The organism is Alteromonas sp. a30 (assembly GCF_026788005.1).
Lineage (GTDB): Bacteria > Pseudomonadota > Gammaproteobacteria > Enterobacterales > Alteromonadaceae > Paraneptunicella.
Window position 1 is genome coordinate 1 of record NZ_JABEPE010000017.1, and the last position, 83648, is coordinate 83648.

64 protein-coding genes and 1 pseudogene are annotated in these 83648 nt (G+C 43.9%); 30 read left to right on the forward strand and 35 right to left on the reverse strand.

Annotation, left to right across the window (positions count from 1 at the left end):
• From HJG39_RS15105 to HJG39_RS15140, 8 genes are all read right to left on the reverse strand, one after another.
• On the reverse strand, nt 1–10888 hold a 10888-nt coding region (locus tag HJG39_RS15105), incomplete at its 3' end, for an SDR family NAD(P)-dependent oxidoreductase (RefSeq protein WP_268410255.1).
• A 30-nt stretch (nt 10889–10918) separates the two neighbouring features.
• Nucleotides 10919–12319 carry a type I polyketide synthase gene (locus HJG39_RS15110; protein WP_268410257.1) on the reverse strand — a complete coding sequence of 467 codons (1401 nt, stop codon included), beginning with the start codon at nt 12317–12319 and terminating at the stop codon, nt 10919–10921.
• Nucleotides 12273–14234 (reverse strand): non-ribosomal peptide synthetase, encoded by a 1962-nt coding sequence (locus HJG39_RS15115; protein ID WP_268410259.1) that lies wholly within the window; start codon nt 14232–14234, stop codon nt 12273–12275. The genes HJG39_RS15110 and HJG39_RS15115 overlap by 47 nt, the downstream gene beginning before the upstream one ends.
• Nucleotides 14235–14301: 67 nt before the next feature.
• Nucleotides 14302–15459 carry a histidinol-phosphate transaminase gene (hisC, locus tag HJG39_RS15120; protein ID WP_268410261.1) on the reverse strand — a complete coding sequence of 386 codons (1158 nt, stop codon included), beginning with the start codon at nt 15457–15459 and terminating at the stop codon, nt 14302–14304.
• 371 nt (nt 15460–15830) lie between these two features.
• Entirely contained in the window at nt 15831–16811 is a 981-nt protein-coding gene (locus tag HJG39_RS15125; protein WP_268410263.1) for an acyltransferase domain-containing protein, read from the reverse strand.
• 7 nt (nt 16812–16818) lie between these two features.
• Entirely contained in the window at nt 16819–17664 is an 846-nt protein-coding gene (fabD, locus tag HJG39_RS15130) for an ACP S-malonyltransferase (RefSeq protein WP_268410265.1), read from the reverse strand.
• A 166-nt stretch (nt 17665–17830) separates the two neighbouring features.
• The gene (locus HJG39_RS15135; protein ID WP_268410267.1) at nt 17831–19144 is read right to left on the reverse strand and encodes a beta-ketoacyl synthase N-terminal-like domain-containing protein; all 1314 of its coding nucleotides are present in this window, start codon (nt 19142–19144) and stop codon (nt 17831–17833) included.
• Nucleotides 19145–19155: 11 nt separating this feature from the next.
• Nucleotides 19156–20145: a TauD/TfdA family dioxygenase gene (locus tag HJG39_RS15140; protein ID WP_268410269.1), complete on the reverse strand. Its 990-nt coding sequence runs from the start codon at nt 20143–20145 to the stop codon at nt 19156–19158.
• 467 nt (nt 20146–20612) lie between these two features.
• Between HJG39_RS15140 and HJG39_RS15145 the strand changes: the two genes are divergently transcribed.
• Both HJG39_RS15145 and HJG39_RS15150 read left to right on the forward strand, forming a co-directional pair.
• Nucleotides 20613–22670 carry a S9 family peptidase gene (locus HJG39_RS15145; RefSeq protein ID WP_268410270.1) on the forward strand — a complete coding sequence of 686 codons (2058 nt, stop codon included), beginning with the start codon at nt 20613–20615 and terminating at the stop codon, nt 22668–22670.
• A 21-nt stretch (nt 22671–22691) separates the two neighbouring features.
• Complete coding sequence (locus HJG39_RS15150; RefSeq protein WP_268410272.1) at nt 22692–23444, forward strand: thioesterase II family protein; 753 nt, start codon at nt 22692–22694, stop codon at nt 23442–23444.
• Nucleotides 23445–23888: 444 nt separating this feature from the next.
• Here the strand turns inward: HJG39_RS15150 and HJG39_RS15155 are convergent, their stop codons facing one another.
• Entirely contained in the window at nt 23889–26846 is a 2958-nt protein-coding gene (locus HJG39_RS15155) for a COR domain-containing protein (RefSeq protein WP_268410274.1), read from the reverse strand.
• A 297-nt stretch (nt 26847–27143) separates the two neighbouring features.
• On the reverse strand, nt 27144–27509 hold the full coding sequence (locus tag HJG39_RS15160) for a hypothetical protein (RefSeq protein ID WP_268410276.1): 366 nt from the start codon (nt 27507–27509) through the stop codon (nt 27144–27146).
• A gap of 678 nt (nt 27510–28187) precedes the next feature.
• Here HJG39_RS15160 and HJG39_RS15165 point away from each other — a divergent pair.
• Nucleotides 28188–29201: a type IV toxin-antitoxin system AbiEi family antitoxin gene (locus tag HJG39_RS15165; protein WP_268410278.1), complete on the forward strand. Its 1014-nt coding sequence runs from the start codon at nt 28188–28190 to the stop codon at nt 29199–29201.
• Nucleotides 29158–29979 carry a nucleotidyl transferase AbiEii/AbiGii toxin family protein gene (locus HJG39_RS15170; RefSeq protein ID WP_268410280.1) on the forward strand — a complete coding sequence of 274 codons (822 nt, stop codon included), beginning with the start codon at nt 29158–29160 and terminating at the stop codon, nt 29977–29979. Before HJG39_RS15165 ends, HJG39_RS15170 begins: the two co-directional genes overlap by 44 nt.
• A 226-nt stretch (nt 29980–30205) precedes the next feature.
• Here the strand turns inward: HJG39_RS15170 and HJG39_RS15175 are convergent, their stop codons facing one another.
• Nucleotides 30206–30772, reverse strand: coding sequence for a DUF6151 family protein (locus HJG39_RS15175; RefSeq protein ID WP_268410282.1), 567 nt, complete (start codon nt 30770–30772; stop codon nt 30206–30208).
• A gap of 111 nt (nt 30773–30883) precedes the next feature.
• On the reverse strand, nt 30884–31960 hold the full coding sequence (locus tag HJG39_RS15180; RefSeq protein WP_268410284.1) for a phospholipase A: 1077 nt from the start codon (nt 31958–31960) through the stop codon (nt 30884–30886).
• A gap of 724 nt (nt 31961–32684) precedes the next feature.
• On the opposite strand from HJG39_RS15180, the gene HJG39_RS15185 reads away from it, so the two are divergent.
• The 3 genes from HJG39_RS15185 (at nt 32685) to HJG39_RS15195 (ending at nt 37022) form a co-directional block, all read left to right on the forward strand.
• Entirely contained in the window at nt 32685–34526 is a 1842-nt protein-coding gene (locus HJG39_RS15185; protein WP_442781032.1) for an alkaline phosphatase PhoX, read from the forward strand.
• A 77-nt stretch (nt 34527–34603) separates the two neighbouring features.
• Nucleotides 34604–36283 (forward strand): hypothetical protein, encoded by a 1680-nt coding sequence (locus tag HJG39_RS15190; protein WP_268410288.1) that lies wholly within the window; start codon nt 34604–34606, stop codon nt 36281–36283.
• A gap of 4 nt (nt 36284–36287) precedes the next feature.
• A complete protein-coding gene (locus HJG39_RS15195; protein ID WP_268410290.1) occupies nt 36288–37022 on the forward strand; it encodes a hypothetical protein in 735 nt (244 codons plus the stop codon).
• A 71-nt stretch (nt 37023–37093) separates the two neighbouring features.
• Here HJG39_RS15195 and HJG39_RS15200 read toward each other — a convergent pair whose 3' ends face one another.
• Together HJG39_RS15200 and HJG39_RS15205 are read right to left on the reverse strand one after the other, a co-directional pair.
• A complete protein-coding gene (locus tag HJG39_RS15200; protein ID WP_268410292.1) occupies nt 37094–38116 on the reverse strand; it encodes a hypothetical protein in 1023 nt (340 codons plus the stop codon).
• Between the two features lie 171 nt (nt 38117–38287).
• The gene (locus tag HJG39_RS15205) at nt 38288–38701 is read right to left on the reverse strand and encodes a helix-turn-helix domain-containing protein (RefSeq protein ID WP_268410294.1); all 414 of its coding nucleotides are present in this window, start codon (nt 38699–38701) and stop codon (nt 38288–38290) included.
• Between the two features lie 278 nt (nt 38702–38979).
• On the opposite strand from HJG39_RS15205, the gene HJG39_RS15210 reads away from it, so the two are divergent.
• The gene (locus HJG39_RS15210) at nt 38980–39207 is read left to right on the forward strand and encodes a helix-turn-helix transcriptional regulator (RefSeq protein WP_268410296.1); all 228 of its coding nucleotides are present in this window, start codon (nt 38980–38982) and stop codon (nt 39205–39207) included.
• Between the two features lie 111 nt (nt 39208–39318).
• Here HJG39_RS15210 and HJG39_RS15215 read toward each other — a convergent pair whose 3' ends face one another.
• Nucleotides 39319–39804 (reverse strand): helix-turn-helix domain-containing protein, encoded by a 486-nt coding sequence (locus tag HJG39_RS15215; protein WP_268410298.1) that lies wholly within the window; start codon nt 39802–39804, stop codon nt 39319–39321.
• Nucleotides 39805–40157: 353 nt separating this feature from the next.
• Between HJG39_RS15215 and HJG39_RS15220 the strand changes: the two genes are divergently transcribed.
• Nucleotides 40158–43328: a response regulator gene (locus HJG39_RS15220; protein ID WP_268410372.1), complete on the forward strand. Its 3171-nt coding sequence runs from the start codon at nt 40158–40160 to the stop codon at nt 43326–43328.
• A gap of 15 nt (nt 43329–43343) precedes the next feature.
• Here the strand turns inward: HJG39_RS15220 and panC are convergent, their stop codons facing one another.
• The 7 genes from panC to sfsA form a co-directional block, all read right to left on the reverse strand.
• On the reverse strand, nt 43344–44195 hold the full coding sequence (gene panC / locus HJG39_RS15225; protein ID WP_268410300.1) for a pantoate--beta-alanine ligase: 852 nt from the start codon (nt 44193–44195) through the stop codon (nt 43344–43346).
• A 3-nt stretch (nt 44196–44198) separates the two neighbouring features.
• Entirely contained in the window at nt 44199–44993 is a 795-nt protein-coding gene (gene panB, locus HJG39_RS15230) for a 3-methyl-2-oxobutanoate hydroxymethyltransferase (RefSeq protein WP_268410302.1), read from the reverse strand.
• 39 nt (nt 44994–45032) lie between these two features.
• Nucleotides 45033–45536: a 2-amino-4-hydroxy-6-hydroxymethyldihydropteridine diphosphokinase gene (gene folK / locus HJG39_RS15235; RefSeq protein ID WP_268410304.1), complete on the reverse strand. Its 504-nt coding sequence runs from the start codon at nt 45534–45536 to the stop codon at nt 45033–45035.
• Entirely contained in the window at nt 45536–46837 is a 1302-nt protein-coding gene (gene pcnB, locus HJG39_RS15240; protein ID WP_268410375.1) for a polynucleotide adenylyltransferase PcnB, read from the reverse strand. Before pcnB ends, folK begins: the two co-directional genes overlap by 1 nt.
• A 143-nt stretch (nt 46838–46980) precedes the next feature.
• On the reverse strand, nt 46981–47955 hold the full coding sequence (gluQRS, locus tag HJG39_RS15245; protein WP_268410306.1) for a tRNA glutamyl-Q(34) synthetase GluQRS: 975 nt from the start codon (nt 47953–47955) through the stop codon (nt 46981–46983).
• A gap of 87 nt (nt 47956–48042) precedes the next feature.
• Complete coding sequence (gene dksA, locus HJG39_RS15250) at nt 48043–48492, reverse strand: RNA polymerase-binding protein DksA (RefSeq protein ID WP_268410308.1); 450 nt, start codon at nt 48490–48492, stop codon at nt 48043–48045.
• Between the two features lie 185 nt (nt 48493–48677).
• Nucleotides 48678–49382 (reverse strand): DNA/RNA nuclease SfsA, encoded by a 705-nt coding sequence (gene sfsA, locus HJG39_RS15255; RefSeq protein ID WP_268410310.1) that lies wholly within the window; start codon nt 49380–49382, stop codon nt 48678–48680.
• Between the two features lie 178 nt (nt 49383–49560).
• Between sfsA and pepB the strand changes: the two genes are divergently transcribed.
• Complete coding sequence (gene pepB / locus HJG39_RS15260; protein ID WP_268410312.1) at nt 49561–50844, forward strand: aminopeptidase PepB; 1284 nt, start codon at nt 49561–49563, stop codon at nt 50842–50844.
• Nucleotides 50845–50909: 65 nt separating this feature from the next.
• Here pepB and HJG39_RS15265 read toward each other — a convergent pair whose 3' ends face one another.
• Nucleotides 50910–51092, reverse strand: a complete 183-nt coding sequence (locus HJG39_RS15265; protein ID WP_268410314.1) for a MerR family transcriptional regulator — start codon at nt 51090–51092, stop codon at nt 50910–50912.
• Between the two features lie 232 nt (nt 51093–51324).
• On the opposite strand from HJG39_RS15265, the gene HJG39_RS15270 reads away from it, so the two are divergent.
• Nucleotides 51325–51924, forward strand: a complete 600-nt coding sequence (locus HJG39_RS15270) for a YjaG family protein (RefSeq protein WP_268410316.1) — start codon at nt 51325–51327, stop codon at nt 51922–51924.
• Here HJG39_RS15270 and rsmD read toward each other — a convergent pair.
• Complete coding sequence (gene rsmD, locus HJG39_RS15275) at nt 51921–52541, reverse strand: 16S rRNA (guanine(966)-N(2))-methyltransferase RsmD (RefSeq protein WP_268410317.1); 621 nt, start codon at nt 52539–52541, stop codon at nt 51921–51923. The genes HJG39_RS15270 and rsmD overlap by 4 nt on opposite strands.
• A gap of 178 nt (nt 52542–52719) precedes the next feature.
• Here rsmD and ftsY point away from each other — a divergent pair, with 178 nt between their 5' ends.
• Genes ftsY through ftsX form a run of 3 tightly spaced genes read left to right on the forward strand, consistent with a single transcriptional unit; the run spans nt 52720 to nt 55684 of the window.
• Entirely contained in the window at nt 52720–54009 is a 1290-nt protein-coding gene (gene ftsY / locus HJG39_RS15280) for a signal recognition particle-docking protein FtsY (protein WP_268410319.1), read from the forward strand.
• 9 nt (nt 54010–54018) lie between these two features.
• Nucleotides 54019–54720 (forward strand): cell division ATP-binding protein FtsE, encoded by a 702-nt coding sequence (gene ftsE / locus HJG39_RS15285; protein WP_268410322.1) that lies wholly within the window; start codon nt 54019–54021, stop codon nt 54718–54720.
• Nucleotides 54704–55684 carry a permease-like cell division protein FtsX gene (ftsX, locus tag HJG39_RS15290; RefSeq protein ID WP_268410324.1) on the forward strand — a complete coding sequence of 327 codons (981 nt, stop codon included), beginning with the start codon at nt 54704–54706 and terminating at the stop codon, nt 55682–55684. Before ftsE ends, ftsX begins: the two co-directional genes overlap by 17 nt.
• 25 nt (nt 55685–55709) lie before the next feature.
• Here the strand turns inward: ftsX and HJG39_RS15295 are convergent, their stop codons facing one another.
• A complete protein-coding gene (locus tag HJG39_RS15295) occupies nt 55710–56924 on the reverse strand; it encodes an EAL and HDOD domain-containing protein (protein ID WP_268410326.1) in 1215 nt (404 codons plus the stop codon).
• Nucleotides 56925–57195: 271 nt separating this feature from the next.
• On the opposite strand from HJG39_RS15295, the gene rpoH reads away from it, so the two are divergent.
• A complete protein-coding gene (rpoH, locus tag HJG39_RS15300; RefSeq protein ID WP_268410328.1) occupies nt 57196–58047 on the forward strand; it encodes an RNA polymerase sigma factor RpoH in 852 nt (283 codons plus the stop codon).
• Between the two features lie 77 nt (nt 58048–58124).
• On the opposite strand, the gene HJG39_RS15305 is transcribed toward rpoH, so the two are convergent.
• Nucleotides 58125–59036, reverse strand: coding sequence for a bifunctional GNAT family N-acetyltransferase/hotdog fold thioesterase (locus tag HJG39_RS15305; protein WP_268410330.1), 912 nt, complete (start codon nt 59034–59036; stop codon nt 58125–58127).
• A gap of 171 nt (nt 59037–59207) precedes the next feature.
• On the opposite strand from HJG39_RS15305, the gene HJG39_RS15310 reads away from it, so the two are divergent.
• Complete coding sequence (locus tag HJG39_RS15310; RefSeq protein WP_268410332.1) at nt 59208–59894, forward strand: hypothetical protein; 687 nt, start codon at nt 59208–59210, stop codon at nt 59892–59894.
• 8 nt (nt 59895–59902) lie between these two features.
• Here HJG39_RS15310 and dtd read toward each other — a convergent pair whose 3' ends face one another.
• On the reverse strand, nt 59903–60340 hold the full coding sequence (dtd, locus tag HJG39_RS15315; protein WP_268410334.1) for a D-aminoacyl-tRNA deacylase: 438 nt from the start codon (nt 60338–60340) through the stop codon (nt 59903–59905).
• A 292-nt stretch (nt 60341–60632) separates the two neighbouring features.
• Between dtd and HJG39_RS15320 the strand changes: the two genes are divergently transcribed.
• Together HJG39_RS15320 and HJG39_RS15325 are read left to right on the forward strand one after the other, a co-directional pair.
• Complete coding sequence (locus HJG39_RS15320; protein ID WP_268410336.1) at nt 60633–60869, forward strand: hypothetical protein; 237 nt, start codon at nt 60633–60635, stop codon at nt 60867–60869.
• Between the two features lie 13 nt (nt 60870–60882).
• Complete coding sequence (locus HJG39_RS15325) at nt 60883–61521, forward strand: DUF2959 domain-containing protein (protein ID WP_268410338.1); 639 nt, start codon at nt 60883–60885, stop codon at nt 61519–61521.
• A 2-nt stretch (nt 61522–61523) separates the two neighbouring features.
• Here the strand turns inward: HJG39_RS15325 and HJG39_RS15330 are convergent, their stop codons facing one another.
• Both HJG39_RS15330 and metF read right to left on the reverse strand, forming a co-directional pair.
• Entirely contained in the window at nt 61524–62444 is a 921-nt protein-coding gene (locus HJG39_RS15330; protein WP_268410340.1) for a virulence factor BrkB family protein, read from the reverse strand.
• Nucleotides 62445–62460: 16 nt separating this feature from the next.
• Nucleotides 62461–63348: a methylenetetrahydrofolate reductase gene (gene metF / locus HJG39_RS15335; protein ID WP_268410342.1), complete on the reverse strand. Its 888-nt coding sequence runs from the start codon at nt 63346–63348 to the stop codon at nt 62461–62463.
• Nucleotides 63349–63555: 207 nt separating this feature from the next.
• On the opposite strand from metF, the gene metJ reads away from it, so the two are divergent.
• Nucleotides 63556–63894 carry a met regulon transcriptional regulator MetJ gene (gene metJ / locus HJG39_RS15340; protein ID WP_268410344.1) on the forward strand — a complete coding sequence of 113 codons (339 nt, stop codon included), beginning with the start codon at nt 63556–63558 and terminating at the stop codon, nt 63892–63894.
• Between the two features lie 264 nt (nt 63895–64158).
• On the opposite strand, the gene pepQ is transcribed toward metJ, so the two are convergent.
• Both pepQ and HJG39_RS15350 read right to left on the reverse strand, forming a co-directional pair.
• Nucleotides 64159–65481, reverse strand: a complete 1323-nt coding sequence (gene pepQ, locus HJG39_RS15345) for a Xaa-Pro dipeptidase (protein WP_268410346.1) — start codon at nt 65479–65481, stop codon at nt 64159–64161.
• Between the two features lie 101 nt (nt 65482–65582).
• Nucleotides 65583–67535 carry a lytic transglycosylase domain-containing protein gene (locus HJG39_RS15350; protein WP_268410348.1) on the reverse strand — a complete coding sequence of 651 codons (1953 nt, stop codon included), beginning with the start codon at nt 67533–67535 and terminating at the stop codon, nt 65583–65585.
• Between the two features lie 532 nt (nt 67536–68067).
• Here HJG39_RS15350 and HJG39_RS15355 point away from each other — a divergent pair.
• From HJG39_RS15355 to HJG39_RS15370, 4 genes are all read left to right on the forward strand, one after another.
• Entirely contained in the window at nt 68068–68493 is a 426-nt protein-coding gene (locus HJG39_RS15355; protein WP_268410350.1) for a hypothetical protein, read from the forward strand.
• 772 nt (nt 68494–69265) lie between these two features.
• On the forward strand, nt 69266–71824 hold the full coding sequence (locus tag HJG39_RS15360; RefSeq protein ID WP_268410353.1) for an efflux RND transporter permease subunit: 2559 nt from the start codon (nt 69266–69268) through the stop codon (nt 71822–71824).
• A gap of 12 nt (nt 71825–71836) precedes the next feature.
• Complete coding sequence (locus tag HJG39_RS15365; protein ID WP_268410355.1) at nt 71837–72637, forward strand: outer membrane lipoprotein-sorting protein; 801 nt, start codon at nt 71837–71839, stop codon at nt 72635–72637.
• Nucleotides 72638–72652: 15 nt separating this feature from the next.
• Nucleotides 72653–74014, forward strand: a complete 1362-nt coding sequence (locus HJG39_RS15370; RefSeq protein WP_268410356.1) for a hypothetical protein — start codon at nt 72653–72655, stop codon at nt 74012–74014.
• A 27-nt stretch (nt 74015–74041) separates the two neighbouring features.
• Here HJG39_RS15370 and HJG39_RS15375 read toward each other — a convergent pair whose 3' ends face one another.
• Nucleotides 74042–75349, reverse strand: a complete 1308-nt coding sequence (locus HJG39_RS15375; protein ID WP_268410358.1) for a sigma-54 interaction domain-containing protein — start codon at nt 75347–75349, stop codon at nt 74042–74044.
• 152 nt (nt 75350–75501) lie between these two features.
• Here HJG39_RS15375 and HJG39_RS15380 point away from each other — a divergent pair, with 152 nt between their 5' ends.
• A complete protein-coding gene (locus HJG39_RS15380) occupies nt 75502–76563 on the forward strand; it encodes an energy transducer TonB (protein ID WP_268410359.1) in 1062 nt (353 codons plus the stop codon).
• Nucleotides 76564–76749: 186 nt separating this feature from the next.
• Nucleotides 76750–77343 carry a Tll0287-like domain-containing protein gene (locus HJG39_RS15385; protein ID WP_268410360.1) on the forward strand — a complete coding sequence of 198 codons (594 nt, stop codon included), beginning with the start codon at nt 76750–76752 and terminating at the stop codon, nt 77341–77343.
• Between the two features lies 1 nt (nt 77344).
• Here the strand turns inward: HJG39_RS15385 and HJG39_RS15390 are convergent, their stop codons facing one another.
• Nucleotides 77345–79297, reverse strand: a complete 1953-nt coding sequence (locus HJG39_RS15390; RefSeq protein WP_268410362.1) for a hypothetical protein — start codon at nt 79295–79297, stop codon at nt 77345–77347.
• A gap of 97 nt (nt 79298–79394) precedes the next feature.
• Nucleotides 79395–79727: a DUF3392 family protein gene (locus HJG39_RS15395; RefSeq protein WP_268410364.1), complete on the reverse strand. Its 333-nt coding sequence runs from the start codon at nt 79725–79727 to the stop codon at nt 79395–79397.
• A gap of 166 nt (nt 79728–79893) precedes the next feature.
• On the opposite strand from HJG39_RS15395, the gene ssb reads away from it, so the two are divergent.
• The 5 genes from ssb to HJG39_RS15420 all read left to right on the forward strand — a co-directional run bounded on the left by ssb (nt 79894) and on the right by HJG39_RS15420 (nt 82116).
• Nucleotides 79894–80463, forward strand: coding sequence for a single-stranded DNA-binding protein (gene ssb / locus HJG39_RS15400; protein WP_268410366.1), 570 nt, complete (start codon nt 79894–79896; stop codon nt 80461–80463).
• Nucleotides 80464–80741: 278 nt separating this feature from the next.
• On the forward strand, nt 80742–81125 hold the full coding sequence (locus HJG39_RS15405; RefSeq protein ID WP_268410368.1) for a MerR family transcriptional regulator: 384 nt from the start codon (nt 80742–80744) through the stop codon (nt 81123–81125).
• 76 nt (nt 81126–81201) lie between these two features.
• Nucleotides 81202–81546 (forward strand): mercuric transporter MerT family protein, encoded by a 345-nt coding sequence (locus HJG39_RS15410; protein ID WP_186507931.1) that lies wholly within the window; start codon nt 81202–81204, stop codon nt 81544–81546.
• A 32-nt stretch (nt 81547–81578) separates the two neighbouring features.
• The gene (gene merP, locus HJG39_RS15415) at nt 81579–81854 is read left to right on the forward strand and encodes a mercury resistance system periplasmic binding protein MerP (protein WP_186507901.1); all 276 of its coding nucleotides are present in this window, start codon (nt 81579–81581) and stop codon (nt 81852–81854) included.
• A gap of 49 nt (nt 81855–81903) precedes the next feature.
• Nucleotides 81904–82116 carry a GDCCVxC domain-containing (seleno)protein gene (locus HJG39_RS15420; protein ID WP_268410370.1) on the forward strand — a complete coding sequence of 71 codons (213 nt, stop codon included), beginning with the start codon at nt 81904–81906 and terminating at the stop codon, nt 82114–82116.
• A gap of 30 nt (nt 82117–82146) precedes the next feature.
• On the opposite strand, the pseudogene HJG39_RS15425 reads toward HJG39_RS15420, so the two are convergent.
• A pseudogene (locus HJG39_RS15425) lies at nt 82147–83589 on the reverse strand (ISNCY family transposase); the annotation flags it as partial.
• Nucleotides 83590–83648 lie beyond the last annotated feature (59 nt).

Consider the following 83648-nt stretch of genomic DNA (forward strand, 5'->3'; position numbering starts at 1 on the left):
TCCCTGAGCCAATGTATCCCTTTTGATGACGTTTGCCGTGTACACCAGCGCTGGTTTTTAATGCTTGATGGCGACGTAATTTACGTGTCACTAGCGTTGCTTTAACAGATGTTTCCTTCGCATTTTGCGACCCTGCAACATCATTAGCACCTTGTTTTTCAGAGTCTTTTAAGTGAGCAAGCGCCAACTCCGAATCTTCTGCATTGGACACTGACTCAAGCGCAACAATATCGCCCAATAAACTCTGCAACTTGGGCATATTATGCTGCATGAAGTAGTCGCGTAGCGCGCGAATGGTTTGCACTTCAAAGAACAAGGTTTTGGGCAAGTCTCCGAAGGTTTTTTCCAAAACGCCCGTTAGCGAGATGATTAATAGTGAGTCGATGCCGTATTGTTCCATTGGCGCATCAACGTCTATTTGCCCAACCGACATGCCTAATGAATTGGCAACCTGTTGTTTGAAGTACACCAAAGCCTTATCTGCCAATGCCGAATTGGCGCTGCCTTCAGTGTTGTCATTGGAGGTTGCTTTGGTTGAGGTCGCCGCACTCATTTCAAGCGGCATGTTTGATGGCGTACCTTCATCATGTTGCACATCTTCAAAGTGGGTATTAACAACTCGCGAGGTAAAACCTCTAAGCTGTGCAACAATAAAGCCGCTGCTGTCTCTCGCATCCGTAAGCGTGTGTGCATCAAAAGAAAATATATCGATATCGAGTTTTTCTACGGCGTCTTCTGGGCTGCAACCTTCGCTGTATCGTACCCAGACTTTAACTTGCCTTGGGCAACGCCCAAGAATGCGAATGGACGCTAATGAGAATGGCAAACTGAGTGGCGTGTTTGGGTTTACATTGCCATCAGCATCAAACCAACTTAAGCCTAACGACGCCTGCAACGCACTATCAATTATGCCGCAAGGCAACTGCATATCGCGAGTGTTGCCAAGGCGAATATCATCTATGGTAATATCCGCAATCACCTGAGGTAAGGCATTCTCAAACACCACATTAACTTGCTGTAAGCCTTGGAAGGCACTGCCGTAACCTAAACCGGTTTCGTTAAATCGCGCATACAAGTCGCTAACCGCTATTTCACGTCCTTTGGCTTGCAGTTGGTTGAGGCTATGCCAATCCATGTTGAGCGCTTCGGCTTGTAAATCACCTCGATATAACGCTACCTGACACTCACTGAATTGCTTATCTGTTGAGGCATCCGCAAGGCTATAGGTATTGAATACCGCAATATTTGCCGTGTCACTGGATAAGGCATCCACCACCACATCAATGCTGATGGAAGCCTGATCGTTGCTATCGTCTTCGGTATTAGGTGAAATTGCGATAGGCGCTTGCCACACGAGGTCAGATATTACCGCCTGCGTAGAGGTGCTCTTTGAGCTTTGCCCCGCTTGCGGCGATAACGCTTGCTGCGCGGCAACTAAGGCCATCTCAATGTAAGCTACGCCCGGCAGTACAAGGTTGTTTTTCACTTTGTGGTCGGCAAGAAACGTCTCTTTTCCAGTAAATTCACTGGTAAAACATACTTCGTAGGCATCGGAATGATTGTGTTGCAATAAGGGGTGTATTGCGGCACTCATAAACCCGTTTACGGTCCCTCTGTTTTCGTCAACCCAGAAGCTTTCTTGTGCAAACGGATAAGTTGGCAAGTGGCACAATGGCAGATGCTCATCGCCATAAAACGCGCGCCAATCCACGGCTAATCCACGCACCCAAAAGCGTAATAATTCGTTAAATTGACGCTTTTCAACCCATGTTTCTACGGCGCTGTGAAGCGCTACATCGTTATTAAATAGCGCAATGTCATCTTCAATATTTTGTGTGTGACCTACAAAGCAATTGTTAGGCAACGCCGCTTTTTCATTTCCTGCGTTATCACGTTGAGCCTGCAAAAATTCACTCAGGGTTTGCATGAGCTCATCGGCGTTTTTCACCACAGCACCTAGGCGGTATTCATAGGCTTCACGCCCCAGTTGCAAGGTGTAGGCAACGCGCGCGAAGTGCTGAGGCTGGCTTAAATCACGAACGTGTAACCAATCGAGTAATTGTTGCGCTCGTGCGTGGAGTTGCTGTTGCGTTTTTGCCGATAACACAATGGCAAATGGCGCTTGTAGGCTTGTAACGGATTGATTAGGCGCAAGGTATTCTTCCACCACAATGTGCGCGTTTACGCCACCAAATCCAAAGGAGCTAACACCTGCACGGCGCGGTAGAGGTTGCCCTTTAGCATCGTTAAATGCTGGCCAATCTTGTGCTTGTTGCACGATTCTAAACGGGCTGTTATCCAGCTCAATGTAAGGATTAATAACTTCACTATGCAAGCTTTTAACAAGGCGTTTATGTTTGAGCTGCAACAACACTTTAATAATGCCCGCAATACCGGCAGCTAATTCTAAATGCCCGATATTGGTTTTTACGGAGCCTAAAGCACAGGTTTTGTTCTTGTAAGCTGGGTGCTGATTAACATGTAAACCTGCACCTTCGAATAGTGTGGCAAAAGCATTTTTTAAGCTATTCACTTCAACTGGATCGCCAAGCGGTGTGCCAGTTCCGTGAGCTTCAATATAACCAATAGTGTCGGGTGATACGCCTGCATCTTTGTAGGCTGCAACCAGTAATGCGGTTTGCGCTTTTACATTTGGTGCGGTCAGTGAGTTGGCGCGTCCACCGTGATTTTCAGCACTGCCGAGTAAGGTGGCGTAAATTGCGTTCCCATCGCGTTCAGCATCGGCCAAACGCTTCAATACGATAATACCAACGCCTTCGCCACGCACGTAACCGTTCGCGGCTTTGGAGAAGGTTTTACAACGACCATCTTCGCTGAGCATGCCAGCTTTACTGAAACTAATGTGTTCTGCTGAATTGACGATAACGTTTGCACCACCGGCAATGGCAAGGTCTGACTCACCACTACGCAAGCAACGAATTGCACGATGTGCTGCCACTAATGCACTTGAGCACGCCGTTTCTACTGGTTCACTAGGCCCGTGAAGGTTCAATAAATAGCTGATCCGATTCGGGCCTAAGCTGGGCGACATGCTGGTAGCGGTAAAGCCTTCAATCGCCATTCCTTCACTGGTGGTACGTTGATCGTAACCACTGCTTGCTGTTGCTAGGAATATCGCCGTATTGCTGCCGGAAAGGCTGGAAGGCACAATAGCGGCGTCCTCTAACGCATGCCAAACATGGGTAACAAGCAAACGCTGTTGCGGGTCCATTGCCACCACTTCTCTTGGCGAAATGCCGAAGAATAATGGGTCGAACTTGTCGGCATTATCGATAAACCCGCCCCATTTGGCGTTGGTTTTATTCACTTCTTTTTGCGGATCGCCGTAAATTGCCTGCCAACTCCAACGCGATGCAGGCACTTCACCAATGCAATCCTGACCTTGCGCGAGGACATCCCAAAATGCGTCAGCATCTTTGGCTTGTGGGAATTCACAGCTTAATCCTACTACCGCTATTTTGCTGTTTTCACTCCCATGACTAGGCTCATCAACGTTAAGCACGCCACCTAAGTTCACACTGGGTTTTCTCACACGAGCAACACGCGGCGTACGTTTACTTCGGCTGTTTTTCGCTATTGATAGCGTGTCAGAAATCGCGCTATCAGCAGTGACATTAGTTGAGTTAGCACTTGCAGAAACAGCTTCAGCAAACACACTTTGCATCTCGGCGACATGCTCTTCTAATAAGTAATCCGCAAAGTCGCCTAAGGTTGGGTATTCAAAGAAAATGGTTGGCTGAACACTAATGCCAAATTCATTGCCAATCTCATTACTAAAGGTGGTAAGGGTTATGGAATCGAAGCCGTAATCGCTTAATTCGGTATCAATATCGACATCTTCGGCACGCAGTTTTAGTAAGTCACAAACCACTGCTGTTAGCTTTTTGATCAACGCTTGCAAAAGCGCATTGCTATCGTTACCCACATCAGCCTCGGATGAATCCGATAAACTGGCTTGAGCACTCTTCACTGCACTGGCATTTTGACTTGGGCTTTTTTGCGCTGGAGACTCTGCGTTTTCAGTGTTGACCAATGCCTCACCCAATACCCCTGAAACGGCCTGTGGATGCTGTTCTAGCAGGTACTCGGCAAACTCGCTCAAGGTTTGATATTCGAAGAAAATGGTCGGCTGAATATTAATACCAAACTCGTTGCCAATATCATTGCTAAAGGTGGTGAATGTGATGGAATCGAAACCGTAGTCGCTTAGCTCAGTATCGAGGTCAACATCTTCTACACGAAGTTTTAGTAGCTCACAGACCCGTTGAGTAAGCTGCCTGATAAGCCGCGTTTGCATGCTGTCATGGCTCGCACTCACCTCACTAATCTCGACATGATTTGGTTTGCTTAACGCTGCATTACTATTGGTGTTAGCTGCATCACCCGCTGTTAAAGCCTCAGCGAGGAAGCCTTGAACCATTGCTTTTTGCCCTGTAAACACCCACATTTGCGACAAGGAATGCTGTAAGGCAAGTTCAATGCTTTTCTCAAAGGCCAGTCGCCCAACATCTCCGGTTAATAACCCCCAACCTTCATCTTCAATCTGTTTTAGAACCGCATCATTAACCGTCATACCAGAAACAGATGGATGCCATAATGGCCAGTTAATGGCTAAACTCAAGCCTCGGCGCTTGCCAGAGGCTACCCACTGATTTCGCTGCACAAAAAACGAATCCATAAAGGCGTTAGCAGTGGCATAATCCACTTGGCCCGCATTACCCAGCGCACTTATGGAAGAAAAGGTAATAAAGGCTTTTAAGTCAATATTTTGCGTAGCTAAATCGAGGTGAGTTAAGCCTTCTACTTTGGGCGCTAATACACGACTCACATCGGCTAACTGCTTTCTAACGAGGTAGCTATCGGAGAGAATACCGGCACTGTGCACAACAACATCTAGCTTGCCGTATTGCGCCATGATTTGGGCAACACATCCCACCACTTCACCTTCGTCGCAAACATCCATCGACACGTACTCGGCTTGTACGCCAAGCGCTCGAAGCTGCGTGAGCTTGCTCTGTGCTTTTTCATTTAGTGCTGAGCGCCCCGTTAACACCAGCACGGCCCCTGTGCTGTGTTTTGCAATGTGCTGAGCAAATAGCCAACCTAAACCACCCACACCTCCGGTGATAAGGCAGACATTTCCGGGTTGTTGAACACGAGAAACAAAATCGGTGTTGTTGTTATCAAGCTGTTCGATAAGCGCCCAATCGTGTGCTTGTGCAGCAGGTAACGCGGTATCGCTAAGCGATGCCAAACGCACTTCTCGATACCCCGAATCGGCCACGAGCTTGAGTGTGCTCGCCAGCGCTTGTGCTGAATTTGCTGAATCATGCGAAACCTGTTCAACGCCAATCAGTTGTACTTCTAAGCGTGGATTTTCCTGACAAACCGTACGGCAAATGCCGTTTAATGCCCACAATAATTGCGCGAAAGCATTGGCGTTGCTGGCACTTTGCAGCCCCTGTTGGGTATTCGTCGTAGTGCAAGGGAACAGCACTTGTACTAGGGTTTTACCCTTGGCTAAGTTTTTAAGTTTGTTTTGGAAAAATGCAATTAATTCGTTACTGATAACGGTGAAACGCTTTGCCGCAACGAGTTCAGCACTGCCCCCTTCATATTCAGGCACGCTGTCTTGTGGCAACGCAGCTTTCATCGCGAAAAAAGTAAAATCGGCTTCAAGTGGAGAAAGCGCAGCTTGTAGGGTTTCTCCTAATACGACTAATTCGTGATGCGAGTAAGACACGCCATTGGATGCCTGACGTAAATCAACTTCTCGCCACAAATTTCGATACAACTGAGTGACATTGTTAGCGCTTGAAACTCGTTCAGGAATGGGATCAAACGCATCATCACTCACAGAAACATACTGTGGCTCAGGCTCAACACGGGTAACTTCGGAGGCAAAATGAGCCTCAGAATCCACATTTGTAGGCAAGTTTAAAGCTGAATTTTCGCCAACCGCCCTTGCCGTAAAACCACGGAACTGCACAATGAGCTTACCGTGGTTTTCTCCCCCGGTGTTGTCGACTACATCAATATCCAACCGTTCTACTGCGTCGTTAGGCCCACAACCTTCAGCGTATCTAACCCAAATACGCATAGCGTGTGGGCAGCGCGAGACAATGTTTATTTGTTCCAATGCAAAGGGAAGACTTAAAGGCGTATCTGTTTTTTCATTGCCGGCTTCATCGAACCACGTCAAGCCTAAACCCGATTGCGCTACACTATCGAGCAAGCCCGGCGGCAACATCATATTGGCGGTATCGCCTAACACATCATCGAACAATTCAATATCGGCCAAAAGCACGGGTAAACCATCACGCTGTATTACTTGGATATGCGTTAAACCTTTATGGCTAGGGCCGTAGTCTATGCCGGATGCAAGATAACGTTGGTAGAAGCGTTGAGGGTCGATGACTAACGCTGCATTTGTTGCTTCGCTAACCAATATTGATGCTACGTTGGATTCAGCCAAGGCATTTTCAGATGCGCGGCTTTCCAGTAAATGCAATGAGACGATACATTGGCACAGCAGTGAGTCTTCACCTTCAGGCTGCACTTTGTAGAAATCAACCGCAAAAGCCAGCTTTTCGTTGGCATGAACTTCAACGCCTTCAACATTGACTTTTAAGGTTTTGCCGTGCGCTTCGGAGCAAATGAACGGCTGCATCCAAACTAAATCAGACACCACAAATTGCGTCGATTCACTAATGCTTTCACCCACTAATTGCGCTACCGCAGCGCGAGCCGCCTCAATGTAAGTCATACCGGGCAACACTGGCTGCTCATTCACACGATGATGATTTAAAAACGCTTCTTCCCCGGTGAAAACACTGCTAAAGGTTAATGCATTGAGGTTTGAATCGTTGCGATGTAACAATGGATGCAATGCCGAGCGGCTCGTTGCAACAGACGCGGCTCCCTGAGTTTGCCCCACATAATTTTTCCCCGATAGTTCGTACCAATATCGAGTACGATTAAACGGATAAGTTGGTAAGCTAATACGACGAATAGGCGTGCCGGAATAAAGTGCATTCCAATCGATTTCCAGCCCTTTTACCCAAACCGCCAGAAGCTTGTCGAAGTCACGCTGCGCTATCCAATGCGATAGAGTTTGCTCAAAATTCTCCTCCGACTTCAGCGCGGCTAGGCTTTCATCGTCGAGGTTTACTTTCCCGCTGAAAATCCTGACACTCGGAGCGTTTTGAGGCGCCGAGCCTAATTGTTCTTGCTCCAGTGCAACGTACAGGGTTGCTTTGAGTGACGCTAAATCGGTGACGATTGTGGCTAAGCGCCAATCGAACGCTTCTCTTCCGACTTGTAACGTGTAAGCAATGCGTTCGATGTCCTGCGCCTGATATTTACCTGACTCCAATGCATCTAAAAGTTGTTGAGCTTGCTGTTTAAGCTGCGCCTGATTACGCGCCGAAAGCACGATGGCATAAGGCCCTTTGTGCTGAATTTGCTCAGGTTGCGCAATGTATTGTTCAACAATTAGGTGAGCATTGCTGCCACCTGCACCAAATGAGCTTAAGCCAGCAATAAGCGGCTTATTATTGTCATGTGATGCGGGTTTCCATTCGCTAAGTTCACGGTTAACAACAAATGGTGTGGCTTCAAAATCGATATGCGGGTTTAAGGTTTGGGAATGAATACTCGGCACTAATTGCTTGTGTTTAAACTGCAACAACACCTTAGTTAAACCTGCAATGCCAGCAGCACTTTCGCAATGCCCGATATTGGATTTTACTGATCCGATGCGGCAAAAACCGGTGGCATCGGTTTGTGTTGAATAGGCACGCGTCAACCCCGCAACTTCAATCGGATCGCCTAATGATGTGCCTGTACCGTGAGCTTCTATGTAGCTAATATCTTGCGGCTTAACCCCGGCTTCCGCCATTGCTTTAACAATAACGTCTTCTTGCGCGAGCGGGTTGGGCACGGTGAATCCATTGGTTTTACCTCCATGATTCACCGCAACACTCAGGATAACGCCATAAATATGGTCGCTATCTTGCTCGGCTTCTTCTAAGCGTTTGAGTAATACCGCGCCAATGCCTTCACTGGGTACATAACCATCGCCACCCTCACCAAATGCCATGCAACGGCCATTACTGGCAGTGAAATTATCTTGCGATAACAGCAAGTATTTATTGGGATGCACATTAACGTTCGTACCACCAGCAATCGCCATATCGCAAACGCCACTGCGGATCGACTGACACGCCAACTGTATTGCGGTTAACGAAGACGAACACATGGTATCAAGCGCCACACTAGGGCCAATCCAATTACAGAAATACGACACCCTATTCGCAATAGAACTCGGGTTGCCACTTAACGCAATGCCGTCCCCTTGTTCTTGGGCTTGCGCTCCATAAAGGTGGTATTCCTGATAGGTAACGCCCACGAATACCCCAATATTGCCCGACAAGGTTTTTGCATCGACTGACGATTCACGCGCCGCCAATTGCCCACGGGTATAACCGGCATCTTCAATGGTTTGATAAACGCATTCTAAAAATAAGCGTTCTTGCGGATCTAAAATTTCCGCTTCACGCGGCGAAATACCAAAGAACAAGGGATCGAACTGGTCCACTCCATCAATAAATCCCCCCCATTTGCTGTAGGTTGTTCCCACACTGTTTTTATCAGGATTGAAATAACGGTCATGATCCCACCTATCTGCTGGCACTTCGGTAATGCTGTCTTTGCCTGCTTTGAGGTTATCCCAAAAGGTGTCTAAATCATTGGCTTGAGGGTATTTTCCGGCCAAGCCGATGATGGCTATTTTGCCTGAACCAATGATGCGATTTTGCCCGAAACCAGATTGCATTAGTCCATTTTTCGTTGCGCGTTCTTGCTTATTCGCTTTTGTTGACTGACGACGAGCCATTGCGTTTTCTATTACATCATCGTCGGTCATGACGGCGCTGGATTGCGTAGATTGCTCTAATGCAACAATGTCACCCAATAAAACACGGAGTTGTTCGGCATGATTCTCAACAAAGTACTCATTTAATTCACGAATGGTTTTCGCTTCATAAAACAGTGTTTTGGGCAATGCACCAAAGGTTTTTTCTAGTGTTGCAGTCAACGCCAATACCAATACCGAGTCGATCCCGTATTTTTCCATTTCGGCGTCAACATCAATGCGCTCCGGCGGTAAACTTAACGATTCCGACAATAATTGTTTGAGCAGTAAGAGTGATTTTTCTTTGAACTGGACGGCATCGGAAGTGGCTGTTTCCGGGGCTTTTTCGGCAAAATGAGCCTCAGAATCCACATTTTGATCCAAGCTTAAGCGATCTTGGGCAGGATGAGCCTTCACCGTTAAGCCGCGAAGCTTAGCAACTACGCGTGGCTCGGCGGCATGAGTCTCTGAGACAGTCGAGTCAACATCCGCGATGTCGATATCCACCTTGATAAAGAGGTTTTCAGCGTGTTCATCAATATTGAAATCGTCGCTATAACGCACCCATATCTTGGCTTTTGCTGAGCACTTGCCCAGAATATCTAATGAATCCAAAGTGTACGGCAAGGCCAGCGTATTGTTTAGTTTGCTGGCGTTTTCACTCTCATCACCAAACCAGCACAGCGCCATGACGGCCTGCAACGCGCTATCGATAACACTCGGCGGTAACGTCATGCACTCTGCATTGCTGAATGTTAGCGAGGAACAGGCGATATTTGCGATCACTTGCGTGGCATCCTGCTCGCCAACTAACGCAACATGAGTTAAGCCTTGGTAGCTCGGACCGTACTGTAAGCCCGCGTCTGCAAAGCGCGTATACATATCCTGTGTTGATATGGCGCTGCTATTATTAGTGTTGTTTTGGTTTAATAACGCTTTCCAATTGGCATCCATATCGGCCGAATTGTGAGCGATATTTTTTGCGGTGATACTCGCTAAACACTGGCAAAACAGGACTTCTTGTTGGTTTTCTGCTTCTACAGGCTGATAAATATCGACCTCAAAACGCTGCGTATCAATCAAATTCACTTCAATGCGAATCGTGTTTTCTGCTGTTAAGGCATGCGCTTTAAATGGTTGCAACCACACCATATCGTTTATGGTTATTTGGTTACTTTCTAGGTTTTCTTTGCCGACCAATTGCACAATTGCGGCGTGAACCATTTCGAAATACACCGCAGCGGATAACGTTGGAACACCATTAATTTTGTAGTCTTGCAGCAAACGGGAATCGGCATTTAACGTGCTGCTAAAACACAAGTCGTAAAGCGTTGATTCATTGCGTTGCACTAATGGATGTATTGCCGACGGCAAAGCATCGTGGTCGTTAACTTGCGTCAGCGATTTGGCAAGCAAAGACGCATCGGCTTCAAACCAGTAGGAATCCGGCGCAAAAGCATAAGTCGGCAAGGATATGCGCTTTGGTAATGCGGCGGTTTCGCCGTCATACAACGCTTCCCAATCCACGTCTAAACCCAATAACCAGTGAATGCCTGCGTGAAGTTGCTGTACCGCAATATCTGAAAGGTCGGCCATATTCAGTTGGGATGCGGCACTGGCTTTATCGGTAATTACAGGCACAGTGGCAAAAAGGCTGTCTTCGTCCACCGTTGCCGCGTTACGCATGGCAACACAGCTTGGTTTGGCATTGGCATCGTTTGGCTGTGCGATGAGGGCATTCAGTTGGTTGGCTAAGTCTTGTGTTGAGGTCACTAACAGCGCAAGGCGTGTATCCAAACGAACACGTCCCACTTGCAAGGTATAGGCAATGTTTTCAATTTCTGCCTGAGCACCTTCGTCCGACGCTAGAAATTGCGCCAGTTTTTGTATGGTTGCGAAGAGTCGCTGTGCATTTTGTGCAGAAAGAACAATCAACTTTTCATTTTTAGACATGTTAGTTACCAAATCAAAAACCTATACGTTTCATTTTTTATTGATGAATTCTTCTACGATGACATGGGCGTTCGTGCCGCCTATCCCAAAGGAACTAATCCCTGCTCTGCGCGGAATATCGTTGGACTTCCAAGGAATGAGCTGAGTGTTCACATAAAACGGACTGTTATCGAAATCAATGCGTGGATTGGGCGTTTCAAAATTCAAGCTGGCTGGGATTTTTTGGTGCTTTAACGCCATGCACACTTTAATTAAGCTGGTGACGCCCGCGGCTTCTTCTAAGTGACCAATGTTGGTTTTTACCGAGCCAATCGCACACTTCTCAGCAAATGCGGTGCCGCCAGCAGCACTGGAATACGCGGCCGACAACGCGCCAATTTCAATGGGGTCGCCAAGCAATGTACCTGTGCCGTGGGTTTCCACATAACCAATGCTGGTTGGGTTAACGTTAGCAATGCTAAGCGCTTCTTCAATCACTTGCTGTTGGCCAATTGCACTTGGCGCAACAAACCCTGCTTTTTGTGCGCCATCGTTATTAATAGCGCTACCGCGAATAACAGCGTGAATGTTGTCTCTGTCTTCAATGGCATCTTCCAGCAGCTTTAACACCACAATGGCTGCGCCGTTGCCAAAAACGGTACCCGATGCACGTTCGTCAAAGGCATAGCAATGTCCGTCTTTAGATTGCACAAATTCGTCGCGATACAAATAACCAGTGCGATGCGGCACTTTGATGTGAACTCCGCCAGCAAGGGCAATGTCGGTATCGCCGCTTAATAACGCTTGAATTGCCATATGAACCGCCACTAACGAGGTTGAACAAGCGGTTTGCACGTTTAAACTCGGGCCAGACAAATTCAACTTGTAAGATACCCTTGTGGCTAGATAGTCGTTCTCGTTTGCCAACTCCATGAGCATGGATTTCACTGGATCGTTGGATTGCGCTTGCTGATGATAGGCGTGCAAGTTGTTGCGGAAATATTGGCTATTGCCCGCACCTGCGTAAACGCCAATTAGCCCCGGATAGCTCTGCCAGTTGTAACCTGCATCTTCCAACGCTTCCCACGCACATTGCATAAATACGCGTTGTTGTGGATCCATTAATTCCGCTTCTGTGCCGGAATAGCCAAATAGGCCCGCGTCGAAATGGTCGATGTTATCGAGCACTGCGCCTGCATTCACAAACTGCGGATTGTTCCAGCTTGCGTTGTCGATATCATGTTCTTGTTCGCGCTCAAAAAAACGAATGGATTCGACGCCTTGTTCTAAGTTGCGCCAAAATTCAGACACAGTATTCGCGCCGGGAAACCGGCCCGACATACCAATAACCGCAATGGCATTTTGCATTTCGTTCATCATATAACTCCCCAACGACGCTTCCTCGCTACCCTTGCCTAAACGCTTGACGTCGGCGCTGACGGCGCGAGGCAATCACATCTGCCCTGACACCAAGTGCACTTGGCTGCACACCTTCATTTTCTTGGCTTAAGCCCAAATGTGCGCGCAAGTGTTTTGCCAGCGTGGAAACCGTTGGATATTGATAAATGCTTGTGGTGTCGAGGTTCAACGACCACGCTTGATTAATACTTTCGATTAACTTCGCCGCGCTAATAGAATCACCGCCTAAGTCGTATAAGTTGTCGTTCACGCCAATTTTGAGTAACCCCAGTGCAGCGCTCCACAAGCGCACTAATTGTTGTTGAATATCGTCACTGGCTGCTACAAATTCGGTGTCGATGTCGGGGCGCTCATTGCTCGGTTTTGGCAACGCTTTTCTATCGACCTTCCCGCTGTGTGTGAGCGGAATGTTGTCGAGCTGAAGAAACACGGCAGGAATGGCATGGGCAGGCAACACGGCACTTAAATGCTTGCGTAATTGAGTATCGGATTTTTTCTGGTTGTCGTGCATCACAAGATACCCAATCAGCCTGTCGTGCTCGGAATCATCATCTTTCACTACGATGCTTTCTTTCACGCCATTCACCTGATTCATGGCACTTTCAATTTCGCCCAAACCAATGCGTACACCGTGGATTTTCACCACCCGATCGTTCCTGCCTAGCAGCGTAATGACACCGTGCGCGTCCATTTGCCCAATATCATGAGAGCGTAGCAATTTGCCTTCACCGAAAGGGTGATCAACAAATACCTCTGCGGTTTTTTCCTCGTCGTTTAAATAGCCCACCGCTAAATACTCGCCACCGATATACAATTCACCTACTTCACCTTGTGTAACCGGTTGCATTTTCTCATCAAGAATAAGCAGCTCGGTATCTCTGCTGACAATGCCTGCTGGCGGGCGCTCGGGCCACGTTTCTGGCAAACCAGTTAACTCATAAGTAGTGACCACAGGGTTTTCCGACATGCCATATTCGTTATACAAGCGGCATTGAATTTGGCTAAAAAGTTGGCGTATTTCTGGGGTGATAACTAACTGCTCGCCTGTACACATCACTTCTTGCAGTGATAATGGCAATGCTGCTCCTTTTGCCACTTCTTCGGCTAACCCTTGCAGCACAATACGCGAGGTCAACATGCGCTGTATTTGATGCTCATTGATAAGCGCTAACAATGCGGCGCCATCGGTACGCGCGGCTTCGGGAATAGGCACTAAGCTACCGCCGTTACCAAGCGATGACATGACTTCGGTAAGAAATACATCAAACCCAAGTGAAGCGATTTGCGCCGTGCGTAACGGCTGATAATTGCGCGACTGTTGCACTTGCCAACGAATTTCATAGCTAAAGGCACGGTGCGTCATGGCAACGGGTTTGGGAATGCCGGTTGAACCTGATGTATGGATCACATAAGCGTGTGACAGCGGATGGATGTCTACCGATAAATTACTGGACGCTTGCTGTGCTAACGTGTCGCTTAAGGAGTCAACCACCAGCCATTGTGTTTTGCTGAGCGCTTTCGGTTTTTGCTTGGCATCTAACGCATTGGCGTTTTGCAAATGGGTTTGCGTGGTAAGTATAAACGGGCTGCTAATGCGGCTAAGAATGTCGTCCATCAACGCGAGTGGCAACGTCGGATGCATTGGGCAAACTACCGCGCCGGTTTTCAATACCGCAAGTAAACTCACAATCCGCTCAATGCCCGGTTCAAGCCAAATGGCAACGTGTTGCCCTACTTGAACACCTTTGCTTTGCAAATAATGCGCTAGCTGATTAGCTCGCGAATTCACTTGCTCGTAAGTAAGGGTTTGATGACCAGATAACACAGCCTCGCTATCCGCCAGCAGTTGCGCCCACCGTTCAAAACAGTGATGCATCAGTAGCGGATTATCGCGCATTTCTGTGTCAGACACCGTGCCCAATGCCTTGATATTAGTAAAAGATTTCATATTGCCTGTTTGCCTGTTACAGCATTTTTTAGTTTTTATGAATAGCAATAATGACTAACAGCTAGGGCTACGCCGTTGCCAAATGAGCAGCTTTATTTTTCTGCTTTTCTTGTTGTTTTGGTTCAGCCGCTTTTTGTGCGACAAAACGGGCATCAACCGCACTCAAACATTGTGCAATTTTCTGCATTTGTTCATCTGTTCCAATCGAAATACGGCGGTGCATCGGCGTAATACCGTGACCTAACGCCACTTCTCGAATGTAAATGAGGTTGTCTTCCAGCACGGACAAATCCACGCTTTCGTCTTGAAATTCCACTAATAAAAAGTTGCTATAACCGGAAATAATGCTGCGTACACAGGCTAAGTCTTTGATGGCCTCAATAAAGTTTCGCTTCGCAAGCTCAATGCCTTTCACGTTGCTTTGCATGCGCTCCAGCCCTTCTTCTGATAGGGATTGACGCGAGACTTGGGTAACGGGTTCTGGCACCGGATAAGGCGCCATAACGCGATAAATGATGTCAATGACTTCTTCGCTGGCAAGGATAAAACCGCAACGCACAGCCGCTAGGCCAAAGGCTTTGGAAAGGGTGCGAATAACCACTAAATTTGGATATTGTTCGATAAGGTCAACACAAGTGCTTTCTGGGCAAAATTCAATGTAGGCTTCGTCAACCACAACGAGCGAGGTGTCTTTGGTGTGCTCTAAAAGCGAAATTAACTCTTCGCGGCTAGTGCGATTTCCCGTGGGGTTATTCGGCGAACACAAGAAAATCACTTTAGCAGGGGTTAATTTCGCCAGTTTTTGCAAATCAATGGCATAAGAACTCAAGCGAGGAACTGTCACCACATCCACGCCGTACATTTCAGCAGTCAAACGGTACATGGCATAAGTGGGTGGCATATCCACCACGGCATCTTCGCCGGGAACGCAAAATGCGCGGATCACCATTTCAATTGCTTCATCCGCACCACGCACAATCGCCACTTGATCAGCGTTAATATGGTTATTACAAAAATCGGCGTAAGCTTGGCGTAATCTGAAGTCTTGAAATTCTGGATAGAGATTATATTCGGAACTATCAATGGTTAATCCGTTAAATGAATTTTGCAGTTCATTTGTGTCTAACCAAATTTCTCTTTTATCTTTACTTTCTTCTTTTGGAGAACGGTAAGGAGATTCAATTTCCAATACTCTTGGCAAACATAACTTACTTGCAATACCCATACTTAACCACCTCTAGCTTGAGAAATTGAAGACAACAAGTTGAAGCAAAAACCGAAACACTTTTATATCCACCGACAGCTTCAAATTAAAATTTGCAACGCATTACGGTCAAATTACTGGCCTAGCTTACGAATGAAGTTGATACTATGTCAATAAAAAAAGTATAACTTTTGACATTTTTTGATATCTTTTAAACTCTTAAAGAGTATATTAATACCCACCTTTGACCCCAATTAAATTCTCATTTCTTTCTAAATCATGAATTTATAAAAGATGAGACTCTTTTTTATCTCAACCGATTTATTTTGCATAAAAAGTTTAGGCAAGTTTTGATGAATTAAACGATCAATTAACGGTGGTAAATAAATTAATTATGCATAATCAAAAGTAAAAAGAAGGGTTTCCCAATTTTGTAGATCTTTCCCAAACGGAGAGAGAATTGGAAAAATTTCTGATTTTCCTGAATACGCTTGGTTATATTTAATTAAATTGCTGAACGTGCCGTTTGGGCCAACATCAATGTAACGATAATTCCCTGAATTTTCTAAATGCGAAACCGTTTGATTTAAATTGATTGGCTGCCTGAAAACTTGCCACAAATGCTGCGAATCAAACCGTGTTACCGGCAAACTGGTTGCACAGGAATGCAGTGTTATGTTGGGTGAAGAATAAGTGTATTGGTTCAGCAAGACAGTGCTTTGCTGCTGAAGCGGCTCAATAGCCGAGGAGTGAAAAGGAATGCTCACAGGCAAGCGTAAGAAGGTTTCCCCACTTTGTTTCAACCTCGACTCAACTAGAGGAATATTGGCCTCTGTTACGGCTAGCAAAAAGTTGTTGTGTAAATTGATTGCCGCGACTTCACTGTGCTGTCGCAAAATATCGCAACGCTGTTGCATCTCCGGTTCTGCAAGCACCGCAATAAGGGTTCCCGGTATGCTCGCTTGATACAGAAACTCTCCTTGCTGTATGACTAATTGCAAAGCGCTTTCTAAAGGTAATACGCCTGCAACAGCGGCAGCAGCTACCTCACCTAAACTTGCGCCAACCACAATATCTGGCTCGATGCCGTTTTCACGCAGCGCGGTTGCCAAAGCGTATTCCACCATAAATATGGCGGGGTGACTGTAGCGAATATCGTTAAACGGCTCACGAGCATTAACCGCCGGATCGTAGAGTTTTTCAAGTAACGAAGGTCGACCACTGGCTTGAATGAGCGCATCAATCTGCTGCATGGTTTCCTGAAACTCGGGAATGTCCTGCATCATGTCTTTCGCCATGTGATAGCTCTGGGAGCCCTGCCCAGAGAACATGAACACGATGGGCAAACTGCCGTTACTTGAAGACGCCAACATACGCGCGTTACTTCGCCTTTTTAATATCGCGTAATAACTTGGTTAACACGTTGCCATTACCCAGCTCAACAAAGTCGGTTACGCCTTGCTGCATCATGTAGTCCACGCTGTCGGTCCAGCGCACAGAGTGGGTAATTTGCTGTGAAAGGTTGTCCACTATTTCACCGTTTTTGTAGGGCATTGCCGTAACATTGGAGATAACCGGTGTGTTGAGGTTCGCGAAAATAAAGCCTTGTAAAAAGGTGTTAAACTTCTCGCTCGCATCTTGCATAAAGCGTGAATGAAAGGCTCCGCTGGTTTTCAAGGCGACAAAAATTGTGCGTCCTTGCTGAATAATCGGCTGGAATTTCTCAACTTCTTCTTTCATACCTGAAATAACGATTTGCTTAGGCGAATTGAAGTTGGCAATTTGCACATTGTTCAAACCATTTTCTTTGAGCGCCGCTTCGATTTCTTCTTTGCTTGAATTGACGATGGCTGCCATGCCGCCACCTCGCGCCTGACTCATTAAGTCGCCGCGTTTTTTCACTAGCATTAGGCCCGTTTCAAAACTGAACGCTTCTGCCGCTAATAAGGCGTTATATTCCCCTAAACTGTGACCGGCTACAAAATCAGGTTTAACACCACTGCTTTGAATTTCTTTGAAATAAGATAAGGCGTTTACCACATATAACGCGGGCTGAGTGAATTTGGTGTCGCCAAGTTGTTCCAGTGGATCTTCAACACATAACTCTTTGATGGAGTAGCCTAAAATGCAATCCGCTTTGTTAGTCAGTTCTGGAAATTCATCGAATAAGTTGGCCCCCATGCCTTTTGCTTGCGCGCCTTGCCCCGGAAATACGTATGCTTTCATTGTGTTACTCCTGAAACGTCATCTGCTATGCAGAGGATTAATACGGATATTCTTGTTCTTTTTGCCGTTCTTTTTTGCGTTCTTTTGTGCATTAACTTGGTCGCTGATTCCTCTTGCTAAATCGCAAAGGGAACTTCAACCCTTGGCGCTCCATCAAGCCAAATGACTACGGACCCCAACGCTCGAAGCACATAGCGCTGCTAATGCCGCCAAATCCCATGCTCATACTCAACGCAATATTGCTTTGATGCGGCACCGCTTGAGTGCGCACCCAGTTCATGTCGGCAATGGGGTTGTCTAAATTGCGGCACGGATGCAGTTGTCCTGCTTGCATTTGTAATAATGTTGCGGCTATTTCCACTGCTCCTGCGGCGGTAAGGCCGTGCCCTGTAATGGATTTAGTGGCGTTAACATAAGCATGTTGCAAACCACATTGTTGTAATGCCTGAATTTCTATTTCGTCGCCAATGGTGGAACCTGTGCCGTGGGGGTTAACGTAATCCACTTCGCTTGCGGCAATACCCGCTTGGTTTAAGGATTGTTGGATCACGTACTTTTCGCCTTCTAGGGAAGGATCTGGATTACGGTTTGCGTCCAACCCAAGGCCCATGCCTCTTACTCGTGCATAAGGGGAGATTTGGCGTTGTTGTGCATGTTCGGCGCGTTCAATCACAATGGCGGCGCAACCTTCTCCAAAAATGAAGCCGTTTCGGTCTTTATCGAAGGTTCTGGCAGCTAATTCTGGTGCATCGGCGAATTTGTCTGACCCCATTGCGCCAATGGTGCGAAAACCTTGGCATTCCAAGTACGACAAATCCATCATCGCCCCAATGGCAATGCATGCGTCTACTTGCCCCGACATCACCGCATTCACCGCTTGAATTACCGCGACTTGCCCACTGGCAGAAGCACTACCCAAGGTGTAAGCGAAACCACGAATACCAAAGTGCTCGGTGCATAAACCACACAGGTCACTGTCCATAAAAGTCATGGCATGTGTGGGTTTAATAAATTTGGGTTTAGTGGCGTATTTTTGCTGCATTTCCAGCAAGCTACGCTGTTGGACATTCGAACCGCCAATAATAAGCCCAACTCGGCGCGGATCGACATCGGCTAATTTAGCTTCTTGCCACGCTTCATCTAGCGTAGCGAGCGCCATTTGACCCGTTAACGAGATATTGCGAAGGCTCTTTTTGGGCACACTTTCCGGCATCATTAACTGCGTAACTTCCGCCCCAATAAAGCCTGTTTCACCCTCTGCCATGAGCTCATCAGGTAAGGCTCGGCCTGCTCGCTGCATGTACCCAAAGGCATGTTCAGCCTTTAACAGCGCCGACAAAAACGATGATTTACCCTGACCAATCGCCGAAGTAATCCCCATTGCCGATACACATATATCATTGGCAATGGGCTGAGCGTAAAACGACGTTGGGGAACGGCTCGCGCTCGAGCCCGCATTTGAATGAGAAACCTGACTCATACTTACTTCGCTTAGGCTGATGCAGGCGTTTCGAGGTCCGCTTCTCTCATGGTTTCACCCAAAGCTACGCACACTTCTCGGTCGCCTTTGTACGGCAAACGACAATGCGCCACCAACATGTTGTCGTTGAAAATCACATCGCCGGATTTACCTAAAATGTTTACCGACCCTGCCTCTAACGCTTTGCCAACTAGATCCATGGTTTCGCGTGAGATAGGCGTACCATCACCAAAACACACATAACGCGGAAATTTCTCTTCGGAGCCTAGCATTGCATGCAAGCCGTTATAAACGCGCTCGGCTAACATGCTTGGGTGATGCAATTGCACCTGATTAAACCAAATACGTTCTTTGGTGTCTGGGTGATATACCACCGCAGGGCCATATTGCACCGTTTGCAGTACATCGCCGTCCCAATGAAATTCCACATCATTTTCACGGCAGAAGGCTTCCACTTCGGCTTTGTCTTCGGTTTTATAAAAGTCTTGCCAACGCACATCCATATAAGGAATGAAATTACGCACATATTTCAAGCGTTTAGTCGCAAATTGCTCAATAATGTCTTCCGGTAGATGTTGCAGCACTAAGCGCCCATCGGACACACTTAACTCACCGCCTTCTTCAGCAGGCTTAATGCAATAAAAAAATTGTTTTAACGGCCACTTGGTAGTGTGTGCCGCTTCGTTGTGATAGTGAATGGTAAGTGAAGCGGTATAAGGCGTAGCGTTATAGAGCTTTTTGCTATTCGAACGCTGCGGTAAGTCGCCATATCCGCTGTATAAATCTGGACTGATTGTTGAAGCCAATGCTTCAAACTTAGCCATTGAATCGATACCAAAATTTTTGAACAACACCGACCCATGCTTTAATACCTTGTCCCGAATGTATTCGCGGTTAGTGGCTACCCATTCTTGAAAATCGAAATTGTCCGTTTCTGCTTCGAACACGACAGGAAACTGTTTCTCGGGATACAACACACTTTCTTTTACGTTAGTTTGCATGGGGTTTTCCTACAATCTAAATCAATTTACGCAGCTCTTTTTCGATAAACGATCTAGCTACAACTAAAACCATATTGATGTTCTTAACTATTCAAAATAAAACATCAAAAACACAAAAAATTTAATTTATATTTCATTAAATCATATAGTTAAATCATAATCTGGCAGCTATAAGATAAGAAAAAACAGACTATTTCAGGTCATTGCTATTTCAAATTTCTGGAGCCTATAATACCCTGAGGACAAAAAATGATACCCACACATATCAAACACTGTGTGTCTAAATTTGTCAACCATAGAGAGAACTTTAGTTGCCTTAAAGGTAATTTTTGAGCTTAGCAACTTAGCTGCTTGTAAAACCCGTTCTAGATCAAATAAATTAATGATAATTAACGATATTAATGTTTTTTAGCTACGTATTTTACAACAACGTAAAAATGGCAATTTATTAACAATGGGACATGAAAATGACTAAAGCACCAGCAGTAGAAAAACGCCCCTATGCACTTGAGTTTGGTGGAAAAACAAGAGTGGATAACTATTACTGGATGCGAGATGATGAACGTCAGGACGAGGTCGTTTTAGCTCATTTAGAAAACGAAAATAAATACATGGAAAGTGTGCTTGCTAAAACCGAAAGTTTTCAAGATATTCTCTTCCAAGAATTCATTCAACGCTTTCAAACCGACGAAGCATCTGTTCCGTTTAAACGTGGCCAATATTGGTACATTTCACGGTACGTAACCGGTAAAAACTTTCAGGTTCACTATCGTAAAACCAGTGAAAATGCCGAAAGCGAACAAGTGGTCTTAGATGAAAATGCCGAAGCCGAAAACAAAGATTATTTTCGCTGTGCTCATTGGAAAATCAGCCCAAACGAAGAAATGGTGGCGTTTTCGGAAGATGTGGTTGGGCGTAACACCTTTAACATTCGCGTTAAAAATATTGAAACGGGTGAAGTGGTTGACGACGCCATTACCGGCACAAACGGCGATGTTGAGTGGGCAAACGACAACAAAACCTTGTTTTATATTCAGCGCGATCCACAAACGCTATTAGCCTACAAAGTGATGCGCCATACTCTGGGCACACCACAATCGGAAGATTGCGTGGTATACCAAGAGCAAGACAAATCCTTCACCACGTTTTTAAGCAAAACCCGCGACAATTCCACCCTTGTCATCACCCATCACAGCACCATCACCAAAGGCTGCTCTATTTTATCGGCGGACGAACCAAGCGCAGAGGTAAAGCCCTTTATCGCTTTAGCGCCACATCATGAATACAGTTTTCAGCGTTTAGGCGATGAATTTTACATTCGCACTAATTGGAACGCGCCTAATTTTAGAATGATGAAAGTGGCAGTAAGTGAGCATCACGACCAAACACAATGGCAAGCACTTACTCAACCTTCAGATACGGTATTTATTCAAGATTTTACCGTGCTGAACGGCTATTTAGTGCTTCACGAACGCGACAATGGGCGCACACGCGTTCGGGTGCTATCGTTGGAAAGCCAACAATTCACTGCCATCGAATTTGACGAGCAAGATTACGTGGTGTGGTTGCAGGACAACTACGACGTAAACAATCACTTTGTACGCCTGATGTACACCAGCTTGACCACTCCGTTTACGGTGTACGACATTGATTTAGCCAGCGGCGAAAAAACCTTAAAACAGCAAGAGCAAATTTTTGGGGATTTTCATCCTGACAATTACACCTGCGAGCGCTTGCATATTCGTGTGCGTGATGGCGTAGAAGTGCCGGTTTCCTTGGTTTACAAACAAAGTTTGTTCAATAAAGATGGCTCCAATCCGCTTCTGATTAGCGGCTATGGGGCCTATGGTTCCACCAGCGACCCCATTTTCCGACCCGATCGTTTGTCGTTATTGGATAGAGGCTTTGTTCACGCCATTGCTCACATTCGCGGTGGCAGCATGTTGGGGCAACACTGGTACGAAGATGGCAAGCTGATGAAGAAAATGAACAGCTTCCACGATTTCATTGACGTGACCCAAGCGTTAGTTGAGCAACACTACGTCAATGCCGAAAAACTGTTTGCCGAGGGGGCGAGCGCCGGTGGTTTGTTAGTGGGCGCTTGCGTTAATCTAGCGCCAACACTTTTTAAAGGAGTCATTGCTCACGTGCCTTTTGTGGATGTGGTTACGACCATTACCGACTCCAGCATTCCGTTAACCACTAACGAGTATAATGAATGGGGCGACCCTAACGATCCGAACGCACTGGATTACATGCTGAGTTATTCCCCCTACGATAACGTAAGTGCCAAACCGTACCCCAATATGTTGATAACAACAGGGTTGCACGACTCACAAGTGCAATATTATGAACCCTGTAAATGGGCGGCAAAACTGCGAGAATATTCCACCAGTAACAACCCTATTTTGCTGTCGGTGAATATGCATGCGGGCCATTATGGCGAGGCCGGACGTTTTGGTCCGTACAAAACCCTCGCCCGCTCTTATGCCTTTGTGTTTAATTTGTTAGGCATTACTGAATAGTACGCCAACAGGGAGATTTTGATGTCGAATAATTGGTTTGTTGTTTCGAAACCGCGCCCACAGGCACAATTGCGTCTAATTTGCTTTCCCTATGCTGGCGGCAATGCCAACACCTTTGGGCAATGGAGCGATACCTTGTACAACAATGTTGAGGTGGTCGCGATTCAACCGCCGGGCCGAGCAAACCGTTTATCTGAGCCCGCTTTCGATAATATGCAAGATTTAGTCGATGCATTGATGCAGCATTTTCCAAGCGTGTTGGATAAGCCGTATATGTTATTTGGTCACAGCATGGGCGCGCGCGTGGCGTTTGAAGTGCTATTAGCTTGCGTTGAACGTGATTTACCGTTACCGAAACATTTTATTGCTTCTGGCAGCCGCGCGGTGCAAATCCCTGATTTAGATAAATTAACGACGGGCCTTTCTGATGATGCTTTTATTGAGCGTTTGCGCGATCTAGAAGGCACGCCAGAAGTGTTATTGCAAAACGCGGAGCTAATGGAGTTGTTTTTGCCTTTGTTACGAGCGGAATTTACGTTGTCGGAATCGTATCGTTTTGAAGGGGATGTGCAGTTGGATGTGCCTTTAACGGTGTTTGGTGGCGTTGAGGATTCGGGGGTGGATAAGGATCGTTTGCTCGCGTGGCAGCAGCATTTTGTGCCTGAGATGAATTTGAGCATGTTCCCCGGTGGGCACTTTTTCTTGGAGCATGAGCAGAAGTTGGTGCTTGAGCGTTTGAATCAGATCTTTACCCGTTATTTTGCAGCGAATTAGGCTATGAGTTACCGGTAGAGATTTATCGCAAACTCGCTGTGAATACTTCCTTGTACGCTGCACATGTAGATTCAAGGGCCGCTTCCCTGCGGCTGAGGGTTTGCGCTTAATTCTCTACCGTTAACTTGTTGAATTATTGGTGAATTTCAAGATCAGCCAAACGCCAAAAACGATGGCTGCTTCACTTTCGAAAAATCCTAAGCGCGCTATCTTTGAAAAACACGATGCGCAAGCGCCTTTGAGTAAGTGAAGCAGGCGGCGTTTACACACTGCCCAAACGCCAAAAACGGTGGCTGATTCACTTTCGAAAAATCCTGAGCGCGCTATCTTTGAAAAACACGATGCGCAAGCGCCTTTGAGTAAGTGAAGCAGGCGGCGTTTACACTCCACTTCCTTGCGGCTGAGGGTTTGCGCTTAATTCTCTGCCGGTAACTTGAAAATAATCTAGGGCAACATTAAAAAAGCAGAGCTGGTTAACGCATACAACTCGGCGGCATCTTTAACATCCTTTGCTCGCTCCCAAACAAGTTTGAGCAGTTTAGTCAGTTGACCACTTTCAAGATCATTAACAACCTCACTGGCATTGTAATGTACCGCGTTTTCAATTTTATCGACGTGTGCGGCATGTTGCTGGTGCTCTTTCTTTGCTAATGCCAGCGCTTCCAAAATCAGTTGCTTATAGTCTTCTTCAGAAGTTTGGTTGAAAGAGCCTTTGGCGGTAGCTGAGGCGTTTTTCCCAGTGACTATTTGAGAATTGGTATTATTGTTATATGAATCTTTTGTACTCATATCGTTGTTAACCTCTGTATTAACAGTTATCGCTAGCCCTTTCGGTAGGCCATTTTGCTTTACTTCATCTAGTTGTTTAAAGCCTTGAATATCGCTAAATAACCGCGCGGTTTTTTCAGGCCCTAATCCCGCGTGACCATTGGTTAAAATCGGCACGGCAACCACTTTAAATGCCTCAATAATTCTATGCAGTGCGGTTATTGGCGCAGTGAGTTGTTCTGGATCGTGATAGTTGAAAAAGCGGATGCTGATGTGTTGTTTTGCCAGTTGGTAGTCAATCCAAATATCCACGCTGCTATGTTGGGTTTGTTGGCTTTGTTGGCTTTGTTGGCTTTGTTGGCTTTGTTGGGTAACGTATTTAGCGCGCAAGCCATCGCGCCACACATTATCGGGAAGTTGCAATGCAAACTGCCTTGATTGATGAATCGCCACCACAAATTTTGTGCGAAAACCTAACGGCAAGGTCGCGAATTGATATTCCACGGTTAACGGGTGCAAACTCGCGTTTTTTGCGTCATTGGCGTGCTTCGCATTGTGACTTTCTACTTGGGTTTTGTGAGTTTGAAGAAGTTCGACTAACCCGTCTGGCTCATCGGATTTTGCAGCATCGGGGAAGAAGTAATAAGGATTTTCGGCTTCGGCTAGTTTAATGGTAGCGTGTTGTTCCTCTAGGAAATTCAGAACCAACCCTGCTTCCTTGGAATAATCCGTATCTTCCTTAACAAATTGCTCAGCAATTACGGCTTCGAGAAGATCTAACAAGGCTTCTTTTGCCATCAAACCATTTTCATTTTGAATTTGTTCGTGGTTGATGACAGTGTAGGCGACATCCACAATCCAACCGGGATCGAGGCAAAATTGGTCGTTACCCACGGCAACCAGCCGCCCTAAATCACTAAGGCTAGTTTTAATCGTTTCCCATTCTTTAACATCAAAGCCTTGATTTTGAAGCTTTTTCTGAAACGGTTTGCGACCAACAAATGTCTTATCTTTCAACAATCCTTCAAGGCTTCTAATGGCCTTTGCCGATAATTTGGAAATGCTTTTGGTATCCGATGCCAGCGTTAACAACCGCGCCATAAAGGCATCGAAGTTTTTGTTGTCGGCATCTATACAGGGGAATTCAAAAAAGTTTTGCTCCTGTAACAAGCCTCGATATTCTCGTAGTAATCGGCTTTGGTTTTGTTTGCGATGAATGCCTTCGTAGCTGTTGGTCACAATAAGCACAGGCACTAAATTGGTTTCTGGATACAGGGAACCGCCGCTTTGTTGGTTAACGAATTCGCTGCTAAGTGGTTCGTTATCACGATTCAATGCCGTTTGTGACCGACGAATATGCTCGCCAATGAGCATTTCAATTTGCGCTAACCATTCATCCGGCGCTTGTTCGTGACGGCTATCCACCACCAGCACATACACGCAGTTTTCTTTGCGGAAAAAACCACGATGCAAATTATGAAAAATACTCTGCCCGCCAAAATCCCACAAATACAAATCTAAATTTCGCGCTTTTTTTGCTATTTTATCGTCTATCAAGTTAATCGCGCTGTTGTGCTGCGCTAGTTTCACCGCCTGATGATTGTGATGTTCAACACCGCGTGTAGCCTGTTTAATGGGGTTGGTTTTTCGCTGTAAAATAAGGTCCCTTAACGAAGTTTTACCCGCACCGCCGGGGCCAACTAGCATAACCCTAACCGCATTATTTTCTACTTTTTCACCATCAGTAAAAAAACGCTGTAACGCCTTGGCGTTACCCCAAATATCCTCACCAACGCTGGTATCGGCATAATGCGCTAATCGTTCCTCATCCACTTGCTCTCTGCGCCACAGCGCTTCAATATCCTTGCCTAAAAAGCCAAGACCGATAGCTTTTAGTTCGGCTAAGAACTTGTTTTGAACTGCTTTAATGTGGTCTGCCTCAATTTGAGCGGATGCTTCAACATTGTGCCAAAGCGGCTTGGAAAATACGGAATTAACACTGTCGCCGTTCACTAAACAATTAAAATCAACAATGGCGCTTACATAAATATGTGATCTTGCGGCGCCGTAGGCGGCGGCTCTGGCTCTGGCGGCGCCGGCGGCGTTGGCGTCGTAGGCGGCGGCGTAGGCGTAGGCGGCGGCGTCGTCGTAGGCGGCGGCGTAGGCGGCGGCGTAGGCGGCGGCGTAGGCGGCGTCGTCGTAGGCGGCGGCGTAGGCGGCGGCGGCGGCGGCGGCGTAGGCGGCGGCGGCGGCGGCGTAGGCGGCGGCTCTGGCGTAGGCGGCGTAGGCGGCGTCGGCGTAGGCGGCGGCTCTGGCGGCGGCGGCGGCGGCGGCGGCGGCGGCGGCGCGAAAAACAACATATTCATGCTGTTTTTCGCGCAAAATAAGGCTTAGCAAAACGTTAGCGCGTATTACTGCACCAATATGCTTTGTTGTATCCTTTTTCCAAATACGCTTTAAACCAACGTGCTGGGTGATAAAAGGTAACGCGCGCAAGCTATTGCGCCACGCGTACATGACTAACGCCTCTTTGCCCTTCTCTTCCCACAGCAGCTCAAGTTGCGCTTGGGAAGGCAAATCCTCTTTAGTCAGCAACCTACCTTTTGGAATTTCTATTGGCGTTAATTCAGGCAAAATCCGTTACACTCCGAAAATAAATTGATGCGTAGGCTAGTTTTGTTTTGCATTTTGGTGCTGTTTTGTTGTGTGGTATTCGTTAGCTTCATTGTTGAAAAGCACACAAGCGTTAACACTTGAAGGCCAAAGGCATTTGCACTAATACTAACCGCGAGCTTGCCCTGTAAACAAGACTTTAAAGGAAGGTTTTTTATTTGGGCATTATTAAGAAGGCGCAACCGCTATACCGCATTTAAATAAAGAGAGCCTCGTCATTTTACCCGAGGCTTTTTGTATTAACGCGGTTTACGTTGTTCAGCCGCGCTTGCGCTGAAATAGGTTAATCGACGCCGCTAACGACAATAACGCTGCAATGGCGGGGTTATGATTTTGTCGGGTTTCATCTTGCCGATATTGCAGTTCTTCCGCGCTATGAATGAGTGCTTGTTTTTGCGGGTTGGCGGTAATCATCACCTCGCCATTATGCATCACAATGGTGAGCTGCATAAATGGCTCAACGCCAAATTGTTTTAAGGTTTTCGCATCCAAATGCAAGCCTTCTTCCCCCAGCGCAATATGCTCGATGCGCACGGCATCTAACGACATGGAAATATCCGCTACGTTGTTTGCATTTCCCTGTGTATTTGCCGAATTAGTGTGTGTAACATACTCAACAGTCATATGACCTCCATATTAGGTTATGTGATTAGCCAGTCTCGGGGTGTTGGTGGCACCCCAGATTGGCGCTCATTCGATTGCGTTTGTGTTTGTGTTTACGTTTGTGTTATCCGCTTTTTCTTTTGATTTTCCTGCCTTTTAGAATCACTTCCAACAACAAAACCACGCCTTTTTACAGAACAAGTATATATCTTCTAAAAGCATAAAATTGCGCATGTAAAGCAGCTTAAAGCTCCTAAATAAAGTGCGTATAAACAGAAACAAGATAGCCAAAATAATATCACTTAATTAACAAAGAACAGAGCAAAAATACGGCAACGATCAGACTAAAAAGGAATATCAAAATACTGTTTATTTATACATAATTTGGAGTGATTTACCGATAGAGATTACCGGCAACCAAACGCCAAAAACGATGGCTAATTCACTTTCGAAAAGCAACCTTTTCAGGATGAAAAGTCTGAGCGAGCTATCTTTGAAAAACACGATGCGAAAGCGACTTTGAGAAAGTAAAACAGGCAGCGTTTGCACTCCACTTCATGCGGCTGAGGGTTTGCACCTAATTCTCTACCGGTAATTTATTAAATTCTTTTCAACCAACAAAACCGTTGATTTCCCAATCGTTCACAAATAATATAAATTCATGATTCGTGAACAATTCAAGCATGTGAACACCCTAAGATGAAGCCAGACATAACATCACAACAAACAAGTGACTTTGTCATTAAAGCACTGTCGCAACTTCCTGCTAGCTTTCGTTTTCAAATATTAGAAGAATGCCCTATTACGAACGCCTTTAGAGACCAGAAAATATCCTTAAAATCGCGCAAAAAGACATGGTATTTCGATGTTGCCGTTAAACAAATTCATCGCACATCCTCTTTTAATGTGCTGCTTACTCATGCAGCCGAAAACACCTTGCTAATTTGCAATAAGCTCTCTGATCACTTGGCTGACTTTGCCGAACAACACCAAATCAACTTTATTGATGAAGCTGGTAATGCGCGTGTGTTTCGCCACGATCTCACCTTGTTTATTTCGGGGAATAAACTCAAACCTGCCGCCCCTAATTTGGTAAAACAAAAGCTGACTTTTGGAACCGCAAAGCTAATTTTTGTGCTGCTGGTTGATAACAGCGCCTTACAGTATTCCTATCGGAAGCTTGCCAAATTAGCGAACATTTCCCTTGGCATGGTGAGCAAGGCCATGAGTTTTCTTGAAAGCGGAGGTTATATTTATCGAACCCAATCTCGATATGGGTTTTCAAACGTAAACACGCTAGCGGCTTTGTGGTTAAGTGAATTTTCGACCACGTTACGACCTAAATTAAAAGGGCTGATGTTGTCTATAAATCAGTCACCAAACGAGATCTCGCTTTCGCCACTGGATGTATGGGGCGGCGAAATGGCAGGCGCACAACTTACGCAAAACTTACAGCCAGAACAATTACAATTGTTTACTTTTCAACCCATTCAAGCGGTTATCCACCAGCTAAAGGCAAAGGTTGATGCACAAGGGAACCTTTGGCTTGTTCCGGCCTTTTGGGGACAAGATTTACAGCTAACGCCTTATGCGAAAGCCCTGTTAAGCGCGGCCGAACTTATCGCTTCCAACGATAGTCGCAACTATGAAATAGCGAGCCAAATTAATCATGACTACCTACACATTGACGCATTCCCTCAACATCGGCTTTGAACAGGTTATTCGCGTTATAAAAACCGCCGCCGATGCAACGCAAACACCGTTCTTTATTGCAGGAGCCACGGCTAGAGACATTATTCTTCATCATATTTTTGGTCGAAATGCTGGACGCCGCACGCAGGATATTGATACCGCTATTTATGTTTCCTCGTGGGAAGAATTTAATGAGATGAAATACGCACTGATTCGTGCAGGTTTAAGCGAAACCCGAGAGATTCAACGATTACGCGATAACGAGAGCGGCTTGCCCATCGACATTATTCCGTTTGGGCATATTGCCGATAACAATTTTGATGTTTCGTGGCCGCCTGAGCATTGGGTAACGTTATCCATTGCCGGGTTTCAGGAGGCTTTTGATGCTTCAATAACGGTAGATATTGGCTACGAAACACCTATTCGGGTTGCATCGTTAGCGGGACTAGCATTGTTAAAATTAATAGCTTGGAACGATAGGCATTTGACGACCGACAAAGATGCATCAGATTTCTTCACCTTGCTGGAACAATACCAAGATATTCATTCGGACAGGCTTTATGAGGACTCGATACCCGGCGAAAAGCTCGATTTTGCTCCATTTAGAATGGGCGCATATTTGCTTGGATTTGATACGAAGTTGCTGCTAAACGGCAAGTCTTTTGATCAATTGCAGAATGTGCAAACGACACTGAGTGAGCGTTTTTTGCAGCAATTAGTTAGGCTTAAACCCGCGCTTTTAGCAGATGATATTACGACATACATTCACGACTTTTGGGCCGGATTTCACGCCCAATGACACGCCAACAATCCTCAAAAAACGAAAGCGAAAGCGAAACAGGCAGCGTTTATCCACTCAGGCCGCTGTTCTAATGGGCTAAGAGTCACCGGTAGCGATTTATCGCAAACTCGCTGTGAATACTTCCATGTACGCTCCGCAGCCGCTTCCCTGCGGCTGAGGGTTTACTCCTAATTCTCTACAGGTGACTTGTTGAATTACCTGCAACCGAACTCAAAACGCAACGCTATCCAAGAATTTTAGGCGCTACCACCGGCTTATCATCTTTAAAAAACGGATTCGGCTTGCCTTGACCAGAAAGCTTCCACCACAAAATACGAGACAAAATACGCCACACATAACGACGCTCAGAAAGCGGCAACTTCATTGAATCGGGAATGCGAGCAGTCGCCCCGCGCAGATTCGCTCGCGCTTGTGGCTGACCCAATTTCGCCTCTTTATCTGTATCCGCAATAAACGAATGAATCAAGCCCACGAAAGGCTTATCCGGCGACAATGTATTGGCAATTGGCGTATTGCAGCAACCCGCGTACCAGCGATATAACCCCTGTTCAGTTAGGCGCAAACAAGATACATGCTCTTGTCCTTTCTCAATTTTCACCCGCGCGGGCGAGGCTTGATATATATCCGTGCCACCAAATTCATCCAGCACTGAGTCTTGTTTGTGTAACGCCTGAGCAAAGGCTTGGCAATCCTTGCAATAACAACTAACGCGAGTGCCATCTTTCGGGCTCACGTTCAAAATACGGCCTTCAACCTTTTTACATTGACATTGTAATAGCACTTCACTCATTCGAAACTCTCCATTTTTTGGCAACTTCAATACAAAGCAACAATATAACAGGCCGCCTAAAATTATCGCCTTAATTTTTTAACGACAGCAACGGTCATCAAAAATAGGTGATTAGAAAATATCGTTGAGTGCAATGCCTACACCCACCCGTGTTTGCTTGTGGTTGTAGTCGATAAGGCTCTCCCCGTAACCACTAAATGCGGTGGCATAGCCGCGAACTGTTCCCCAAAGAGGAAAGGTAAAGCCGAGTTCAACTGCGCCATTATGAGTAGCGAAATTTTGCCTGCCCATAAAGCTAAATTTTAAGTCGTCCCACTCGTAAACCATACCCAGTTCAAAGTGCCCAAGATAATCTTCGATGTCGGGGTTATCGTCACCATCGGGGTCAAATTCAAATTCTTTTTCATCTTCATTGATGCGCGCCCACGGTCTTACCGTCATTGCGAAGTTGTCTTTTTCAAACAAGAAATGCCCGTAAACACGGTTCCAACTGCGTGATAGATACTGTGCTCGGCCGTTGGATTCATGCTCTACGCCAACCACAAAACCAGTATTGCCCCCTAAGGGATGCCAGTTTAAAGGCGCCGCATAAAAGATTTCGGGACGATAGTTGGTTTCTCTGAACGGTTTGGAAATGTTGTCTGAATAGATTTGCCACCACGCTTCTAAGGTAAAACCCACATACAAGGCATCGCCTTCAATGAGCAGCGAGTCGCGTAGCAAGGGGAGTTTTAAACTGAGCTGAAATTTGGCTTCGACTTCTGCCAAGTTTTCTTGGTACCCCTCTACCGTTGAATAAGCTTCGCGGTTAATTTCGTTGGTGGTGAGCGCGGGCAGCAAGTAGTTCATTTTGTGAGGCGTAATTACAAAAGGCTCGTATGCGGTGTGTTCTTCTTTAATCAAACGACGAGAAATAGGGCCTAACGTTTTGATGTGATCTGGTGCTTTGCGGGCAATGACTTTTTCATCTTTACCATTAAGTGTGCTGTCTTTTTTGCATAAAAGTCGTATTTCAGCCAGCGTCATAGTGGCTTTTCCCGAGGCAAACTGCGACATCACGCAATCGGTAATGGCATCTTCGGCCCACAGAGTGGTTGAAAAAAACAGACTCGCTATTGCTAATAACAATGCTGACTTCGAGGATAAATAAAGTGAGTGGGCAACCGAAAATACGGGCTTGTTCGACATATTAAAAACCAATTTGTTGAGGACAAGTTCTGCTAAGTATATAGGAAAAAAGGGATTTTGTTGGCGCAAAGTGACAAGCAAGAAAACGTGCTTGATACAATTAGGAGGACTTTCGACATTGAAAATAATAGTTAATTTCTACAATTGAGCTACATATCTGTTTTAAACGATTAATCACCTATTGAAAATTAAGCGCCCCCTTAGCCGCAACCAATATTTTGGTTATCCGCACTATTACAAATCACTAATTTTCTAACCATTTGGTCAGTGCCCTTTCAAATAAATACTGAATTATTATTTCTTATTGTTTGTTTTTCTTTTAATTTTCATGATTCGAAAATAATTTTTTCAAACACTTAAATAATTCAATTCACGCCCTCCCTACCTCGCTCTATCTCATTCTATAAATATAAAACCCCTCTTTAATTAAAACCCATAAGATACTAACCATTTCAACAAGTTACCTTCGTACAAACACTTTTGTAAATCTATTTATTGCATCATAGGAAAAGCCAAATTACGTTTTCACATGTTTGGAATAGTATTTTTCGCAATACATAAAAACTTAATAATCCTTTCTCATTAAATAAACAAAACTGTCACACAAGAATTCCAAAATTGGCCCCGTTTTGACGCTCAACTTTGGGCACATTTAATAAAAAAGCTCCACGAAACAATTGCAACATATTAAAGGGTTAGATTAATGAAATTGTCTATTGGAAATATGAAAGCCGGGTTATTAGCGACATCTATCGCTATGGTGTTAGCTGGCTGTTCTTTGGAAGGTGACGACGGTGCACAAGGTCCCGCTGGCACACAAGGTCCTACTGGTGCACAAGGCCCTACAGGGGAAACGGGTCAAACAGGTACACCGGGTGTCGATGGGCAATCTGTGGGTATATTAACTCGCTTAGCAACCGTTCCAACGGGTGCTGAAGTGACAGGGGCATTTATCACGGGCGAAGGTGACTTGTTCTTCAATGTACAACATCCTGCTAGCTCTAACATTGAGCAAGATGAAGACGGCAAAGTCTTCAATAAAGGCACGGTTGGCGTGCTTGCAGGCATTAACTTCCACAACCTACCAGAAGTGCTCATTAGCTCCCCCGTTCCTTCAAGCGATTTTGAGCGTCAAACGGTGATGTCAGCTTACGGCCAGTATCAGGTGCTCGGTCAACAAGGCGACACTTACGAAGGTAAGCTTGCAGAAGGTTTAGGTAATATTTACAACCTCGCTGGCGACACGCTTATTCTTGAAAACCAAAACCCAGACTTCAACGGCTATGTTCCTGCGGGCGAAGGCAAAGGTTATTTGTTCACTAACTGGGAAATGTACCCGGGTGGCATGAGCCGTCTTAGCATCGAAAAGCAAGCTGACGGTACTTGGAATATTACCGACGCCATGATGGTCGACTTCTCACCCATTAAAGGTACTGCGGCAAACTGTTTTGGCTCTGTTACGCCTTGGGGCACACCACTTTCTTCTGAAGAGTGGATTGTTGAGTCAACCGTTAACTCGACAACTGACGCAAGCTGGAACGATCCTGCTCAAGTGAACGACTCAACCACGCGTTTGAGCAATATGTGGTCATTAACCGCTCCCGATTCACCTAACCCATACGATTACGGTTACATCGTAGAAGTGACTGCACCGGACGCGGCCTCCCCTGTTCCTGTTAAGCATTTCACTTTAGGCCGTTATGAGCACGAAAACGCTACGGTAATGCCTGATGGTCGCACCGTGTACTTATCGCAAGACGACACCGGTGGCGTGTTATTCAAGTTCATTGCCGATGTTGCTAACGACTTATCCGCAGGCACATTGTACGGCGCAAAACTTACGCAAGACGCTGGCGTAGATGACCCGGCTACCACTGGTTTTGATGTTGAGTGGGTTGAGCTGGCACACGGTGACAACGCAACGATTCAAGCATGGATTGCAGACTTCAATGGCATCGGTACTGATGACTATGTTGAAGGCGAAACAAGCTATATGACGGTTGCAGATGTTGAAGCATGGGCAGCAGGCGCAGCAACTTACCCAACCGTTGCAAATGGTGGCGGCAAGGTCACGGCAGGCGAGCCTATGGATAACCGCGCGGTATTCCTTGAGTCTCGTGCCGCAGCAAAAGCTAAAGGCGCTACGGCTGAATGGCGCAAGCTTGAAGGGATCTCGATTAACACCAAACGCGCACAAGAGGCGGTGGAAGGCATCGATACTATTCCGGGCGAGTTGGTGCAAAAAGCATGGGTCTACTTCGGTATTTCTGACATCGACAACACCATGATCGACGATGAAGGCGATATGCAGCTTTCTGATCGCGTTAAAGATTGTGGCGGCGTTTATCGTGCGCAATTGGGCGAAAACTACAACATCAGCCGCATTGAACCGTTGGTTATGGGTGCCACATATCGTAGCTCATTAAGTGGCGCGTCTCGCTGTGATGTAGAGCAACTGTCTCAGCCTGACAACGTTATCGTACTGGAAGATGGACGCATTGTTATCGGTGAAGATGGCTTCCAAGAAAACAACACGCTTTGGATGTATGAGCCTGTTGAAAAATAAGCATTGATGCTTGTTACGGACGAGGAAGCTTCGGCTTCCTTTTCCTGTTAATGATTAGTCGAGATGTAGAGTCCCCTATGAAAGCGCAATTCGTACTTGGTTTCTTTGTAACAGCCGCTTTATTTGGCTGTAATGAGCAATCTGAACAGACCTTAGCGTCTTCTATTACCTCCGTTCCTGAAGCACAAACCGCTCTGTATCCAGAAGGCCACATTCCGGCAACGGCTTATTTGCAACATGACGAAGTATACAACCCTGAATCGGTGATCCCGCCTCAGTGCTACACCAAAACCGATGGTGTGAATAATCCGTGTTTTGCCTGTCACCAAAGTTATCCACGCAGTGCGGGACGCAGCAATATGATGTCGGACGCCGATTTACAAGGCGACTATCAATTCTCCGACGAGGGCATGACCAACAGTTGGAAAAACTTATTCATTGATCGCTCTAAAATGATCCAAAGCATCAGCGACGCAGAAATGCAGGCATATATCCGTGAAGACAATTACACGCCTTTGCTTGCGAAGCTTGAAAAACATAAACAGTGGAAAGGCAATTACGTTGCTTTAAACGGTTTGGCATTTCCACAAACGGCATTCGACGAAAACGGCTTAGCCAAAGATGGCAGCCACTGGGTGAGCTACAACTACAAGCCTTTCCCGAGCACGTTTTGGCCCACGAATGGTTCTACCGACGATTCCATGATCCGTTTACCCAAAGCTTTTCGTGAGCATGCAGGAAAGTATTCTTTCGACGTGTACTTTGCCAACTTAGCCTTAGTGGAAATGGCGATTAAAGATGTTTCCCGAATTTCGGTTCCAGCTATTTCAGAAGTAATCATTGGTCGTGATTTAAACGCCAATGGCGAGCTTGAAACCGCCGTTTCAGAAATCGTGCGCCAAAACACCTATGTTGGTGATGCCAATAACATCGAACTCAAACACATGCTTTACCCACAAGAAACCGAATTTTTGCACACGGTGCGTTATATAGGCGTGGATGAAAATGGTGATATTTACAACGCTCCACGCTTAAAAGAACTGCGTTACATGAAAAAACACCAAGACACCTCATTGGCCACGTTGCGCGTGTCTTACATGCAAGAATACAAAGAAAAAGACGCCGAGACTTTGCCGAAAACGGTTTACCTTGGTGAGCGCGGAATCGACAACGGTTTTGGCTGGACCATTAACGGTTACATCGAAGATGCACAGGGCGAGTTACGCCAACAAGAACATCAAGAATTGGCCTTCTGTAACGGTTGCCATAAAACCGTGGGGAGCACCATCGACCAAATTTTCTCCTTTGCTCGAAAAGTCGAAGGTGAACAGGGTTGGGGTTACATCAACTTAAGAGAAATGCGTGATGTGCCTAACATCGTAGGTGAAAAAGGCGAGTTCTTAACTTATTTTGAACGTGTTGGTGGCGGCGATGAGTTCCGTCAAAACCAAGAAATGCTGGATAAATGGTTCAACCACGATGGCAGTGTAAATGTTGAAAAGGTCGCACAGGCAGAAACCGTGTACGATTTAATTGCGCCTTCTGCACGCAGAGCCTTGGACTTAAACAAAGCCTACTGGACCATCGTTAAAGAGCAGAGCTTTATTTTTGGTCGTGATGCCACGATCAGCAAAGCCAAAAATGTGCTTTCCAAAATTGACGATAGCCAAGCACCGCTAAAAGAAAATCATCGCTATAAATGGGATTTACGCCTCAACTGGCACGATAAACCGCAGCAACGCGCAGGTAGCAGGTAAGCTTATGAACTGGCCGGTTTTTGATTTTATTTCTGGGTGTGTAGTGATGGGCATCGGCATTGGCACAGACGTTGCCATTGCCACGCTTTTGCGCGCTAACCAATTGAACACCACCCGCACCATTTTATATTGGGTGATTGGCGTGTCGTTAACGCACACGTTATTCCCCATGATTGGTTACTTACTCACTTACTTCAGTATTCAGGTGTTACCGATACTCACCCCGGTCGTTGGTGTGATTGCGAGTGCCTTCATCACGCACTTTTTATGGCAGGAGCTACGTGAACTATCGGCAAAAAATGCTCATCCAGTCAATTGCGAGGAGAAAGAGGACAGGCAATTTCTAGTCTCTTTTGGCTTAATTTTGGCGGTGAGCTGGGATGCACTTTGGTCGGGGCCTGCAAAATCAGCGCAGGTTATTGGCTGGCCAGAACTGCTGGTGTGGGTGTCTTTTATTGTGGTTGGTATAATGGTGGCGTTGTTTGCAATTGGTAGTTTGTATTTATCGAAACAGACGCGATTAACGCTGACCAACACTGCATCAAAATGGCATCAGGTAGGCTTATGGATGCAATATTCCATTTTCGCGTATTTCGGATTACTTGCTTTATTGCGCTATACGCTCAATGTGAATATTGTTTGGTGGCAACTGTTAATGATTGCTGCGGGCATAATGTTCATTGGTATTGAGGTGGCGAAACATATCGGTCATTGGCGCCAAGCGTCATCTAAAGCCTAAACTCGTTACCAAGCATCAAACACTCCCCCTCGTTTTGATGCCAATCTGATAGCTTACGTAATCCGCTTACGCTATTTCTTCACAATTTCAGGTTTAAACCCGAGCAAAGGTTCGAACTTATTGATAACACTTTGTAAACGCTGCGAATAATGCGTGTTAGGAAGCTGAGGCCGACGATTGGCATCTACACCATATTGTAGCTCCTGATGCGCCTCTTTTGTGTTTTTACTCACCTTTAATGCTCTTGTGGTTGAGGACAATTTGGCAATACCAAACACTTGTACATCCTCACTGAATCGTGCAAACCCTTTGTAGGCAAAATGCTCTGCCACATAGCGGTTGGAAATCAACAATAACTGTTCCATTAAACGATGCAAAAAGTGATTAATAGCGGTATCTGAAAGCAGCAGATTAACGTCTAGCCCGTTTTCGAGTTCTTCTAACGTGGTTTGTGCTGATGGAGAAAGCCTTAGCTTAACAAGCCACAAGGCATCGTCCACTTGCTCGTGTTTTAGCAATTCAAAGTGTGCGCCGTCATAAGAAAGCTGATTTAGCAACTCATGTAACGAATCGCATTGGCAATCCACCTCTTCTTGTAGCAAACAAGCATTTTGAGCCATGAGCGGAAGATCATGATGATTATTAAAAGGGGTACTTGTTCGCCCTTGAATGTTAAGCACTAATTTCTCACGAACTTCATGCTCGCGAGTTTTAAGAATGGCTAAATAAACCGTTTGAATGATCTCAGAACTGGGTAAATCGGGTTCTACACGCCATTTACGCCCATAAACAATCTTGTTGTCTTTGGCGGCACGGTAGTTATCTGGGCCAATCACACCCACTTGAATATAGAGCTGTTCTTGCTCGGCGCTGTTGGCGCTAATCAATGTTTGCTCGCCAATAAAAACAAGGTAACGTTCGTCGAAGTATATATCTTCAAGAATCGCTTCCACAGTTTTACGACTATGTGCATATCGCAAATAGTGCTGAGGAATACATTCCGACCCATTAGACAGCTTCACTTTCGGCGCGTGATCAACCGCCGATTCACCCGGTAGAATATTGACAACCGTTCCGTTCACTTTTGTGCTCATACAATACAAATCACGTTAAAAACAAAAAAGAGAGTTTAAATTGCAAGTCGGACTAAGACCCGCAACGCCTGTTTTCCATTTCATAATGACCTGACTTTTGCGTTGAAAAGCACACTGAAGTGGGTAATTGTTTTGGCGTTTTGTATTTTACGAAAGCGAGAGGTATTTAGCTTACTTCAACATGCAATTTTTCGTATCTAAATATGCATCCTCTAAATGATAGAGCTGCTTTAACATAAGTAGCCCTAAGCGATTGATTTCACGACGACCTATATCTCGATTCACGCCAAGATATTCAATATGTGCACCCACCTGAATGGCTCGGTAGAAAGCGTTTAGAAAGGCATCCGTATCAAGATTGGTGACGTCAAAAGTTGAAGCATGACCATCAATTAACCACTCCAAATTGCATCCGGTTTTTTGATGTACTTCATAACAGGCTTTTAACGGCAAGTTTTTCGCCGTTTTCCAAGAACAAATATTCGCCGACTGAATATTAAGAAAACGCGCAAGTTGCGCTTCACAGTTCACCTGACAGACTTGATACATCCGTTGAATAATCGCTTCCACCTGTTCAATTCTCACTCTACGCTCCTCACGTTGAAATGGTAAAACCTTTAAATTGCGAACATAAAACCACAATATAAATTAATAATTTAAACTTTTTAAGTTAAATATTTCGATTTTTTTACTTGATTGATAATCTTTAAGGCAGTAAATTGCACCAAAAGAGATGAGCAGAAAAGTGGAAACAAGATGCAAGTACGGACAGGGCAGCATTCTCTTTTCGAAAAGGTATCTCTTTCTCACATAGATTAAGCAGTAATATTTTTTAGTTATAAGTTTTATTTTTCGAGGTCTTTATGAGAAGAATAGTAGGAAATGATTTGAGAGCTATGCGTAACATTGCGGGATTAACCACAATGCAAATGGCCGCTGCCGCCGGAGTCAAAACAAGGAAAACTTACGAAAACTGGGAGAAAAACCTAGGTACACCTAATGTAAACCAGTTTTTTATGATGGGGACAGCGTGCGGTTTCGAAGCCGTTGAGTTAATTGAAAGCTTGAAAATACGATCTAGGCCAGCCTGAAAGCGTTACCTTTGGTTGCGTTGTCGACTTTGGCCTGATCATTCATCTTAGAAAGTGGAGGGAAAGCGAAAGCCTAAAAAGACCATGTTTTATCTTTCGTTTATCCCTTTTCTATTCCTTGGTGTTGTAGTCTAAATCCGACTCAGCAGCATGTAGGTACTGCCCGGGCATTGGTTTTTTATCGGATTGTCTTGCAAGATTAATGTCATTATTCATGCTGTTATAGAAAATCGTTGCTGCATGTTCAATCAGGGCGTAATCAGCGTTTTGATCGATACTGATAGCACCCAAATGGCTGGTATTTTTTAACGCTTCAAAGTAGCCATCAATAAAGTCGTCTAACGGCAAATTAAAAACGTTAACTTTCGGTTTTTCTGGAAACTTCTGAGGATCTTTCCCGTTAATTAACCACTCTACTGTTACACCCGTTTTCTCATACAACTCATAGCAAGCTCTGTAAGGCGGAAATTTCGCATTTTTCCAAGCCACAATGGTACTTGATTGAACGCCGAGGAATTTTGCTAGTTGAGACTCATTTTGAGCACTACACGCTTCTCTCATACGTGTAAATATGCCGTCTACATCATAGTGGCCCATTCAGTATCCTTATTATTTTATACATTGTTCGTTGCATTTTACTCGAAACACGATACTCGAAAAGGTAAATTTACGTAAATTATTAACATAATTTCAATAAAAAAATTAACACTTTTGTTAGTAATTAAAGGAAATTCGAAAAAATTGGACTCGGAATGTGGTGCAATTTAGCTCAGTGACCTTAATACAAACTTGTTCGTTTAAGAGTAAAAATTTGGTATTAAAAAATTTTAATTTTTTTAGTTTTCGAGTTGACCTTGTTCAGCCCTCTCAACTTTCACGATAATCAGGTAAACCCCTGAATTACTGCTATATTGAACAGTTATGGTGGTCTATTTTTTTGAGCGCTTTTGGTGGAGAGAATCTTCCGTTTCCAAATAAGCCGTGTTCTGTTGTTCGTTCTATGTGTGCTTGGCGCATCCATTGCTAACTTATTCCCCATTCCTTTTTTTACAGGAGCGGAACTGGTTTTTGGTAATGTGATTGCTGTCGCGGTTACATTGCTTTTGGGCTGGCGTTATGGCGTTGTGTGTTCTGTTATTTCAGCGGGGATGCTGTACGCAAACTGGAGCCACTTCTTCCCTATTTTACCTTTTTTGGGCGAAGTGCTTTCAATTGCCTATGCAAGAAAAAACAAGAAAAACGCCCTGCTATGGGGGATTGTGTATTGGTGTACGATCGGTATTACCATCGTTGCAATTGAGTATTTTTGGCTAAGCTCTTACATCCACGCAACTAAAGAAGCCATCGTTGTTAAGTATTTTGTTAACGGTGTACTTAACACAACTTTTGGGTATCTTTTAGCGCTAACCTTCAGCCGCAAAGTTATTTCTGATTGGAAAGTTGAACTATCCTTCCAGCACTTTATTTCCATGCTGATACTGATCACCTTAAGTGTTGGGGTTTTTATTAACACCTATTTTTGGTTGGTCAATTACCAAGAAAATCGCCTACACCAAATTAACCAAGATTTATCATTAGAGTCACTCTCTACCGTCGATGAGTTAGAGCATTATGTCGATATACACACCAAACTGGTGGAACTTAATGCCCGAATTTATGCTGAATCTGAGAAAGTGGATTGGGCAGTGCTATTAAATAATACCGCTCATCTCAACCCTAATATTCTTACTATGTTAGTGACGGATTCAGATGGACGTTTAATTGCTACGTCCCCCGAAAAGCTGTTAGCGCAAATTACCCCTAAAACGTCCTCTGTTTCAGACAGGGCCTACTTTAAGGAAGCTAAACGCACACTCAAACCTTATGTTTCTGATGTGTTTCAAGGTCGCGGGTTTGGCACTGATCCCATCATCGCCATTTCAGCGCCCATTATTCAAGATGGCGCGTTTAAAGGAATTGTTGAAGCATCCTTGAACCTTAAACGACTGAAGCTGGTTGATAAAAAGCGTATAGATGCTTCTCAAACCTTAGCTATTTTAGATAACAACAATAGAGTTATTTACAGCTCCGCTATGTTGCCATTTAGCTACATGCAAAACCTTAATGATTCTGATTTGCTGCGCTTTTTAGCTGCACCAACAACCTTTTATATCGATAACGAAAATTCAGCTCACTACTTGTTAAATGCCACAACCAGTGAGATCTTGGGATGGAAGGCGATTTCTTTCATCCCGCGAGAATATTATGAAAAGGAAATTGCTGATTATGTACTAGGCTCGTTACTCTTTTTGGTTTTATCCACATTCTTGTGTTTTTTCATTGCGACCAACATTTCCACAAAGCTCTCCTACCCCTTATCAGAACTCACAAGGAAATTGTTAAGCGTCAGCAAAAATAAAGCTTACGATAAACTGGAATTGGACCTCGCACCGTCCTTCTTAACCGAGATCAATGCAATTCAGCCGGTTATCCAGAACTTCTCGAAAGAACTTCGATTAATGATCGTTTCCCTCAACAACGCGAATAAAGATTTGGAAAGCTTCAATGCTAACCTAGAAAATTTAGTCCATAAGAAAACCCAAGAACTGGAGTTGGCATTAGAAGCCGCAAACGCTGCAAACAAAGCGAAGTCTGAGTTTCTAGCAACAATGAGCCATGAAATTCGAACGCCGATGAATGGTGTCTTGGGAATGTTGGAACTACTCGAGCAAGACAATTTGTCACTTGATGCAAGTCATCGTGTGTCGATTGCAAAATCTAGCGCCCACTCGTTATTGTCCTTAATTAATGACGTTCTAGACTTTTCTAAGGTGGAAGCGGGCAAGATTTCTTTTGAAAATAAAGAGTTTAGCCTAATAGAGCTATTGAGCGAAGTCGTTGAGTTTCATTCGCTCACTGCCCAAAATAAAGGAATCAAGCTATATTTTGACGCATCGGGGATAAAACAAGATTGGGTGTTTGGCGATCCATTTCGTATTCGGCAAGTGCTCACGAATTTGCTGGGTAACGCTATTAAGTTCACCGATACGGGTTTTGTTAAAGTCATTTGCCATTCGCAACCCGTCTCAAGCCATGTTCGTATTGACTTTTTTGTGCAAGATTCAGGCATTGGTATTCCTGACGAGCAGAAGCAAAAGCTGTTTTCACCTTTCACGCAAGCTGATTCATCGACCACACGTAAGTTTGGTGGAACGGGGTTGGGGTTATCGATTGCCAGCCGCTTATGCAAATTAATGCAAGGTGGAATCACGATCAACGACACTGAACAAGGCGGTAGTGAGTTCCATAGCCATATTGAGGTTGGAATGACACAGCACCCAAGTGCGTACGAATTGGATCTGCGTCAGCTCTTCACCCGGGTTATTTGCTGCATTGAACTGGATAATGAACCTGGGTTGATACCTTTGTTACATTCATGGCAGGCTCGTTTGGTGAAAGTCCATGATATTAAGCAACTTCCTCAATTATTCGAACAAGTTCAAGGAATTAAGTCATCGACTCCAAACCTACTATTCATTGATTACGAACATTATTTACAGGCAAAAGATGTTTGTGAACGATTTGTTGAACAAGGCAATTCAGTTGTTGTTTTAACAACCGTTAATCAGCATTCAGAAATTGTATACTGCAATGCCTTTACTTACGCCTGCCCATACACCGTTACTCCAGTGAGTCTTTCAACAAGCCTTTTCCCACGTGATAAACCTGAAAAGAGGGTTATTGCAGATAAGCATCGTGATATAGGCCACATTTTGGTCGTAGAAGATAATTGTATTAATACTGAAGTGATCACTAACATGCTGAAAAATATGGGTTATCAGTGCACCGCAGTGTCAAACGGTATGTTGGCCTTACAGCATTTACAGGCTCACCCGAAACACTACGACTTAGTATTGATGGATTGCCAGATGCCTGAAATGGATGGATTTACCGCTACAGGGAAAATTCGCGAGGGCGAAGCTGGTGACGAGTATACAGATGTTCCGATTATTGCTTTAACAGCTAATGCGATGTCAGGCGATAAAGAAAAATGCCTACAGGCAGGAATGAATGATTATCTATCGAAGCCGATTGAATTTAAATTATTGCAAAAGCACCTAGAATACTATTTAGCATCCTAGGTGCTTGCGTTTTAATTAAGACAAGTCTACTTGGATGTTGTCGATGAGCCTTGTTTTACCAAGGAAAGCGGCCACCAGCACAACAAGTTTTGTTTCTTCGTGACTCGGGTGTAATAGTGTGTCGGCCGAGCGAATTTCAATATAATCCACTTTAAAACCTACCGCGTTTAGCTTGCCTTTGTATTCTGCGATAAGAGCGAGAAAATCACGTCGACCTTTTCTCACTTCTTCCCCCAACCCAACTATATTCGCATATATTTTAGGCGCGATAGCTCGCTCTTCTGGCGTTAAATAGTTATTGCGCGAGCTCATGGCGAGTCCATCTTCTTCACGCTTAGTTGGTACGCCATGCACGGTTAGGTTCATGGATAAATCATGCACCATTCCCTTGATAATTTGTAACTGCTGGAAGTCCTTCTCACCAAAAAACGCATGGTTTGGCTGTACCATATTGAACAATTTACACACAATAGTCGCGACACCACGGAAATGCCCGGGACGGCTTGCTCCGCAAATCATATAAGACAACCCCGGCACTTCTACAAACGTTTGCTGTTCTAAGCCGCGTGCGTAAATATCGTCTACTTTTGGTGTAAACAACGTGGTAACGCCTAATGCCTCTAATGACTTTTTGTCGTTTTCCAAAGTGCGAGGGTAAGCGTCTAAGTCTTCATTTGGGCCAAATTGCATTGGATTTACAAAAATCGACACAACCACAACGTCACAGTGCTTTTTCGCTTCTTGGACTAACCCTAAATGCCCTTCGTGCAAGTTCCCCATAGTAGGAACAAACCCGATGACTTTGCCTTCAATTTGCCATTGACGGCGCTGCTCCCTTAAGGGAAGAATATCTGAAATGACTTGCATAATTTATTCAAAACTGTGTTCTGGGCCGGGGAACGTACCGGCTTTAACTTCTTCAATAAATGCCTTTACTGAAGCACGAATATCATGATGTTCTGCGAGATAATTTTTAGAGAATTTAGGCATGTAGTTGGCACTAATACCAAACATATCGTGCATCACTAATACTTGCCCATCGGTGTTAGCACCTGCGCCAATACCAATAACGGGAACATCAATACTTTTGCTAATTTCTGCGGCTAATGCAGAGGGGACGCATTCCAATACTAGCATTTGGATACCTGCGGCTTCCAAGGCTTTGGCATCGTCTATCATCTTCTGGGCTTGCTCTGGCAAGCGGCCCTGCACTTTAAAGCCACCAAAAACATTCACTGATTGAGGTGTTAAACCTAAGTGACCACAAACGGGAATCCCACGCTCAACGAGGCCAGAAACGGTTTCCAGCAACCAACTTCCACCTTCGATTTTGACCATGTGCGCGCCGGCAGCCATTAGCGTTGCAGCATTAGTGTACGCCACTTCTTTGGTGGCGTAAGACATAAACGGCATGTCAGCTACAATTAACGCTCGTTCAGCGCCTAATTTTACGGCGCGGGTGTGATAAGCAATGTCATCTGTCGTAACAGACAAGGTGCTATCTTCACCCTGTAAAACCATACCTAACGAATCCCCAATGAGGATTGCATCAACACCTTGCTCGTCAAATAGTTTAGCGAAGCTAGCATCGTATGCGGTAAGTACCGTGATCTTGTCGCCATCACGTTTCATTTTCTTTAACGTGGATGTTGTGACTTTTTTCATCTCTAGCCCCATTCAAACAAAAGTCGCACTATACGGATTTTAAATATGATTGCCAATTTTATATGGGAGTCTTTTTATACCATTGTGAGGAATGCACTTAAGCAGTGCTGCCACAGATGTACCACATGGCAGCGTTAAATCGGGTGCCACTTCAAATAATGGATGAATCACGAATTCCCGTTGCTTCATACCGTAATGAGGTACAACTAAATCTGGTTCATTAATGATTTCCATTCCGTACAGGAGAATATCAAGATCGAGTGTTCTTGGTCCCCAGCGTTCCTTCTTACGAACACGTCCTTGTTGAAGCTCAATTTTTTGAAGCGCTTGTAGCAACGCCATGCTTGAAAGCGAGGTTTCCAAGGCTGCAACAGCGTTTACATAATCGGGCTGCTCAGCAGGTCCCATTGGTTTACTGCCATAACACGACGATACTTGCACCACCGACGTTTGGTGAATGTTGTTCATGGCAGTTAATGCATCTTGAAGTTGCAGGGCAGGTTCACTTAAATTACTGCCCATTCCAATATAAACAAGAGGCATTACGATGGTTTTTTTGGTCTACGTTTAGGACGGCGTCTATCCTGAAAACCTTCACTGTTACGAACATCGCTCTGTAGTTTTTTCTGCTTACTCGGTGAAGCAGACTGAAACTCGGTCCACCATTGTGCTAACTCGATTAGCTCGCCACCTTCAATTTCAGCACGAATTAACAAGAAATCATATGCAGCTCTAAAACGAGGATGCTCCAAGGTGATATAAGCCCTGCGGCCCAAGCGTCGATTCAAGCGCTGTTGCAGGTGCCAAATATCACGGATAGGCGTGGTAAACCGTTTAGGGATCATGATGCGCTGCATTTGGATTGCAAGTACATCGGTTATGGCTAAATTAAATGCGTCGAAAGGTGGCAGCCCCCCCTCGGCAATATGCTGCTGTTGACGCTCTTCCACACAAAACCATAAGCACGCGGCGTAAAAGAAAGCAGGAGTAATACGCAATCCGCTATTTATTCTGTTGTCAGTGTTGCTGAGCACTTTTTCCAACATCTTGAACTCTCGCCCTTCGGGATTATCAAGAAACGGTTGCAGTTGCGGGAATAGTTGCCCAAAAAGCTTATATTCATCTAGTAAGTGAAACGTTTTTAAGCCGCTGCCGGATAGCAATAACTTGGAGATTTCTTCGAACAGTCGCGCGGCCGGAATATTCGCTAATAACGGTGCTAATTCTGGAATACGTTTTGCGGTATTTTCCTCAATTTTCATGCCGAGTTTAGCGGCAAATCGAACTGCGCGTAACATGCGAACAGGATCTTCCCGATAACGTGTTTCAGGATCACCAATGATACGAATTTCCCGTTTAGAGAGGGAATCTTGACCGTTAGCAAAGTCAGTTATCGAATAATCCGCAATGTTGTAGTACATGGCGTTAAAGCTAAAGTCGCGACGTTCGGCGTCTTCTTCTATGCTACCAAACACATTGTCTCGAACAAGCTGCCCATGTTGATTAAGGTGGCTCGTTGTTTTCTTGCCTGCTTTATCTTCTGTGGCTTGCGGTTCATGGTGCCCACGGAATGTTGCCACTTCAATAATTTCGCGACCAAACACTATATGCGCTAACCGGAAACGGCGCCCAATTAGGCGACAATTACGGAATAAGCCTTTTATTTGTTCCGGCGTTGCATCGGTGACGACATCAAAGTCTTTGGGGTGCTCACCAAGCAGGAGATCGCGCACACAACCGCCTACCAGATAAGCCTGATAACCACTGTTGTGCAAACGATAAAGCACTTTCAACGCATTAGCGCTAATGTCTTCACGAGAAATACTGTGCTCAGAGCGAGGAATAATTTTTGGTTCTAATATTATCGCCTGAGCAGAAAAATCGCCGGATCGCCCACCGTGATCATCGGTTAGCACTTGTTTTATTTTTTTTATCATCCCGGAAATAATGGTTTCACCCTCCACCAACATACCTTCTATCTCAGAGTTTAGTAGCTAAAGTTACTTACCTGATACTCTGCTAAAAACATTGGCATGGCTCTTTCTGGTTTAGCGTAGAGCCTATTTATAAGCCAATTGTCCTGTCCCCATTGCAAAATGACTTCTGGCGTATCATGCATTAATGTTTTAGGAACAGGAAGCCCTAAAAACGCCAAAGCCAAATACAAGTTTAAAGATGCCTTTTTATTATCTAGCCCTTTTGCATGACCTTGTTTACTTAATTTTCGACCTTCAGAAAACACAGCAACAGGCAAATGCAACATTTTGGGCACTGACGCCCCAAGCGCACGATACAACGCCATCTGACAAGCGCTTGGAAACAGTAAATCCGCTCCGCGCACGACTTCGGTAATGCCTTGCTGAATATCATCCACTACCGATGCCAAATGATAAGCATATAGTCCATCTTTGCGTTTAATAATAAAGTCTTCACTTGATACATCTTCTGGAAAACGGATGTCTCCCATTAATTCATCATGGAATGATAACGAAGACACCTCATTCAAAAAACGCAAGGAATATTGACTATGACCATCTGCCCCAATAACTTCGTTGACTGGTGTCAGATTACGGTCTCGACAATGTCCTAAGTAGGTACCACCTTCTGCCATAATTTGTTTTCGTGTGCACTGGCAATAATAGCTTAAGCCATTTTCATTCAACCAAGCGAGTACCTTATCGTAGACCTCTGTTTGCTGGCTTTGATAAAAAACCTCGCCGTCCCAATCAAGGTGATGTGCTTGCAAACACGTTAATATATCATCAATTGCGCTGGCAGCTTGTCTTGGCGGATCAATATCATCAATTCGCAAAAACCATTTACCCTTATTCACTTTAGCTTGCAAATAGCCCCCCACAGCGGCCACTAGCGATCCAAAATGCAAAGGGCCGGAAGGCGATGGTGCGAATCGACCACGATATTCGTCGGGTTGAATTATATTAAGGGGAGAAGGCTGCGACATTAATGACGTTTTTATAACATTTACGATATGGGTAAAAACAACAAAAGCTGCCCGAAGCAGCTTTTGTATCTCAAATTAAAGAACCGCTTAGCCAAGCAATTGCTTCTCTTTAATTTCGGCTAGCGTTTTGCAGTCAATACATAAGTCCGCAGTGGGTCTAGCTTCTAATCGACGAATACCGATCTCAATGCCACATGCATCGCAGAATCCGAAATCATCTTCTTCAATGCGTTTAAGTGTTTTTTCGATCTTTTTAATGAGCTTACGCTCACGATCTCGGGTACGTAACTCAAGGCTAAATTCTTCTTCCTGAGCAGCGCGATCCACGGGATCGGGGAAATTAGCAGCTTCGTCCTGCATATGGTGTACCGTGCGGTCAACCTCTTCACGCAACTGGTCACGCCAAGCGCCAAGAATCTTTTGAAAGTGCTCAAGTTGAGCCGCATTCATGTACTCTTCGCCGTCCTTTTCTTGGTATGGCTGTAACCCGGCGAGTGCTAGTAACCCTAATGATTTCGTATTGTTGTCTGTTGGCATAGGCCAATTCTCCTACACTGCAATACAGTAGCTTAAAAGCTTAAGGGCGCTATCTATAGCAGAAAGCCTGCTGAGTAGCAAGAATTACACCCTTTAGCGTTTTCAACATAGTGACATACATATGCTGTGCGCGATTTCAAGACGGCTGAATATGGCTGCATTTTCCTAAAAATCAATAAGCGACACTACACATTAACTGAAAGCCGCTGATTTAACTCAATTTTTTCTGGAGTCATTGCACACTGCCAAGCAACAATTTCCACCCCACTTGCCACAGCCTCTTGAATCAAGACCGCATATTTGGGATCAATATGTTCAGCAATATTCACTTCTTGTATTCCTGAATGCTGTACACAGAAGAAAAGGATTGAACGGCTTCCCTCATGTGCAATGCTTGCCAACTCGCGCAAATGCTTTTGTCCGCGCGCCGTGACCGCATCCGGAAAATAACCTAAACCATCCTGTTTTAATGTCACCGACTTTACTTCAATAAAACAGTCTTTTTGATTTGCCCCTTGAAGCAGCAAGTCAATTCGGCTGTTCTCCTGTCCATATCTTACCTCACGACTCACCTGCTCATACTTGGCTAGATCGGGGATTTTTCCCTCGAGAATGGCTTCTTCAACAATCTTATTCGCCTTTCCGGTATTCACACCAATCCATTCACCCTGTGCATTCACCACCAGTTCCCAGGTGAATTTTAATTTCCTTTTAGGGTTGTTGTGTCCCGATAGATATACACGACTCCCGGGAATCGCACAACCCGTCATTGCTCCCGTATTGGGGCAATGCGCTGTTACCACTTCCCCATTATCTAACTCAACATCGGCGAAAAAACGCTTGTAGCGACTAATTAATGTGCCTTGTAATAGTTTCCCTTCAAACTGCATTTGTCTGTTATTACCTCATGAAAAGGCTTTTTACCTAAAAACGGACAGTAAAAAATACAGGAAGCGACGATTAAATCAATGCAAGATCGTACAACAATAATAGACTAGATTTGATGCCACCTTGGGACTCAGATATTCTTTACGCCACTTTTAGACTCTGATTCGATAAGGTTAATCAATGTCAACACTTTCAATTTTTCTTTCTACAGCCCCAGCCGAAGCACAATGGGGTGAAAATGCCTTGCTCTCTTTTAACGCATCTTCTGCAACTATCCACCTAAAAGAATCTAATCAACTCGACAGCATTCAAAAAGCCGCACGAAAATTAGATGGTTTATGCGCACAAGCGGTACTTGAAGGCGATTGGAAAATGGACCAGCAATGGGCTTTTGCTATGGGTTTTGATAATCCGAAAAAGGAAAGCAGTGTTGATTGGTGTAACAATGATGATAAAGCGGCTTTAGAAGTGCAGTTTGGTGCGTACCACTTTGCTAGAAATCTAGTTAATGGTGGTCCCCATGAGATTTACCCAGAAAGCCTATGCGACCGCGTGCAAAGTTGGCTAAGCACATTAGCGGGTGACAACATTTCGTTTCAACGTTGGGTTGGTAGCGAATTAGAAGAAGCGGGTTGGATTGGCGTTTACAACGTCGGGAAAGGCAGCGACCGTCCTCCCGTCATGCTGGAAGTTGATTTCAATCCAACGGGCGATACTAATGCTCCTGTTTCCGCTGCATTGGTGGGTAAAGGCATCACATACGACAGCGGCGGCTACAGCATTAAACCCAGCGAAACCATGTCTTTCATGAAATGTGACATGGGCGGTGCAGCAACGGTAGCAGCAGCACTTGGGCTTGCCATTCAACAAGGCTTGCAAAAACGCATCAAAATGTACTTATGCTGTGCCGAAAACCTCATTAACGGACGAGCATACAAGTTAGGCGATATACTGACTTATAAAAATGGCGTTAGCGTCGAAATTCTCAACACCGACGCAGAAGGTCGTTTAGTGTTGGCAGATGGCCTAATGGCAGCGGGAGAATCCGGCGCCCCATTGATTATTGACGCAGCCACTCTCACTGGCGCGGCTTCTGTCGCAGTAGGTGATGACTACTTTGCTTTGTTATCAATGGATTATGAATTGCAAATGCGCGCCTTAGGTATTTCCCGTCAGCTCAATGAACCAGGCTGGCCATTACCCCTTGAACCATTCCATCAAGGCAAATGCCCATCTCCTTACGCAGATACAGCGAATAGTCGAGCAGTTAAAGGAGGCGGAGCTGGTGGTGCAAGTAATGCCGCAGGATTTTTGTCCCGGTTTGTTCCCAATAACGGAGCAGGTTGGCTACACTTTGATTTAGCAAACGCCTTCTTTAACAGCGCAAATGCAAAGCGCTCAGCAGGAGGAACCGGACTTGGGTTTAGAACGATCGCCAAACTCATTGCAGGTGACAAAACCTAACACTAAAAGTTTAGTTCGTTCATGAGGGGGGACACTTGTATCCCCTTGATTGTGCAGGTGTGGCCTTACAAACCACCAAGACGTTCTGCTAATACTTTATAATTTTCAACATCTTTCCGGTCGAACAGGGGCTTTCCTTCAGAGTCTTGCTCTTTTGACTGCAACAAGCTTTCTCTTTCTAACCTTTCTACGCGCAGATCTTTAACGCCGAGATATTCGGCAACCTCACCTACAGTCATTAAACTCATTCTTATTTTCCTCTCGTAATTCAACTCACCAAATTTTTTTCATGACTTATCTTTTGAATCGCTTATTAATTGATAGCACAATTTGTGCATAAGCAAAATACAAGGATAGATTCCCTCTTTTTTTCAGCTTTATCAACTCATCAATGATTCTTTGCATTGGGGGGCAATTGTCCTAGACTACGCCGCTAACAATCTTACTTTCATGCCATACCACTTTAGAGCAGGATTCCCCTTGAAGAAAAAACTCACTTTATTCCAAGACGTTAGAGAGCTTCACTCATGGCGTGCCGTTGCCTTTAGCTGTGCTTTACTTGAACGTATGTTGCCAAACTATCATTTGTTTTGCAGTGCCACGGGATTTGCCGATAGTGCCGTCATGGATAACTTGCTACAAACACTTTGGAGCTGGGTCATTGACCCGAGAACCAAAATTAATCTCACAGTACAGCTTGAGAAACTGGAGGAAATTACCCCAGATACCAGCGAATTTGAGCATTTTGGTGTTTATCCAGCGTTAGATTGCGCCATGTCGATGACCGCAGTATTTAACCTTCTCAATAAAGAGGATGAACAAGGTGCCGTTGTTGTTAGCAAGTTATCCCAAGGCACCGTTGAAAACTTCATTGAATTTACAGACGAAGATGTTATTCAAGCGGAAGACCGAAGTGCAGCCATTAAGGCTCACCCTTTAATGCAGTGGGAGATTAGTACACAACAAGAAGTGCTGGATTTTGTTAAAACACATGACCGAAATAAAGAGTCAGTGCGCGCATTACGCGCGTTAGTTCGTGAGGAAGGAATGAGTAATATCGGCCTAGATATGGCGCACTAATCCGGGCTTAGCTGCAACAATTGGTAGCAAAAGCCTGCCGTTTCCTTTGTTTTTAGTGGCTGCCAAGGTTCTACAATAGCAAGCGGAGCGGGTTGCTCCATTTCCACATACACTAAACCGGTTGGCGTTAACCAACCTTTTTCCACAATTTTCGTTAGCGTTGGCCCAACTAACCCCTTTCCAAAGGGTGGATCAACAAAAATAAGATCGTATGCCTGTGACGGTGATTGTAGGAAAAAATCGGCAGCCTCACCCAAATGCACTTGCGCCTGTTCATTGTTAACCTTAAGCAAGCTAATGTTGGACTTAAGTTGTTTAACCGCAGCGGCATTCTTCTCAATGAATGTTACACTTTTGGCCCCCCGCGACAAAGCCTCAAACCCCAAACTACCGCTCCCCGCAAAAGCATCAATACAACGTAATCCATGAATATCCTGCATCAACCAATTAAATAGCGTTTCTTTAGTTCTATCTGTTGTAGGGCGTAAGCCGTCTGCACTCAACACTGGTAATTTACGACCTCGCCACTGACCACTAATAATACGAATTGAGCCCATTCTTTGTGCGGATTTTCCTTTTGAATTTGTATGTTGAGCAGGCTTTTTTCTGTGCTGCATTGAAGGTGTGTTCCCCTGTGGTATCATCTGGGCCACAAAATTTTTGATTTGATCAGATTGGCCATTTTCTAGAAGTGTTCGCTAGTGTAGCAAGTTGTTTCTTAACCTTCATCTGCACAGGCACCCCGATGGCTCACTAATAACCTAGCTCACGCGCCTTTAAGGATTAATATTTCGTATGTCCAAGTTTTTTGGTTGGTTCAAGAAAAAGAAAAATGACGACAATATTCAAAATGATGTTGCTCAGCCTTCTGTCGAGACCTCGACGGATGAACACGCAATAGAAGCTACTCCCGAAACTGAGCTGGTTGAGCCTTCGCAGCCGACGCCCACCGAACCCAAACCTTTAGCCGAGTCTAAATCTGAGAGTGAATTGACACAAGCTCCTCAGCCGGAACAAGATCCTGTAAAACCAGAAGAAACAGCGCCGCTCGTTGAACCTGAAGAACCCGTTACAATTGCTGAAATTGCACCAGAGCCAGAGCCAGAGCCAGAGCCAGAGCCAGAGCAGGTTGCGCCTGTTGAACCACAACCGCAAGAAAAACCGTCGTTCTTCAGCCGATTAAAACGCAGTTTATCGAAAACCAAAGAGAATATTGGCAGTGGATTTGCCAATTTATTCAAAGGTAAAAAGATCGATGATGACCTATTCGAAGAATTGGAAACCCAGCTTTTAATGGCCGACTTAGGCGTTGAAACGACCACTCAAATTATCGAAAAGCTTATAGAGTCAGCCAAACGTAGTGATTTGAAAAGCGCAGATACACTATACCCAATGCTAAAACAGCACATGGCCGAATTATTAGATCCGATTTCCGAACCTTTAATGTTAAAAGAAAACGCCTCTCCTAATGTCATATTAATGGTAGGCGTAAACGGTGTGGGTAAAACCACAACCATCGGCAAAATGGCGAAACAGTTCCAAGCGCAAGGCAAAAAAGTCATGCTCGCCGCAGGTGACACTTTCCGCGCAGCCGCAGTAGAGCAATTAAAGGTTTGGGGCGAACGTAATCAAATTCCAGTGGTAGCCCAAGATACCGGTTCCGACAGCGCATCGGTGATCTTCGACGCCTTACAATCCGCAAAGGCCAAAGGTGTAGATGTACTTATTGCCGACACAGCGGGTCGTTTGCAAAATAAAAATCACTTGATGGAAGAGTTAAAGAAAATTGTGCGGGTGATGAAGAAAATCGACCCAGAAGCTCCTCATGAGATCATGCTTACCATCGACGCTGGCACTGGGCAAAATGCTATCAGCCAAACCAATCTGTTTAGCGAAGCGGTTGGCTTAACTGGCATTACCTTAACCAAGCTGGATGGCACCGCAAAAGGCGGCGTGATTTTCGCGCTTGCCGATAAATTTAGTGTGCCAGTGCGTTACATTGGTATCGGCGAAGGCATTGACGATTTACGCCCCTTTAATGGCAAAGATTTCGTCGACGCACTGTTCGACACGCAAGAAGACTAATGCAACTTTATGATTAAATTCGATGATGTAAGCAAAACCTATCCCGGCGGACAGCAAGCATTAAGACGTGTCAGTTTTCACGTTGCTCCCGGCGAGCTCGTTTTTCTCACAGGGCATTCCGGCGCAGGGAAAAGCACTCTGCTAAAGCTCATTAGTATTATGGAGCGCCCAACGGTCGGTAACGTTTATATCAATGGTCATAATTTAAACGAAATCACTCGTAAAGATATTGCTTACATTCGCCGCGATATCGGTATGATTTTCCAAAACCATCAATTGCTAATGGAGAAAAACGTGTTCGATAACGTTGCGTTGCCATTAATTATTGAAGGTTATACACGTAAGCAAATTGAAAAACGTGTCGATGCCGCACTGCACCGTGTTGGCTTATTACGTAAAAAACGCAACCTCCCTATGATGTTATCCGGTGGTGAACAACAACGTGTTGGCATTGCCAGAGCCATTGTAAATAATCCGCCAATTTTGCTGGCTGATGAGCCCACAGGGAATCTCGATCCTGCCCTTTCCATGGAAATCATGAGTATTTTCGAAGACTATAATCAGGCTGGCGGATCCGTCTTTATCGCTACCCATGATTTAGGCTTAATTGCTCGTATGAAATATCGCACGCTCACCTTGAAACAAGGGCAAATGATCACCGATGGGTTAACGCAAAATTGGCAAGAGGACGGTCATGAGCCTGTTATTTAAAGGACGTAATCAAGGCGCGCAGCGCATCAAAGTATCAAAACTGCAAAAGTTATTCATGTTCTTTAGCGATAACCTGCGCCAAGCAGTTAGCAGCTTAGGTGAATTAACTCGTGCACCTTTTGCGTCTTTAATGACCATAGCCGTTCTAGGATTAAGTATCACCCTACCTGCGGCGCTTTATGTCCTTGTCAAAAACTTAGACAGGGTGAGCAGCGATTGGCAGCAAGCTTCGGAAGTCTCCGTTTTCTTAAAAGAAAACATTGCCCAACAAGACATAGAACAACTCATTAAACGCTTAAAAACATGGCCCGAAATTAAACGTTTAGAATACATCCCAGCAGATAAAGCCCTAGACGAATTCACTCAAACATCCGGGTTTGGCGATGCTTTACAATACTTAGAAAGCAACCCTTTACCCAACGTAATTCTGGTGTATCCCACATCGCGACACGCCCAACCCAATAGCGCCAGAGATCTACTAGATAGGCTACTCAGAGAACGAGAGGTGGAACTCGGTAAGCTAGATATTGAGTGGCTAGAACGGCTACATGCAATTGTTGCCATTGCTAAAGAGTTAGTTACGCTAATTGCCGTATTACTGTTTGTATCCGTGATATTAACTGTTGGCAATACCATCCGCTTGAATATATACAATAAACGCGATGAAATTTTAGTTATGAAACTGGTGGGCGCAACCGATGGCTTTATTCAACGTCCGTTTATGTATACCGGTTTTTGGTATGGATTGCTGGGCGGCATAATGGCGTGGATTACCGTTGCCTTAATTTTGTGGTGGATGGGAAGTAGCATCGATAGAGTGATCAATCTTTACAACCAGTCATTTCAATTACGGGGTTTAGACTTTCCTATTTTAATAAGCATGCTAGCCATTTCGGTTGGCTTAGGTTTACTTGGTTCTTATCTTTCGGTTAAACGTTACGTTGCCCAAATAGAACCCAAATAAGCTTAACCTATGCGACATTAGCCTTTTAAATACAGGCGACCATAGAGTTACTCCACACTATGGACTGATTATAAAGCCCGTGCAAAGTGCGTTGATCTACCTTGAGCATTGCTGCCAACTTTTTAGTTTTCCCCCAATTGGCTTGTTCAAATGTCTTCGCTAATTCCAAATAATAATTTAGGTTATTGTGCTGCCCGCATAAAGCGACTTTTAAATCCTCACTAATCGGCAATTTCGCGACCAGATTTTCCATTTTTTGATCAAGCATCGCATCTAACATCGAAAACAAACCGACTAAAAAGCCTTTTGGCGGATTTTCATCGTCACCGCGCGCTTTTGCCAATAATTCACAAAACTTGGCTCTAACAAGCGACAAATTAAGAACTTCAGGTGGCTTTTCTTCACCCAAATTAGCCAACGCTAACAAGGCAACAAACTTCTTCACCTCTGAAGCCCCCATATAATTTAAAGCATGGCGTAATGAAGTTATCTTCTCGCGTTTATTAAAGAGAGGATTGTTAATAAATCGCAAAAGCATGTAAGACAGGGAAACTTCACGTTCTATGATGTTATTGATGACATCATAGTTCATTTCGACTTTGGCGCTCTCGGACACCAACTGAAGTAGAGATAGCTTCGCTGCCGGTAATTCCCGCTTTCTAATGATCTCTGGTTGTTCAAAGAAAAAGCCTTGAAATAAATCGAAGCCCAATTCTTTGCAGATTGAAAATTGTTCGTAAGTTTCAACTTTCTGCGCAACAAGCCGAATACCAAAGCGCAAGTAACGCGATGCTTGTTGCTTAAATTTATCTGGAGAGAAACTGGTGATATCGATTTTTATCAGAGAGGTAAAAGGCAGTAACGGCTCCCACTTTAAATCAAAATCGTGATCGTCCAGTGCAATTTGAAACCCTTTGTTTTTTAATTTCTGACAGGATGCGATCAGTTCATCATTAATGGGGGCTGACTCCACTAACTCGATTACGACTTGTTTTGGGTCAAGTGAAGCGGGGAAATGGTTCAACAACACATCATCATAGAAGTTTAAGTAAGCAATTTTTCCCCCTGTAATTTCCTCCAACCCCAGCGTTAAATGGGCATTGGTAATAATTTTAGAGGTTGCTTCATCCGGTTGGATATTTGGAAAACTATTACGTTTGCCATCTCTGAAAAATAGTTCATAACCGTGAACATTTAAGTCACTGTCTAATATCGCCTGACGCGCTACATAGGCAAACATAACTCACCCTTTATAGGCAGAATAATTTTCGAATTAATCTGCTCAACTTCAGTTTATGTTAATGCTACTGTACGAAAATATAAGAAACGTTAAATCGACAAAGTCAGTAGTAATGTATACGGAAATCCATTGGGCATAATTTTAATACGCCTACTATGAGAAAGAAATAGCCTTTCCTTAAGGTTCTATGATATTTGTATCACGGAATTATCATTGGCGAAGTTTACACTGCTATGCTAACCTTTGAGCGCGTAATTTTAAGAGGTATATAATGAGCACAAACATGCAATCAATGGCTTTAAGCGTTCCTCAAACAGGAAGCTTGGATGCCTATGTGCAGTACGTTAGTAGCATCAAAATGCTTTCCGCTGAGGAAGAAAAGGAATTAGCAACGCGTCTTCGGGAAGAAGAGGACTTAGAGTCAGCACGTAAACTTGTTTTGTCTCACCTTCGCTTCGTAGTGCATATTGCTAAGTCTTACTCAGGATACGGTCTGCCACAGGCTGATTTAATTCAAGAAGGTAATATTGGATTAATGAAGGCGGTAAAGCGCTTTGACCCAACAGTTGGTGTCCGCTTAGTTTCATTTGCAGTTCATTGGATCAAAGCCGAAATTCACGAATTCGTTCTTCGCAACTGGCGCATTGTTAAAGTAGCGACAACAAAAGCGCAACGTAAATTATTTTTTAATTTGCGCAAAGCCAAAAAACGTTTGGGTTGGTTTAGCCAAGAAGAAGTACAAACCGTTGCTAGCGAACTTGGTGTTAGCGAAAAAGAAGTGCTTCAAATGGAAGCCCGAATGAGTAGCCAAGACCAAGCATTTGATTTGTCCGCAGATGACGACGAATCAGGCAGCTTCGCCCCAGTCCAGTTTTTAGAAGATAAATCTGAAAATGTGGAAACGGCTGTAATTAATGCGGATTGGGACAAAGATACACATGGTCGCTTATATGCGGCTATCAAAACGCTTGATGAGCGTAGCCAACATATTATTCAAACACGTTGGTTAGCTGAAGAAAAAACAACATTGCAAGATTTAGCGGATAAATATCAGGTATCGGCTGAACGTGTAAGACAAATTGAAAAAAATGCAATGAAGAAGCTTCAAGAAGCTATTCAGTAATTTTTTAATTTCCATAAATAAAAAAACGGTCCTCTTAGGACCGTTTTTTATTATCTAAACAGGTAGTAAGCCCAAACTTACTCTTCTAAATCCGTCTCCGGCAATATCCAATATACACCTTCAAATTCAGCTACAGCCCGATCAACATCCTGAATTTTCACAGTCACCGTCAAGCGGTTCTTCTTTCCACGCTTTAAGTATTCAAAGTCACCCGACATTGTTTCAATATTACACACAGCTCTAGGTTCAGAAGTCACAGGCTTATGATAGTGAATATCAGCATCACCTAGGACAATTTCACCTGCCAATCCTTTTTGCTTCATTTGCAAAAAGATCATGCCCCATCCAGTTAATGTAGCTAAAGAAAAAATACTTCCCGCAAACATGGTGCCATGTAAATTAATGTTTCGCCCTAATGATGCTCTGACTTCAAGCGCATGACCGGTGTACTGATACAGTTTGATTCCCATATGTTCAGTAATAGGGATGGTTTCGTACCACGTTTTTTGTAATTCCTCACACCAATTTGGATGAAGCCGCACAGCCCCTTGATGAGCTAACTTTTTCAACATTTGCTGACGTCGTTGCATATCAAGCTCTTTAGGACCAAGCTCTTGGACTTCAAAGCCACAACTTCTGAAAAACTCAACCGAAGTATCCATACTATTGGTCACGATACGCTCAACCCCCATTTTCCGAGCGACTTCTTCTAACGCAAAAACAATCATCTGACCGAGGCCTTTACCTCGCATATCATTACTGACTGCAATATGCTTAATTTGCGCTTCTTCGGGAGTGTTTAAGTGCACTCGACCAACAGCAATAACATTACCTTCACCGTCTTTGATCATACGATGTTCAGCGACGGTCTCATACTCATCTTTCTCAGATCCTTCAGGCAAATTAAAGGGCTCTCGAAGAATTTGCCATCGAAAATGGAAATAAGCATTGAGGTCTTGCTCATCACTTGGAATACTTATCTTATACACAAAGGACCTTTCTCGTTGCAAAGGAATGGTTCATATAACCTACCCCGATCAAAATTGTGCCATTATTAAGGCGCTTTATAACAAACAAGGGTGATTCCTATTCTGTTTAATATTGATAAAGAACTCTGTTCCGGCGACATCTTACATTTTTCAAAAAACAACTTAGAAAGCATGTCAGTCCAACAAAACGCACACTATCGATGGTTGGAAATTTCAGGCACGATACAAACGGTTATGGATATGTCTGACCCACACATCCCTGTTCTGCCTCACCTACACGGAATGCTACTCAGCCTTTATTACTTAGACACTAAGCCACAAAAAATGTTCGAGTTAGGATTAGGTGGAGGTGCATTACAACGCTTTTTCCATCATCATTTTCCAACAGCCTCTTTTTGCTCAGCGGAACTAGACGAGCGCGTCATCGACTATTACGTGAAATTCTTTGCTGACACTATTGAGGCACCAGAATCTTATATTGTTCATGCGAACGCTCAAGACATCGTACAACATGAAAGCGATATCGACCTACTTTTTGTCGATTTATTTTCCGGTAGTGCTCCTCCAGACTTTATTAACGACATCTCATTTTACGAAAATTGTTTCAACGCTATAAACGACTCGGGAATTGTCGTTATTAATCTACTACCGTTAGGCGAAATCCAAACTCTAGATGTAGAGTCATTACTACTTAAAGTAAGTGGTTACACACCTGCTATTTTTAGCATCCCTTTTTACAAAAACCGAATTCTCATTGCTGCTAAACGGCGACTGGGTAGAATCCCTTTCACACAAAAATTTCAGCAGTTTTGTGAGAAGCTTGATATTGAGTTGATGAATATTCTACAACTCAAATAAGCTCACTTTTACACGGAAAGTTGAAACGTTACTGGACCATCATTTAACAAACTTACTTGCATGTCTGCCCCAAATTGCCCAGTTTCACAAAGTAGGCCCTGTGCTTTTATTTGCTCTACAAAGTCACAATACAATCGCTCCCCTTGTTCGGGTGTGGCGCCACTCGAAAAACTGGGGCGATTGCCTTTGCGCGTATCTACAACCAATGTGAACTGAGACACAACAAGCACACTTCCTTCAACTTGCTTCACGTTTAAGTTCATTTTTCCTGCCTCATCGGAAAAAATACGATAGCCAGCCACTCGCTCAGCTAAACGCTTGGTTTTAGCCTCATCATCCTCTTTTTCCACACCTAACAGCACTAACAAGCCAGCGCCTATTTCGCCCACAATCTCATTATTTACTTCTACTTTGGCATGTTTAACTCGTTGTATTAACGCGATCATTTTTTCCTTCCACTCAATCTTTTACACCAGTGCGCTTCACTCTCAATCACCTACGACTATAAATGCTAATCCCCCACTAACGTTGACCTGAAACCCAATAGCCATCGTGCTTCAGATAAGACTTTACGTTTACTCATCTACTGAGAAATGATGATTAATCACATGAAGTTAGACAAAGAATCTAACAAAAAAGGCCAATTTTTGCTTGTATAGGAGCCCAGATTACACTAGCGTTTTCAATGTAGTGAAACACTAAATTCTACATTGATGACTTAAGTTCAAAGGAGTTTTTATGGCGAGTCAAGGTTCTGGTGGCAATGTTATTGCCGCAATCTGTAATATCTTTTTCCCGGGATTAGGGCAACTAGTTCAAGGCCGAATATTAAGAGCAATTATGTTCTTCCTCGTCACCGCTATTTGCTACGGTTTAGCGGCAACTGTCATTCTTTTCATCCTTTGGCCTGTGGGGGCGATCTTCCACATTTGGTCTATTATTGACGCTGCCAAATACAATAGTTATGCACCTTAGGTACACTTATACTATGTTGCGAACATTATTCGTCGTTATTGCTCTGCTCTTAGCGGGTTGCCAATCCGCTTACTACTCTGCATGGGAAAAGTTAGGCGTTGAGAAGCGCGATATTTTATCCGACAGAGTGGAATCTGCTAAATCTGCACAGGAAGACGCGCAAAAGCAATTTGCTGATGCGTTAGAACAACTCAGCGCGTTGATTTCATTCGATGGTGGCGAACTTCAAGATACTTATGAAGCATTGAAAGATCAGTATCAAAGCAGTAAAGACAGCGCAGATAGAGTCGGCGACAAAATTGACAGCATCGAAAATGTTGCTGAAGCGTTGTTTGATGAGTGGGAAGAGGAACTGACTCAGTACAGTAATGAAAGTTTAAGACGAAAAAGCGAGCAGCAACTAAAAACAACCCAGCGCCGTTATTCAAAGTTGATACGGGCCATGCGAAAAGCGGAAGCCAGCATGGAACCAGTATTAACAACACTTAATGACAATGTGCTGTTTTTGAAACATAACTTAAACGCGAGTGCGATTGGAGCATTGCAAGGTGAGTTAGAACAAATTCAAAAAGAAATACAGATGCTTATATCTGAGATGAATTTGTCGATTTCACAATCAGAAGAATTCATCAGCTTGCTCAATAGCAACTAAGCTTAGGCGTCATCGAGGTCGGTGACGCTGTTTTCCTCCTTTTCATTTTCCTTCTCCATGTTCTTACCCACCTGAATTGTAACAATGGCGCCGAACAACACAATATTCCACGATACATATACCCAAAGTAACAAAATAGGCACAGCGGCCAACGCACCATAAATCACTTGATATGATGGAAAACCAGTGACATACAGTGCAAAAAGCTTCTTACCAAGTTCAAATAAAACTGCCGCACAAAACGCCCCCACCATAGCATGAGAAGCTTTAACGCTTTTATTGGGTACCACCATGTACAAAACGAAGTGAATAAAAAAAGAAATGATAAAAGGGGTTAAATTTAAAAATAGCGACCCTAAACCCGGTGTATATTCATCCGCAAATGTTTTGAGTCCGACTAAATAGGAGCTGATAGCAAGGCTACTTCCTACCAGTAAAGGGCCTAAGGTCAACACCATCCAATAAATCGAAAAAGTGAAAATAGCGCGCCGTTGATTAACAGTGCGCCACAGATGATTAAGCGCTTTATCGATATTTGAAATTAACAGTAGGGCAACAGCCACCAGAAACAATATGCTGATGACCCCCATTTCAGAGGCGTTTCCAACAAATTCTGTTAGGTACTTCTGCACGACATCACTTGCCGCAGGCACAAAATTACTAAACACAAAGGCTTCGAGTTGCCCTCGGATCCCAGAGAAGGCAGGAAAAGCTGAAAGAATGGCAAAGAAAACCATAACAAAGGGCACGAGAGACAATAAAGTGACGTAGGCCAAATGCCCAGCGGTAACGCCAATTCTATCGTTAACAATCTGCTTTAAGCAGCCTGTTACGATATGTCGAAGAAGGGATTTATTGGTAAAAATAAGGAAAAGAGCGCGCCATTTACTCCCCTTTTCCTGCTGAGTTTTATCTGCTGCCATTGATTCTGCTTAGGAGTTATGGATTGGGACGCACCCCTAAAATATGGCAAATTGCGTAAGTTAACTCACTGCGATTCAGCGTATAGAAGTGGAAATCTCTTACGCCTTCTTTCGCTAATACCTTTACCATATCCATCGCGATGTTCGCACCAAGCAAATTACGCGTGGTCTGATCGTCCTCATCTAATCCTTCATACATTGAGTGTAACCAGTTTGGCACATGCACATTGGTAAAGCCAGCAAAGCGCTTGAGCGTCTGATAGTTAGTAACCGGCAAGATACCCGGAACAATATCAATATCGATGCCTGCGGCAGCCGCACGGTCTCTGAAGCGCAAAAAAACTTCAATGTCGAAGAAGAATTGGGTAATAGCTTGTGTTGCCCCAGCTTCTGCCTTTCGCTTTAAATTTAACAAGTCAAATTGAGCATTAGGCGCATCAGGGTGGGTTTCTGGATAAGCCGCGACGGAAATATCAAAGTCAGCAACATCTTTAAGTAATTTAACAAGGTCTTCAGCGTAAGAAGTTGGCTTTTCCATTCCTTCCGGCAAATCCCCTCGTAACGCTACGATACGACGTATGCCACTATCCCAGTAATCTTGGGCTATTTGGCGAAGCTCATCAGCCGTAGCATCGATACAAGTAAGGTGAGGGGCCGCCGTCACGCCTGTTTGGCTTTGAATTTCTTTTACGATGTCGTGAGTACGATCCCTTTCACCACTGTTTGCGCCGTAGGTTACAGACATAAACGAAGGCTTTAACGGAGCCAAGCGGTTTACTGATTTCCACAAGGTTTGTTCCATTTTTTCTGTTTTCGGGGGGAAAAACTCGAAAGAAACATTGATATCTCTGAGTTCAGATACCGACTGATTCAATGCATCAATACCTTGTGCATAAGACACCATAATCAACTCCGAATGATAAATAAGCTTATTTTGCCTTAGTCGTTTACTTTATTTAAAAGTATAAACGGAAAGACGTTTAGATGGCTAAATGTAAAATGCATTAGAATTTGCGTCAAGCTTTTAAATTGGTAAATTTGACTGTAGGGCGATTACCTATAAAATTCCTGTCTGGAATTTTTAACGATTAAAATAGCAAACGGGCAAACAATGACTGAATGGAACGGTAAGTATATCTATCCGTATGCTGAGCACGGTAAGAAAAGCGAGCAAGTTAAGAAGATCACGGTCTCAATTCCATTGAACGTGCTAAAAGTGCTAACTGATGAGCGCACCCGACGACAAATTAATAATTTACGTCATGCAACCAACTCAGAATTACTTTGCGAGGCGTTTCTGCATGCCTTTACAGGACAACCTCTTCCTGACGATGATGATTTAAGGAAAGATAACCCTCACAAGCTGCCCAAAATTGCTAGAGAATTGTTGGCTAGTGAAGAGGCGGCCTCTAACGGAAATGACGAAATCGACGACGAAAAAGAAAACTAATTCGTCCTGCAAACCCAAATACAAAGAAGCACGCCCAACTGAACGTGCTTCGTCTGTTATAGCGGCAAACCTAATTAACAAACACAGATATCGAATTCGCTAAATACTTGTTCCAAACTATCAGTCATCTGTAGAGAGTTAAGCGTAGCCCCTCAGCCGCAGAAAAGCGGCTGTGGAACCTACATGGAAGCATCCACAGCCAGTTTGCGATAAATCTATACGGGTGGCCGACAATTAAACACAGTTATTTAAATATCTAATTCCCTAAAGACCTAAGTCTCGCGTCATGTTCTCGTTCTTATCACGATGAACAATCACATTATCTTCAATGCGAATACCACCAAATGGGCGGAAAACATCAACTTGATCCCAGTTAATAAACTTAGATTGCGGTGTCGATTTTAAATCTTGTAACAAGCTATCGATAAAATACAAACCCGGCTCAATAGTGAAAACCTGATTTGCTTCAATGGTACGAGTACAACGTAGGAATGGGTGTTCTTCTACAGAAGGCTTCGGTGTTCCATGATCATCCGCAACTAAACCACCTACATCATGTACCTGTAACCCAAGGAAGTGACCAATACCATGCGGGAAGAAGGTTTTAACGATACCTTCTTGCAACATATCCTCCGCAGACAAATTCACAATGCCAAATTCAGATAAAAGTGCGGCAATTTTGCGGTGGGCAGACAAGTGAATCTCGGCATAATCCACACCGGGTTTTAACTCATCAACAAGTTCCAGCGTCACTTTATCCATGGCAGCAATCATATCAGCGAAGCGGTTTTGCTCCTTTGCATAAGTGCGCGTAATGTCGGCGGCATATCCGTTGAAGCTTGCACCGGCATCAATAAGAAATGAACGATGTGCTTCAGGCAGCGCTTTTTCCATAACCGTGTTGTGCAAGATAGCGGCATTTTCATTTAGGGTAATGATATTGGAGTAAGGCAACTCACTGTCGGTATGACGCGTCGCTTGCATGTAAGCAAGATGAATATCGAATTCGCTTTTCCCTTCTCTAAACGCATTTTCAGCAGCTTTATGCCCATCAACTGCTATGCGATTCGCTTCTCGCATACAAGCGAGTTCATATTGAGTTTTGTAAGCACGGTGATAATGCAAATAGTGCAGTACGCGGTCTGGATTCACTAACTCAAATCCTAGCGCACCAGCCACTTCAATGTATTCGCCCATGTAGGCATAGTTCTTTTTGTCATAAGGAAGATACTTCTCAACCGCATCAGCTTTGCTTAAAAACTGAATATCGAAGTGCTCACACCAAAACGCCTCTGGCGCTTTTGGTACTTTGTGCCAAAAATCGACGGGTTGATAGAAAATCAGTGTGGGTTTGCTACTACCATCAACAATCAACCAGCAATTTGGGTTATCGACTACAGGCAACCAAGCCTTAAACAGTGGGTTAGTCGCAAAGCTATAGTTATTATCATCTAGAAAGCGGCGCTTAAGCTGCCCTGAGTGAATGACCAAACCATCAATACCCTCCCTGCTTAACGCTTCTCGGGTAACTTGTTGCAAGTATTCAATATGCGCAGGGTAAGCGCTCGCCAAGGACTGCTCTGTCATGTTTTATCCATTTGTTAAAGTTGGTTAAAAGCAGCCTCTATGATAGAGGCTGATGCCAAGTGAATCAAAGTCAGTCGGGATGAAAAGAGGAAAAGTCTCGTTTAGAAGGAGCCTAACTCGGGAATACGCATATTACTGTACTCTAAGAACAAGTTTTTGTTTCTGCCGAGTCTTGAGGCGTATATTTGTTTGTACGCCATTACCGCTTTCACATAGCTACGCGTTTCTTTGTAGGGAATGGTTTCAATCCAAATGTCCATTGGCATACCAGTACGTTCTGGCAACCAATCTTTTACACGCCGCCAACCGGCATTATACGCCGCAGTCGCTAACACTGGATTATCATTCATTTTATCCATTAAATAGCGCAGATAACGCGTACCCAGTTGAACATTAAACTCAGGATCATATAGTGCCGTTAGTTGAACACGGCTCTTTTCTAAATAGCGAGCCGTTCCCGGCATCAACTGCATCAACCCTCGAGCACCGGCTCCTGAATACGCGTCCGTCATAAATGAACTTTCTCGCCGTGTAATGGCAAATGCCCACTCAGGTGAAATCGCATTAGCTTTGGCACTTTTGGATAGCGCTTCACGATAAGCCAGTGGAAAACGACGCGACACATCATTCATATACCCCGACTGTGCGAAGGTACGAATAGCTTGATGGTGCCATCCCCAACTGTCTGCCAATACACCGGCTATAGCCTGTTGTTCACTATTTAATTCTGATAACAAAAAGCGCCATTCTCTTCTTGCACTTGTCATTCGTTTTATTTTGATAAATTCATAAGCGCGGCGCGCGGCGGGGTGATTAGCAACGACAGAAAGCTCAAGCTCAGTATACTCAATGGGTTGGTCGACCAACGAAGGCGCTTTACCTAACTTACCACTCGCCATGAAGCCATAGTAATTACGCTCTCCCGACAAAGTATCTAACGTCAATTTAGCCTTGTTAGACGCTTTTAATTCGCCGTATGAACGTGCAGCCCAATATCTGAACTGCTCATCTTTACTCACTTCTTCAGGCGCAGTTTCAACAACCCCTACAGCCTTACCCCAATCTTGTTGACGTAAAACATGGGCTAGATGCCAACGGAATATTTCTTTATCTTCAGTATGGGCTGACGCCTTTTCTAGCCAAGGCCCTGCTTGCTCATGGTTTTTTAATGCTAACCCCACCGCAAACTTTTCGGCTATGGCTTGCTTTTGCTCAGCGTTAAACGGGAATCGTGATTTCAATTTTTCCCAACTTTTTAAAGCGAGGTCTCGATCTCGCCAAATTAATCGCTTAAGGCCATAAGTTAGAATATCAGCCTCTTTCGTTGGATTAATTCCGGGGAAACGGGAAACGCGGCTAACATAGCTTGGAGAACGCCTGACTTTTAACCAAAGATCAGCAAGATAGTGCATATCTTGTGGCAATAATTTCTTTAGGTAAGGGATAAGTGTGTGTTTGCCGCCATCTGCCGCTAAGATTAAACGCTGGTAGACCATTTCATGGGTTCTTCTACCGGCCTTCTCCCAGATTGAAAATAACTTATCACAGGCTTTAGGCTGCGATTCGCCTACAAGCCAAAGTTTGTCGACTTCGTCGAGTACCGCTTGCTTTTGTTTTGGATCTTGTATTTTGAACCGCAACAGATGGCACTGTAATTCTTCATTGCCAATGTCACGATAAAAGTGCTTATAAAGCTGACTTTGACCCTGCTTAGCTAAATACTTAAGCCACTTTATTCTGAGCGGATTGTCTAAAGGGGAGCCTTCATGTTCGGTTAAAAACCTTTCAATTCTCTCCTTGTTTGAAAGAAAAGGGTAACGCATCAAGGTCTTAAGCTCCACATAAGGGTAAAGAGGGTAGCCCTCAAGCTTACTCTTTAAAAACCTAAACTCGTTACTATTGGGACTGTGCGCAATAGACTCCGCGCGGCTAAACCACTTTCTTAGCTGTTGAAGGTCCTGCTCAGAAGATTGTTGTTGTTCCGCAGCATAGGAATAAGCACTAAAAGAAAAACAAGCAACAAGTAGGGTTAAACTCCAGTGTCTGATTGCCATAATTGCCTCGTAGAAGATATGTCATCAAACATAAGTATTTCTAAATCAAGATGCAAGGTTCCTACGTCCTTAGCGCCAAATAATCCAACCCACTAAACCCCGCCTCGTTACAAGCATCACTTATAGTTATATTTGAGTATACGCTTTTTCGTAAATCAAAATCTCAATGACTCATTTAATTACCAACCAAATTGTTTTTATTTTGTTAAAGAGGATACTTTTTGGCCTTTTAATTTAACTAAATCGCCTATTTTTTATATAAATAGAGCATTAACCGTTTAATAACCACCTTTTACTAATTTTATTATCTTTATTATTCAAAGCGTTAAATTCTGTCGGATAATTCATAATACTTGTCGGACTTTTCATAACACTTAATTCTAAAAAACGCTAAATTAAAGCCATTATGAAATGCTAATCAGTGATTCTTGTTCAAATAAATCAGCTTTAGACTCAGCGAAAACTCATAATATCCAGCAATAACACTCTGTGTTTTAGGTATTTATTTTCATTCAGAAATAAGAGATAGCGAATGCGAACGCAAATATCTGCTTTAGCAGTATTCACAACGCTAGCAACTATGTCGGCTTCAGTAGATGCCGGACGCTATTTTATTAACTTGTCACAAGTTGCCCCTGGAATTTATAACGGTGGAGGCCAGCGAGACCTTGCCACCAAAAGCTCTGATAACGCCAACAAAACGGCATCTAAGGAAAATTTCCATGCCAGTGCCACCGGTTATCGTGTTAAGGGATACCACACTGTGGAGATTATATGGAAAGGCGCAAAGTCTCGGTTGATAGACATATATAGAGAAGGGCAATTGATTAGCACAACTGCAAACTCAGGCAACTTTATTGATAGCCTCAATTCTAAATCGAAGGGTGTAAGCTACACCTACGAAATATGCGAAGCGAATACTAATCACTGCGCTAACCTTGTTACTTTTTCATTTTAATTTCCCTGAAACTTGTTCCAGTAGTTGCAAAACTACGGCGGGCTTTATGCCCGCTTCTCTCCTTTTTTAGTTTTTCATATTTTTAAAAATTTGAAGCGTTCAGGAAATATATTTCACAACGAAAGTTTAAACCACTGTTTTATATGAACTTTCTTTAAATAAATGTTTTTTTCAACAACTCAGGTTAGTTTTTTCTCCAGACAAGCGTTTTTCCTATCAAAAATACGACATAACAAGAAATATTCGCCATTTTAATTTACCGTAAATTTAATAACCACTGTTCCCTTAAATGTTTTATTTATATTTATCAATATCTTAACAATGACAAAAACATGCTGTCGGAAAAATTCAAAAAGTTGTCGGCTCATTAGTAACACTTTCTCGCTGAGATCCATAAACTAGGTCTCAACTTAGGCAGTCATACAGAATGACGCGATTAAGAAAAACAAAAAACAAATTGCGAGCATTCACCTAAGTTCACAATTCAATTCTATAGCCTGAATATATGGGCAAAATAACAAACGTGTTGAGGAAGTATAGGGATATACAAACTTACTAAGCTTTACTTATCAATGCTATTAAGGCTCCGTCTAGCCAACGGGGCCTTAACTATTTTTACCCCCTGTAAAATCAATATTCGTCAATAAAACGGTAAGTTGGTTCTTTATGTACGACTTTTATCTATAACTCATCTACAGTTAACAAACCTGTGGCCTAACTCTTGCTTTCCTGACTTAACACTAAATCTAATGCCCTACATACCACGATAATAATGAATAGCGCTGCTAAAATACTTGTGCATCTTTGTACTACCAAACCGAAGTTAATTTATTGGACTTTACTGATATTAACCCTTGGAATAGGTAGTCAAATTCCAAATATAAAAATCGACACAGATCCAGAGAATATGCTGGATGCAGCGCATCCTGAACGGGTTTTTCACAACAACGTCAAACGTGACTTCAGTATGCATGATGCCATTGTTGTTGGTGCCATTAGCGCCCCCAGTACAAACGATTCAGGCATCTATAATCAACGATCATTAAAAGCGATACACGATCTTGTTGTGACAATTATGTCAATAGAAGGTGTGATTACATCTGACCTAATGGCACTTTCGACAGTTGATAACATTTCACAAGAGGAAGAAGGCGCTATTCGCTTTGAATGGATGATGCGAAATGCCCCCGTTAGCGAAGAAGAAGCGCTGCAAATTCGTGACAAAATTGCCCGACTCCCTTTGTTGTACGATACGCTTGTGTCACAAAATGATAGAGCTTCTGCCATTTATGTCCCAATTGAGGATAAAAATGAAACATATCGCATAGCAGAAACCATTCGCCAAGCTATCGAAAAGCTTGATTCGGAAGACCAATGGCACATAACGGGTTTACCTGTTGCTGAAGATCAATTCGGTTACGAGATGTTTGTGCAAATGGGCATTTCCGCACCTTTGGCTGGCTTGACCATTTTCATTCTTTTATTTGTGTTCTTTAGAAATTTCCCATTAATTATCTCGCCCATGATCGTAGCAATGTCTACCGTTATCGTAACAATGGGCTTGCTCATTACCTTTGGTTTTACCGTTCACATTATGTCTTCCATGATTGCTATCTTCTTGATGCCAATTGCCGTCGTTGACTCTGTCCATATTCTCTCGGAATTCTCTGACCGTTATAAACCCGGAGAAAACCTGCCAAAAATTGTTGAAGAAGTCATCGGACATTTGTTTAAACCCATGCTTTACACCTCGGTAACATCATCAATTGGTTTCTTCTCATTGATGCTGACTCCTATTCCACCAGTACAGATATTTGGAGCCTTTGTCGGTTTTGGTATTTTGTTTGCGTTTGTGGTGACGATTACGTTCATCCCGGCCTATTTATCTCGCATGAGTGAAACGTCCTTAATTAAACTTCAAAAAGCGATTCACAAGGACGATAAGGGCTCCCGCATCGCGCGGCTTGCTAAACAATTAGGCCACATTGCGAATCATCACCAAGGAAGATTACTAAGTGTATTTGCGTTAATATTCGTTATCTCGGCATGGGGCGTTTCTCAAATAAAAATTAACGACAACCCCGTTCGTTGGTTTAAAGAAGGGCATGAGATCCGCGTTGCAGATAAAGTATTAAATGAAAACTTTGCCGGTACTTATGACGCTTACATTGTTCTGACAGATGAAACATCCCTTCCCGGTGGTGCTACGCTGTTAAACCAAGCATCTCCCATTCCTCAAACGTTGAGCAGCTGGTATCAAAACGCCCTTGATACATTAGATAACACCGATGCTTCAGAGCAGCTTTTACAGCTAACTTCACTAATTGATGAGCAGCTTTTTACATCCGAGTCAGATGAAGCAATCCAGTGGCTAGAATCTCTTTTAGCAAATGTAGAGCGCATAGCCAGTGAATCGAAACGTTTTCAGTCGCCACAGATACTGCATTACATTAGCGAATTACAAACTTATTTAGGCAATACAGGATTGGTGGGTAAATCCAATTCGTTATCAGATGTGGTTAAAGTCGTTAACCGAGAACTGCATACAGGTGAAAACAAAGACTATCAAATTCCCGACACACCAGCCGCTGTCGCACAAACGCTTTTGCAATATCAATCTTCACATAGGCCACAGGATTTATGGCATTTCGTGACCCCAGACTACCGCTCCACACTAATATGGTTACAGCTTACCAGTGGCGACAATCAGGATATGAGCAAAGTTGTTCAGCAAGTCGACGATTATGTCGCCTCACACCCCTTACCTGAAGGCGTAAAGCTGGGTTGGGCGGGAAAAGCCTACTTGAATGTGGTTTGGCAGGAAAATATGGTCGAAGGCATGTTAGGCAGCTTACTTAGTGCATTTATCATCGTATTCTTTATGATGATCATTCTATTCCGTTCACTGGTGTTCGGCGTATTAGCCATGCTGCCGCTCACTATTACCATTACCTTTATTTACGGCTTAATTGGTATTGTGGGTAAAGACTACGATATGCCAATCGCCGTGTTATCAGCACTTACATTAGGTTTATCAGTGGACTTTGCAATTCACTTTTTAGAAAGAACACGCGCGGTTTACAAACAAACACAAGACATTAACCAAACCTTTAGCCTCATGTTTGATGAACCTGCAACCGCAATCGGTCGAAATGCGTTGGTGATTGCATTAGGTTTTACGCCTCTATTACTCGCTCCACTTGTTCCCTACATAACCGTTGGCTTTTTCCTTGCGAGTATCATGGCCGTGTCAGCCCTTGTTACTTTGCTGGTTCTACCCGCGATGATGACTAAGCTACAGCGCTTTGTATTTAAGCCCGAAACAAAATAAGGAATGCCGATCATGAAAAAATCGTTTTTAGCGCTCATAACTTTTACAGGGTTGGCTTTAACCAGCACTTGGGTCTCTGCGAAAACAGAGATTAATGTCCAAAACATTATTGAAAAAGCAGAAATGGCGTCGTTTTATGCAGGAGATGATGGTCGTGCGGAAGCACTGATGATGATTGTCGATGCACAAGGACGCAAACAAATGCGTAAGTTCACTATTTTAAGGAAAGACATTGAAGATCAAGGCGACCAAAAATTTATGGTGTTTTTCTCTCGTCCAACGGATGTAAAAAACACCGTATTCAGGGTAGAGAAACACGTAGCGCTGGAACAAGATGATGATCGTTGGCTGTATTTACCTGCGTTGGATTTGGTAAAACGTATTTCTGCGGGTGATAAACGCACCTCGTTTGTAGGCTCCCACTTTTTCTATGAAGATGTTTCTGGTCGCTCAATCACTGAAGATGACTTTTCTTTAGTAGAAGAAAATGATGCCTTTTATGTGCTTGATGCTAAACCAAAGAAGCCAGAAAGCGTGGAGTTCTCGCACTATCAGATCAAGATTGATAAAACGACTTTTCTGCCAATGAGCATCAATTTCTACAAGGGTGACAAACATTATCGCCAAGTGGAAACAGTAAAAGTCGAATCCATTTCTGGGTACCCAACAGTATTGCGTTCAAAAGTATCTGACTTAGAAACAGGCGGTTATACGCTCATGGAGTTCAGAAATGTAACTTATAATACCGGCGTACCTGATGAAGTATTTACGGAAAGAAGTTTACGCACTCCACCACAACAATGGTTGCAGTAAAACGACATTCGCGCCATGCAATTAAAAGAAAACTCACGCTTTAAAATAGCCACCTTAGTGCGAAATATAGCGCTATACAGCTTATTCACTGCAATGGTTAACGCACAAGAATCACAGCAGGATGAGTGGGATTTAGATGCTTGGGACGCTATTGCAGAAAATGATTCCACATCAAACGTAAGCCCTATCACGGGTTTCGTGGAGCTAGCCTATTCCCATCGTTTACAAACCGATCCGGTCCTCGATCGTCCACAAACGTTGGCTGACGCCCGAATGCAATTTCAATGGGATTATGCATTGCAAGCATCCCAGCTCAAAACCCGTGCCGACATTTACTATGACGGCGTCAAAAATAATACTGAATTACAAATTAGAGAGCTTGCATGGCAAGGTTCATTATCGCAATTGTCGATTCTTGGCGAGCTTGGTCAGCATTTTGACGCAAAAGTTGGTCAACAAGTTCTGACTTGGGGCACAGGCGATTATCTCTTCCTAAACGATTTATTTCCTAAGGACTATCAATCTTTCTTTTCCGGGCGAGATGATGAATATTTAAAAGCACCGTCATTTGCCGCGAAATTATCTGGTTATTTTGATTGGGTAAATCTGGATTTCGTTATTACCCCAAGGTTCACGCCCGACAACTTCATTAACGGTGAATATTATTCTTTCTTCAGCCCTGTTGTTGAAGCAAATATTGCTTCGGAATTCCATGTAGCTTCTGAAAACCGCCCAACGAGCCCTGAATATCACTTACGACTTCATAAGACCCTAGGAAGCCATGAACTTGCGTTTTATGGATACAAGGGTTACTCACCGTTACCTTCCGCATCTGATTCCTTGGGCAGACCCAAGTTCACCGACATAAATGTTTACGGATTCAGTTTAGTCACCCCAATCGGCCCCGGCATCGTTAAATTTGAGTATGCTTACCAAAACGCTTTAGAAGATACGTCGGGAGAAAACCCTTACATACCAAACTCAATGTCGAAGTATTTAGTGGGGTACGAGCAAGAGATCATCGCTAATTTAACAGGTTCGATCCAATGGTATACCGAAAGAACACAGGAGCATGGTCTTGCTTTAGCCAACAGTTTTTGGCCCCAGTTTGAACAGGAGAAAGTCCGAAATGTAGTGACAACTCAGCTAATTTATCGAGCGCTGAGACAAACGCTAACATTCAACTTATTCAATTTTTATTCCCCAAGCGACGAGGATGGTTATCTACGTTTTAGAAGCACCTACAGCCCTGTGGATCAATGGAGCATTTCAGCGGGAGTGAATGTATTTTACGGAGATAAAAAACATACTTTTTTCAACCAGTTTGACGATGCCAGCAACGGATTTTTATCCTACCGCTATTACTACACCCTCTAAATTCAAACTTAATTTAATTCCTCATAACTATGAGCTAAGCTTCAACCCGTATCGCTGTAGCTTTCGATACAAGGTACGGGTGCTGACCCCAAGCTGCTCGGCCAATTCATTGGGGCTGCCTCGAAACTCGTCGCACACTTTCTGCAAATACACTTCCTCTGCTTTATCTAATGGAACGACTGTCGCCTCTCCTCCCGCTACCTCTTCGGGAGCATCATATGCCAGCACTTGCGGTGCCAAATCGGTTTTGTGAATGATGATGTCATCAGCAAGCAAGGCTGATTGCTCCACAACACTTTTTAATTCACGAATATTGCCGGGAAAAGGGTAGCGGCATAAACATGCCATCGCTTCATCTGAAAACCGCTTATGTTTGTGTTCTGAATGCTTTAGAAAATGAAAAGCAAGATTAGGAATATCCTCAGCTCGCTCGTTTAATGAGGGTAAATGGATAGGGAAGCCCGCAATGCGGTAGTACAAGTCTTGCCGAAATTCGCCTTTTTCCACCATATTAAGTAAGTTTTTATGAGTGGCGCAAACCAATCGAAAGTCGGAACGTTTCTGTTTTAACCCCCCTACCGCGCGAAAGCTTTGCGTTTCCAACAAACGCAATAGTTTCACCTGCATATTAAGAGGAACATCACCAATTTCATCGAAGAAAACCGTTCCCCCATTGGCTACTTCAATTAAGCCTTTTTTACTGCCTGTCGCCCCAGTAAACGCGCCTTTTTCATAGCCAAATAGTTCAGACTCAAACAAGCTTTCGCTCAAGCCGGTACATTCGATCACCACAAAAGGTTTATCTTTACGACGGCTTGAATCATGTAACGCTTGTGCCACCAGCTCTTTTCCTGTTCCGGTATCACCTTGAAGTAATACCGCAATTTCGGCTTGGGCAGCTCGGTTAATTTGGTTCAACATATTTTTAAAACTGCCAGATGTTCCAATCATCTTGTCTTTTTCCGACTCAGCAGAGGCGTAATTGATTTTATCTAGGATCTCTAAATAACCAATTGTCATGCCAGAATCGTCGGTAACAGGTTTCATTAAAATATCGCAATATGTTTTTCCTGACGATGTACTGTGAATATGCACAACACTCGTATTGCGCTGAGTCTCTTTGCATTGCTGAAGTGGGCAGTCTTCGCCGCATTGGTCACAAGGTTGGGTGTTTTGGTGAGAAATTTCGAAACAGGTACTTGTACCAACTTTCACTTCTGTTGCGTAAGTATCCCGATAGGTTTGATTAACGGCTTGAATCACATAATCTGGCGTGATAAAAATTGCGGGCTTATCAATGGCATTGATCATAGATTGAATAACGGAGGTATTCATGAATTTCTCACTTCGTTAGCACTGATCGAGTGTCATATTTGACAAAATGTTATCGCAATGACGACAACATTGACACCTTTATGGTAATTATCTAAATCAATCCATAGGAATATGGACAAGATTACCACTTCAAGTTTAAAAAGGACTTTCTTATGAAATTACTCACCTTATCCGTTTTTTCTGCTGCACTATTTACTGCGCCTATCTCGTATTCAGAAACCGATAAAACCCAATCACTTCATTTAGGTACAATTAAAAATGCTGAAGTTATCACAAGATTACCACCTAAATATCCTAAAAGCGCCGCCGCACAAGGTAAAGAAGGCTGGGTGAGTTTGAGTTATGTGATTGAGCCAGATGGATCGGTAGCGAATGTAATAGTCGTAGATTCTTCCAATGAAATATTTGAGAAAAACGCTATCGCTTCAATAAAACAATGGCAATATTCACCTGCGACCCAAGACGGCAACCCCACTCAACGATGTCGGAATCACGTTATATTAGATTTCCGACTTGAAAAGGGACCTAAAGCCGCATCCCGCCAATTTGTGAAAAGATACCGCATTGCAAATAAACATCTAAAAAACGGCGAGTTAGCCAAAGCGAAGGCTGTTAGAGATGAAATTGAAAATAAAGGTCGCTGGAACGCTTATGAAGACATGTTCTTCCAAATGTTGAATACCCTAATCGCTCAACAAGAAAATGACAGTCTCGCGGAACTAAATGCTATCGAAGATATTTTGTTCCATAGGGAGTTACTCAAGCCAGACCAAATCGTGGCTTATGTTTCTCGGCTTTTTCCTCTTGCCATTCAAAATCAACAATACGGTAAGATAAAATGGCAGTTTGAGAAGCTTGTAGAAACGCAAGGTGATCATCCTCAAATCGAAAAACTGCGTCCATACTACGACAAAGTAACAGCTTTGCTAGAAAGTGATACTCCATTTACCGTTGAAGGTGAAATTGGCGAACGAAACTACTGGTATTACCGCCTCAACCGCCGAGCATTTAATATTTCGCAAATAAACGGAGCACTCGCCAAACTTGAAGTTCGATGCGACAATAAATTGTCGGAGTTTTTAGTTGAAGAAGATAGTGTGTGGCATGTTCCCGCCAGTTGGGGAAAATGTTCGGTTTATCTGTTTGGGGACCAAGCAACTCAATTTACGCTAACAGAAATATACGATTTACCGCAAACTCATACCTCAGTATAGCAAGCAGTTTTTGGTTCTTCTTACTATACTCGGGTTAAGGGAGTTTTTTTATATTCTAAGGGTATGTGGCATACCGATTGCTTTTCTTTTTTTCGTGTGACGTGTTAAGCAAACGTATAACACTATAAATTTGAGAAATGTCTAGGGAACGGCCTACGTATTAAACGAACTTTGAATGAAAAAACAATGAAAAACCTGACTTCGATATACGCTGTAGTGCTAGCAACCAGTTTTTACTCTCCGAATGTGCTGTCTCATTCTGGCGAGGTCCACCCTCCAGAAGGGGATGAATATCTCGTCGATATCGCCTATAAAAAAACACACGAATTTTCCCGTGAATTAAAGTTGACCTTACATAGTGCGATAGCCAAAGGCGGATTTGCCGCAGGCATATCCGCTTGTAATTCAGAAGCCCCCGAAATAAAAACAGCATTTTCCAAAGATGGTTGGGAGATAGGAAGAACCAGCCTAAAAACGCGCAACCCCAAGAATTCACCGGATGAGTGGGAAGCGAAGATCCTCAAAGAGTTTCAGCGAGACAAAGATAACGGCGCAGAATTTAGCGAACTCGCTCATAGTGAAATTATTGAAAAAGACGGGCAGCGAATATTCCGTTTTATGAAAGCCATTCCAGCAAAGTCCATGTGTTTAACTTGCCACGGTTCGCGCATAGGTCCTTCATTATCTGCCAAACTCAAATGGAAGTATCCAAACGACAAAGCCGTAAATTATCGCGTTGACGATATTCGGGGAGCATTTACCTTAACGAAAAAGCTATGAGCTAATTGTCTATTCGTTTTAAAACAAGAAAACTACTATCAGCGCGGCTTGCATCTGGCTTTCGACTATCCATTTGTGCCCGGTGGGTCGTGAAGTAGTAATAATCTTCATCAACATGAACAAGCTGTAAACGCTTTAGCTGATATTCATAGCCTCGATTTAAAAACCAAAACTCGTGCAATTGCCGACAGAAAGAATAACCAATGGAAAAAGAGCGGCACTGGCCTTGCCCGGCAACCACTTCAATAGAATCGTCGGCTTCTATTTGTAATCTATCTTCTTTTACTGTTTGAGCAATGCGAACACCAAACGCCAACCGGTTGTCTTTCATCACGAAAAAACGCTCATCGGCGCTGAAGTAATCTTCACTAGAAACCATTTTAAACGTACCCGCTAACGAGCTTGCCACAGGCAACTCTGGTGGCGCAGACTCCACCACTCTGATCAAGGGGTATACATGTGTAAATGGAGTTTGTTGACGAGCGCCGGAAAGTAGAAGCTGACCCTGACTATTTTCATACATTTCATAAGCTCTTGTCTTTTCAGCATCCGTAACCAACAACTGATTGGCACTCACCTCCCAAACTGCATTCTGCATTGCAACATAATCAGGTAAGCCCGCTGTTTTAACGTCAAGTTGCGCTTCTCCCTGAGCAAAAAGCCGCAGTTTTGTTGCGCCAATTTGAGAGACTTGTGTACCACTAATCACAACATCAGACGTTGCATCAAAGCCTGAATAATAGGTATTTCCTGCTTCGAAAAAGCGCCCTATCTCAATGCGCTTTAATGGCTCAAAAATGACCGTTCGCTGTATTGGTGTTTCCAGATATTTTGCTAGGGAAACATCATAGTCATCCAGCTCTACATCTTGATTTTCGGAACTCAAAGCGGGAATAACAGCAACCTCAAGTTGAGTTATATGTTCGTTGGAAAATGTCACATCGATACTATGAGCAAACAAATCAAATCGAAGCCCCAAAAAAGCACCATGCTTCTCATTGAAAAAAGTTTTTAAATAACTTCCATACAACGGTTCTCGTGTTTTTTCGTCAGGGAAAGTAGCGTTAAGATGTTCTTCATCAAATTCTCCCTGAAAGACTACATCAACCTCCTCATCTCCTGTTGATACTCGGGCAGGAATAACAAATTGAGATGCATCGACACGGGCTAACACTCCGACATTAGTCGCGAAAGACAAATACTCCCCAGAGGGCATCCCTTGAGGCTCTACCTCAATGGTATTACTCACAATGATGTCACCTATTGGTGGGGTCAACAGCCAACGTTGTCGCTGACTTTGCTCGGCAACAATCGATAAGGTGTACTCACGAAACAAACCGCACGAAAAGCAATCAAGATCATAAAACTGTACTCTAGCCTCTCCTCGTCGATTCAACTGCCAACGCACTTGATATTGTTCACCAAATTTATTGGCATACAACCCCTTGCCGTTGTCAAATAGGTAGATTAGGTCGCGAGATTGAAAGACATGAAGGCCAATAAGGTCACTCCTCGTAATACGGATATTGCGATATTTAGCGGGGTTATCATCAACCGCAAGTTCAAACACATAACTTCGAGTATCGTTGCCATCATCAAGTGTTAAATCCATCCGATAGTTACCGATGTCGAAGAAATCAGGGGAAACCGTCACCGTTAGCACATCATTTGTAGATTCATAGCGAAGCCAGTCGGGGGGAGAATCTAGGTTGACTGAAATCGTGTCATCATCAGGGTCGATAATTGGAAAAACAAAGACAGTTTCTTCTTCCGCTAGCACTCGGTTGGAATGAACCCCTCCTAATTCAGGCAAAGTATTGCCGGAGTCGTTCAATTGTGGCGGATTAGTGCCTAAAGGAAACTGAGGTGAATGAGTATGATCTTGATTACAACCAAGTAAAAAAGCAACCAACAATAAACAAGTCAAAAGACGGCTTATTCTTGCTTTATCCACCTATATATCCCCTATCTGCTGCTAGATAGCGGACTATACAGATTCTTAAAAACAAACAGAAGCAAATTGGTTAATTTTAATTCCAGAAAGTCGCAATTTATGCGTGATGTTTTCTTTCAGCTAATGCACCAAGAACCAGATATATAAGAAGTACAATTCCACCAAACCAACTGCGATCAGGCATCTTTACAAGATGGTTCACCGCGACTTCACCGTAATTGGCCAGAACACCGTAACCAAAAGAGCAAAGCACAACAAATGCAGACATACGAACCAGATAATGATAGGGCTGCATAATCCGTTTTAGTAACTTATTGATATTATCGCCATACAACACCAACAACACAGCCACCCATGTTGTCACTAATAACGTTTTATAGCCCCATAGCCAATTTGAAAAGTCGTTATTAACGGCATAAAACCATTCCATACATTGTCCTGCTAAGTCATGAAAAATAGGGTTAACTTTTATAAATCGCAATCATGTATGAGGCGGAAAAAATAATCAATTAGTGATGCGAATACGCTATTCAGGTAGAGCTAAAATCTATTTGCGTTATAATGCCGCTCACGTAACGCTTTTGGAGTAAATTTCTGTGGCTAAGGGAATCAACAAAGTCATTTTAGTCGGCAACCTGGGCCAAGACCCAGAAGTTAAGTATATGCCTAATGGCAACGCTGTAACGAATATCAGTATTGCAACAAGTGAGAGCTGGAAAGATCAATCCGGCCAACCTCAGGAACGTACTGAATGGCACCGTGTTGTCATGTTCCGTAAGCTCGCTGAAATTGCGGGCCAATATTTGCGTAAAGGCTCGCAGGTATATATTGAAGGCAAACTGCAAACCCGTAAGTGGCAAGATCAAGGCGGTCAAGATCGCTATACCACTGAAATCGTAGCAGATAATATGCAAATGCTAGGTGGACGCACTCAAGACGGTGGAGGTTTCCAACAAAATCAAGGCATGGGTGGCGGCGCACCTCAGCAGCAACAAGGTTATCAACAAATGCCTCCACAGAATCAAGGTGGCTATAACCAACAGCAAGCTCCCCAAGGTGGTCAACAAAGTAGTGGCTATAATCAAACACCACAGCAGCAACCGCAACAAGCTCAGCGCCCTTCACAAGAGCCTGACTTCGACTTTGATGACGATATTCCGTTCTAGGTCCTGTATTTTTTAAAAGTGTCAATATAAACGCTTTAAAAGTAGAAAATAACCCTGAGCCCAGCAGAAATGCTGGGCTTTTTTATTTTTACACTTTAGCTGTATTAGTGTGATTACCAAGGGATTATGTCGGTCTAATTACCGAGCGACTTTGTCGCATTTAAGGTAACAGTTAGTATTATCTAGTTCACAATAAATGTGTAAATGTTTCCTTTAAAACATGAGTTGATTAGACGTTTTGTATATTATTGAATTAGTCAGAATATTAAAGGTAGCCAATGTATACAATAAGTAAACTTGCGAAAGAGGCAAATGTTGGTGTAGAGACCATTCGTTTCTATGAACGCAAAGGCTTACTTGAACAACCCATCAAACCGATACAGGGATACAGGCAATATACAGAACAAGCACTTTCAAGAGTATTGTTCATAAAGCGTGCACAGTATTTAGGTTTTACATTGGCGGAAATATCATCATTATTAATATTAAGTGCTAGTAATTGTGAAGATGTTCAGCAACTCGCTGAGCAAAAGCTTGCAGTAATTGAAGATAAGTTAAGAGATTTGCTTAATCTTAAAGAAAGCCTTGTCTCACTCGTTTCAGACTGTAAAAATAATCCAAGTGATAAAGATTGCCCGATCATTCAGTCACTCCAACCGTAAAATGACACATCACTTGACTCCGTACCCATATACGGAGTTTATACTGTATATAAAGAACAGTTTAATAGGCGTAAATATGGCAAAAAGTAGTCAACTATCAATCTTAGGCGGGCTTGCCGCAGCAATCGGTGCCAGTGCCTGCTGTGCTGGGCCACTTGTTTTGCTTTTATTGGGTATAAGTGGATCATGGATTAGCCATTTAACACTCTTAGACCCTTATCGTCCTATTTTTATATTCGTGGTTGTGGTTTTATTTGGCTTTGCTGGGTGGAAGATACATCAGCCTGTTGAAAACTGTGCGGATGGCGAGGCATGTGCAGTTCCAAAGGTAAGAGCGCGACGAAAAGCAGTATTTTGGTTTACCACACTGTTGGCGTTTGTTTTTGTTACCAGCAACTACTGGATCATATGGGTCGTGTAGGTGCTATCACTTAACTCTAATTGGAGAGAAAGATGAAGAAGTTATTGATTACAACATTATTGTTGATAAGCAGCACGGCGACGTTTGCCAAAGATGTAACTGTTACGTTAGAAGTTCCGTCCATGGATTGTGTAACGTGCCCGATAACAGTAGAAAAAGCACTTGAGCGCGTTAAAGGCGTTAAACAAGTGGAAGTGACATTTGAAAATAAACTTGCTGTTGTAACATTTGACGATGAGGTGACAAATTCTGATGCATTAACGAAGGCTACAAAGAATGCTGGTTATCCTTCATTAGTAAAGTCGTAAGGCCTTCGCTAGTTGAACGATAATGAAATCCTCTGAGGAACACAAAACTATGGCGAAAATAGAACTCTCATCGACGATTACTTGCCCACATTGCAATTATAGCCAGCAAGAAGAAATGCCAACCACTGCATGCCAATTTTTTTATGAATGCACTAAATGTAAATCACTGCTAAAGCCTCTGAGCGGCGACTGCTGCGTTTATTGCTCATATGGAACAGTGAAGTGCCCTCCAGTTCAAGAGGGCAACAGTTGTTGTAATTAAAAAGTAGTCAGTTGAACAACTGGCTATTTTTCATGCTGATTTATGCAAAGCTTGTGACCTCTCAACTCTCAGTGCAGTTGTATTCATATCATTTCTAAGCCACATACTGCGCACGCCATTCGGGCTAACTTCAATTCCTAATGCTTTAGTTAGCTTCATCGCAACCTTCTGCTGACCTAGGTGGGGATGTTCAAGAGAGAACTCGATTACCGCTTTCTCGATTTCCATATCTACACAGTTTTTATGCCGTATGTTAGGCGTTTCTTGCCGTTTTAAGGCATCAGGCCCGCCTTGCTTGACCAATTTCAGATGACGGTAGATAGTGTCGCGAGACACCCCACTTTGACGCGAAGCCTTAGAGACATTACCTAGTCTTTCAACCAAGGCAAGGATCTCTAGCTTCTTTTGAATTTCTAAGTCTTCAACCGCTAATTTACTCGGCTCATTGACTTCTGATACTGCAAGTTTGCGCCCCGCGAAGTGCGCAGTAAACCCTTTCTTGCTGGTGTTTCTGATTTCTATTTTCTGATTTGCAATGGAGTGCTTGAGCGGTGAGTCAATCAAGTAAAATTTGTTACCATAACTAAAAGTATGGTCATTACGGATTTTGCGATGGTCTTTAATTACGCAGATATCATCAAGGGTAGTGTGTTTGGATAATGGTGTGAATTCTGATGCTTGATGCTTCGATTTTACTTCGATATGTGACCGCCAAAACTGCGGGATAAATACATGTTTGAGGTAGGCGTTTGCAGCGGCAATATCAGTAATGTTACTCAGCCTTAATTCAGGCACTAAACGGTCTTGGAAGGTATCGAAAGCTCGCTCAATACGACCTTTACCTTGTGGTGAATTGGCAAAGATAATTTCAATACCCAACTCTTCACAAGCTCTTTGCATTTGTGAGAAGTTACACCGCTTAGGGCCACCGAAGATACCTGCTCTGTCTACATAGAGTGTTTTGAAAACGCCTTTTGTTTCAATGCAGTCTCGCATGACTTTTAAGCAACCAACGGTGGTTTCAGAGGGGAAGAATTCAGCATGCACTTCACTGGTAGCATCATCAATCATGGCGATTAGGCACTGCTTCCTATTCCCAAACCAGCGATGTGGACTACCGTCCATTTGCATCATTAGGCCAGCAGCCTCCATACGCTCTCTGCGCTTACGCACGATGCTTCGTCTACGTTTGGCACGCTTAACATGGTGAATATCATGTGCCCAGCCACGCAGCGTCTCTCGCTTCACTACGATGTGTTCATCGGCCTCTAACTTTTCCGCAAGATGTAGTAAATTCAAATCAAAATACTTTTCTTTGATTAAGGCCTGCACTGCTTTTTTAATTGAAACGGGCGTTTTATTAGGTGGTGATTTTCCACTATTGCCATGCACAACAAACTGAATACCAACTTGCTGAAACCGTGTTACATAGCGTTCAATCGAACGGCGAGACTTGCTTAGTAGCTTAGTAGCTTAGTAGCTTAGTAGCTTAGTAGCTTAGTAGCTTAGTAGCTTAGTAGCTTAGTAGCTTA

Coding starts and splice junctions, on each gene's coding strand:
- HJG39_RS15125 (WP_268410263.1), bottom strand. CDS start 16,811: ATGTTGGCGTCTTCAAGTAACGGCAGTTTGCCCATCGTGTTCATGTTC.
- merP (WP_186507901.1), top strand. CDS start 81,579: ATGAAGAAGTTATTGATTACAACATTATTGTTGATAAGCAGCACGGCG.
- HJG39_RS15365 (WP_268410355.1), top strand. CDS start 71,837: ATGAAAAAATCGTTTTTAGCGCTCATAACTTTTACAGGGTTGGCTTTA.
- HJG39_RS15320 (WP_268410336.1), top strand. CDS start 60,633: ATGGCGAGTCAAGGTTCTGGTGGCAATGTTATTGCCGCAATCTGTAAT.
- HJG39_RS15180 (WP_268410284.1), bottom strand. CDS start 31,960: ATGTCGAACAAGCCCGTATTTTCGGTTGCCCACTCACTTTATTTATCC.
- HJG39_RS15200 (WP_268410292.1), bottom strand. CDS start 38,116: ATGAGCACAAAAGTGAACGGAACGGTTGTCAATATTCTACCGGGTGAA.
- hisC (WP_268410261.1), bottom strand. CDS start 15,459: ATGGGTATTGCAAGTAAGTTATGTTTGCCAAGAGTATTGGAAATTGAA.
- dksA (WP_268410308.1), bottom strand. CDS start 48,492: ATGCCAACAGACAACAATACGAAATCATTAGGGTTACTAGCACTCGCC.
- HJG39_RS15175 (WP_268410282.1), bottom strand. CDS start 30,772: ATGAGTGAAGTGCTATTACAATGTCAATGTAAAAAGGTTGAAGGCCGT.
- dtd (WP_268410334.1), bottom strand. CDS start 60,340: ATGATCGCGTTAATACAACGAGTTAAACATGCCAAAGTAGAAGTAAAT.
- ftsE (WP_268410322.1), top strand. CDS start 54,019: ATGATTAAATTCGATGATGTAAGCAAAACCTATCCCGGCGGACAGCAA.
- HJG39_RS15185 (WP_442781032.1), top strand. CDS start 32,685: ATGAAAGCCGGGTTATTAGCGACATCTATCGCTATGGTGTTAGCTGGC.
- HJG39_RS15385 (WP_268410360.1), top strand. CDS start 76,750: ATGAAAAACCTGACTTCGATATACGCTGTAGTGCTAGCAACCAGTTTT.
- fabD (WP_268410265.1), bottom strand. CDS start 17,664: ATGAAAGCATACGTATTTCCGGGGCAAGGCGCGCAAGCAAAAGGCATG.
- HJG39_RS15375 (WP_268410358.1), bottom strand. CDS start 75,349: ATGAATACCTCCGTTATTCAATCTATGATCAATGCCATTGATAAGCCC.
- folK (WP_268410304.1), bottom strand. CDS start 45,536: ATGCCTCTTGTTTATATTGGAATGGGCAGTAATTTAAGTGAACCTGCC.
- HJG39_RS15310 (WP_268410332.1), top strand. CDS start 59,208: ATGTCAGTCCAACAAAACGCACACTATCGATGGTTGGAAATTTCAGGC.
- HJG39_RS15115 (WP_268410259.1), bottom strand. CDS start 14,234: ATGAAATCTTTTACTAATATCAAGGCATTGGGCACGGTGTCTGACACA.
- HJG39_RS15160 (WP_268410276.1), bottom strand. CDS start 27,509: ATGACTGTTGAGTATGTTACACACACTAATTCGGCAAATACACAGGGA.
- pepQ (WP_268410346.1), bottom strand. CDS start 65,481: ATGACAGAGCAGTCCTTGGCGAGCGCTTACCCTGCGCATATTGAATAC.
- HJG39_RS15405 (WP_268410368.1), top strand. CDS start 80,742: ATGTATACAATAAGTAAACTTGCGAAAGAGGCAAATGTTGGTGTAGAG.
- rsmD (WP_268410317.1), bottom strand. CDS start 52,541: ATGCAGCACAGAAAAAAGCCTGCTCAACATACAAATTCAAAAGGAAAA.
- sfsA (WP_268410310.1), bottom strand. CDS start 49,382: ATGCAGTTTGAAGGGAAACTATTACAAGGCACATTAATTAGTCGCTAC.
- HJG39_RS15410 (WP_186507931.1), top strand. CDS start 81,202: ATGGCAAAAAGTAGTCAACTATCAATCTTAGGCGGGCTTGCCGCAGCA.
- HJG39_RS15355 (WP_268410350.1), top strand. CDS start 68,068: ATGCGAACGCAAATATCTGCTTTAGCAGTATTCACAACGCTAGCAACT.
- rpoH (WP_268410328.1), top strand. CDS start 57,196: ATGAGCACAAACATGCAATCAATGGCTTTAAGCGTTCCTCAAACAGGA.
- HJG39_RS15360 (WP_268410353.1), top strand. CDS start 69,266: ATGAATAGCGCTGCTAAAATACTTGTGCATCTTTGTACTACCAAACCG.
- HJG39_RS15135 (WP_268410267.1), bottom strand. CDS start 19,144: ATGAGTCAGGTTTCTCATTCAAATGCGGGCTCGAGCGCGAGCCGTTCC.
- HJG39_RS15330 (WP_268410340.1), bottom strand. CDS start 62,444: ATGGCAGCAGATAAAACTCAGCAGGAAAAGGGGAGTAAATGGCGCGCT.
- HJG39_RS15370 (WP_268410356.1), top strand. CDS start 72,653: ATGCAATTAAAAGAAAACTCACGCTTTAAAATAGCCACCTTAGTGCGA.
- ftsX (WP_268410324.1), top strand. CDS start 54,704: ATGAGCCTGTTATTTAAAGGACGTAATCAAGGCGCGCAGCGCATCAAA.
- HJG39_RS15395 (WP_268410364.1), bottom strand. CDS start 79,727: ATGGAATGGTTTTATGCCGTTAATAACGACTTTTCAAATTGGCTATGG.
- HJG39_RS15195 (WP_268410290.1), top strand. CDS start 36,288: ATGAACTGGCCGGTTTTTGATTTTATTTCTGGGTGTGTAGTGATGGGC.
- HJG39_RS15265 (WP_268410314.1), bottom strand. CDS start 51,092: ATGAGTTTAATGACTGTAGGTGAGGTTGCCGAATATCTCGGCGTTAAA.
- HJG39_RS15145 (WP_268410270.1), top strand. CDS start 20,613: ATGACTAAAGCACCAGCAGTAGAAAAACGCCCCTATGCACTTGAGTTT.
- HJG39_RS15380 (WP_268410359.1), top strand. CDS start 75,502: ATGAAATTACTCACCTTATCCGTTTTTTCTGCTGCACTATTTACTGCG.
- HJG39_RS15140 (WP_268410269.1), bottom strand. CDS start 20,145: ATGCAAACTAACGTAAAAGAAAGTGTGTTGTATCCCGAGAAACAGTTT.
- ftsY (WP_268410319.1), top strand. CDS start 52,720: ATGTCCAAGTTTTTTGGTTGGTTCAAGAAAAAGAAAAATGACGACAAT.
- HJG39_RS15350 (WP_268410348.1), bottom strand. CDS start 67,535: ATGGCAATCAGACACTGGAGTTTAACCCTACTTGTTGCTTGTTTTTCT.
- HJG39_RS15325 (WP_268410338.1), top strand. CDS start 60,883: ATGTTGCGAACATTATTCGTCGTTATTGCTCTGCTCTTAGCGGGTTGC.
- panC (WP_268410300.1), bottom strand. CDS start 44,195: ATGCAAGTCATTTCAGATATTCTTCCCTTAAGGGAGCAGCGCCGTCAA.
- HJG39_RS15170 (WP_268410280.1), top strand. CDS start 29,158: ATGACTACCTACACATTGACGCATTCCCTCAACATCGGCTTTGAACAG.
- HJG39_RS15420 (WP_268410370.1), top strand. CDS start 81,904: ATGGCGAAAATAGAACTCTCATCGACGATTACTTGCCCACATTGCAAT.
- metF (WP_268410342.1), bottom strand. CDS start 63,348: ATGGTGTCTTATGCACAAGGTATTGATGCATTGAATCAGTCGGTATCT.
- pepB (WP_268410312.1), top strand. CDS start 49,561: ATGTCAACACTTTCAATTTTTCTTTCTACAGCCCCAGCCGAAGCACAA.
- panB (WP_268410302.1), bottom strand. CDS start 44,993: ATGAAAAAAGTCACAACATCCACGTTAAAGAAAATGAAACGTGATGGC.
- metJ (WP_268410344.1), top strand. CDS start 63,556: ATGACTGAATGGAACGGTAAGTATATCTATCCGTATGCTGAGCACGGT.
- HJG39_RS15295 (WP_268410326.1), bottom strand. CDS start 56,924: ATGTTTGCCTATGTAGCGCGTCAGGCGATATTAGACAGTGACTTAAAT.
- HJG39_RS15210 (WP_268410296.1), top strand. CDS start 38,980: ATGAGAAGAATAGTAGGAAATGATTTGAGAGCTATGCGTAACATTGCG.
- HJG39_RS15165 (WP_268410278.1), top strand. CDS start 28,188: ATGAAGCCAGACATAACATCACAACAAACAAGTGACTTTGTCATTAAA.
- gluQRS (WP_268410306.1), bottom strand. CDS start 47,955: ATGTCGCAGCCTTCTCCCCTTAATATAATTCAACCCGACGAATATCGT.
- HJG39_RS15190 (WP_268410288.1), top strand. CDS start 34,604: ATGAAAGCGCAATTCGTACTTGGTTTCTTTGTAACAGCCGCTTTATTT.
- HJG39_RS15215 (WP_268410298.1), bottom strand. CDS start 39,804: ATGGGCCACTATGATGTAGACGGCATATTTACACGTATGAGAGAAGCG.
- HJG39_RS15150 (WP_268410272.1), top strand. CDS start 22,692: ATGTCGAATAATTGGTTTGTTGTTTCGAAACCGCGCCCACAGGCACAA.